This is a genomic window from Paraburkholderia sp. IMGN_8 (genome assembly GCF_038050405.1).
Lineage (GTDB): Bacteria > Pseudomonadota > Gammaproteobacteria > Burkholderiales > Burkholderiaceae > Paraburkholderia.
Map to the genome: position 1 here is coordinate 57672 of NZ_CP150901.1, position 115343 is coordinate 173014.

Sequence of the window (115343 nt, forward strand, 5' to 3'; positions counted from 1 at the left end):
AACGCCGGTAGGCTCCCCAACAGCCTGAATCAATTCTCGCCGGATTTGCGCGGTTCCTGACCGCCATCGACGACGGGTAGCAAATTACATGAGGCAACGACCTTGGCTCGGTAACAAATAATTTGAGTCAATGCGTCACCTACACTGTAAGCATGGTCGCGACCTAGCAAGGAGGCTGCTATGACTCAGTCAATGATTAGCTTTGTGGTCGGCCTGGCGGTCCTGTTGGTCGTCGGGTTCATGCTGGCGCGACGTTACATGCGCGATCACCCTGGAGAGGGGATGGTTCAGTGGCTTGATGCGCATCACATGGGTTGGCTGCACCACAAGCATTGATGGCGCGCTCAGAAATGGAAAGACCCCGCGCATGACGGGGCCGATCCAGAACAATGCGTCAAATTGCCGTTAAAAACGGGGCCTGTCTCCGCGTTTTTCGGGGCGCTGGGAAGGCGCCCCCGGTACTTCTCGTCGCTATGGCGCTACCTGCACCTCGATGCGTCGCGGCTGCGGCTGTTCGGTGCGTGGAATGCATAACGTCAGAACGCCGTCTTTCAAGCTTGCTTCGATCTTCGAGCCATCCAGTTCGCGACTCAATCTAAACGCTCGGCGGTAGCGCGGCTCACCAATTTCGGCGTGAAGCAGTTGCAGACCTTCCGGCACCGCGACGGCAGCCTCTGCTTCAATCAGCAGGTGTTCACCTTCCATCTTGATTTCGAGGCGGTCCTTCGAGGCGCCCGGCAGATCGGCGGTGATGGTAATTCCCGTCTCGTCTTCGACGATGTCTACGGGCGGGATCAACGCCGCGGCCGTGCTCCTGGCCGACACGTTTTGCGGGTCACGCGTGGCGACTTGGGTTTCTTCGCTCATGGCAGTCTCCTTTTACTGGACTTGAATCAGGCGAGGCTTGGATGACTCACGCTTCATCACGGTGACGCGCAGACAACCGTCCGCATATTTTGCCTCGACGCGAGCCGGGTCGGCATCGTCAGGCAGGCTGACGACGCGGCGAAACTTGCCGGAAAACCGTTCGTCCGCATAGACAATTTTGCGCTCGCTGGCGTCCGCAAGGGCGGTCGGCCTTTCGCCGCTCAGGATAAGCAGGCCCTTGTCGATGGACACCTGCAGCGCCTGCGGATCGACGCCTGCTACAAATGCGACCACTTCGATGGCGTCCACCGTACTCCCGATGTTGATTGGGGGAAATGTACCCCGAGCGCCGGCACGGATGCCGGACGCAACGCCAACGTTTCGAACGACAGCGTCCATCTGCTCCTGGAGGAGCCGCTCGAAGTCCGGAAATACGTCGGAAGAAAACCTCGTGAATGAACCCTTCATGGCTGGATCTCCTTTCATCTATCACCTGGCAGGCGAGTGCGGCCCTCGGCAACTTCTCCGAAAGGCCACCAAGGGCAGTCACTCGAACCTCACGTTGGAAAGGGGTGTGGCCGGCCTATATAATTTATAGATGCGCGCGGGCAAAAAAAATACAAGAGATCGGATTGTTGAACGCGCTCGCCACAACGGAGCGGAGGCAGGCATGCGCCTTGCACTCAATTCCAGGATCAGGAACAAATCAGCGTTTCCCTAGCTCGACGGTCGACTGGAGTCTGCCCGTTCCGCTTCGATGCCGACCATTTTTCTCGTATGCCAGACAAAAAAAGCCGGCGCTTGGCCGGCTTCTGCTGACTGCTCTTCAGCAGTCTCGCGACTGACGCTTATCAGACGCGCTGTCCCGTGGTTTGAGGCGCATTGGGCGTTTAAAATTTAGGTTCGGCGCCGTCATTTTGAGCTTCGGCTTGCTTGCGCTTGCCATGCTCAACTTGCTGTGCGCGCCGCTGATTCGATGCCTGGCCTCTTCGCGGTTGTTCTCGGTTTTCTGTTGCTTCGATACGAACTCCTGTGTACTGCAAAGACCGCTGGTCGTCGCGCAACTAATTCGCAATCCTGTAAATTTGACTCTGGAAACGCAACTACGTTCGGCACAGAATTGTAACAGCGGGCCGAGACGGCCGATGACTTGTCTAATGGGGCGGGCTCCTGTGTGGTTCCCGGCTCCCGTGTTGTGTCCGCGAGAGCCGAGGGCTTTTCCAGCGCTTAAGTCAGACCTTAGGTGTCTTCGAAGGCATTCGGGGCTGCTTTGGGGCTGAGTTCGTCTGACATGACTATCTCCTTCACCGATTTCGACGCTTCGGAGGTTGCCGAGGCTCGGAGGGGCACGCTGTGAAGCTACTGCAAGTTGTATTGTTTGCGCAGCCCACTGATGATCTCCTCAGCCGCCGACATGACGATTTCCTTCACATCCGCATCTTGGCTGTCACCATGCAGATAGTTGATGTTCCAGTTGCATCCCTCCGAGTCTTCAGCGTGCTCCTGGATTCCCGTGGGACTCCACCCTGTCGTGTCTGCATTGGCATCGAGTGCTTTTGACACGATCTCAAGCAGCTCCTGCTCAGTTTTAAGCTCACGAGGCACGTCGGTTTCCATCGCCATGTGCGCGGAACGGCCGCGCTCGCTTCAGTCCAGTTTCGTCACACCACTCGATGGCCCATGTATTCGCACAGGAAACGATGTCATCCTCGTCAACGAACGAATCGGTGTCGCCCGAGTCGTGCGTTTCGCTGGTCATCGCCGGTGGGCGCAACGCAAAGTGCATGGCCGTCATTGTGCCGGCCAGTCTGCCGGTCGTTCGCCAATAGCGTCTGGTTTCGTATTGAGGGACCCCGTCAAGCCTCCCGGCGTAGCAGCGCTCGGCGAGCGCATCAAGATCCGGGGCGGCCCGTTTTCCCGTCGCTGGGCCTACTTTGTTGCGGAGACCGGCGGTCAGGCCGCTATCGACGTAATCCTTGGCCCCGCTGAGTAGACGCAAACTCAGGGCGCGTCGTACCTCGCATGAGGGCCTGACACGCTCCGCGTGTCCTGCCTTTCGTCGCGTGCCACGACGCCTCGAAAACCACAATGAAGGCGATCATGGCTGGCATCCTGGAAGGCGTAAAGCTGCACAATTGCGGTCACGCCGTTCCGTTCGGCTTGACGTCCATCCGATCGTCTGCGCGGGTCCTGTAGCGTGCTGCTTGTTGTACCGAGGTACGCGCCGCAGCCGCCAGCGCCTATCCTGCCAGTTGTTTACACCAAGGCCGTCGAGGTGAAGACATACATTCTTGCGCCGTGTGTCGACGGGATACCGACCGTGCCGGTATCCCTGGACGGTGCAGATCTGCTGGCCGAACCGAACGGCGTGGCCGTTGACCGGCCATGGTTGGATCACATTCAGCGTTGGAACTGGGAGAACGAGTTGATGGCGCTGCTGTCGGCCTGTGTCGCTCGCCCCGTACATCGCCGGCTTTTTGATTTCCGGGACGCAGAATGCTTTTGATTGGAAATCGGTGATCGGGCGTCGCACCGTGACTACAGGCCGCGGCTGCGAGAAAGGAAGCGTACGAAACAAGGATCGGTGAATGACAATCGCTGCTTTTATTTCTCTGGTTACCTAAGATATACCACTGAAAAGGATGATATGACGTACGCAATGTGAGGGATCCTGATCGGGATGGTGCTAATGTCCGGCGCGTCGCTGCAGCGGTATAGGCACAGCCTCCAGCGGAAGCGGAAGATTCAGTGGTTGGATGAACACCATGTATTGGACAGGCTACTCAAGCAATTGGGATTGTCGCTCCAGAAATGACACTCGCTGGGCAGATTGGCAGGTCACAAAGACTACTTTTTGGAGGAGTTGCGAGATGACCATGAATTACGCAGGCAGGTCGCACGATGAAACCGTGGCAGCGCGGCACAGGCAGAAGCAAAAGGCACAGGAACAGGCAGGCGGCGAAATGGCGATAGAAGGGACGGAGGCGGACGCGGAGCATAGTTGCGGCGAACTCTCCGAGCGGGGCAAGCAGGTATGGCGAAGTGGAAGCGGGATTAACGACGGGGGGAAGGAGTGATATGGCCTTGTCGATCCGGAGCGATGCGGGCGGAGTAATGCATTTCGCGCCACATCGCTCATGAATCGGGACGCTGGCAGCGAGCGGCCCCGATCAGTAACCACAGACCCCATGTGCCTTCGCGCCGGTCTTGACGTGTGTCGGCGTGGCCCTGCCACGTCGCGCCCTGCAATCGCACAGGTGATCGTCCGCTTACGGTCGTCGAGGTCAAGCGTCCGAAACTGTGGCCGATAGCTCCGATGAGCCGGTGATGACGCAAAGTCGACATTGGTGAGCGGTTGGCAACCGTGTACAGCTGCCCGGAGCAGCCGAGGGACAGCCATCCAAGCCGATTTCCCGAATGTCTGCTCAACGCCTGTGAGCGGACGACTGCGAGGTGGAACGTTGAATGTCGCTTCAGGGTCGACTAGCGGCGGTCGTGGACATCAGGGGTTGTGCCCATGACGTGATTGGCAGGAACCGGCCTAAACAGACCAGCAAACTGTTGAGAAGCATCCGCGCAGTTAAGTCAGGCAACGCCTTGCGGAATTCACTTCCGCGTGCCATATCGCAAGACGTACGCTTTCAAGACTCCGCCGGTTCGCGGCGAGCAACGCCATCGGATGGCGCAGCTTGCGTACACCCTTCTCGCCGACAGAAGTCGAGTACACGTGCGTATGCTGTGCCCGAAGGCTTCAGCGTTTTCAATACCTCCGTGAGTGCTTCGGTTTGCTTCCGGCTGAAGCGTTTGCCGGGCATGGCTTTCACCCACTGGAATAGCGCCGCCTTAGCCGGGCACACGCCAATTGCAGCCATTCGATCCCGGCACTTGATTGCGGTCACGCAGGCCAACGTTGCACAGGTGCTAAACAAGCCGGCTACATCGGGGTATTGACGGTTTTTACGAGCCGGGACTGAGGCCCCGGACGGTTCTGATTTTTGCCATAGCACGAAGAAGATCCATACTACGTTCATCCACCTGAGGGATGGATCATGCGAGAGGCGTTGTCGTTTAACTGCCGCGTAACAAGCACCGTATCGGAGTAGCTACTTAAACGACGCGGCGCTGCGCTTGGAAGTCTGCTGAACGCTTGCCTGAACATGCATATAGACTCGGAATTCTTCTAATACCCGCTGCCGCACGTACGTCTGAAAATTGAGGAGGATGCCCACGCCTCGATCTTCCCGGCGCTCCGGCCCGGTACACCAACAGCCATTCGTACGCCACCCTGACAGATTCATGCACGCCCTCTTCAAACCATGGCTTGTCAATGACGCGTTTGGCGACCCAGGTCTATACGTGGACTTTCGCGACGAACGGCGTGCCCTCCTTTTCGATCTTGGCGATATCGCCGGGCTGCTGCCTCGCCACCTGATGCGTTTGTCGCATGTGTTTGTTACCCATACGCACATGGACCATTTTTCCGGCTTCGATCATCTCTTGCGCGTGATGCTCGGGCGCAAGGCTGGCATCGTGATGTTTGGCGGCCTCAACTTTCTTACGCAAGTCGAACACAAGCTGAGCGCCTATACTTGGAACGTGGTGCATCGCTACGAGGTCGAGCTGGTGATCGACGCGCGCGAAATCGGAGTGGACGGTAGCGGGCAGCGCGCACTCTTTTCCAGTCGGAGACGGTTCGCCCGCGAAGCCGGCCCATCCTTTGAACGATCTGACGACGTGGTGCACAACGAAGCAACCTTTCGCGTGCGTGGCCGGTTTGTCGATCATGACATCCCGTGCGTTGCGTACGTGCTCGAGGAGAAGGCCCGCGTCAAGGTCGCGAAGGACCGGCTCGCGGCACTGGGGGTGTCGACGGGTGCATGGCTGCGCGAACTGAAACATGCGGTGCTGACCGGCGCCCCCGACGAGACGCCCATTCAGGTTCAGTGGCGCGATCGGCATGGCGAGCACGCCATGACCCGGCAGGTCGGCGAACTGCGTCACCTGATTCTCGACATCGTTCCTGGGCAGCGTATTGGCTACGTAACGGACTTACGCTACACGGAACCGAACGTAGAGACCCTGTCGCAGTTAATGCACGACGTGGACCTGCTTTTTATCGAGAGCGTATTTCTTGACGAGGACAAGAGCCATGGCCTGCGCAAGAATCACCTGACGGCCCGCCAGGCTGGTCTGATCGCGCGCCGGATCGGAGCCCGGACGGTAGTGCCGTTCCACTTTTCGCCGCGTTACGAAGGACGCTCGGCAGCACTGATTGCAGAAGTGCAGGCGGCATGCTCCGCTACGCCGGTCCTGGTTGGCGAAAGGCCTGATTAGATCAGGGAAGCTTCACTACCGGTCGCTCGCTCATCGCTCCTCACTTCCGCAAGCTGATTCCGCGCGTTTCCGGCGCGAAGAAAGTGGCCACGAAGCTGATGCCAGCCAGCACGGCGATGTACGTCGCGATCGGCCAGTACGCACCGTGTGCCCAGGCCAGCAAGGCCGTGGCAATGAACGGTGCGATACCACCCGACGCGACTGCCGCGAACTCCTTGCTCACGGCAATGCCGGTATACCGATAGCGCGCATTGAAAAGTTCGGGGAAGTACGCGCCCTGGATGCCGTACATTCCGAATACACCGACACCGATCGCCATCGCCATGCTGACGACAATCAGCACGGGATCCTTTGAGCTGAACAGCCAGAATGCAGGGAATGCCCAGAGACAGGTAAAGAGAGCGGCGAGCCGATACATCAGGCGCCGACCGAATCGGTCGGAGAGCCAGCCCATCAACGGGATAGTCAATACTGCTAGCGCTGCCGCAATCGTGACCCCGATCGTGCCGACCGACTTGTCGACCAGCAACACCTTGGTCAGGTAGCTCAATGCGAACACCTGGTAGAGGTAGGAGGAGCCGTTTTCGCCAACTCGTAGACAGAACGCGACCAGCAACGTGCCGCGTGCCTCAGACATCAGATCGCGGACCGGGCGCTTGCTCGCATGACCCGTCTTTTTGATTTCCTCGAACACAGGACTTTCTTTCACCCGCATCCGGATAACAATGCCGGCGACGATCACAGCGGCGCTAAATAGAAACGGCACGCGCCATCCGTAACTCAGAAATTCTTCCTTGGGCAATCGCTGCACGACGGTGAAAATCCCATTGGCCAGCAAGATGCCGACAATGCATCCCGCGAATGGCAGGGCGGCGTAAAAACCGCGTCGGCTGGGCGGTGCGAATTCTGAAACGATCAAGGAGGCGCCGGCTTGCTCCGCGCCGGCGCCGAAGCCCTGCAGCAGCCGCAGCGCCACCAGAAGCACCGCTGCCCAGACGCCGACCTCGTGATAGGTCGGTAGAAGACCGATACAGAATGTCGACCCTCCCATCAGCAGGACCGTCGCAACGAGCACACTCTTGCGACCGTACTTGTCGCCGAGCCAGCCGAAAAAAAGCCCGCCGAAGGGGCGCGCGAAAAAGCCTGCGGCATACGCGCCGAATATCGCCAGCAGTCCCGCTGCCTTGTCCAGCCCGGGAAAGAATAGGTCCGAGAATATCAGCGCCGATGCAGTGCCGTAGATACTGAAGTCGTACCATTCCATCGCGCTGCCGGCGACACTGGCGCTGATGACCCGCCCGAGATCTTTGCCGCTGACGGCAATATCCGGCTCGTGTTTCGTTGAGATGCTTGCTGCTATCTGTCCCGTCATTTTTGTCTCCTTGCTTCCTAGATTCTCAGACCGTTGTTACGAATCCGCGATTGCGCTACTGCTCTTTGAAACGGTGAACCGACAAAACTGCGGTCGTATTCAACACCGATATGCCAGCAGACTGCCTCGACGATAAGTTCATGATCGGCTTCGCTGGTGAGTCCGGCTATCGCCGCCGCGCCTTTCAGTCCCTGCTCGCGAACGAACAGCGGAATGGCTCCGCCCTCGATGCTGAGCATTTCATTGTCGAATCCGAAATCCGGCAGCGAACGGCCGCTTTGACGAAGCCGAAGACCGACTTCCATCGAACTCTGTCCGAACGCCAACGCCGTCTTCATCCGCGCCTGCAGTCGCGTCTCATCGAGTGCGCCAGAACCGTCCAGCGCGCAAAAAAACAATGTCTGCCCCGGTCTTGCGATGCAAACGCTTACGGACAGCCCTCGTCGCAATGCAAGATTGATGGCAATTTCCCCGATGGCTCTCGACGCAGCGGCATCGAGTCGAGGCAAGACTGTCGTACGCGCCTGCCTTCGCAGGCGACGTAGCTGATCGGAATAAGCTGTTCCTGTTGGCATGACGGCCTCACGTCCCGCATCTCGTTCTTCCACTCGCCGAATGACGCCACTGGCGTTCAATGCGGCGAGACCCACTTCTAGTTCTCAATTCCAGCATGGAGATTGAGGAATTCGCCCATCCGGCGACGCGCCAGTTCCGGACGAATCAGAACGCCAGCCACATCTGCTTTCCGGAATACTTCCGCGTAATGCAGGACGGAGCGGGCCGACTGCATGCCGCCCGCCATCCAGAAATGACTTTGATGGCCGTTCAGCCATGCGAGAAACACGACACCTGCCTTGTAATACTGCGTCGGCGCGACGAACAACTCGCGCGACAAGGCGACCGTCGGCGTAATCAACTGGTGGTAGCGTTCGAGATCGCCTGCCGCAAGCGCCACCAGCGCTCGGGACGCGACCGTCGCGATCGGATCGAAGATGCCGAGTAGCGCGTGCGATTTGCCGGTGCTGTCACCGGCGATCAGGTCGCCGTAGTTGTAGTCGTCGCCGGTGTACATGACGACGCCTTCGGGAAGCTGGGACCGTAGCTGGCGCTCATATTCGGCATTGAGCAGCGAAATCTTGATCCCCTCGATGTTGCTCCGGTGCTGTCTGATGATGTCGAGGACCGTTGCCATCGCAGTCTGCACGTCACTGCTGCCCCAGTATCCGGCAAGGGACGCGTCGAACGCATCGCCGAGCCAGTGCAGGACGACTTTGTTGCGCGACGAGGAGATCACGGCGTCATAGACGTTTTTGTAGTCATCGGCGGACCGGGCCGCAGCGCAGAGCGCGCGGCTCGCCATCATGATCGGGCGGCCACCCGCGGACTCCACTACCTCGAACTGCTCGTTGTACGCATTGATGATGTCCGACAGCGTGTGGCGCCGCGCATTATCCAGATGATCAGTGCCCGCCCCACAGGCAAGGTCTGCACCTGGGATCGTACGAGCATGGGCGATGCTGCGCCGGATCAGTTCGGCGGCGGTCGGCCAGCCAATGCCCATGCCACGCTGCGCCGTGTCCATCGCTTCGGCGACCTTGAACCCGAGACCGTAGAGATACTCGCGAAACGCAAGCGTGCTATCCCAATCGACGCGCGGCGCGTTGCCCCATGGTTCGTACGCGGCGCGCGGATCAACGACGACGTGTGCCGCTGCGTAGGCAATGCGGTTAAACGTTGGGGTCGTCGCGGGCGGCGCCGCGTCTTCCTGATGCTGCATTGCGTAGGTCTGGATCGCGCCGTCGTGGGCTGGCAGATTGATCTTCATGAAACCCTCTCAATATCTGGATTGAATGATCATGTCGGCCGCTTTCTCTGCGACCATGATCGTCGGTGCGTTGGTGTTACACGAAGGCACGAACGGCATGACTGACGCGTCAACCACGCGCAATCCGTCGAGGCCGATCAGACGAAGATCGGGCGTCACGACGGTCTCCGGATCGTTCGCGGAGCCCATCCGGCAAGTACCGACCGGATGGTGGTCGGTTTTCGCATTTGCGCATGCGTATTCGAAAAGCTCCTGGTCCGTGTTCGCCCGCGGCCCTGGAAGCACTTCACTTTGCACATACCGCTTCATGGCGGGCGCGTTCATGATGTCGCGCGCAAGCCGAAGGCCCTTGATCGCCATGTCGCGATCGTGAGGATCGGACCAGTAGTTGGGGTCGAGCAGGGGAGCCGCGGCCGGATCGGAACTCGACAGGCGCACGGTGCCTCGAGAGCGTGGGCGAAGGTACGCAGTATTCAACGTCACCCCTGCGTTTTGCAGTTTCGCCATGCCTGCTTCGATACCCGATCCCAAACCGAGGTGAAACTGGATGTCGGGCGAGCGGGCACGGGACGGAGCATCGCGGTCCGCATACCAGAAGCCACCCGTTTCGAAGAGACTCGAGGCGACAGGCCCTTTTTTCAGCACCAGGTATTGCAAGGCCGCCCATGCTGCGTTGTGCAGCTTGTTGTACTTGTCGTAAGTGTGATCACCCGTACATTCCGCGATGACAAAGAGATCCAGGTGATCCTGCAGATTCCCGCCGACACCACTGAGGTGATGAATGGCTTTGACACCGACCGATTCCAGATGATCAGCCGGACCGATGCCGGACTGCATCAACAGTTTCGGCGAGCCGATTGCGCCCGACGAGACAATGACCTCCCGCTTGGCACGTACTACCTGTGGATCGCGACTATCACCTACGACGAGTTCGACGCCAACTGCGCGATTCGCCTCGACAAGCACCCGCAGCGATCTGGCCTGCATCCAGACAGTCAGGTTCGGCCGGCCGAGAACAGGTTTGATAAAACCGGTCGCCGTGGAGGACCGCCGGGCATCGAGCTGGGTGAGCTGGTAATACCCGAGTCCCTCCTGGCTCGCTCCATTGAAATCGGGGTTAAAAGGAATCCCCAATTCCTGTCCGGCCTGAAAGAACGCTTCGCAGATCGGCAACGGGCTGATCGGATTCGACACCCCGAGCGGGCCGCCATAGCCGTGATATTCGTTGGCAAAGCGCTGATTGTTCTCCGAGCGCTTGAAGTAGGGCAGAACGTCGCGATAAGACCAACCGGTGGCGCCGGCCTTGCTCTCCCATTCGTCGTAGTCGGCAGGCACGCCGCGCGTATAGAGTTGGGCATTGATGGACGAACCGCCTCCGATCACCTTGGCCTGAGTGAAGCGCAGGACACGATTATTCAGATGCTTTTGCGGCACGGTGTACCACCCCCATGACCCGATCCCCTTGGTCATCTTTGCGAAGCCCGCCGGCATCGCAAAGAAGGGATGGCGATCCGAGCCTCCCGCTTCGAGCAGCAGAACTTTCACCGAAGGATCGGCGCTGAGGCGATTGGCCAGTACGCAGCCCGCCGAGCCGCCGCCCACAATCACGTAGTCGTATGTTGTCGTTTTCATGTCAGCCGACCTCAAAAAGCGGGAATGGACAGGCCGCCGTCCACATTCAGCACACTCCCCGTGGCGAACGGGAGCGAGCCATCGGCTAGCGTGGCGACCGCCTGGCCGACCTCATCGCTTTCGCCCCAACGCCCGGCCGGGACGAGGCCCTGTTCGAAACGTGCCTCGTACTTTTGTGCGACGCTCGCCGTCATCGGCGTTCTGATGATCCCGGGTCTGACTTCGAAGACGGCGATATTCGCGCGGGCTAAGCGCAGTGCGAAAAGCCGGGTCATCATGGGTAAGGCGGATTTCGACAGGCAGTACTCCGCGCGTTCGGGTGAGGCCATCTCCGCGGATACCGACGAGACCGTGATGATCGAGCGGGTAAGGTCGGACGGTATGGCCGTCATGTGGCGGGCTACTGCTTGCGACATGAAAAACGTTCCGCGCAGATTGATGCCGAGCACGGCATCGAATGCCTCGGAAGAGACATCGAGCAGATCTCCCCGGCTCGGCGAACCTACGCCCGCGTTGTTCACGAGGCACTCGACGCTGCCTTTGAAACGGACGGCCTTCTCGAGAACGTCGGCGTGCGAACCGAGGTCGCTCAGGTTGCTCTGCACAAAGAGCGCGTCCCGGCCTTCCTGCCGGATCAGCGCGCAGGTGTGCTCCGCCTCTTCATCCTGCACGAGATCCGTCAAAACAATGTCGAACCCGCGGTGCGCAAGCGCAACGCAGATCGATCGACCGATGCCTCGCCGGCCGCCCGTTACCAGTGCGGTCGGTTGCTTTCCCTCTGACTTGCTCATGGCTACACCATCTATCTATGCTCGAGGCGCCGGAGCGCCGTGCGTGGCTCAATGAATCCGGGCTTCCGTTTCAGCGTCGAAGAGGACAAGTTTCGAGAGATCCACTCGTAGCTCGCAGCGCTCGCCGGACCGATGGGGCATATCTGCCCCCAACCGTGCCGACACCTCCATGCCGCCGAACTCCAGAACGGCCAGCGTGTCGGGCCCGGTGGGCTCGAGTACGTTGATCTTCACCGGGACAGTGCGGATGGACGACGTGGCGCGCTCGTTCTCGACGCCTATCGCTTCGGGGCGAAGACCCGCTATCACGTTCTTCCCGACATACCGCTCCACGGCTGGCGGCTGGGGCGGCAAAGCCAGATCGACCCCATCCTGACCGCTGCCGATGTGAAGATTGAGCGAGCCGTTCCTCTGCTCGATGCGAGCCGGGATCAGATTCATCGACGGCGATCCCATGAACGTGGCCACGAAGGTATTCGCGGGCGTGTTGTAGACCTCAGCGGGCGTGCCGAGCTGCTGAAGAATGCCGCCCTTCATCACGGCGATCCGGGTAGCAAGCGTCATGGCCTCGATCTGGTCGTGTGTGACGTAGACGATCGTTGCGCCGAGTCGCTGATGCAGCTTCTTGATCTCGGTGCGCATATCGACGCGAAGCTTGGCGTCGAGATTCGAGAGCGGTTCGTCGAAGAGAAAGATCTTGGGATGCCGCACCAGCGCGCGGCCCATCGCGACACGCTGACGTTGACCGCCGGAAAGTTGCGCGGGGCGACGGTCCAGCAAGTGCTCGATCTGCAAGAGGCGCGCGGCATCCTGCACGGCTTTCTCGCGTTCCGGCTTCGACACTTTGCGCATCTCAAGGCCGAAGCTGATGTTCTGGCCGACGGTCATGTTCGGATACAGCGCATAGCTCTGAAACACCATCGCGATGTCGCGTTCGCTCGGATGCAGATCGTTGACCTTGTCGTCGCCGATGCGAATCTCGCCGCCGCTTAGCGTGTCCAGGCCCGCGATCAAGGAGAGCAGGGTGGACTTGCCGCAACCGGAGGGGCCGACCAGAACGAGGAAGTCCCCGTCTTCGACATCGATATTGATCTCGCGCAGGATCTCCGTGGAGCCGTACGCCTTGCGGACATTTGATACGTGCAGAGAAGACATGTTTTACCCCTTGACCGAGCCGGCCATCAAACCGCGAACGAAGTAACGACCGCCGATTACATAGACCAGAAGCGTCGGCAAGGCGGCGATCATCGCCGTTGCCATCTGGACGTTGTATTCCTTCACACCGGTGGACGTGTTGACGATGTTGTTGAGCGCGACCGTGATCGGCGCCGTGCTGCCGGTCGTGAAAGAGGCGCCGAACAGGAAGTCGTTCCAGATATTCGTGAACTGCCAGATCACCGTGACGGTGATGATCGGCACCGAGTTAGGAAGCAGAATCCGGAAGAAGATCCGGAAGAAGCGGGCGCCGTCGATCATCGCTGCCTTGACGAGTTCGTCCGGAAACGCGATGTAGTAGTTGCGAAAATAGAGCGTCGTAAAGCAGAGGCCATACACGACGTGAACGAACACGAGGCCGGGAATCGACTGTGCAAGCCCGACCTTGCCGAGGAACGACGCCATTGGGATGAGGACGATCTGGAACGGAATGAAGCAACCGAACAGGACGAGCGCGAACAGCACGTTGTCGCCCTTGAAACGCCACTTGGTCAGCACGTAGCCATTCAGTGCGCCGATTAATGTGGAGAGCGTCACGGCTGAAAACACCATCCGGAACGAGTTCCAGAAGAAGCCTTTCACCCCTGAGCAATCGAGGCCCACACACGCCGTGCCCCACGCTTTTTCCCACGCGGCCAGGGTCCATTCGTGAGGCAGCGCGAGGATATTGCCCGCGTAGACTTCCGGCAGCGGCTTGAACGAAGTCAAAAGCATGACAAGCAGCGGTACGAGGTACACCACGGCTGTTATAGCCAGCATCGAGTAGATCACGATGCGTGAGATGTAGTTATGCTTGCCCACCACCATCTGTGGTGAGTCCCATGATTTGGCAGCCATCATTGTCTCCTTGAGGCTTGATGATTCGCTTAGTGCCCACCCGCGGTACGGCGGGGGCGCATTTCGGAATAGAGATACGGCACCATAATGGCGGCGACGGTACACAGCATCATCACGGCGCTGGCTGCGCCCATGCCGAGCTCGTTTCGCGTGAAGGTGAACGAGTACATGAACGTCGACGGCAGTTCGGTGGCGTAGCCCGGTCCTGCTCCGGTTAGCGCGATCACCAGCTCGTAGCTCTTGACGGCCAGGTGCACGAGAATGACGAGCGCGGAAATGAACACGGGACGCAACTGCGGGATGATGATGCGGCGGTAGATCGCCGGCATACGCGCCCCGTCGATCGACGCTGCCTTGATCATCTCCTGATCGATTCCACGGAGGCCTGCAAGAAACATCGCCATCACAAAGCCGGAGGCCTGCCACACCGCGGCGATCACCACCGTGTAAATGGCCATGTCGTCACTGATGATCCAGTCGAACTGGAAGCTGGACCATCCCCAGTCATGGAAGAGCTTGGTGAGTCCGAGCCCCGGATTGAGAATCCACTTCCACGCTGTGCCGGTGACGATGAACGACAGCGCCATCGGATAGAGAAATATGGCGCGCAGACCACCTTCGGCGCGGATTCTCTGGTCTAGAAGGATGGCCAGCGTAAGGCCGATCACGAGACAGAGCACGACATACAGCGATGCGTAGATACCCAGGTTCGTCACGGCCACATGCCAGCGCGGATGTTCCCAAACGCGGCCATACTGCAGAAAGCCCGCCCATTTGAAGTTGGCGAACGCGCGAGAGCGGGTGAACGAGAGAATCGTCGTCCATGCGATAAAGCCGTAGACAAAAACGAGCGTGACGATCAGCGTCGGACTGAGAACGAGCTTCGGAAGAATGGCTTCGAACTGGTTGCGAAAGGAGCGCTTTTTAGCAACCGGTCCGGCGGACGGCTTCAACGGGCCAGCCGCGTCAACGGAATGGGCGCGATTGTGTAAGAGCATGGCATCACCTGCACATCAAGTACAACGAACACACGGGCGGGATACCTGACAGCATCCCGCGTCACCGGCTAGTCGATCACTTCGAGTTCTGTACGGCTGTCACAAGCGCTTTCACTGCGTCTGCAGACGACTGATTCGAGTTGAAGAAGTGGGTCACCACGTCGTACATGGCCGTCTTCGACGATTCCGGCATCGCCTGGCCGTGAGCGAAGCTGCCGACCATCGTGCCGTTCTTCAACGCGGTGCGCATGTCGTTCATCGATTTCGCGCCGCATTCGTCGAAGCCGTCGGAGGGAACATCGAGGCGTGCCGGGATCGCCCCCTTCACCTGGTTGAACCTGGCCTGCACACCCTTGTCCATGACGGCTTCCGCGAAAGCATATTCACCCGGCTGGCGGTCGGCGCCAGCCTTGAACGTGGCGAACTGGTCGGTCACGAAGATGAAGTCGCCCTGAGTTCCCGGATAGCGCATGCACAGATAGTCGACACCGGGCTTCTTGCCCGCATTCGTGAATTCGCCCTTGGCCCAGTCGCCCATGATCTGCATGGCAGCCTTGCCCGTGATGACCATCGAGGTCGCGAGGTTCCAGTCGCGACCGGAGAAGTTAGGGTCGACCATGCCGCGCAACTTGCGCATCTGGTCGAAGGCCTTTTCCATCGTCTTCGAGCCGATCGCCTTGGTGTCGAGATTGACCATCGCGTCCGTGTAGAACTTCGGTCCGCCGGCCGACATCACCGCGCTGTCGAAGATCGTCGCTTCCTGCCATGCCTGCCCGCCATGGGCGAGGGGAACGTACCCCGCCTTGCGGATCTTGTCGGCGTCGGCCACCAGTTCGTCGAAGGTCTGCGGGGGCGTCAGCTTAAGTTCATCGAAAATCTTTTTGTTCGCCCAGATCCAGTTGGTGCTGTGCACGTTGATCGGCACGGCGTACCAGTGGCCATCCGCTTTCGAAAAGCGTTGGATCGGAGCAGGAACGAGCTTGTCCCAGCCGTCTTTGGCCGCCACGCCATCGAGCGGGTTGAGAAGGCTCTGTTCCGCGTAATCCTGAACACTGAAGCCGAGCATCTGCATGGCATCCGGTGGATTGTTCGACGCAATGCGTGCGCGTAATACGGTTCGCGCAGCTTCACCACCGCCGCCGGCGATCGGGCTGTCCTTCCATGCGTAGCCCTTCTGCTTGAGGTCGTCCTTGAGCACGCTCAGTGCCTTGGCTTCGCCGCCGGAAGTCCACCAGTGCATCACCTCCACCTGCTTGGTATCGGCCGCAACGGCAGACATGCAGTGGCAGGCAAGCAGTCCTGCTGCGATCGCAACAATGCGCTTCTTGAACATCTTCGTCTCCATGATTACGCTCCCTTGATGGGGTTTCTTCTCGATTACACGGCGACATAGCGCCGTGGCCAGGTGATGGTGGTGATGAGGGTCAAGCCGCCGGGCGCGGTAGCCACCAGTTCTTCCGCTCTCCGATGTGAAGCTGGATCGTTTTGGTCTCGGTGTAGTCTTCAACCGCCTGCTTGCCGAGTTCGCGTCCTACGCCGCTCGACTTGAAGCCGCCGAACGGCAACTCCGGATAACCGTCGAGGAACGTGTTGACCCAGACCGTCCCGGCATCGACGCCGCGCGCAACGCTCAGGCACGTGTCGATGTCGCTGCTCCAGACGGCGGCGGAAAGACCGTAGGCGGTGTCGTTGGCGATGTCGATCGCTTGCTGGGTATCGGGGAACGGAATGATCACGAGGACCGGACCGAAGATCTCGTCGCGCGCGATGCCCATGTCGGGCGTGACGTCGCTGATGATCGTGGGTTCGAGATAGAGGCCTTTCGCGTCGTAGCGTTTGCCGCCGAGTCGCAGCTTCGCGCCGGCGTCGACCCCCTTGCCGATATTGCTGAGGATTTCGCTCAACTGGTTTTCGCTGACGATGGCGCCGACCTTGCAAGCCGGATGCAGCGGATCGCCGACCGGAACCTGCCTGGCCCGTTCAACCACTGCCTGGGCGAAGCGCTCCGCAATGGATTCATGGACGAGCACGCGGCTGCCGCTGTTGCAGCATTCGCCCGCATTGAAATACACGCCGAACACGACCGCGTCGACCATCGCCTCCCAGTCGCAATCGGGGAACACGATCTGCGGGTTCTTGCCGCCGAGTTCCAGCGCGATCTTCTTCAGGTTCTTCGAGGCGAGGCCGCCAAGCATGCTGCCAACGCGTGTCGAACCGGTAAACGACAGCATGTCGATGGCCGGGTGTTCCGCGAGCGGTTGACCGACCGTCGGGCCTTTGCCGGTCACCACATTGACGACGCCCGGAGGCACACCGGCTTCTTCGAGCACTTCCATGAGCATGACGGTGGTGCTCGACGTCAGCTCGCTCGGTTTAACGATGCATGTGCAGCCGGCTGCGAGCGCAAAGGGCAGCTTCTGCGAAAGAATCCACAGCGGGAAATTCCACGGCGTGATCAGGCCGACTACACCGATCGGCTGGCGCAGCACGATGCCGAGCATGTCTTCGCCAAGCGTGTCGTAGGCGTCGCCGCTGGTCGTGCGGGCGAGGCTGGCCGCGTATTGCCATAGGTCAATACAACCGGACACTTCGCCGCGAGCCTGCGAGAGCGGTTTGCCCGTTTCGAGCGATTCAAGCAGCGACATCTTTTCAACGCGGGCCTTGATCCCGTCGGCGACCGCGAGAAGAATCCGTGCGCGCTCGACGCCCTTGAGCTTCGGCCACGGTCCCCTCCGGAATGCGAGATCGGCGGCTTTGATCGCTGCTTCCACATCCGCTGAGGTCGCTTCAGGAAATGTGCTGACGACGTGGCCATGCGCCGGGCTGCGGCGCTCAAAGCGAGTGCCATCCCGCGACTCGGTCCAGGCGCCGTTGATGTACATCCTGCCGTGATAGGCATCCTGCGTGGGCGCGATAGCGCCGGTCAGTAAGGCGGAAGCGGCAGGCACTGTGGAATTTGCAGGTTCGTTCGTCATGTCATTGGCCCTCGTATTGCGCCTTGCGGCGTTCGCGGAAGCTGGCCATGCCTTCCCGGGCGTCATGTGTCGTTGCGGACAATGCGCCGGCCATCGCTTCCAGGGTTGCGCCGGCTCCGTGTCCGGATGCGGCGTTGATCAGCTGCTTGGTCAGTTGCACGGACACCGGCGCCAGCGTCGCAATCTTTTCGGCGACGGCGATGGCCGCGGTGAGCGACGCCTTCGGCTGCGAGATTTCGTCGATGAGTCCGATTCCGTATGCGCGTTGCGCGTCGATCCTGCGAGCGGTGAGCGTGAGCGATTTCACGTGGCTGGGACCAATCAGCGAAACCAGCCGCTGTGTGCCTGACCAACCCGGGCAGGTGGCAATGCTCGCCTCAGGCAGCGCGAAGGTCGCCGCCGGATCTGCCACACGCACATCCGCCACCGCCGCAAGCTCGAGACCGCCACCGAACGCCGGACCATTAATAGCGGCCACAACCGGCAATCGCAGCGCAGCCCAGCGATCGAAGATCCGATGCCCGCGGGTGACCCACACACGCCACATATCGAGTGGGGCAAGTGCCGCCCATTCGTTGACGTCCGCACCGACGCAGAATGCCCGCTCGCCGGCACCTGTGAGGACGACGGCACGCAGCGTCGCATCCGTTTCGAGCGTTCCCGCAGCGGCCTCCAGTTGGTCCAGCATGGAAGGCGTGAGGGCGTTCAGCTTCTCGGGGCGATTGAGCGTGACAACTGCAACCGGTCCTGTCTTTTCGATCTGGATGAGTGGCTGATCAGACATGGCGAGCCTCCTTGAGCTTCAAACCAAACGGCGAGTCCGTGAAAATCGACGCGTCCATGGGTTTGAGCGCCGGCGAAACCGCCAGCTCGATGTCTGACTGATCCAGTACGTCTCTCTGCAGATCGATGCCGGGTGCGATTTCGGTCACCTCGAGTCCGTCGGAGCCGAGCCGGATCACGCAGCGTTCCGTGACATAAAGCACGTCCTGATCGCGCTGCCGGCCCATGCGGCCGCTGAACGTGACGTGGTCCACGTCAGCGATGAACTTCTTCTTTCCTTCCGTGAGGATCGTCAGGCGACCATCGCCCATTTCGAGTTTGGCGCCGGCGGTAAAGTAGCCGCTGAACACCAGCCGCTTTGCGTGTGTCGTGATGTCGATGAATCCGCCGCAGCCCGCAGTCAGATAGGGTTTGCTCGGCAGTTTCGAAACGTTCACATTGCCGAAGCGGTCGACCTGCAGGAACGACAACAACGAAACGTCGAATCCGCCGCCCTGGAAGTACACGAACTGCGACGGCGACGGCATGATCGCGTCCGCATTGCCGGAACAGCCGAACGCGAAGCCGAGCAGGGGAATGCCGCCGACCGCGCCTTGCTCGATGACCCACGTCACGTCGTCGCGATACCCTTCTTCGAGCAGAATGCGCGGCACATTCGCCGAAATGCCGAAGCCGAGATTCACCGCATCGTTCTGCGCGAGTTCCATCGCGGCGCGCCGCGCGATGACCTTGTCCGCATTCCACTTCGCAAAGGCAAAGGCGCTATCTGGCAACTTCACTTCGCCGCTGATTTCCGGGTCGTATTCGATCTGGGTCGTCTGCTTCTGTTCAGGATCGACGACGACATAGTCCACGAGGTTGCAGGGAATGTGGACCGCCTGGGTGTGCAGTGAGCCGGCCTTGACCACGCGTTTGACCTGTGCGATCACGATGCCGCCGTTGTTGCGGGCGGCCAGTGCCTGATCCCGGCCGCCGAGAAGCGCCCCTTCGTGTTCGAAGGAGAGGTTGCCGCGCTCATCGGCAGTCGTGGCGCGTACGATGGCTACCTGCGGAACGAAGTTCCTGTAGTGCAGCCACTCGTCACCCGCGAAGGTCACTTTCTCAACGATCGGGTGTTCGGCTGCCCGCGGGTTCATGGCCCCACCCTGGCGGGACGGATCCACATAGGTGTCGAGTCCGACCTTCGTCAATACACCAGGACGCTTTGCCGCTACCTCGCGATGCATGTCGAACAACACACCGCTCGGCAGGTTGTAGGCGCGAATATCGTTGTCGACGACCATGTGCCAGATGTCCGGCATGGGCAGGCTCGACGGACCGCTGGGAAAAGAGCCGGCAATGACGGTGGCGATCAACCCCTTCTTGGCCACATGATCGATTCCCTTGATGCCGTACATGTCGCCCGCAGCGATCGGGTGAAGCAGCGTGAGATTGCGCGGATGGCTCTCTTTGTCGAAGCGCGCGCCGATTGCGGCGAGCATTGCATCCGGGCAGCCGAGCCCGCTCGACGAACTCACGGTCACCACGTCGCCGTCGTTGATCAGACTCGCGGCCGTTGCCAATGAAACTACCTTGCTAGAACCCACAGTGAATCTCCTCGGACTTTCTTAGCGCGTAAATTGAGAAGGAACCGGCACGTGCTCGCCTGTCTCGGCGGATTTCGCGAGAGCCAGTGCGGTGATCAGGGAGCGGTATCCGTCGATGCCGGTCGCAGCGGGGTCTTCTCCCTCGGTGATCGCGCGATGAAACTGGGCTACGGCCGTGACGTACAGATCGCCATGTGCGATATCGACGAGCTCGGTGCCGCCGGCGGATCGCCACTCGATCTGGCCAACGGCGCGCTGGGTCATGACGTCCCGCGCGAACAGTGAACCTGCCGTGCCGTGAACTTCCAGGCCCGTCGGCGCGTAGGGGACAGTGAAGGCGTCGTGGATCTGTGCAAGGACACCGTTTTTGAAACGGATGATGGCCATCACGCCGTCGGCGAGGCCGGCGGCGCTCATCGTTCCCGAGGCGGTCATCGCGCTGACTTCCACCGGTTCGTCGTCGAGAAGAAAGCGCAGCGTATCGACGTCGTGAACGGATATGTCCAGGATCACGCCGCCGCCTGCGTCCTGACGCTCGATCCGCCAGCCGCGCAAATGCGGCGGCAGAGAGACCGCGTGAAAGACCCGCACATATAGCGGCGTTCCAACAGCGCCGGCGCGAATGAGTTCGCGCATCTTCCGATGCGACGCTGCGCAACGCAGATGATGGTTGGTGCCGAGCATCACCTTGTTTGCTGCACAGGTTTCGATCATTTGTGCCGCCTCGGCTTCCGAGAGGGCGAGCGGCTTTTCGCAGAGGACGTGCTTGCCGGCTTTCGCCGCGGCGAGTACTTGAAGAAGGTGCTTCTCGTTGGTGCTGCTGACGTAGACGGCGTCGATGGCAGGATCGGCGAGGACAGCGTCAATATCCGTCGAGGCTGACGGGATCCCGTGCTTTTGCGCGAATTCACGGGCGCGGCCCGCATTGCCACTGACGACGGCTTCTACCGAGCCGTCCGGCTGCGACTGGATCGCGTTGACCATCCACTCGTCGGCGATGGTGCTGGCGCCTATCAGCGCCCAGCGAATGTTGGACATTGTCTCTCTCCGTTGGAACGATCCAACTCGTATTCATTGGATCGTTCCAACGGACTGTAGTAGACTCAAATCACGCTGTCAAACACTTTTTGGAACGTTCCAATTGTGCATAGCAACATGAAATCTGGTCCGACTATTCAGGACATTGCCGCTAAGGCGGGCGTTTCCAAATCTACGGTTTCCCTGGTCTTGCAGGAGAGCCCGCGGATCAAGGCGGAAACCGCGGAAAAGGTGCGCGAGGCGGCTCACGAACTGGGCTATGTCTACAACCGGGGCGCAGCCACGCTCAGAGGGCGGCGCAGCACGACCATCGGAATGGTGATCAACGACCTGACCAATCCCTTCTTTGTCGAGTTGCTGGTTGCAATCGAGCGGGTACTGGCGCAATCGGGCTATACGACGTTGATGGCACACACTGCCGAAAGCCTCGAAACGCAGACGAGGGTTCTGCGGTCGATGCGCGAGCAGAATGTCGCGGGCCTCATCATGTCGCCTGCGTTGGGTACGCCCGATCAATTGCCTGCCGAAATTCAGTCGTGGGGAGTTCCGCTCGTTCTTGTGATGCGTCCTATGGGGCCCGACGTCGACACGGTTGGCGTGGATAACCAATACGGTTTTGCTCTCGCGACTGAGCATCTGATCGAGCAGGGGCACACGCGGATCGCCTTCGCCGGCAACCGGAAAGGCTATGCCGTTGCAAACCAACGCCGTCAGGGCTATTTGTCCGCGATGGCGAAGCATTCGCTGGCCGTCAGCGATGACTGGATTGTCGACGTCGAGTTGACGCCGCAAGGAGGCCGCAACGCGGTTCGCGCGATCTTCGAGATGAAACCGCGGCCGACGGCAGTGGTTTGCTATAACGATCAAGTCGCCATCGGCGTATTGCATGAGCTCGACAGGATGGGTAAGCGCGCGGGTAAAGCGCTGGCCGTTGTGGGCTGTGACAATGTCGTGGCGGCAGAGCACACGAACCCGCCATTGACGACGCTATTCGCCGGCGCGGACAAGCTCGGCACCATCGCGAGCGAGACGCTGCTGGCCCGGCTGAGCGAAACAGCGGAGGACGAAAAGCCGACGGTGCAATACTTCGCGGTGCCCGAACTGGTGGTCAGAGAGTCGAGCGTAGGAGCCGACGCGAGCCGCGCAAGCGCAACGTCCAGGGCGGCGGGAAAGCGGGTGCATGTCGCTGGTGAGCGATGAACTCTGCCTGCGCGATCCTTGGCGTCACTCTTCTGGCGCATATAGCTAAAACCTGTCGGCTGTGAAGCGGGTTTCATCGGCGCAAGAGGCCCTTGATTCATGGTCATGACCTCCGTGCGGCAATATCTTGTAATCACTTTCGAATCACGGGGCCTCCTCCCGTTATCGCAAAAGGCCGTCCGCACTATCCTGTTCTCACAGGACTCGCATCCCTGAATGCATGGCGGTAGGCCGCGACGATGTCTCGCCACGCCTCAGCCTGGTTACTTCCCTGAATAGAGGCTCGGTATGTCCACCTTCAACACTGCTTTCTCCCGCACTCTCGCGTGCTTCGTGAAGCCGTCAGCACTGCTGTCGATTGGCATTCTGACGGCAGGCGCTCTGCTTGCCGTCGACGCGTCTGCGGCAAGCTTCAAGTGCACGAGCAAGTTGTCCGCGTCGGAAAAGATCGTCTGTCAAGACCCCGAACTTTCGGCACTCGACGACCGCATCGCTGCCTCCTGGAAACGCGCAAGGGACACTACGCTCGACGCCACCGCGCTCGAAGCGGCGCGCACCCAGCAATGGCTCTGGCGCCAGCGCAACTGCACCGATAAGGCTTGCGTGAAGAACTGGTACGACCGCCGGATCGTCGAATTGGACGCCGACTACGAACAGGCGAAGCAGGCGCGTCGCGACGCCTTCGAAGCGTCGCTCGTCGGTCAAAAACTCGCGCCTTCGGCTGCTGAAGCAGTTCGGAAGATGAAGGGCGCGTCCGTTGCGAATGCAACGACCGCAAGCACGCAGTAGTTGAACCTGAGTCCTTTGTTATAAGGAACGCACGCGCACACCCGTGCGCGTGCACGCGCCTCTCTCCGGTTTCGCGGACCGCGAAGTCGTCGCTTAGGCACACATCCGCGGTGCATCTCGAGGCAGGCCTCGACGTTGCCCGACGTCGAAAGCCCCCATACCAGGTCAATGCTGTTGGAAGGACGTCCACGTGCTCGTCTCCCTGCTTTCCAACACGACACTCGTATGTAACAAACTGAAATTATCTTCTCGGCAACGCTTGCGCCCGAGCGCAGCGTTTGTCGACGCGCGATCGCGTCCGTCAGTCATTTCCACGGAGACACTCATGCCGACGTCGGCATTCCGGCTTTTCGCGCTTATCGCCCTCTTTGCCTCGACAGTGCTTCTCGGCGCGTGCGGCAACGGCGTATCGTCCGATCCACCGGCCAAGTCGGCGTGTGGCAACGCCACCGTTGCCAATGCTCGCATGAGCTGCCCGCCGGGCTTCACCCCGCCTGCTTCCTGACGTCAGAATTCAAATTAGGTCCATCGTATGGTCGCCAAAACCCGTCGAGATTTTCTGAAGCTGTCCGCCGGACTGGCCGGCGCGACAGCCGCCACCACTCTGTTTCCTGAATCGATTCGCAAGGCGCTGGCCATCGAGCCGAGTTCGGTCAGCGGCACGATCCAGGATGTTCAGCACATCGTCGTCTTCATGCAGGAAAACCGCTCGTTCGATCACTATCTCGGTCACCTGAGCGGCGTGCGCGGCTATAACGACCGCTTTCCCGTGACGCTGCCGAACGGCCAGCCGGTGTGGTTCCAGCCGCGCCAGGAGGATCCGACGAAGGTGATCGCGCCGTTCCGGTATGACACGAGCAATCCGAACGTCAACGCACAGTGCATCGGCGGCTTGCCGCACACGTGGAGCACTACGCACGGCGCGATCGACGGCGGCCGCGCCGACAAGTGGGCGGTGCAGAAGACCAACATGACGATGGGCTATCACGTGCGCGAGGACATTCCGTTCCACTACGCGCTCGCCGATGCCTTCACGGTGTGCGACAACTACTTCTGTTCGATCCCGGGCAATACGCACCCGAACCGCATGTATCTGATGACGGGGATGGTCGATCCGCTGGGGACGGGCGGCGGCCCGCTGCTCGACAACACCGATTTCATCGACAACCAGTTCGACAGCATCAAACTGCAGCCCTTTAGCTGGACGACGTATCCGGAGCGGCTGGAAAACGCCGGCATCTCCTGGCAGATCTACCAGCAGGGCACCGGCTTCGACAATTTCAGCGGCAACTACGGCACGAACATGCTGGCCTCGTTCCAGAACTTCGTGAACGCACCGGCTGGCTCGTCACTGCAAACCCGGGGAATGAGCACGCGCACGCTCACGCAGCTGAAAGCGGACGTGCAAGCCAATGCGTTGCCGCAGGTGTCGTGGCTGCTGCCGCCCGCCGCGTATTCGGAGCATCCGAAGTTCACGCCGCTCTACGGCGCCAACTACATCTCCACGATCCTCGACGCACTGACATCGAATCCCGATGTATGGAGCAAGACCGTCCTCTTCATCATGTACGACGAGAACGACGGGTTCTTCGATCACGTCGTGCCGCCGCAAGCGCCGACGCTGCCGGGCTCGGGCATGAGCACCGTGGACATCACGCTCGAACGGCATAACGTCGTGACCGCGACGCAGAGCAGCACGTATACCGCCGACAACCTGCCGTACGGCCTCGGGCCGCGCGTGCCGATGACGGTCGTGTCGCCGTGGTCGAAGGGCGGTTTCGTCTGCTCGCAGGTGTTCGATCACACGTCGGTGCTGCAATTCATCGAAAAGCGTTTCGGTGTGGTGGAAACCAATATCTCGCCGTGGCGCCGTGCCATCTGCGGCGACCTCACCACGGCGCTCGATTTTTCGAAGCCGGACCCGGCGGTGCCGTCGCTGCCGAGCACCCAGACGTACGTCTCCCAGGCCGATATGCAATGCGCGCGCTCGACGGCGCAGACCGCGCCGGCCAGCACCGCTCAGCAAGTCGTGGCGGCGCAGGAGACGGGCACGCGGCCCGCGCGAGCGCTGCCGTACGAGTTGCATGTGAACGGTCAGTTGCAGGCGCAAGGCTATGCGCTGACGTTTGCCAACACCGGCACGCAAGGTGCGCATTTCTGGGTGTATACGGGCGATCCGACGGCGATGCCGCGTCGCTACACCGTCGAGGCCGGCAAGCAGCTGACCGATACGTGGGCATTCGACGCGAACGGCAATTACATGGTGAACGTCTACGGCCCAAACGGCTATTTCCGACGCTTCGCGGGTTCGTCCAGCGCGGATGCCGCCGCCAAGCCGGACGTCGTGACCTGTTACGACGTGGCCAACGGCAACGTCTATGTCACGCTGTCCAACGCGGGGACCACAACGCTCACGGTCACCGCTGCCGACGTCGCCTACGGCCAGCCGCCGGTCACGTTGACGGTTCCGCCGGGCAAGAGCGTGGAGGCGCACTGGGACCTGTCATGCAGCAGCCAGTGGTATGACTTTCAATTGACGGTTGCGGGCAATGCGGGCTGGTTGCGGCGGATCGCGGGTCATGTGGAAACTGGCAAGGCGAGCATTACCGACCCGGCCGCGACTGCGCCGGTGACGAAAGCGATTTAGGGGCGCGGGTTGGGGATTCGGTTCATCGCCAGCCTGATGGAACGAATCCCTCATGTACGGTCCATGCGTATTTCGTTTTGACTGACTAGCGTTCGACCAGGCCGCAGTGTGTTTCCACATATTGGCTCGGTGTTTCACCCAGCACACGGCGGAACGCGGTCGCGAACGCGCTGGGACTCGCTAAAGCGGGCAGCACGCTAGCTCGACGCCGGGAAAGTACCTACACTTGGCATCGCCGCAGGCCGTGGTGTCGGCTTTACGATGAGCCTGTTCATCGGCTCGCTCGCGTTCGACGGCCCTGAATGTTTCGCTGCGTTCGGCTGGACATAATCCCGGCGCAACGCTATCGGGCATTATCGGTTATCTGCTTCTCAGGTTCAGATCGGGTCATGCCAGGATACCCGCCTCGCGCGGGGTCAACTAGTCGGCCTCTCATCGGGGGGAAAACATCGTGAGCCTTGACGCGCTGGAAACGCTGATGGCCGCTGCCCTGGTTCTTCTGCTCGGGCGGCAGATCCTTGCCCGGACATCCATACTGCGAACCTACAGCATTCCCGAACCGGTGGTCGGCGGCCTACTGGTAGCGTTGCTGGTTTTTGCGTTACGCAGCACCTCACATATCGAAGTGCGTTTCGATACGACGCTTCAAGTGCCGCTGATGCTTACTTTCTTCGCCACCATCGGTCTTAACGCGGATCTGGCAGGGTTGAAAGCAGGCGGGCGTGCGCTCATGGTCTTTCTCGGCGTAGTTGTCGGCTTGCTCGTGATGCAGGATGCGCTCGGTATCGGCCTCGCCTGGGCGTTGGGACAAGATCGCCTGCTCGGCCTGCTAGGGGCGTCGGTGACCCTTTCAGGCGGCCATGGCACCGGCGCGGCATGGGCAAAAGTGTTCGCAGAGCGCCACGGGCTCGCTTCAGCAACGGAAATTGCGATTGCCTGTGCCACGTTCGGCTTGATACTCGGGGGATTGGTCGGTGGGCCGGTTGCGCGTTTTCTGATCACGCACCATGGCCTTGTTTCCAAGCCGGAACCCGACGTTGCGGCCGCAACCGGTTTCGAGCAACCCAAAGCTGTTCGCCCGATCACGGCCGAGGCCGTCATCGAGACAATCGCGTTGATCGCCGTTTGCCTTGCCGTCGGTTCGGCGCTCGCATCCTGGATGAACGGCACAGCGTTCGAGCTACCCGCGTTCGTGTGCGTATTGTTCGTCGGTGTCGTCCTGCGCAACGGCCTCGCCATGCTCGGCTGGTATCAGGTCCTTGAGCTTGCAGTGTCGCTGCTCGGCAATGTGAGCCTCGGACTCTTTCTCGCAATCGCGCTGATGAGCCTACGCTTATGGGACCTGGCCTCGCTTGCGCTGCCGCTTCTCGTCATCCTGGTCGTGCAGGCGATCGCGATGGCCGCCTACGCCATCTTCGTCACCTTTCGAATCATGGGACGCAACTATGACGCGGCGGTGCTGTCAGCCGGACACTGTGGCTTCGGCCTCGGTGCCACGCCAACCGCGATCGCCAACATGCAGGCCATTACGGATCGGTTCGGCCCCTCCCACCTGGCGTTCCTGGTGGTGCCGATGGTAGGCGCGTTTTTTATCGACATCGCAAATGCAATCGTCATCAAGTTGTTTCTGCTACTGCCGATTTATCGATAAAGGCAGCCGGGCCGACAGCATGGTGAACCCTTTCACCGTACGCACGATACGTAGCTTTTATGCGAATCGTAGTAACTGCTTACTCGGCCATTGCCAAGATTGACCACCTTGTGGAAGCCCTTGCCAGCCAAGGTGTGTGACCAATATAGGCTGCCGCCCCCCCAGCCATAGAGACCACCTGGATAACGCGAATCGTTTTTTGGCGCGACGATCGCGTATTTGCTCCTCGTACCTGTACTGTTATCAGTGTTCGCATAGGCGAACAGCGCCTTCAGTTCATTGACCGTCGGTAGGCGCATATCGCGCTTCGCACAGTGGTACAGCGCGTCGTGGTAGTCGTAGCGCACCACCCGTGATCCATTGAAAGGGTCTGGGGCGCCTTTCGTCGCGCTCGGGGATTTTTTCTCCCACGGATAGGTGTCAGTTGCGGGGCGGCTAAAACAGGTCTTGTTATAAGAGAAGACGGTCGTGCCACCGCCGAACATTGGATACGTTCCCTCAGGCATGCAGATTTCTTCACTGGCCACCGTCGTGTCCGCCCGTGCTGCGGCGGGCGAAAGACTCAAACTCAGAAACGGTACTGCAATCGACAATGCGCGAAGCAGCACCCATCTCCGATTCCACTTTCCGCTGATGAAAGTCATGACAGTCCGATAAGTGTGTTCATGATCGACCACGTGGACACGACCTGGTTGCGTCACAAACCCCGGCCGGACCGGGAGCGTCAGCCACAGCCCAAATGATCCCGAAACGCTTGCATCCCAATGCGTGAAGCTAAGCGCGGAAATGGAGGAAGTAAACGTCTTTTTTGGTGGGGCAAGTAACTGATAACCCATTTTATAAAGCTGCTGGATCACGGCCAAGATGTATCCTTCAGATAGGGCGTCACAGTCGTACCGAACACGCGAGCATGGACGGTGGGTTCAGCGATTCCGGTCGCAGCGCCTTGAGTCGTAGCGGTGATGACATGAAGCGTATCTACCTTCTGATTGTGCTTTGCAGTGCGTTGGCCGCCTGCATATCGGCGGGCGTCGATGTCAAACCAGAGCAACTGTCGAATTTCAAGCAAGGTGTGACCAACCTCGAAGAGGTTGTCACCGTGCTCGGGTCTCCAACGGCACTGACCACGCTAAGCGATGGATCGACCGTGCTGATCTACTCATTCGTCACATCCAGGCCTCGTCCTGCGAGCTTTATCCCGCTCATCGGTCCGCTCTTCGGCGGGGCCGACACGCAATCTTCGACAGTCGTGTTCGAGTTCGACGAAAACGGCGTTCTCACGAGTCAACGCAGGACGACATCGAGCGGCGCATCGGGATTGAGTGCGAAGTCGCCCGGCACGCTGCCGCAAACGGATGAGCCTCGTCAAACGAAGTAGCTCGAGCCCGGGCCGCCCTCGAATGCGGACGATCTGGCGGGCGTGCCACTATCGACGGAAACCACCACCGCCACCCCTTGCGCCGCCCGCGCCGTTGGCTCTCCGTTCGAAACCGCCTCCCGATTGTGCGTAGCGTTGACTCTGGATCGCACCTCTCTGACGATTCTGCATCTCGTTGTTCAGTTCTCCAAAGGAGGGCTGTGCGCTGGTCCGGTTGATTCCACCAGCAGCATTCTGGGGCTGGGCGGGGGCTCTGCTCGTCGTTGCTGGCGCGGTGCGCTGCTGCTGATAGGTCTGCGTTCCTTGGGGAGCGGGCCGCGGATTCGCTGACTGGGTTCCCGCGGGGCGTTGCTGCTGATAGCTCTGCGCGTTTCGTTGAGTCGTGCCGGTGTTGGCCGCAGTGGGCGTGCGCTGGGGCTGCGCGGATTGCGTTTTTTGCGGCGGCGACTGCGGTGTCGGTTTGTTCACATTGGACCAGGAACCGTTATCGTACTTCTGCCAGCTCCCACCTGTGTTCTTGTACACATTGCCATCACGTCCTGCGTAAAGGTCGCCGTTTGCTGTCTTCCCAGCTACGGCTCTGCCGTTGGCCGTGCTTCCAGCAACTGCCTTGCCGCCTGCCGAATTCTGATAAGTCCCGACCGTGCCCTTCGCTGTGGTGGTGTGCTGCGTCGCCGCCCACTGGTTCCCCTTCGTCACAACAGAGCTTCCCCATTGGCCGTACGCGTTCGATCCCTGACGGGTAGCGGCATAGGCGCCGGTGTAGGGGTTATAGGCCTGCGCGACACTTGCGCTGCCGTACTTTCCGGAAGCCGTGGCGCCGCGCGCGTACGTACCGGTATAAGGGTTGTACGATGCGCCCCATTGCGCGCTACCCGCCGGGCCATAGGCACTGCCGCGTACGCCGCGCGCGCCTGTGTAGGGGTTGTAGGTCGGGTATCCATACGGCGCTGGACGCGGATAGTAGACCGGATACGGCCCGTAGCCAACGCGGACATAGGGCGGATAGTAGTAGCCGTTGCCTTGTGCAACGATCGCGCCGACGGCCGCGCCTGCGATAAACATGCCGAGATATCCAGCGGTATAGCTAGCCTGGACAGACCCGCCTGGCACGACCTGTTGCGTCACGTAAGTGACGTTATAAACGGGCGACGCCGGCGGGATCGTATAAATCACCTGAGGCACTGAACTGCTGGTTTGCCACGGTCCGGCTGGCGACGGCGAATCGAACCAAACGCCCCGTGAGCAGAGGTAATAGTGATTCTCTACCTTGATGATCTTGTCGGGGGTGTTGGTTGCGTAGGCGAGCGTCGTGCCCTCGATCGGGGCGAAATTCGGCTCGCCGCTGTATGCGACTTTGATCTCGGCCGCGGCTGCGGCAGGGTTCACCTCAACGGTCGTCGGAATCTGCGCGAGCAGTACCGCATCGTCGGCTTCCGGCGTGCCCGGTACGGAAGCGAGGACTCGCGAGGCTGGGCTGTTGCGAGGAATTCTGGCGAAATCGGCCGGCAGTTGGTCCGTTGCGAACGTCCATGGCCCACTGGGGCTGGGTGACGAAAACCACCGGCCCGCAGTCAGATAGTAGTAGGTCTTTGTCGGCGCGTAGACGAACACATCGCTGTCGGTATTCTTCGCGAACACCAGCCCGGTGCCGGCAATCGCGGTATAGACCGGTTGGCCGTCGAACACGATCAGCTCGGCCGGCGTGCTGCTGAAGAAGACCGCCGGCGGCTTCGCAGCGTGCTTCACAGACGGCGGAATGAAGGGTTTCAGGTCCGTCCAGGTGGGGTCGGCGGGAACCTTCGTCATCTTGGCAGGGAGCGTCTTCGTTTCCGCCCATCCGGTTTTCATGTCGGTCGACGTCATCCATGACTGACCGGTGAACAGGTAGTACTGGTGGGCGGCGTTATCGACGAACAGCGGCCAACTGGCGTTGACGACGAATGAGACGTCTGAATTCTGGATGGGTGCGGGTACGGGGTCGCCGTCCACAAACAGCAGGACCGCTGGCCCGAAACTGACGAAGATTGCCGGTGGATCGCTCTTGATGCCTGCGACCGGTGCTGCCTTCTTTTTGTCGATGCTCGCCGCAAGCCGATCCATCGACAAGGTCAGCGACGCCTGCGGATTGAGAAACTTTCGCACCAGCTGATCCAGCTTCTGGCTCGTTGCCTGGTCCGCACCGGGGAAAGCGGTACCGGTAATTTGCGGATTGCTTAAAAGTACGTTCCGACTGTCGATATCCACGTCGGTGTGCGTTTGCAACGTGATCACACCCACCTGCGGCTTGCCGCCGCGCGGGGTGATGCTAATCGCCATTCGACCGGTTAGTTCCTTGAAGTCTTTCCAGTCGTCGATCTGTGGCTGGTAATAGGTGAGGGTCGCGTCGCCCTGGACAAGTTCACGCGGCCAACCAGGGTCTTGAGTCGCGGCGCGGATCGGCTGCATGGCCGACAACGCCAATGCCAGCGCCAACATTCGGATGGGCAGTCTGGAAGTCACGATGCTTTGCTCCTGTCCGCCTCACGGTACTTCCGCAGCGCGACCCGTGCCATGGACGGAAGGCGAATGAGCAGACACGGGGTACAGATGTTGGCGGCCGGGTCGCTGTTGCCGTCAATAGCGCAGCTAAAAAGATAGGTTTACCAAGGCGTGCATGCAATTGGACCTTGGTCCAATTGCATGCAGCCGCGCGGCGAGCAAGATGCGGAACATTGTGCCCTGGTTAGCCATTCTCTTCGGCACGTTTGGTTTGTTTGCCCCTCGCAACGGGCGACCATGACAGTGTTAGTCATGGGCGAACTGTCGACTGCCGGCGCGATTTTTCTGATCATGGAAATGAACACGCCGCTCGGTGGGGTAGTCAAAATCTCGCTTGAGCCCATGTGCGCAGCGCTCGCCATTCTTGGCGAGTAGCCGCTCGATTGCGGGGCGTTGGCTCTGTTGACCACGCACTCGAGCGCAATCAGCGATTGAACCAGCGGTATTGGAGTGCGACCGAGACAGTTTGGAAATTGCCGCCGACGCGTGTAATCAGCCCACGCGACCACGCGAGCTTTGCGGACCATCTTTCGGCAAGCGGCACCGACAGCGTGACGCCGTAGCGCACACTGCGCTGGAGGTCCTGATCCTGGGCGCCGTTCACGCTTGTCCGGCCGCCCGTGAAATACGTCGCGTTCGCGGCGAGCCAAAGCCCGGGGCGCCAGGTGTAGCCGCCATGCAACTGGAACTCGGGTATCGGATCCTGGCTGCGCCTCCGTCCACCGAAAAAATCGTTGTTGTCTGTAAAGAACCACACGCCCGCTGCGCCCTCCACGAACCAGTTGCCAATCGGCTGGGACAGTCCGATTTCTGGCTTGAACGACCATCGGTTCGACCCCACGTTGATCAGGCGGGACGGCACGTACTGGCCTGTCGGTGCAACGACGCTCACACTGACACCGAGGACCGTGGAGGGTTTGCGCCGCGCGAATTCCTCCGGGGTGAGCGCCGGATCGCCCAGCAGATTCACGGCGACCCTGAACCGCACGTCGCCCAGTCCCGATCGATAGGCATGCTCCGGCCTACCCTCGACGTCGCCGGTCACATTCGCGCTCGCGTACGGGACGGACACCGCAACGCTTGCGGTATGGCCAGCGATGCCGAAGCTGTGGGAATAACCGAATGCATACGTGTTGATTTTGGCCTGCACATTGGCAATCGGCAACGAAGGGTCGACCGAGAAGCCGCCGCTCGATCGTGCATAGTCGAACACCACGAAATTCGTTCCGACCGGCGCAGCCGAGTAGGCGCGTGGTTCCATTTCCTGGGCACTTGCCAACGCGGACCAGAGCAAAGCAACACCGACACGTGCCGGCCGAAAGCGCCGGGCAGCGCGCGTTGCCGAACGGATCTCAGCCTTGCAACCCGATTTGACTGTGTGATTCGAGTCGATCGATGGTTTCGGCATTGTCGTGACGTTCGTCTCCGATTGATGTATGAGACGGCTGGATCATCGGTGCTCGCAATAGGACCAAGGTCCAATATGCGTACGACCGCATGCGACTAATCTGGAAGATGCGCGAGTCCGGTCGCGTCGTTCCTGGGAGAGAATCATGACGAGTTCTGTACGCGCACTCGCGGTTCTGCTTATGTTGGCATGCGTCGTGCTGTCTTCGAGCGCATTCGCGAACTGCGCTACTAACGCGCGCGGCGAGACCGTTTGCGGCAACGGAAAGACGGCCGGCGGCTATAACCCGAATACGGGTAACGCGTGGAAGGCCCAAAAGAATCAGAACGGCGTCACGACGACCCAGACAAGCAGGGGCGGACAGGCCAAGACCAAGAACGGTAAGGGCGTGTATAAAAGCCCGAGTGGAAAGACATGCTACCGGAGCGCCAACAGTCAGGGATGCAATTGAATGTATGAAGCTGTCAGCCGTTTGCGCGCGCGGTGCTACGGTGGCTTTCCTCGCGCGCAGCTAATCCAGTCAATTCCAGTCAATAACAGGCCGCCGACAGATCGTGGGCCTTTCGGCGCCCCGGCCCTTCATTCAGCAAGATAGTCGTGCACCACGGTGCCAAGGCCAAGTGTGAGGTCAGACAGGATGTGCACGCCGGATATCACTTCAATGACAGGCAGCGACGCAACGGGCGCGAGTGCGTGGTTGAGCAGTTCAAGCGCGGCAGGACCTTCCCACGCTCCCTTCACCGTGATGTCCTCGCAGAAGTAGCGCACCAGTTCGCAGATGCGTGGCGAGCCATCCACGTGCGGAATGATCTTGAGCAGAAAATTGGGCGCGGACAGCGACGCGAGGATCTGGTCGTGCGGTAGCGCGCGATGCTTATAACCCATCGTCGCAAGTGCGATCGGCACCGGGCCATATCTCAGGATGCCGCCGATGGTGTCCTTTTCGATCCGCAACTCAGGTGACGCGAGCTTTTTGGGAAATCCCCAGATTTCGCGGCCGCCGGCGATCGGCGGTTCGTCGTCGAGAAACATGGCGTGGACATAGCTGCCGCGCTGACCCTGGAAACTGACCGGAATGACCTGGCCGCTTTCAGTGTAATCACCAAAACCCGTTGAATCGGGCATCCGGATGAATTCGAATTTTACGAGCGGTTCGGTCATTTCGAGGGGGGCAGGAATGACTTCGGCTAGTGCATCCGGATCGGTCCGATAAGTGATGATCAGGAACTCCCGATCGACAAATCGATAGGGACCGGGCGGATACGCGGGGCTGGTGAGCGGCATGGCAAATGCGCGCTTCTTTACGTCGGCTTCGGTCATGTTGCATGCTCCTTATGTCGGCTGCGATAGTCCGACGTGTTACGCGGTCAGGTCGTAGATGCGCACGCCATTGCCCAGATCGGTGGCTTGACGCCATTGCGGGTCGGCGATCGACTTTTGGGCATCGCTGTATCCGAAATCCCACAGTTCCATCACAGTCGCGCGGGAGAACTCGTAATCCTTAAAGCTCGACGAGCGCGTGTTGTGCCGGTTGATGAAATGAACAAGGGCGACGGCGCCGCGAGTGCTGATGGCGCCAAGTTTCTGGACGTCGGGGTCCGTTTGAAGCGAGGGTGGCAGCTTGTCGAGCAGGCGGTGCAGCGAGTTGCGAAGGTCTTCGATTTCGCTGACACGGGCCGTATTGAAACGTGTCTTGCTCGAGTACTGGATGTCCTTGGTGCGTTCCTGCACTTCTCTGAGGGTTTTGGGCAGTTCGCCGGCGCCGCTGAAGACGTCGACCTGCAAGATCAACGCGCTCATTCTGTAGTCCTCGTCCAGAACGTACCAAAGTGGCGAGTTGCACGCGATACCGCCGTCCCAATACCATTCTCCCTCTATCTGAACAGCGGGAAAACCCGGGGGCAGTGCACCGCTTGCCATCACATGCTTAGGGCCGATCCGTGTCTTGCTATTGTCAAAATAAACCGAGTTACCGGTGCGCACGTTGACGGCGCCTAGCGAAAGGCGCACCACTTTCCGGTTGATCAGCTCAAAATCGACCAGTTCTTCAAGTGATGCTCTGAGCGGGACGGTGTCATAAAGGCTTAACGCCTCGAAGTTTTCCTCGTGCGAAATAAAAGGCGCCGGTATCCGCGGCGAAAAGAAACCCGGCACGCCAAATGCGACCGAGGATGCCGCACTCATGAAATTGAATAGTGGGCGCATCGGATCGAGCGACAGTGGCGGCACAAATGGGGCGTGTGCCGATACGCGTTCCCAGAACTCCCGCAATCGCTTTACACGCTGCTCAGGCAGATTACCTGCAATCAGCGCAGCATTGATTGCGCCAATCGACACGCCAGAGATCCAGTCGGGCGCGACGCCCGCTTCGGCGAGCCCGGCATAAACACCGGCCTGGTAGGCCCCCAGGGCACCACCGCCTTGCAGCACCATGACGGTATGGTCGAACTTGCCCCAGCTGGTGGTCGCGCTTGAGGGTTCAGCCTGGTCCTGGTGTGCCTTTGCCATGACTACCCCACAAGTGGAGGGATGTTTGCGCACCACGGCCAAGTCGGCGATGAAGCCTTGGTTTATTTAAGCATTGCACGTAGTGAGCTTATATCTGCAGCGAGCCGGCGTTGGCATGGCTCCGCTTCTTTCGAACTCAACGATGACGTCATTCAAGCTACATGCTCCGCGGGGCGTGAACAATTGGACTTTGGTCCAATGCAACGGCTATCCAATACAGAGGCATCGAGTTGAGAATGAGAAGAATATACGTGCACGTCATTTGCTATTTTCTCACTGCGTACTAGGATTAATTTGCCGTTCGGTCTTATCCGGTCGCGGAGTTTTTACTGGGATTTCCATATGGCTGGCGGTGCCCACGTCCAGCCCTGCCATCTGCCACGCCAGCAAATCGCCGGACGAGCAACGCACAACAAAGGTGACGACTCGAAAGCTTGCCCATGACGCAGGCTTGGAGCGCGCACTGACGAGCGAATCACAATTCTGAGTTTCCGGCCGGCTTCGTAACATCTAGCGGCGGTAACCAGCCTCCGGGTCAAGGGGCTTTGCCTCTTATGGAAATCCAAGGCGAGTTCTTGTCAGCCCATCTCGCGGTGCCGACCTTTGAGAGGCAGTTCGGCCATGAGCATCGTCATGCCAGTCACTGTCGTGCTGGAAACGGCAGCCATCCTGTGGTTGCTGACGGTGCTGGCGCGACGCCGCCGGGCAGCAGCATCGATCGCTAGTCGTAATCCGCCACATCTGCCAGTGCCTTACGCCGAACGCGCCATGCTCGGCCTGCGTGTGATGCGGGCACGCTTGTCGACGATCGCCAGGAGGGCTAGTCCTTTCGGCTCGTTGGCGCAAGCAGGTTCGTCAGGAGAGACCTGCGAGACACGCGCGGAGAACCTTCGCGTCGCGGACGCTTCCCCTGTGCCGGAAGCGGGGCAGCGTGGGACTCGCGCCGGGCATCCATTTGCAGAGCGACTCCGCACCACGGCTTCCGCGAGAGTCGTTCACCGGGAGCTCTCCGAGAGCGGCGGACGATCGGTGGGCCTGGCGGGTGTACACGCAGGCGCGGTCGAGCGAGGGAGCGGTGAGCGTTACTTTCGCGAGGCACTGGCGCTATTGCCGTTTGCGATTCTGATGCTGGGCGAGCATGGCCAGATGGTGATGGTCAATCTGCAAACTGCCAGGCTGTTCGGATACGAATATGGCGAATTGATCTGGAAACCTGTCGAACTACTGGTGCCTGACCTGCATTTCGACAGCAACGCCCCCTTTGGGGCAGACCCGTCCGCGTTACAGCAATCCCGCGGCATCGTGCCTTCGCACGAAATGTCTGCGCGGCGCAAGGACGGCACGGAGTTTCCCGTGGAAATCGGCCTTAGTGCATTTCGCTTCGACAACGACAACGTAACGCTCGCATTCATCATCGACCGGACGGATCGATATGAGTTACACCGCAACCGCCAGGAGCTCGCGCATCTGACGCGGGTGTCCACCATGGGCCAGTTAGCCTCATCGCTAGCCCATGAGTTGAACCAGCCGCTTACCGCAATCCTGAGCAACGTGCAGGCCGCGCAGCGGTTTATGGCTACTGATCCGATCGATCTGGGTGAGGTTCGGGAGATCCTGAACGACATCGTTCAGGATGACTACCGCGCAAGCGAAGTGATTCGGCGCATTCGTGCGGTCGTCAAGAAAGGCGACCTGGAGGTCGCGCCACTCCACCTCGCGGGAGTGATCCGTGACGTGGTCCTTCTGGTGCACAGCGACGCGATTGTGCGCGGAATGCGCGTAACACTCGACATCGACGGCGATCTGCCGCCGGTGCGCGGCGACAAGGTGCAGCTGCAGCAGGTCATCCTCAATCTCCTGCTCAACGCATTCGATGCGATGAGCAATGTGCCGCCGCTCGAGCGTGTGGTCTCCGTGACGCTCCGGCCCGAGAACAACGGCATGGTCTGCATCGCCGTTCGCGATCGGGGCCATGGACTGACTTCCGACAAGCTCGACAAGATCTTTAAGCCATTCTTTACATCAAAACCCCAGGGGCTCGGTTTGGGATTGTCGATTAGCCGCTCCATCATCGACATGCACCGCGGGCGACTCTGGGCCGAAAACAACACCGATCGAGGCGCGACGTTCTATGTCACCCTGCCCGCAGAGGATACGACTGCGACGGGTCAGGACGAGTCGCGATACAGGCCATGACAGATTCTGATTCGCTCGTGTTCGTCGTCGACGACGACGATGCTGTGCGCCGTGCACTGGCGCGTTTGATCCAGTCCGCCGGCTATCGGGTGGAGACATTCGGTTCGGCACGGGCATTTCTCGACAGGATGCGCGCCGACACCTGCCCTGCGTGCCTGGTACTGGATATTCAATTGCCGGATCTCAGCGGTCTGGAACTGCAGCGCGAGCTCAATGCGGCGCTGCCGATCATTTTCATCACCGGGTACGGGGACATCCCCATGACAGTAGGAGCAATGAAGGCGGGGGCAACCGATTTCCTGCCGAAACCGGTGCGTGATACCGATCTGCTGCGTGCGATCGGACAGGCGTTCGAGCGCGTGGCGCAAACGTACGCCGTCAACCGTGAACTGGATGCAATCCGTGTGCGTCTCGGACGGCTGACACCTCGCGAGCGGGAGGTGATGGCGCTCGTCGTGACCGGCCGTCTGAACAAGCAGGTCGCCGGCGAATTGGGTACGGTCGAAAAAACGATCAAGGCGCATCGCGCACGCGTGATGGCGAAGATGGAAGTCACTTCGCTCGCCGAGCTCGTTCGCGTCGCAGACAAGGCCGGTCTTGGCGGTGCTGCTGAAACACGCGCATCGCGCTAAGCAGCGGCAATCTGGCACGCATGGCGCTCCGTGCCAGCGCGCTTCGCTTTCCGGTGTCCATTCGGGACCAAGGTCCAATATCGGCAAACCTGTCTGACTCATAGGCTGTCGTATGGGGGAATGCGCTTGCGCGTGCATTCCCGGACACCGGACTACTCACAATGGGAAAACTCAAACCATTCGTTGTTGTCGTTGATGACGATGAATCGGTGAGCCGAGCGATCAAGAGACTGTTGCGCTCAATCGGAATCGCCGCCGAAACGTTCGCAAGTGGCGACGCGTTTCTCGATGTCCTGTCGTCCATGCCGTCGTATCGCCCTGACTGCGTGATTCTCGACGTGCAGATGCCAGGGCTGAACGGACTGGAAGTCCAGCGACGCCTGGCCGGCAGTGGCATACCTGTCATTTTCATCACCGCCCACGACGACATCGGCGTGCGCGAGCACGCGCTCGCAGCCGGCGCGGTTGCCTACTTGCGCAAGCCGTTCAACGACGAACTGTTCGTCAAGACAGTACGCGCTGCCCTTGAAGGCGATCAGCCGCCGTAGCGCAAGCCCGTGCGCTTGCGTATTCAGACGATATGGGACCAAAGGCCAATTGTTTTAACGGGACGCAAACACCACTATTCACGTTGCCTGAGAAGAATTCGAGGCGGAAACGCGTTACGCACCGTGGTGTCAATTTCTGAATGGAGCACGCATCATGATCAAGTACCTTCGGCTAATTCTCGCGGTTCCCCTCTTTCTGTTTGCCGTGGCGTGTTCGACGAACCCGACTGTTGCCACGGGTGGGGACCCCGAGTTAGACGCGCAAGCACGTGAGGCCCTGCAGCAACTCTTCGACAGCACCCCGAAGGCGAAAGATCTCCAATACCAGGCGAAAGCCGTCGTCGTGTTTCCGAGCATCGTCAAGGCTGGGTTGCTAGTCGGTGCGCAAGGTGGAAAGGGCGTGATGTTTAGTCCGGACGGCAGGATCCTTGGGTACTACAGAGTGCGCGGACTTTCATACGGGTTGCAAGCAGGCGCACAAACCTTTTCGGAGGCGATGTTTTTAATGACCGACCCGGCAATCACTGAGCTCACGAGCGGCACTGGATTGTCCGTTGGTGTGGGACCGAGCGTCGTGGTGGTGGATGCAGGGATGGCCAAATCGATGACAACTACGACGTTGAAATCAGATGTCTATGCGTTCATTTTTGGCCAGCAGGGCTTGATGGCCGGTCTGGGCGTTCAGGGACAGAGAATTGTCAAGTTTGACCAGTGAAGTGCGCAATATCCTCGCGCAGTCATAGCGCCCGATGCTCTGAAGCGAATCGCCGCGGTAATGCTCGCCGCGCCAGGCGCGCGATCGGGAAACGTGCTCGGGGGAGCCGGGAAATCGTGCGCGCGTTGCGCGGACATTGACCGCCAGTAGCCAGTAAACAGGTCGACCGTAGAACATTGAGGACCTCAAGCCATGCAACGAATGCAGCGAGTCGCAATTGGTTTGGTGGTATGGGTGCTGACATTCGCGGCCGCCGCGCAGCAGCCCATCATCTATCCGGCCAAGGGGCAGAGCGCGGAGAAGCAAAACACGGATACCGCCGAATGCCAGCTATGGGCGAAGCAGACGACCGGCGTGGATCCGGTCGCGATTGCCCAGCAATCCGGTCAGCCGGGCGCTCAGCCGAAGCAAGGCGGAGCGCTCAAGGGCGCAGCCGGCGGCGCGGCTGTGGGCGCGGCGGTGGGCGCCATCGCGGGCAACGCAGGAAAGGGCGCGGCGATTGGCGCAGTGACCGGGACGGCGGGCGGCGGCATGCGTCAGCGTCGAGCCAACCAGGCTGCGGCCGAACAGCAGCAAGCGGGTCAGCAACAGACGTCTCAGCAGATGGCGACATTCAATCGCGCAGTTGCTGCGTGCATGACCGGGCGCGGCTACACGGTCCAGTAGACATCGATCGAGACAGGAGAGACATCCATGAGCAGGAAATGGTCACGTCTCGCGTTTGCCATGCTTGCACTGTGCGTCGCCTGTCACAAAGCGCCTACGCTGCCCACAGCCGGACCGATCGAAGTCACCGTGATGCAGATCGCGCAGCGCGATACGCCGGTCGATTTCGAATTTACCGCCCAAACGCAGAGCTCCCGCGAAGTCGAGATTCGCGCGCGCGTCGACGGCTTTCTCGACAAACGGGTCTATACCGAAGGGCAACTGGTGCATGCCGGGCAGACGCTCTTTCTAATGGACCCCAAACCATTCGAGGCCGCGCTGCAAACCGCAAAAGGCGAGCTTGCGCAACAGCAGGCGCGGCTCGGCGTCACGAAGGCGAACCTCGCCCGCGTGATCCCGCTGGCCGCGCAGAACGCCGTGAGCAAGAAGGACCTCGACGACGCGACCGGCAATGAAAAGCAGGCGGAAGCCGCGGTGATCGCCGCGCAAGGACAGGTGCAAACCGCCCAGCTAAACCTCAGCTACACAACAATCAAATCTCCGCTCACCGGCTTGTCGAGCTTCGCGAGACAGCAGGACGGCAGCTATGTCACGGCCGCCGCCACGGGACTGCTGACCTACGTTTATCAGCTCGATCCGATGTGGGTCAACTTCAGCATCTCAGAGAACGAATTGCTGAAATACCGCGACGAGACCAGCAAAGGCCGTCTGCGGTTTCCAGCCAATAACAACTTCGAAGTGACGGTGATTATGGCCGACGGCACCGAGTTCCCGGACCGTGGCCATATCGACTTCACCAATCCGGCCTTCAGCACGCAAACCGGTACGTTCCTCGTTCGTGCATCGTTCGCGAACCCCAAGGGCACGCTGCGCCCCGGGCAGTTTGTCCGTGCGCGGGTGTCCGGCGCCACGCGCCCGAACGCGATTCTCGTGCCGCAACGCGCGGTCTTGCAGGGCGCGAAAAGTCACTTCGTGTGGGTCGTCGACAGCGATTCGAAGGCGCATCAACGGGTAGTCGAGGTCGGCGAGTGGCACGGCGACGACTGGTTCATCTCGCAGGGATTGCAGCCGGGCGAAAAGGTGGTCGTAGATGGTGCGATCCGCGTTGCCGCCGATACGCCGCTGAAGATCGTCGCCGCCCCGGCAGCGCCCGCGGCACCTGCCGCAGCCGAGGCGCCGGCGAGCGGAGCAGGAAAGGCCGGGGAGCGCACAGCTGACACTACGGCGGCGAAGTGAGCCGGCCAGCGACATGAATCTCTCTCACTTCTGCATCGAGCGCCCGATCTTCGCGTCGGTGATATCGATTGTCATCACGCTCGGCGGCGCCGTGGCGATGTTCAATCTGCCGATCGCGCAGTACCCGGACGTCACGCCGCCGCAGATCACGATCTCCGCCAACTACCCGGGGGCGAGCGCCGACGTGGTGGCCAACAACGTGGCTGCGCCGATCGAGCAGCAGGTGAACGGCGCGGACAACATGATCTACATGAACTCGTCGAGTTCGTCGACCGGCAACCTGACCGTCAACGCGTACTTTCAGATCGGCACCAACCCGGAGCTCGCGCAGGTAGACGTGCAGAACCGCGTGAACCTGGCGCTGCCGCAACTACCGTCGTCGGTGCAGTCGCAAGGCATTCAGGTGCAGAAGAAATCGTCTGCGTTCATGATGGTGATCGCGATCTTTTCACCGACCGACCGCTACGACGCCACCTACATCGCCAACTACGCGAACATCTACGTGCTCGATGCGCTCAAGCGCATTCCGGGCGCCAACCAGTCGAGCATCTTCGGCACGCCCGACTACGCGATGCGGATCTGGCTGAAGCCGGATCGGATGGCGCAACTGGGCATTACGGCGGGCGACGTGCAACGGGCGGTGGCCAACCAGAACCAGCAATTCGCCGTCGGCCGCCTCGGCCAGTCGCCGACTGGCGCGCCGGTCGAGCAGTCGTTTGCGGTCACGACCACCGGCCGCCTGAGCGAGCCTGCCGAATTCGACAACATCATCATTCGCGCGGCGAACGGCGACGCGGCGATCGTGCGGCTCAAGGACGTCGGCCGCGCGGCGCTTGGCCAGAAGGATTATTCGATCCGCAGCCGCTATCAAGGCAAGCCGGCCACCGTCATCGCGGTCTATCAGCAGCCTGGCGCCAACGCGCTCGACGTGTCGAAGCAGGTCCACGCGACGCTCACCGAGATGAAGAAGAGCTTTCCGGAGGGCCTTGATTACAGCATCGCGATGGACACGACCGATTTCACCCGCGCGTCGATCTCGGATGTCGTCCACACGTTCTTCGAGGCACTCGTGCTGGTCGTGGTCGTCGTGTTCGTGTTCCTGCAAAGCCTGCGCGCGACGCTGATTCCGGTGCTGGCGGTGCCGGTGTCGATCCTTGGCACCTTCATGGGGATGCTCGCGCTTGGCTTCTCGATCAACATGCTGACGCTGTTCGGCATGGTGCTGGCAATTGGCATTGTGGTGGACGACGCGATCGTCGTGATCGAGAACGTCGAGCGGAACATGACTGTGCACAAGCTGAGCCCGAAAGACGCCGCCAAACGGGCGATGGACGAAGTCGCGGGCCCGGTCGTCGCGATCGTGCTCGTGCTGTGCGCGGTGTTCGTGCCGGTGGCGTTTCTTGGCGGCATCACGGGCCAGTTGTACAAGCAGTTTGCGATCACGATCGCGATCTCGGTGATTTTCTCAGGCGTGGTCGCATTGACACTCTCGCCGGCGCTGGCCGCGTTGCTGCTCAAGCCGGGCCACCATGAAAAACGCGGCTTTTTCAGATGGTTCGACAACCGCTTTGAAAGGATGACGAACAGCTATACGAACGTCGTCAAACTGGTCATCAAGCGCTTCGTGGTCGCGCTGTTGCTGTTTGTCGGGATGATCGCGCTGGCGGTCGTCATGATGCGCACGATCCCCACGTCATTCCTGCCGCCCGAAGACCAGGGCTACCTGCTCGGTGCAGTCATCATGCCGGACGCGGCGAGCCTCGATCGCACCGGCGAAGTCTCGCAGCATGTCACCGACTACTTCATGAAGCAGCCGGCGGTAAGCAGCGTGACGGTGATCGACGGCTTCAGCCTGCTCGACAGCCAGAACAAGAACAATGCGGGCGCATTTTTTATCGGCTTCAAGGGTTTCGACGAACGCTACAAGTTCGCCAACATCAAGACGCAAAACGCGCGGGCCGTGCTGATCGGCGCGTACGAGAACCTCTCGAAAGTGAAGGAGGGGATCATCCTGCCGGTCAATCCGCCGTCGATTCCGGGGCTCGGTACGACGGGCGGCACCGAGATGTGGATTCAGAGCAAAGGCGACGCGACCATCGCGCAGCTCGCGGGTGTGGTGCAAGACTTCTTGGAAAAGGCGAAAAAACGGCCCGAACTGGCGCGCGTGACCTCGACCTTCAATGCGTCCGCGCAGCAGTTGCTGGTCGATGTGGATCGGGACAAGTCGGAAACACTCGGCGTGCCGATCGAAGAGGTGTATAGCGCGATGCAGACGATGTTCGGCTCGCTGTACGTGTCGCAGTTCAACCGGTCGAGCCGGCTGTGGCAGGTCATCCTGCAAGCCGAGCCGGCATACCGGCTCACGCCGCAGGATCTCAACCAGCTCTATGTGCGCAGCAAGACGAACAACATGGTGCCGCTCAAGGCCGTGGTGACGTCGAAGTACGTCACCGGACCGGACCTCATCACGCGCTTCAACAACTTTCCGGCCGTCAAGATCACCGCCAACGGCGCGCCGGGCTACAGCTCCGGGCAGGTCATCTCGACGCTCGAGGACGTGGCAGACGAGGTCATGCCGGCAGGCTATGGCGTCGGCTGGAGCGGGGAGGCCTTCGAGGCGCGGCAGTCGGGCAGCACGTCGGGGCTGGTATTTGTATTTGGCCTTGTGATGGTGTTCCTGATTCTCGCGGCGCAATACGAGAAATGGAGCCTGCCATTCGGTGTGTTGATGGCCGTGCCGTTCGCACTCTTCGGCGCGCTGCTCGCGATCCTGCTGCGCGGCCTCGAGAACGACGTGTACTTCCAGATCGGGCTGACGATGCTGGTCGCACTCGCTGCGAAGAACGCGATCCTGATTTTCGAGTTCGCGGTGCTGAACCGCGAAGCGGGCGAGTCGGTGTACGACGCCGCTGTCACGGCGGCGACCGAACGGTTACGGCCGATCGTGATGACGTCGCTCGCGTTCATCCTCGGCTGCGTGCCGCTTGCCATTGCGTTGGGGGCGTCGGCCAACAGCCGGCATTCGATCGGCACAGGTGTGATTGGCGGCATGCTCGGCGCGACAGTGATCGCCGTGTTCTTTATCCCGATGTTCTTCTACGTGCTCGAATCGATGTCGGAAAAGAGCGGCGGCAAGAAGACCCCGGGGGCGAGCGGCGGAGCCGAGGGGCAAGGGCCCGGCACGCCACCTGGTTCCGGCGGCCCGGCGATCACGCCGTCCGCTCGGCGTGAGGACGACTGACATGCGCGGCCGAGCGTCCCTGCTGCGTCTGGTGCCTGCATTGCCCTTGGTGCTGGCACTGGGCGGCTGTCTGTTAGGCCCCGATTACGTGCGGCCAAACGTGGCGACACCCGCAACCTATCGCTTCGCAACCAGCGAAGCGGTCGACGTCGCCAATACGCGCTGGTGGGAGCAATTTCAGGACCCGGTGTTGAACGATCTGATTTTGGCCGCGCTTACGGACAATAAGGATGTGAAGATCGCTGCCGCTCGCGTCGACCAGTTCCTCGGGCAGTTCGTCACGACCCGCTCGGCACTGTTTCCGCAGCTCAGCGCCGGCTTCGACGCCTCTCGCCAGCGTGCTTCGCAGGCCGGGCCGACACCGTTGCCGCCCGGCGTCGGCCCGGTATTCAACGAGTTTCAGGCGCCGTTAATGGTCGCATGGGAAATCGACCTGTTCGGCCGGGTGCGGCGTGAGACCGAATCGGCGCGCGCGAGCCTGCTGGCGAGCGAGGAGGGCCGCCGCGCGACGATCCTGTCGCTGGTCGCCTCGGTTGCCACCGCCTACATCAATCTGCGCGATCTCGATGCGCAACTGACGATCGCCAAGGCGACGACAGACAGCCGCGCCGGTTCGGTGAAAGTTTTCCAGGCACGGTTTTCAGGCGGCGACGTATCGCAGATGGAGCTCGCGCAAAGCCAGTCGGAATACGAGGCGTCGCTCGCGACGATTCCGCAGATCGAGACGCAGATTGCCCAGCAGGAGGATGCCCTCTCGGTCCTGCTCGGCCGCAATCCCGGTTCGATCCTGCGTGGCCGCGAACTGACCGAACTGGCAGTGCCGGCTGTACCGGCGGGTCTGCCGTCCGACCTGCTCGAGCGCCGCCCCGATCTGCTGCAGGCTGAGCAGAACCTGATCGCCGCTAATGCATTGATCGGCGCTGCGCGCGCGCTGTACTTTCCGTCAATTTCGCTGACCGGTCTGTTTGGATCGGTCAGCGGGCAGTTCTCGAAACTGTTCACCAGTCCCGCTCGCGTCTGGTCGTATGCCGGCTCGCTGACGGTGCCGATCTTTACCGCGGGCAGTATCAGTGGTCAGGTAAAGCAGGCGGAAGCGCAGCAGCAACAGGCGCTATTCGAGTATGAGAAGTCCATCCAGGTGGCGTTCCAGGAAGTCGACGATGCGCTGATCGCCCTGCAAAAGTCACGCGAGCAGCTCGTCGTGCAAGGGCGTCAGGTGGATGCATTGCGCACCTATTCACGGCTGGCAAGGCTGCGTTACGAAGGCGGCTACACGAGTTACATCGAGGTGCTGGACGCGGAGCGCAGTCTCTTCAACGCGCAACTCGGCTATACGCAAACCAACGGCGTGGTGTTCAACTCGCTGATTGGTCTCTACAAGGCAATGGGCGGCGGGTGGGTTGTACAGGCCGAGGGCATGACCGGCCAGGTGATGCAACAGGGCGCTGCGGTTCGTGGAAAGAATGAAGCCGCGACGGAGCAGCCGCAATGACAGCCCCAGCGATCACGCCAGCGACAACCGCGCGTCTCATCGCTTGCCACGAATGCGATCTGCTGCAACGCGAAACGGCGTTGCCGCGTGACGGCGTGCTGCGCTGCTGCCGATGCCATGCGGAACTGTATCGCGCTCATGCGGACAGCATCGACCGGGCGTTGGCTTTTACGCTCGCATCGGGCGTGCTGTTCGTGATCAGTAACCTGTATCCGATTGTCGGCCTGGCGGTCAACGGCGACCTCGTGGAGACGACTTTACTGGGTGCCGTTCGCATTCTGTACAACGATGGCATGTGGCCGCTTGCGGGACTGGTGTTCGCGACGACGTTCCTGATGCCGCTGCTGCAAATGGCGACCATGACGTATTTGCTGGTGCCGCTGTGGCTTCACCGCCGGCCGTACCGGGCCGACATTGTCTTTCACATGATGCATCTGGCGCGGCCTTGGGGAATGACCGAGGTCCTGATCCTCGGCATGCTGGTTGCGCTCGTCAAACTGGCACACATTGCGAGCGTCGTACCGGGCGTCGCGTTATGGTCGTTCGGCGCGCTGATGTTGCTGCTGGCGGCGGCCAATGCGGCATTCGATGCGCGTGCGCTCTGGCAGCGAATGGGCGAGCGCCACGGTTCTGCTGCCGATCTGCATGAGGCCACAACTTCATCCGCACCCACGGCAATGCGTTGCGGTCTGCTGAGTTGCCACAGCTGCGGGCTGCTGGTGCATTCGACCCCCCATCTGCACGACGCCAACTGTCCGCGCTGCGGCGCGCATCTTCACGCACGCAAACCCGAGAGTTTCGCGCGTACCTGGGCGTTTCTGATTGCCGCGATGGTGCTGTACATCCCCGCCAACGTGTTGCCGGTGATGAACACGAGTTCGCTGTTCGGCTCCGAGAAAGACACGATTCTGAGCGGCGTCGTCTATCTGTGGACCTCGGGGTCATGGCCGCTCGCCGCTGTGGTGTTTATCGCGAGCATCGCTGTGCCGATGCTCAAGATCATCGCGCTCGTGTACCTCGTGATTTCCGCGCAATGGCGCTCGACCACGCTGTTGCAGCAACGAACCCGCATCTACCGGCTGGTGGAACTCGTCGGCCGCTGGTCGATGCTCGATATCTACGTCATCACCATTCTCGTTGCGCTCGTGCAGTTCAGTGCGCTCGCGACGATCCAGGCTGGGCCGGCCGCCGTTGCGTTTGGCGCGGTGGTCGTGCTGACGATGTTCGCGGCCATGTCGTTCGACCCGCGTCTGATCTGGGACGCGACGGAGGCTCATCATGGCTAATCCTCCCGAGCGTCCGGAGCCACCCGATCTCCCCGAAGCGGTGGCCACGCCCCGCTCGCGCTGGCGCATGCAGATCGTCTGGCTGGTGCCGATCATTGCGGTGCTGATCGGCGGCTGGCTGGCCGTGAAGGCCGTCCTCGAACAAGGGCCGACGGTCACCATCAGCTTCGCGACCGGCGAAGGTCTCGAAGCGGGTAAGACCAAGATCAAGTTCAAGAACGTGGACGTTGGCGTGGTCAAAAGCGTGACCTTGTCGAGGGACCACCGCAGCGTCGTCGCGACAGCTGAGCTTGTCAAGGACGCTTCGAACATGCTGGTCGACGATACGCGCTTCTGGGTCGTGCGCCCGCGCATTTCCGGGGGCACGGTATCGGGGATCGGCACGCTGCTGTCCGGTTCGTTCATTGGCATGGATTTGGGAACCTCGACGAAGTCGCGGCGCGACTATGTCGGACTCGAGTCGCCGCCAGTTTTCGCCAGTGGCGTGCCGGGGCGGGAGTTCGTGCTGAAGAGCGAGGATATGGGCTCGCTCGATGTCGGCTCTCCCGTCTTCTTCAGACGCCTGCAGGTCGGACAGATCACCTCGTATTCGCTCGACGCGGACGGCAGGGGTGTCACGCTGCGGGTCTTCATCAACGCGCCTTATGACAAGTACGTGCAGAGCGATACGCGGTTCTGGCATGCAAGCGGCGTCGATGTGTCCCTGGGGACTGACGGCGTCAAGGTCAATACGCAATCGGTGGTCGCAATCCTGATCGGCGGGCTCGCGTTCCAGACGCCGGATGAGACGACCGGTCAGCCGGAGGCTGCCGTTCGTACCGAATTTATGCTGTTCCACGATCGTGCGGAGGCGATGAAGCGCCATGACCGCATCGTCGATACCTACGTATTCAATTTTAACGACTCGGTGCGGGGGTTGACGGTCGGTGCACCGGTCGATTTCCGCGGCATCGTGGTGGGCGAGGTGGCAGCGATCTATACGCGCTTCGATCCAGTCAGGAAGCTGTTCAGCATTCCGGTGGAAATTCACCTTTATCCAGAGCGCTTCACTTCACGTTACCAGTCGGGCGAGGCCGGAGGCAGGCTCGCATCGAATCCCCACCAGATGGCGGAATGGCTGGTCGCACACGGCCTGCGCGCGCAGCTGCGAACCGGCAACCTGTTGACGGGGCAGTTATATGTCGCGCTCGACTTTTTCCCCGCTGCGCCCAAAGCCGAGATGAACTGGAGCGCGAACCCGCCGGAAATTCCGACCATACCTGGCGGATTGCAATCGCTGCAGGATTCGGTGACCAGTCTGGTGGCCAAGCTGAACAAGATCCCGTTCGAAGGGATCGGCAAGGACGCGCAAAAGACGCTGGCGGATGCGGATTCGCTTCTCAAACAGTTGCGCACGGAGGTGATGCCGCAGGCTCGGAACACGCTCGCCGCCGCGCAGACGGCGCTGGACTCGGCGAACGGTGCGTTGCAGCCGAACTCGCAGTTGCAGCAGGGCACCACCGATGCGATGCGTGAACTCGCGCGCACTGCGGCGGCGTTCCGCACGCTGGCGGATTACCTCGAACGTCATCCTGAGGCACTGATACGCGGCAAACAGGGGGATAACAAGTGATGCGCCTATCCTTACCGTTCGCAATTGCGCTGACTGTCGCGACGCTGGCCGGTTGTGCCTCGCCAAAGGCCACCTTCTACACACTAAGCCCGCAAGCGCGAGGCGAAAGTACAGCTCCTGCTATGCCGATCACTGTCCTGATCGGTTCGGTCACCGTGCCCGAACTCGTCGACCGGCCGCAGATCGTGGTTCGCGCCAGCGCCAATCAGGTGACGATCGATGAATTCGCCCGCTGGGCGGATTCATTGAAGAGCCAGATCCCGCGTGTGATTGCCGCTAATGTCGCACAGGAACTGAACAGCCCGCGCGTGTCGTCCTACCCGATGGCCGGAGATCAGGCCGCGGTCTATCGTGTGCAGATCGACGTCCAGCGCTTTGACGCCACGCTCGGCGACGCGGTCACGGTCGATGCGTTGTGGTCGGTGTCGCCGCCCGGCAAACGTGCGCCGATCAGCGGTCGCAGCACCGTGCGCGAGCCCTGTGCCGGCGCCGGCTACGACGCGGTGGTGGCTGCTTACAGCCGGGCCTTCGCCACAGTCAGCCGCGATATCTCCACGTCGATCCGCCCGGCGGCATCGCCGTGAATTGCCGCTTATTTGCCGGCTACTTGCTCGTGGAGTCGTCGGGGATCCCGGAGCCTCACTTGGGTCGGCGGACGGCTCTCAACTTCCCGCTGCTTCCGCCGCCGCAGAAGAACTGATCGCCGCCATCGGCCTCGAGCCCCGATACGCCCACGCCCGGCGGCATTTCGAGCGCCTCCCGGACCTCTCCGGTTCGAGGATCGATTCGCCGCAATTCGCTCTCGTCACCTTCCCAGGTGCCGTGCCAGAGCTCTCCGTCGCTCCAGGTGACCCCGGTGACGAATCGGTTGGACTCGATGGTGCGAAGAATCGCTCCTGTTTGGGGATCGATTTGATGGATCTTCCGCTCCCGATACTGCCCCACCCAGAGCGTCCCTTCGGCCCACGCGAGCCCCGAGTCACCGCCGCCGCCGGGCGTCGGAATCGTGGAAAGCACACGGCCGGTCTGCGGATCGATCTTCTGGATGCGATCCTCGGCGATCTGAAACAGGTACTGGCCGTCGAAGGCCGTTCCTGCATGCGCGGCGACATCGATCGAGCGCAGCGTCTTCCCGCTCGCCGGATCGAGGGCGTTCAGCTTGTTTCCGGTAGCAAACCAGACTTGCTGGCCGTCATAGGTGACGCCATGCACGTGGTCGACACCCGGAAAGGGTCCATATTCACGGACGATTTCAGCCGTTGATCGTTTCATGGTTCCATCCTGGAAATTGGGTGTTGGACGATTCGTGCTCCCATCCTAATCACTTGGCAGTGGAGCGGGGAGTAACAAGGTCGTCGTGAATCCCGGCACGGGCGGGGTCATCCAGCGACGCGCCCGCCCGCGGCCAAACCACTGCACCTTGCCTGCTTCCGCCAGCGAGTCGAGTGCCCGCTGCACGGTGCGCTGGCTGGCGCCAAGCGCGAGCGCCAGACCCGAGCTCGACCACGACTCGCCGTCGGCGAGGAAGGCGAGCACCGCCGCATGCTCTCCTTCAACCGGCCGCGCCAGCACGACGACCTCGTGTGCGCGGCGCGGCACCAGCGCGAACCCTCGCTTCGTCGCGCTCACGCCGGCCAACGTCCGAAGCATCGTGCGAAGCCGCCCGACTTCGACTCGCAGCCGAGCGCGATGCGATTCATCGGCGTGCTTCGCCCGGAACGCCTGCGCGATGAGCGTGTCCCTCGGCACGTCTGCCGGCCACGCTTCGCCCAGCGCGCGTGCGAGCGTGAACAACACCGGACGCGTGGCGAGCGAGACCACCGTGCCTGCGTCACGCACGACATGACGGCACGCGTCCACGACGAGCGCCCTCGACGCCAGTAAGGCTTCGACCTCTTCGAGCAGGAGGAGCCGCTCTTCGCCAGATGCGATCAGGCGCGCAGCGGGTGTGTTCAGGACGAGGGATGCGCTTTCGACCTCCGCCGTCAGCGCCGGGATACCTGCGTGGCGCGCCGCGCGCTCGGCCCGGGCGAGCGCGGGACGCGCAGTCCTGGTCCGGAGGCGACGCATCGCGATCCCTGCAACGACCAGTTCGTGGGCGGCCCTCAACGCGGGTGGTAAAGGCGCGGGGGCGAGCTCGGCGAGCGCGTGCTCGGCCTCGTCGAGGCGCCCGATCAGGAGGAGGCGCCGGACCTGGAGATATCGGGCATGTGCGGCGTTCACGCGGTCGCCGTGCGCTTCGAGCGTCGCGCGCGCTGCGTCGAGCGCCTTCTCAGGCCACCTCAGGTCGCGCGAGACGAGCGCGATCTCGGCCTCGGCGACCACACATCTCGCGCGGGCCACCGCCTCTTTCGGGCCGAAGGCGCGCGCCGCGCTTCGTACGAGGGCCTTTGCTCGAACGAAATCGCCGAGCTGCGCCATTGCGATGCCGCGAAGCGCGAGCGCGGGCGCGTCGTCGCGCAAGGCGACCCGGTTCAGCGCGCCGAGGGGGTCCCCCGCTGCGAGCGCACGCGCCGCGGCCGTGATCAGCGAGTCCATGGTCTATTTAAATCGCGCCACACTTGTCACTCCCACCGTTCGATGCCCGGTACTAATCTAGCACGGCCACCAACCCGTACGTCGTATCGAAAGCTGAACGAACGACGAAGGACACCTAACGGAGGAAAGCATGATGACGACACACATGACCGGGTCACGTGAAGCGTGGCTGGCAGCACGGCTCGAGCTGCTCGAGGCGGAGAAGGCGCTGACGCGGCAGAGCGACGAGCTGGTCCGGCAGCGGCAGGCCTTGCCCTGGGTTCGAATTGACAAGGAGTACCGATTCGAGACCGATGAAGGAAGCGCCTCGCTGGCCGACCTCTTCAAAGGGCGCTCGCAGCTTCTCGTCTACCACTTCATGTTCGGGCCCGACTACAAGGCGGGGTGCCCCTCGTGCTCCGCGATCGCGGACGGGTTCGACGGCTTCGTCGTGCACCTGGCGAACCACGACGTCACACTTTCGGCGGTATCGCGTGCGCCGCTTGCGAAGCTGCAAGCGTACAAACGTCGGATGGGGTGGACGTTTCCCTGGGCGTCCTCATACGGCAGCGACTTCAATTTCGACTTCAACATCGCGTTCACGGAGGCGCAACAGCGCGAAGGGAGCATCGAATACAACTACGAGCGCGGCGGCCACGCAATGGATGCGACGACCCAGGTCCCGGAGCCGGTCGCCCGGTTCGCGGCCACCTGCGGAACCGACGTGGCGACGTATACGCGCGATAGGCCGGGCTTGAGCACGTTCGTACTCGAGGACGGCGTCGTCTACCACACGTATTCCACCTATGCGCGCGGCGTGGACGGCATCTGGGGCATGTACCAGTGGCTCGATCGCGCTCCCAAGGGGCGCAACGAGACAGGCGTCTGGTGGAAACGCCACGACGAGTACGACAAAGGTTGAGCCGGGTCATGGGTGACGTTAGCGCAACCGGTGGACGGGAGATCTCGCGAAGTGGGGTTTCCCAGCGAGCCTTCTTCGGCGTCTCGGCGCTGCTCTTCGCTGCTAGCGCAGCGATGACGATCGTCTGGTGCGCGTCCATGTCGGCGATGGGCGGGATGCCGATGCCCGGCGGCTGGACGATGTCGATGGCGTGGATGCGGATGTGCGGGCAGACGTGGTCCGGCGTCGCGGCGTCGTTCCTCGGCATGTGGATCGTGATGATGACAGCGATGATGCTGCCATCTCTCACACCCATGCTGTGGCGCTATCGCCGGGCCGTCGGCAGGACAGGCGAGACGCGCCTCGCTCGGCTGACCGTGCTGGTGGGCGTGGGGTACTTCGTCGTGTGGACCGCGTTCGGCATGATCGCCTTTGCGCTGGGCGCCGCGCTGACTGCGTTCGAGATGCAGGTCCCGGCGCTGGCGCGCGCCGTTCCGATCGCAGTGGGTGTGGTCATCCTGATCGGCGGCGCGCTCCAGTTCACCGCGTGGAAGGCACATCACCTTGCCTGCTGCCAGGCGGCGCCGGGGTGCGGCCGCACATTGCAGGCGGACGCCGGCACGGCCTGGCGGCACGGCTTGCGCCTCGGCGTCCACTGCAGTTGCTGCTGTGCCGGCTTGACGGTGATTTCGCTCGTCGTCGGGATCATGGATCTGCGTGCGATGGCGCTCGTGACGGCAGCCATCACTGTCGAACGTCTCGTACCAGCCGGTGAGCGCGTCGCGCGAGCCATCGGAGTCGTCGTCGTCGGGGCAGGGGTGTTCATGATCGCGCGAGCAGTCGGGCTCGGATGACTCGTCGCGCATGGTGCGCCTGAACTTCGCAGAGGAACACCGCTACTCTGCCATCTGCAGATCCGTAATGGTGGCGGCAAGAAAGCGCGCCGCCTCACCGCCCGTAACAACTCGATGATCGAACGTCAGACTCAGCGGCAAGATCCGGTGCACGGCGGGAACGCCGGCTGCCGCCACGACCTGCTCGTGAATGCGGCCTGCTCCGAGAATCGCGACAGTCGGTGGCACCACCACGGGAGCCGCATATTTACCGGCGATCATGCCGAAGTTCGACAGCGTGATCGTATTGCCGCGCAGTTCGTCCGGGGGAATCTTGCGTGCCCGGATGTCGGCACGCATCCGGTCGAGCCCGCCGCGCAGATCCGCCGGGTCGCGCTGCGCAACGTTGCGTAACACCGGCACGAAGAGGCCGTCCGGCAAATCGACGGCGATGCCAAGATCGATCTTCTGCAGCACGTGGCGCCGTCCCGTATGTCCGTCGAACCATGCGTTGAGCTCCGGTTCGGCGCGGCATCCTGCCACCAGCGCGCGGATCAGGCGGATCGTGACATCGGTATGTGGCGGCCACGCATGAATGTCGGCATCGTCGATGACGGTCGCCGCAGCCACTTCGCTCTGCGCGCGCGCCATGTTCTGCGCCATGGCGCGCCGTACGCCGCGCAGCACTTCGGGCGGCCCGAGTTCGGCAAGTACCTTCGCGACGCGCTGCACGTCGGCCGCCGTGATGACACCCTCCGGACCCGATGGCGTCACCATCGCCAGATCGACATCCAGCTTGCGCGCGAGCGCTCGCGCCGCCGGGATCGCCTTGATCACGCCGGCACCCGCGCCCATGCCGCCGCCTGACGCCGCCGGCGCTTCCTGCACGACATGCTGGCCGACCTCCATATGGCCGACCACGGTGCCGGCATCGGCTTCGTCGTCCGCTCCTTCGAAGGCGACGAGCGGCGCGCCCAGATGCACGATGTCGCCTGGCTGTCCGAACAGCTTCGCGACGCGGCCGGATTGAGGCGATGGAATCTCGACGATCGCTTTGGCTGTTTCGACCGACAACAGCGGTTGATCCGTGCGAATCTCTTCGCCGCTCTTGACGTGCCACTCGACGATCTCCGCTTCCTGCAAGCCTTCGCCGAGATCGGGCAGTTTGAAGATTTTCATGGCCTCACGACGCCTCCAGAGCCTGCCTGACCGCGGCGACGATGCGCTCTGTGCCCGGCATATATTGATTCTCGAGTCTGTACAGCGGCACCACCACGTCATATCCGGTGACGCGCTGCACCGGCGCGAGCAGCGAGTAAAGTCCGCGCTCGGCGATGTTGGCGGCAATCTCCGCGCCCACCCCTCCGGTGCGCGAGCCCTCGTGCACGATCACACAGCGGCCGGTTTTCGCCACGGACGCAAGAATGGTGTTGATGTCGAGCGGCTTGAGCGTCGCCACGTCGATCACCTCGGCCATCACGCCTTCCTGCGCGAGCAGATCGGCCGCGGCCTGCACGTCCTGCACCGCGCCGCCCCAACTCACCAGGGTAACGTCGGACCCATCGCGCAGCGTGAAGCAGCTGTCGAGCGGCAGCGCTTCGCCGTTGTCCTCCACCGGTTGCCTGAAGAGCCGGTACAGTCGCGTCGGTTCGAAGAAGATCACCGGGTCCGGGTCGCGGATCGCCGCGAGCAGCAAACCGTATGCGCGTGCCGGCGAGGAGGGCGTCACGACACGCAGTCCGGGTATGTGAGTGAACAATGCCTCAGGGCTTTCGGAGTGATGCTCCGGTGCGTGAATACCTGCGCCGCAAGGCGCGCGGATCACGAGCGGGCATGTGAGCCGTCCGCGTGTTCGATGCCGCAGACGCGACGCATGATTCAGAATGTGATCGATGGCCGGATAGATAAACCCGCTGAACTGCATCTCCGCGACCGGCTTCAGGCCCATCGCCGCCATGCCGATCGCAGTGCCGGCAATCGCCGTTTCGGCCAACGGCGTATCGATCACCCGCTGCGCGCCGAATCGAGCCTGCAACCCGACCGTCGCGCGAAACACGCCGCCGTTCACGCCGATATCCTCGCCGAGCAGCACGACGGCCGGGTCGTGGGCCAGTTCGTAGGCGAGCGCCTGATTGAGCGCCTCGACCATGTTGAGGTCAGCCATGGCGATTCCCCGTAGTCGGTGCGAAACGCTGTGCCATTGCCAGTTGCTCGCGCATCGCCGGCGGCAAGGTCTCGTACAGGTGATCGAACATGGCGGAAGTGTCCGGCGGCGGTATCGCCAGATACGCGTCGACGGCCTGCTCGACCTGCGCAAGACACGCGCGGCCGAGTTGCTCGTCCTGCGCTTTGTCCCAGACGTTCATGCGCGTCAGGTATGTGCGCAACCGCAGCAGCGGCTCGTATTCCCATTGCTTGCTGAGGACCTCGGAGTCGCGATAGCGCGTCGCGTCGTCGGCTGTCGTGTGATCGCCAAGGCGATAGCTGAGCGCTTCGATCAGCGTCGGGCCATCACCGCGACGCGCCTTGGCGAGCGCCGCGTGGACCACATGATGCACCGCGATCACGTCGTTGCCGTCGACCTGAAGCCCGTCGATTCCCGCGGCGATCGCTTTTTGCGCGAGCGTTTGCGCAGCGCTCTGGTGGCTGCGCGGCACCGAAATCGCCCACTGGTTGTTGTTGACCACGAGCACAAGCGGCGCCTGCCAGACGCCGGCCATGTTCATCGCCTCGTAGAAGTCGCCTTTGGACGTGCCGCCGTCGCCGAAGATCGCTACCGCGACGCGCGGCTCGTGACGCAGCTGGAACGCGTACGCCGCGCCGGCGGCATGGCACACCTGCGTGCCGATCGGCACACAATTCGGGAAATCGTGGCGGGGTACGCTGAAGTCGCTGCCGCGTTCGTCGCCGCCCCAATAGAGCAGACTTTCCGTCATCGTGATGCCGCGCAGCAATTGCGCGGCGTGATCGCGATAGGAAGGAAACAGCACGTCGTCGGGCTGCATCGCGCTGGCGACGCCGACGCCAATCGCCTCCTGCCCGACCGACGACGCAAAGGTGCCGAGCTTGCCGGTACGTTGCAGTGCAACCGCCTTCGTGTCGAACGCCCGCGTCAGCACCATCGCGCGATAGAGCGGAAGCAGCGCTGTCGGGTCCTGCGCAAACGCAGGCAACGGCTGAGCAGGCTCGCCGTCGGGGCCAAGATATTGCGTGTAGCCGATATGAAAACTGGCAGCCGTGCTCATGACCGACCTCCATGTCCATCTAGATATCGTATACGCGCTGGAGTCGGCACGCACGAGCGCTACCGCACGAACATTGCTGCGCTCACGCGCTCAAACAGCAGCGCGCGCAAAAAGTCCACTTTTCTACCTCGGTGCGACGAAGAAGCGGTAAAAACGTCTGACATAAGGGGCGCGCTTTGGCGTGTCCCGCTTGAGAGCTTGATAGATAGATTAGATTAGCTATGCTTCCAATAATGATTGTCCGGCTGAGGCCTACAGCACAGAAAAGCCATATTGTTTCTCGGAAAATGACGCGTGCACCGTCGCCGCGAACCGCGGCAACAAGTGGGTGTGCGCGTGCCTTCAACGGAGGTCCGTATGAGCTATCACCTGGAAGGTCGTCTGCTAGAGGTATGTAACTGCAATGTCCTATGCCCCTGCTGGATCGGCGAGGATCCTGACAACGGCACCTGCGACACCATTGTCGCGTGGCACGTAGACAAGGGAACGATCGAAGGTGTCGATGTGGGCGGCACGACCATCGCAGCCGTGGCTCATATACCCGGCAACATCCTGCAAGGCAACTGGACTGCCGCGATCTACATCGACGACCAGGCCTCCAAGGCGCAGGAAGAGGCACTGCTGAAGGTGTACACCGGGCAGGCCGGCGGACCCGTCGCCGAACTCGCCAAGCTCATCGGCGAGGTCGTCTCGGTGGAGCGGGCGCCGATCCGCTTCACGGTAGTCGCAGGCAAGGGCGAACTCGAGATCGGCACGAACTACTACGCCGAACTCGAGCCCTATCTCGGCGCGACCGGCGGGCAGACCACCCTCTCCGACACGGTATTCTCGACGGTACCGGGGGCGCCAGTGTTTGTCGGCAAGGCCCCGAGCTATCGATCCAAAAACGCCGCCCTCGGCATCGACCTCGACATCAAGAACCACAACGCCCTGCAGAGCACGTTCGTCTTCGACGCATGAGCCCGACGCCAGGCGCGCTGCCGCCCAGCGCCTCGCGCCACTATCACGTGTTCTTGCCGGTCCTGGCCGTGCTGATAGCGCTCGCGTGGTTGACGTTGTGGGCATGGGCGCGCAGCCCGTATGGACGCTATCTCGAGCACGGCGACTGGACAGCGTCAGGACCGGCGGCGTTTCTGTGCCATGCCGTTCCTGGCGGCGATTTGATCGTGCCCGTGGTGCTCTACGCCGCGGCATGGATAGTCATGACTGCGGCCATGATGCTGCCCACCATCTTGCCGCTGTTCAACATCTTCGACCGGTTGACGGCCCAGCGCCCGGATCATGGGCGCCTCCTCATGCTGCTCGTTCTCGGCTACATGACGGTGTGGGGCGCCTTCGGGCTCCTGGCGCATGCGCTTCACAGTGCAGTGCTGTCCCTGCTCGCCAGCGCACCCACATTGGCCTGGCACGGCTGGCTGATCGGCGCCGCGACCATTGCGTTGGCCGGCGCATTTCAGTTCAGCCGGCTCAAGTACCAGTGCCTGGAAAAGTGCCGCACGCCATTGAGTTTCGTTATCGAGCACTGGCGTGGGCATGCGCAAGCGCGGCACGCGTTCGTGCTTGGTGTGCAGCACGGCCTGTTTTGCGTCGGATGCTGCTGGGCGCTGATGCTATTGATGTTCGCACTCGGCGCCGGCAGCCTCGGCTGGATGCTCCTGCTCGCGGCCGTGATGGCGATCGAAAAGAACGTTCCCTGGGGCCGGCGTCTCGGCAAGCCGCTCGGTGTCGTACTGCTGTCCTGGGCCGTCGTTCTGGTGGCGAGCCATGGATGAAGAGCGCAGCGGCTTGCCCACCTTTCAGACGATCGTCCTGACCGCGGCGGCGATGTTTGCCTTCGCTGGCAATTCACTGTTGTGCCGACTCGCCTTGCAGCAACGCGGCATCGATCCGGCCAGCTTCGCCAGCATCAGGCTGGTGTCTGGCGCGATCGCGCTCGCTGTCATCGTGCGCTTCAGATCGGAACGGTCCTCGCCCCGCCATGCCGACTGGCGCGCTGCGGCCATGCTGTTTGCGTACGTCGCGTTCTTCTCCTTCGCATATCTAAGCTTGTCCGCTGGAACGGGCGCATTGATTCTGTTCGGCGCGGTTCAATTGACAATGCTAGGCGGGGGCTTGCGCTCGGGCGAGATGTTCGGATCCATCGCATGGCTTGGTCTCACTCTGGCTGTCGCGGGGCTCGTCTACCTGGTGTCGCCGGGTGTCGCTGCGCCACCGCCACTCGGTGCTGCGTTGATGGCGATCGCTGGCGTGGCGTGGGGCGTGTATTCGCTACGCGGTCGCGGCGTGGCCGATCCGTTAGCCGCCACGGCAGGCAACTTCGCACGGGCGGCGCCGCTCGCCCTCGTGCTGAGTTTGCTTTTCGTCGCCAAGGCTTATGCGAACGCGGCCGGGGTCGCCCTGGCCATTGCCTCCGGTGCACTCACGTCGGGCATCGGGTATGTCATCTGGTATGCCGCGCTGAGCAAGCTTTCCGCAATGCGAGCCGCCACCGTACAGTTGTCGGTGCCGTTGATTGCTGCATTTGGCGGCGTGGTGTTCCTGTCGGAAGCGATCACGCCGCGCCTGGCTGCCGCCTCCGCGGCGATCCTCGGCGGCATTGCGATGGTGCTGTTCAGCAGATCGCAGAGGCTGCGCCCGAAGCGTGCATCGTGAACCTGGGTACAGACTGCCGTTGATGGCAGCTTTGAGGGAACAAGAGCGAGCGCTATGGTCGGGCCGCTTGGCGTAGTAAAGGTCAGCGGCATCGGGCAGGCCCGGCACCTGATCAGTTCGAACCTGATGGCTGTCGAACGGCGCGGCCTGACGCAACTCGAACCTGGTGCTGCAGCGTTGATGGTTGCAAGCGCAACTGGACTCATCATTGCATTGGGTTTGGCCGACCGGTGGCGCGCGTTCGCGATCCTGTCCGCGCTCGGTGCCAGGTCGCGTCAGCTTGATGCGTTCTTGTGGATCGGTGACGTGTAGCTATTGTTCGGTCGAAGCGGTCGCTGGCAGAACCACGACTCAGTGTCTTGGCGAACGGTCGTTATAGAGGAAGTCGAATGCTCCTTCGCGACCCACTTCCGTCCTTGGGCCCGGCGCGACTTCAACGGCAGCTTCCAAGGTGTAACGGTCGTTTGCGCAGTCGGATCGGCTGGCACGTACCCCGCCTTTACAGCCATTCGAGGGCTGATTGAAAACCCCGGGAACCGCCCTGGCTCGGATATCCGCTTTCGAGAAAGCTGAACGGTTACTCCCGTCGCCGTTCAAGTAAATTTTCTAGTGGCAGCAACCACAGCTACCTTGATGCCTGAAGCCGTAGGCCCCTTCTTCCGCCGGCATTTTCCCGCCGCGCTGCGCCAGCAGCACCGTCGAACCGCTGGCGATGCGCGGCGACAACAGGCCGCACTCTGGGCACGGCATTCGCTCATCACGTCTGGAAACCGGGCGGATGGAATCGAACGTCCCGCATGCATCGCAGGCATGCTCATAGATTGGCATGGCGTTCTACCAGTGACCGCCAAGTTCGCCGCGCGCGACAAACTTTCCCTGACCGGTCCGTCCGACCCAGTCACCGTTGTCGATCAGCAATTCTCCGCGTAGCAGCACTTTCTTCACCCGGCCCGTGACCGCGCGACCTTCGAACAACGTGAAGTCGCAATCGCCGTGTTGCGTGTCCGCACTGATCACGTGCGACTCGTGCGGATCGAACAGGACGATATCGGCGTCGCTGCCGATCGCAAGCGTTCCCTTCTTCGGGAACAGGCCGAAGAGCTTGGCTGGCGCAGTCGACATCAAGTCGACGAAGCGATTCAGCGAAATGCGGCCGCCTCGTACGCCGCCGTCGTAGACCACCGTCATGCGCGTTTCGACGCCCGGCACGCCGTTCGGGATCTTCGAAAAATCGCCGCGTCCAAGCGGCTTCTGGTTGACATTGCCACGATGGCCTTCCTTCATGCAATACGGACAGTGATCGGTTGAGATCAGTTGCAGATCGTCGGTCTTGAGCGCGGTCCATAGCGCGTTCTGCGCTTCCTTCGAGCGCAGTGGTGGACTCATCACGTAACGCGCAAGCTCGAAGCTGTCGTCGGCGTACGCCGATTCATCGAAGAACAGATAGTGCGGGCAGGTCTCCGCGAACACCGGAATGCCTAAGTCGCGCGCTTCGATCACGTGCTTTAATGCCTCTTTTGCCGAAAGGTGTACGAAATAAACTGGCGCTTCGGCGAGTTCGGCGAGCTTGATGCCGCGATGCGTCGCTTCGCCCTCCATGATTGAAGGTCGCGTCAGCGCGTGATAACGCGGCGCGGAATGGCCCTGCGCGAGCGCCTCGCGAATCAGCAGGTCGATGACCGTGCCGTTCTCGGCATGCAACGCGATCATGCCGCCGTGCTGGCCGACCATCCGCATCGCCTGAAAAATAGTGGCGTCGTCCGACATGACAGTGCCGGGATAGGCCATGAACATCTTGAAGCTCGAGACACCTTCGTGGCGAATCGCATATTGCATGTCGCCGAGCACGCGCTCGTCCACCTGCGTCACGATCACGTGAAAGCCATAGTCGATGTTCGCGGTCGACGCTGCCTTCGATTGCGCCCGCGAGATCGCATCGAGCGGGCTCGTGCCGGCGCTTTGCAACGCGAAGTCGATGATCGTCGTCGTTCCGCCGAAGGCCGCCGAGCGCGTGCCCGACGCAAAGTTGTCGCAGGTCACCGATGCCCCAAAGGTATTCTCCATATGCGTATGGCAATCGACGCCTCCCGGAAATACCAGCAACCCTGCCGCGTCGATCACCTGCGCGTCCGGTCCCGCATCGAGATTCAGTCCGATGCTGACGATGCGCTCGCCTTCCACGAGGATGTCGGCGACGTAGTCGTCAACGGCCGTAATGATGCGGCCGCCTTTGATGAGGGTTGGGGTCAGGCTCATGAGTCACTCCGTTGAGCGTCGGTTGCGATGGCGAGCGCGTCTTCGAGACACGCCAGTTCTGCGTGGGAGAGCGGCGGGATCGGCGGGCGCATCGACGGATGCGGGAAGTGGCCCAGCAGGTGCAGGCAGGCTTTCAGGCGCGCATTGGCGTGCGAGCCGGGCGCGGTTCCGTAGATGGTCTTCGCAAGCGGATAGATGCGCTCGTGAAGCTGCTGCGCGCGGCCGAGATCACCGTGTTCGACAGCGCGATACAGCGCCACGATCAGTTCAGGCACGACGGCTGCAAGGCTGACGACGCTACCTTCGGTGCCGATCGCAAAACAGGTAAACAGGTGTTCGTCGCCGGAAGCCATCACGGCCACGTGCGGCGCGATCGATTTGACGAGCCGGCGGTTCGCTTCGTAGACGGCAGTCTCCCAACTGCCTTCCTTGATAGCCACGACCTCGGGCAAGCCGACGAGTGCGGCGAGCATCTGCGGCGTGTAGGCCATGCCGCCCGTGGCGACGCCGGCCTGGTAAAGCATCATGGGCAGGCGGGCCTCGGCGTTGGCGATCCGGTGATGCGTCAGAACGGTGTCGAGATCGGTCGACAGCGCCCACGAGAATGGCGGAAACAGCAGCATGGCATCGGCGCCGGCCTGTCTTGCGTCGTTTGCGTGGGCCTGCGCCTCATAGCTGTCCTCGGCATTCACGCCGGCTACGATGATCGAGCGATCGCCACAGACGGCATGCGCAATTTCCACGACGCGCCGCTTGTCTGCTGCCGAGAGCGTGAAGTTCTCGCCGGCATGGCCGTTCACCAGAAGCCCGGCAATCCCGTCGACGCTCGCCACCGCTTCGATATGCCGTTCGAGCGCCGCTTCGTCCAGGTGTCGCCCATCCGCGTCGAGGGGGCACAGCGTAGCGGCATAGACGCCGTTGAATGGGTCGGCATGCGTGGGGATCATTCTGTCTTTTCCCAATGAGGTTGGACGGGTGCATCGTCATGAACGACGAGCCGCGCCGGATCGAACAGGGGCAACTCGGGTTCTTCGCCGAGCATGGTCTGGGCAAGCAGCTTGCCCATGTAGGGACCGCTGGTGTAGCCGGAGTGCGCGCAACCGATCACCCACGCATCGGGGAAACCGGGAAGCGCGCCGATCATCGGCATGGCGTCGGCGGTTTCGGATTCGAGGCCGAGCCAGATGCGGGCGACGCGCGCCTTGGCGAGCGCGGGGATCACGTGCTGCGCGAGCCGGAGATTGCCGATCAGGTTGTCCGGCACCGTTTCCACGCCGCCACGCACGCGATCGCCGATGCCTTGCCAGCCGCCGCCTATCAGGACACTGCCGTTGGCGAACTGCTTCATCGACAGCAGCCCGTTCGCGATGCTCAGCACCGACTTCATCACGGACGGCATGCGTTCAGTGACGATCAACTGATTGACGAGCGTCTTGACGGGGATGTGGATGCCGAGCATCGCGAGCAGGGGCTCAAGCCACACGCCGCCCGCCATCACAAGACGCGTCGCATCGATACTGATCGCGTCGTCCGGGCCGGACACCCGATACATTCCCGCGACACGCTCGATTCGCATTGCCGGTGTCTGCTCGAAAACGTGCACACCCGCTTCGCGCAACGCCGCATGGAAAGCGCGGCCCGTGAGATACGCACTGGCGAAGCCGTCGGTTGCACAGTACGCGGCTTGCAGCATCGCTGGATTCAGGCCTGGCTCGACGGCGAGCGCGGCATCCCGGTCGAGCAGATCGATCTGCGCGCCGTACTCGCGCCTCGCCGCCGCGCGTTGCTGCAACAGCACTTTCTCGGACTCCGTGAAGGCAAGCGCGAGGCCGGGCGCCGGCGTGGCGAGCACGCCGTGGCCTAGCCACGTGCCGGTGTTCATCCACATTTTCCACCCGCGGATCGCATAGGGAACCAGCGCGGCACGCGTCATATGCAGCGTCAGCGTGCCGGCGTTCACGCCCGACGCGCCACGGCACAGCGCATCGCGTTCGATCACCGCCACTCGCATGCCGGCTCGAGCGAGAAATAGTGCGGTGGTGCATCCCATTACGCCGCCGCCGAGCACGGCGACATCGAATGCGGTTGTCGTCGGCTGGCTCATAACGGCGCAGCCTTCGGTATCGGAATGTCGTCGTAGCTGAACTCGCCAGTCAGCGCTTCAACCGTCACGGGCCGCAACGGCGTGCGGGCGGAAAAACAGCCAGCGCGTTCACGCGAGCCGCCGCATGCGCGTGCGGCAAGCAGTTCTGCCGTCACGTCCCCGCACGTGCGGCCCTGGCACGGTCCCATGCCGCAGCGGGTCCAGGCCTTGAGCTGGTTCACGTTGTGCGCGCCGGCGTCGCAGGCGGCGTCGATCTCGGCGCGAGTCACGTCCTCGCATCGACAGACGATGGTTCGCGGCCCAATGCCGTCGGTGTGGCCGGCCCGCAGCGCCATCAATTGCCCCATCGCGCGACCGAAGCGCGCCGCCTTGAGGTGCGCCCGACGCACGGACGACAGTCGTGACCGAAGCCGGGCGATGTCGGTGCCGCCAAGCTTGATGGCGCAGGCGAGTCCTGCGAGCGTGCCGTGGTGGCTCGCCGCAGCCGCGCCGGCGATGCCTGCGCCGTCGCCCGCCACGTAGAGCCGGGGTCGCGAGGTGCAGCAGTCCTCGTCGGTGATGGCGATCCAGCCGCCCGCCTGCCGCGAGTACCGATGTTCCGCGCGCAGGAGACGCGTGATTTCGGTTGACGGGGTGAGGCCATGACCGACCGCGATACAGTCGGCGTCCACGCAGCTGCGCTCTCCTGAGACGGGCCGGCCTGCTGCGTCACACGGCGCCAGAGTCGCGCGCAGCCGATCGCCGGCCGGCTCGACTTTGACTATCGTGTGCCGCGAATGAATCGGCACGCCGGCGCGGTGAATCTCGCGCCACCACTGGAATCCCTCGCGCATCAGAGCAGGGCGCGACGCCATGGCGGGCAGCGCGCGTGCCCAGTCGCCGAGGCCCGCGATATCCACAATTGCTTCGACCTTGCCGCCGCCCTTTATCGTCTTCGCCGCGACGGCCGCGAGCAACGGCCCGCAGCCTGCCACGAGCGTCGAGCGGCCCGGCAGGATGCCTTGCGATTTGAGGAGGATCGTGGCGGCGGCCAGCCCGATGACGCCGGGCGTGGTCCACCCCTCGAACGGCACGACGCGTTCCGTGGTTCCCGCCGCGACGATCAGTGCGCGACCGGTGCAATGCACGGGGCCGGCGGGACCCGCGGCATCGACGCGATAGTCGCCGGTGACGGCCCAGACCACGTGATCGAAGTAGGTGGTGACCTCGCTTTCGGCGAGCGCGCGCCGCAGCGCGTCGCCCGCTTGCTGGTCCGCACTCGACGGCACAGCGGCGCTGACCGATGCGCGATAGACCTGCCCGCCGGCCGCCGGGTTCTCATCGAACAGCGCAACCTTAAGACCTGCTGCCGACGCAGCCAGCGCCGCGTTTACACCGGCCGGGCCGCCGCCGAGCACGAGGACATCGAAGTCAGATATCACGGCGGGTCTCCGGTACCTTGTCGACGCGCATTCCATCAGTGGCCGTCGTCCGGCATGCAAGCACGCGGCGATCATCGACTATGACGAGACACTCCTGACAAGACCCCATCAAACAGAACATGCCGCGCGGCGCGCCAGTGCGCGGACTCGTCCGCAAGGTCTTCGTACCTGAAGCAAACAGCGCGGCTGCCACGCTTTCGCCTTGGCAAGCCCGCACCGGTCGGCCGTCGAAGAGAAACCTCACGGTAGCCGCGCCGCCTGTCTTGTCGATGCGCATGGCCTTCTCATCCAGCATGAGACATGCTCCCTTGACAACTAATTTCGTCGATGTTTTTATCTTATCGTATACGTTTCGTATACACAAAATGGCCAAAATAAAGACGGTCCGGGAAGCGCCCGAGCCGCGCGCCAGAATGGTCAGCATTCGCCCCCGAACCTACTACGGAGTTGCCGCATGAAATCCTCGATCCTCCTCACCCGCATGCTCGCCGTGGGCGTTGCCGCCTGCGCGTTGCTCGGCTCGTTCGATGCAAGCGCCCGCACGCTCGACGAAATCATCGCGTCGAAGAAGATCGTGTTCGGCATCAACCCGAACCTGCCGCCGCTCGGCATTTACGACGCGAAAAACAACATCGAAGGCTTCGATGTCAGCATTGCCAGGAAGATTGCCGACTCGCTCGGCGTAAAGCTCGAAATCGTTCCGGTTGGCTCGAACGATCGCGTGCCGTTTTTGATGACCGACAAGATCGACGCGGTGATGGGCGGCATGACGCGCAACGCGGACCGCCTGAAGGTGATCGACTTCACCGACCCGGTCAACACCGAAGTGCTAGGTATCCTGACGACACAGGCGACGTCCTATGCGGACTGGACCCAGTTGAATGATCCAGCGGTGCGCCTCGTTCAGGTACGCGGTACGACGCCTATCCAGCTGATCCATGACAAACTGCCCAAGGCGCAACTCCTGATTCTCGACAACTATCCGGATGCGGTTCGCGCGATCGCCCAAGGCCGCGCCGATGCATTGATCGACGTGCTCGACTTCATGCTGAGCTACACGAAGAACTATCCGACGAAATGGCGCGTGGTGGATGCGCCGATCGAAGTGGACTATGACTGCATCGGCGTGCAAAAGGGCAATATGGCACTGACGCAGCGTCTGAACAAGGAAATCGGCACGTTGCAGAAGAACGGCTTTGTCGCCGCAAGCTGGAAGAAGTGGTTCGGCAGCGCCATGCTGCACGACCCGACCGCCTCGCCTACGCCTGTTGCAGCCGCGCAGTAAGGTAAGGAAAACCGGCGACAGCGCTCGTCGCCGTGACGCGCGAGCGCTGAGCATCCGGCAGGAGCCATTATCCGATGACCCTACATTTCGAGCCCATCCTCCAGCAGTGGCCGTATTTGCTCGCCGGCGCATGGCTCAGCCTGCAGATCGCCGTGCTCGCGTTTGCGTTCGGCATGATCATCGGCCTCGTCTGTGCTTCGGTGTTGCGTTACGGGCCGGTGTTTCTGCGCAAGGTGGTGATGGCTTATGTGATATTCGCGACCAACACGCCGCAACTCGTGCAGATCTTTTTCCTGTTCTTCGCACTGCCTGAGATCGGCGTGACCCTTGCGCCGTTCACAGCGGTGCTGATCGGGGCGACGTTCAATGCGGGCGCGTATCTGTGCGAGATTCAGCGCGCGGGTTTCAATTCGGTCCGGCTGATGGAAATCGAAGCCGCCGAAGTGCTCGGCTTCTCCACACCGCAGATCGTGCGGCACGTGATTTTGCCGCACGTGTTGAAGGTGATGTTCCCGCCGCTGTCGAACCAGTTCATCGTCATGACGCTCGGCACGTCGATGGCGTCGATCTTCGGCGTCGAGGAACTGACGGGGCGCACGTATAACCTCAGTTCGCAAACCTACCTCTCGGTCGAGGCGTTCAGCGTGGCTGCCGTTCTGTATGTCGCCGTCACATTGATCGCGACTTTCGCGCTGGCGATGATCGGGCGCCATGTCTGCCGCGCCAAAATCAAGGTGTTCTGATGTTCGCTTCCTCACAGGCCGAAATCGCACAACTGTTCTCTTTTTACAATCTGCTGTTGCTGGTGGCAGGGTTCGCTGCAACCTTCGTGCTGTCGGTGGCCGGCTGCCTTACAGGCTTTGTGGCGGGCTTTGTCATAGCGATTGTCCGCGCCACGCATTCCCGCGCGATGGCGCCTCTGCGCGCCCTCGTCTTCGCCTATTGCTTCCTGTTTCGCCGCATCCCGTTTCTGGTCACGCTGATGCTCGTGTTCTTCGCGAGCCAAACGTCGAAAGCAAATCTCTCGACGTTTGCCGTCGCGTCGCTGAGCGTCTGCCTGATCGCGTCCGCCTACCTCGGCGAGATCATCCGAAGCGGACTCGAATCGGTCCATAAGAACCAATGGGAAGCCGCACAGACGCTGAATTTCTCATACTTCGAATCGCTGCGCTTCGTCATCGTGCCGCAAGCTTGGCGCGTGATAGTGCCGCCCACGTTCGGGTTCTTCGTCATGTTCATCAAGGACACGGCGCTTGCCTCGCAGATCGGCGTGATGGAACTGACGTCCGCCGGCAAGGTGTTGGCCAACAAGGGCTTTTCCTCGTGGCTCGTGTACGGAACGGTGTTAGTGCTTTATTTCGTGATGTCGTACCCGTTGTCGCGCTTGGGTAAGCGCCTGGAGAAGAAACTTGCCGCAACTCGAAATCGTTGATCTGAAGGCGTCGTATGGGCCGCACACGGTCCTCGAACGCATCAACCTGTCGGTCGAGAAAGGTGAAATCGTCAGCCTGATCGGGCCGTCTGGGTCGGGCAAGAGCACGTTACTGCGCGTTCTACTGGGGCTGTTGCCGCCGGAGCACGGCAGCGTGCGGCTGAACGGCAATCTCGTGAACTATGCGGACAAGGCTGCCGTGCGGTCGTTGCGCTCGGAAATCGCAATCGTCTTTCAACAATACAACCTGTTCCAGAACATGACCGTGCTGGACAACGTGATGATCACGCCCACCCGGATCAAGGGCTGGCCGCGCAAGCAGGTGGAAGAGAACGCCATCCGGCTGCTTACGCGCGTGGGCCTCGAGCACAGGCTGAAGGCGTATCCGGACGAGTTGTCGGGTGGTCAGCAGCAACGTGTTGCCATAGCCCGTGCGCTGGCGCTGGAGCCGAACGTGCTGCTTCTCGATGAGGTCACGGCTGCGCTCGACCCCGAACTCGTCACCGAGGTGCTCGATACGATTCGCGCCCTGGCGTTGGAGGGCATCACCATGTTCATCGTGTCGCACGAGATGAGTTTCGTGCGCGAGGTGTCGTCGAAAGTCGTGTTCATGGCGGGCGGCCATGTGATCGAGACAGGCTCACCGCAGCAGATTTTCGATACCCCACAGGAAGCCCGCACACGTGAATTCGTCGGCAAGATCCTGCGCCATTGACGGAGTCGATGGGGCCGCGAGTCGCTAGCGGGCGTATGGCGTTCCGCAAGGCTGACCGGCGCGACCGCCGCCATTGCCAGTAGCGTTGCGTTACGCCTTTTCAACCCCGCCATACCGGCTCTCAAGTCCTCCGGGTCATCATGAATCAACAATCGCTTATCTCGGCGCTGCTCGCGAGCGTCGATCGCCACTTCGATACCGAAGTCGAATTTCTTTCGACGCTGGTAAAGATGCCATCGGACAATCCGCCTGGTGACTGCTCGAGCCACGCCGAAATGGCGGCGCTTGCACTCGAATCGTTTGGCTTCAAGGTCGAACGCCATCCGGTCCCACACGCCGATGCCGCGCGCGCCGGCATGATCAGCGCGACGAATCTGGTCGTCCGGCATCGTTTCGGCGACGGACCGGTCATCGCGCTGAACGCGCACGGCGATGTCGTCCCGCCCGGCGATGGTTGGTCCGCTGATCCCTACGGCGCCGAGATCCGTGACGGCTGGATGTTCGGACGCGGCGCCGCGGTATCGAAGTCGGACTTCGCGACCTATGCGTTCGCGTTGAAGGCGTTGATCGACAGCCAGGCGGAACTCGACGGAACCGTCGAGCTGCACCTGACCTACGACGAGGAGAGCGGCGGCCTGATCGGCCCAGCGTGGCTGCTGAGGGAAGGCATCGTGAAGCCGGACTACGCGATCTGCGCCGGTTTCTCCTATTCGATCACCACCGCGCACAACGGCGCGATTCACCTCGAAGTCGTCGTGCGCGGAAAATCCGCGCACGCGGCACGGCCCGACACCGGGCACGATGCGCTGGAAGCCACGACGGCGGTGCTCAACGCGCTGTACGGACATCGCGAGGCGTTGAAGGCGATCCGCTCGAGCACGCCCGGCATCGATCACCCGACGCTCGTGGTGGGCTTGATTGAAGGCGGAATCAATACGAACGTGGTGCCGGACAAGGTCAGCTTGCGTCTGGACCGGCGGGTGATCCCGGAAGAAGATCCGGGATCGGTGCTGGCGCAGTTAAATAGGTTGATAGAAGACGCGGTAACAGGCTTGCCGGGCATTTCGACGACTGTGCGCGAAGTACTGGCGACATCGCCGTTGCGTCCCATAGAAGGGGCCGAGCGCCTGTCGGCGGCATTGCAGCGCGCCGCGAAGACCACGTTGGAGCAGGACATCCCGACCGGGGGCGTGCCGCTCTACACCGATGCGCGACTGTATTGCGAGGCGGGTGTTCCGACAGTCATCTATGGAGCGGGGCCACGCACGCTGCTGGAAGCGAACGGCCATCGAGCCGATGAACGTGTGGCACTTGAAGATCTGCGTATCGCCACCCAAACGATCGCGCTCGCGCTAGCAGATTTGCTGGCGCGAACCTGATCCAGCAGGTCCGGTTCAGGGACCGCTGCCTCCACTCAGGCGGTTAAGCACGAAACGGCGCAGGTTTTGCAGATGCGTGCGAACGGCGGCGCGTACGGCATCTGCGTCGTCGGCAGCGTATGCTTCGAGGATCGCAAGGTGCTCGACACGATCTTCCTCGATTCGATTGAACGGCGTCGTAAGTTCGAACAGCCGGCTGTTCGTGCGCACAACTTCGATCATCCGCGCGAGCACTTCGTTGCCGCTTGCATGTGCCATCATCGTGTGAATCTGGTCATCGATCTGCCAGTGTTCCTGCTCCTGCTGTCCACTGCGGAGAGCCTTGATCTTCTTTATCAGTTGCTGGATCTGCTTCTTGTCGATCTTGCCGATGGCAAGGCCGACGGCCTCCGCTTCGAGCAGCTCGCGTACCTTCATCGCCTGTAAATATTCCTGCGCGCTGACGAAGCGCACCGAATAAGAGCGGGCTCCGGCGCGCGTCAACAGACCCTCGCCTTCAAGCCGCAACAATGCTTCGCGCATGGGCGTGCGGGAAATGTTGAGCTCCTCGGCCAGCCGTCCTTCGACGACAGGGCCGCCGCTACGCAAGGCCTTGTCGAGGATCATTCGCCGCAGAGTCTGGTAAGCCAGTTCCCCCAGCTTTTCCGGGGTTGTCGGGGAAGATGCTGTCACGTCGTCTCACTCGCTTCTGATGCACGGTATACGCATTGTATGCGATCGAACCGTCATCTTCGCTTCGCGACGCGCGAATGGCCGTTACTTGAGTGCGGGTGATGCTCAAACGTCCACATCGATGCGCGGTCGAACGACTGAGATTGGCCGCCTACGGCCTTTCTCGAACAGTGATAGATGCTTGCCGTCACCGCCGCCGTTACGCGCGGCGATCCAATCGCCTGTGCAGGTCTAACCGGCCGGTGCCGGTCAGCGTCTTCGTCATGTGCACAAGGGCGCCATCGCTGAGCGGCTCCTCGTGAGTCACCTCAACGGTTCATTGTGGTGGCGCCGGCACCAGCCCGTACCTGGACATGACGCCGATAAGCTTCGAGCGATCGGGCGGGCCGCCGGCGTTTACTATTGTGCCGACATCACGAAAATACTGAGCCCCAATATCGGGCGCAAGGACGATCAGCGCTCGGGCCGTGCGATTGTGCGGGTTGCTAAAGTGATGAACCGACCCACGCGGGGTAAACATCCATTCTCCAGGCGTTAGGTCCCGGATTACCCCATCGACCGAGTACCGGAGCACGCCCTCCAGCATATAGACGCACTCTTCGTTCCGCGTGTGGCTATGTGGCGGCGGAACTTGCGAACTGGGAGGCACAGTCAACTCAAAAACACCCATCCCGCCTGTAGCAGTTCCATCTATCAAGTACTGAATGGTCAATTGACCAACGTTGATTGGTTCACTTGGCGTCGCGCCGTTAAGAGTCATTCCCGAACTCCTTCAAATAAAGGATTTTCGTCAGTCCACCAACGTTGTATGTAAGGGGCGCCGCTTGCGGCGCGTCCGGCGACAAATGGGAACGCAATCCAACCGAGATTATGCGCCTCTCAGGAGCGTATTTTGTCCGGGAACGTTGGCAGGCCGGTATTGACAGATCTCTGCCGGACGGACCGTTCGCTGGCGGCTGCGCCTCCGATCACGAAATCGGCTTTCACGCCACGTCGACCGTGCCCGTGGCAAAATCACCGGCACGGCAGCATTCGTCCGGGAGACCTACGATGGGCAACAAGACGCACGGCGAACGCGACGCTAACCCAGCCGGCCGGTCGGAGGCCGCACCGGACATTCCCGGTCAGGTTGTTCTGGTCTTTCAGGGAGGCGGTGCCCTCGGAGCGTACCAGGCGGGTGTCTATCAGGCGATGCATGACGGCAAAGTCAAACCCGACTGGGTGATCGGCACGTCGATCGGCGCGATAAACGGCGCGATCATCGCCGGCAATCCGCCCGAGAACCGAATTGCGCGATTAACCCAGTTCTGGAACGGCGTGGCGCGTCATGGCGTCGATGCGGCAAGCTGGTTGCCAGGACTCGCAAACTGGGCTCGCGACCTGGAGATCGTCACTCAAGGCGTGCCGTCGTTCTTCACCCCACAGCTGGGGTCCTGGGCGAGTATTCAAGCGCGCGTTGGCGCCGACCGGGCGGCATTCTATTCGACGGAGCCACTGCGTGAAACCTTGTCCTCACTGGTCGATTTCGATTACCTGAATCGGAAGACGACGCGATTGACAGTTGGCACGGTCAACGTCTGCAGCGGACGTATGCGGTATTTCACCAATCGGGACGCGCCGATGGACGTCGAACACGTGATGGCATCCGCCGCTTTTCCACCCGGCTTTCCTTCGGTGCGACTGGAAGGCGAATCCTACTGGGACGGCGGGATCTACTCGAACACGCCGCTCGAGGCAGTGCTCGACGACCGGCCGCGGCGCAGTTCGGTGATTTTTTCGGTGCAATTGTGGCCCTCAAGCGGTCCGGAACCCGAATCTATCTTGCAGGTAATGAGCCGGCAGCGCGACATTCAGTATTCGAGTCGCGCGGAAAGCCACCTCGACCGACAGAAGCAGATCCACCGGCTGCGTCACGTGATTCGGGAACTCAGCCAATACATCCCCGAAGAGAAACGCGATACGCCGGAGGTTCAGCAGCTCCTGAACTGGGGCTGTGGCACGACGATGCAGGTATTGGAACTCGATGCGCCGGCATTCAATAACGACGACTTGAACAAGGATATCGATTTTTCGTCGAATGGCATCGAGCAGCGCTGGGCCGCCGGCTATGAAGACATGACCCGCTTACTTGAGCGGGCGCCTTGGCGCGAAACACTGGACCCTATGGAGGGCATCTCGGTCTTTCGAATTGCCTCTGTGGAAGGCCAGAGATAACTCGCGTCATCACGGCAATCAGACGCGCCAGTTCTGCTGGTTAAAAGGCTTATCGACGCGCCGCTAATCTTCCAGCGGCGCGTCAATAGTCTCCGGTGCTTATTGCCCCGTATAGCCGAGCGGAACAGTCGCGTTGGCCTTGGCAACCGTCGCGTTGTTCGACACGATGTACTGCGGCACCTCGGTAAGGGTCAGCGTGACTTTACCGTTGGTATAGGCAACCGTGCTGGTATTGCCGTAACCATCGATCTTCGTCACATTGCCCGACGTGCCTGCGTTGTCGACCTGGAGCGAATAGCTGGTCGAGTACGTCTGGCTATAAAGGCCATTGCTTGCAGGCCACTGCGCGTTGTTGTGCGCCCACGCAGCAGTCACCACCTTGCCGTTGCCGAGTTGCTGGAACGCATACGCGAAGGTTCCGGACGGCGTACCCGTGACCCGGCCCAAGGTATTCGTGCCGTCGAGGACGCGGGTCATCGTGGCAAAGGCCATCGCTTCGGGCTTCGGCGAGAGGTTCGTTGCGCCGAACGCGCCCTGTGCGTCATTCAGGTCGAAGAATGAGCCGTATCCCACTTCGCCCGGATAGTCAGGACCATAGAAAAGCGTCGTCAACTGTGCGCCACCGCCAAGCACGATAATGTGCGATCGCACGCCAACCGCGGCATGAGCAAACAACTGGTTTTGCGACGGCACCGTGGGGCCGTAGTTAAGACCCGGATCGTAGCTCGTACCTGCTTCGGTGAAGAACAGCTTCATGTTCGGCTTGCCCGCCTGCATCACCGAACGCAACTGCGTCATCTGGTTGTCGAGCGCGTTCGCCTGGTTCGCCGGATCCGGATCGGAGTCCTGCAATTCAGGCGGATGAGCCGGATAGGTGCCCGCATTCCAGTAGCCATGCGTGGAGACTGCATCAATGTAATTCCACAGGCCTAGCGCACCGAACTTCTGCAGATAGCCGGTTGTACAGGTGTCGCAATTCGACGGGAACGGGTTGCCGGTGCCCATCACGACGGCATTCGGATCGGTCGAGTGAATGCCCTGGTAAGCCGCCTTGTACATGGCGACGAAGTTCGCGTCGCTATCCGCCCAGCCGAGGCTCGGCTCCCACGTCACCTGATAGTAGTTCTTTTGCTGGTTCGGGTAGTTTGCAGCGCGGATCAGGCTCGTATCGGTGCCGACTCTGGCCATGAAGCTCTGGAACTCAGGCATGTTCGACGGCGCATAGTAGCTGTCGTTGAACTGGCCTGTCTTCGAATCCCAGGCTGGCAGTCCATCAAGACGCACAATGCGCATCTGATCAGGATTAGCCTTGTAGAACGGATCGAGGTCATTCACGCTCGGCGTGTACGTGTTAGGGCCATTGGGTTCCATCGCCGATACCTGACGGTCGTCGATCGTCCACGAGATGCCCAGAGCATGCAGCGCGGCGATGTTGCCGTTGAAGCCCTGCATGCCGAAGCGGTGCTGATCCTGATGTGCATACGTTACGGTGCCCAGTACCGACTGAAGGCTTGGCAGCACACCGAACGTTGCAATGCCCATCGGACGCGTACCGGTGTTCGGCAACGTCCCGCCATTCGAGCGTAGCGTCGCGGTAAGCGCGCCATAGCCGGACCACGTTGAGGTGCACGGAATCGTGCTGGTTTGCACACCAGACTTAACCGCAAAACTTCCCTGCGTCTTGATCGCGCCATTCGAGTCCGCGACAGACCAGACGACCGTATCCGCGCTCGGCGCGTTCGTCGTAATCGCCAGCTTGAACGGTGCGTTGTTCTGGAAAACGCGCAAGCCGTCGGTGGTGGGGGTGTCGGCGCTGATTGACCCGTTGGGACTTCCGCCGGCTGTTTGTGTCGGTGTGCCGCACGACATGGTCGAACTGCCGGGAGTCGGGGTCGGGGTCGGAGTCGGAGTCGGAGTCGGAGTCGGAGTCGGAGTCGGAGTCGGAGTCGGAGTCGGAGCCGGAGCCGGAGCCGGAGCCGGAGCCGGAGCCGGAGCCGGGGTCGGAGTCGGGGTCGGGGCCGGAGTCGGAGTCGGAGTCGGCGCCGGGCTGGCGGCAACCGCTCTAACCCAGCATGCCTTGCCGTAGCCGAATGCGGGATCTGTCTGCGAAACCGCGCCGACATAACAGCCGACCCCGTTGCTGAAGGTACTCGGAGCGGTCAACATCACCGACGGCGCGTCGGGCGGAACCGCACCGAACACCACTGAGCCTGTTCCGAGGAATGAGCAATTGCCATTCTCCAGCCCGCACAACTTGTATTGCTGGCCTGCGACGGTGATCGTGCTGGCCTGAGCCTGCGCGTTTTCCGCACCAAACCATGCCAACATTGTTGCTGATGCAACTCCTAGTAGTTTCAAATATCTCATCATTGTCCGGATGTATCGCTAAAAGCAGGTTGTCCCCGAGGAGGCAGCAAGATCGATCAAAGTCGTCCCGCGTTGGCGTTGTTGAGTACAGCGAGAGGTGAACCGGAGAACGCGCTGATTGCGTTCATTGCTGATGAAGCTGGTGCTTCGATGTGCCAATATCCGCCAGCAGATACTGTTAGATAATCGAAGGTGCGCTGACCGCTGTCGGACGACAGCGAGCTCAACATTTCGACTCGGTACCGGTAAAGCCACGAATATTACGTATTCCTTACTAATTGCTTCACAAGCATCATTCGGCAAAGCGCTATCAATGACTACACCCTTGGATCTGCAACGCCAGGCATCAAGCGCAGCATGTAGCGTCGACCGCAGGCGCCTATTGCATGAAGGGCTCAGTCGACTTCCCAGCTAGCTTCAAACGAACCTTCGAGCGCACGGCCAAAAAACCGGCACAAGGGGTCATGACATGCAGACGGCGCGGCAGCAATACTTGGTAAGGATCGCACTGGCAGTCCAGCGCACCCTATATGTGACAAACAGACATTCGTTCAACACATGCCATCAGGAAATTGAGGACGCCTGACAGCTTGGCCAAATCCGTCATTCTTCACTCCTGACAACCCGACTCGATCGCCAACTCGTGTCGCATGGAGGAAACGCTTACCCAGCGCCATACCTGCCCATCCAATTCCTACTGGATCGACAGAGTTTCGGCGCGCGCTCGGCATTAGTTACTGGCGTTTTTGGCAGAGGAATTATAAACGTTTCACCCGTGTAACGTGGCGGCGGCTGGTGATGATAAGTAATAATTTGAAGAATCGTCCACGGCACGCGTCCGACGGTTTTCCGAAAAGAGGGAAAACGGAAGAGCTCTGCCCCATCTGTGCGCGGAAAAGGCAGATCTTGATTTTTATCAACGGATGGCGCCAACTTAGACGAAGCAAATAACATTTACGCGCATTTGGTATTATTAATATAAATTGACGTACGCGCCAGGTAAATCCGTAATCCTGATGGCAGAGGTATGAATTCGACGAAGCGTGGAAAGCGCTTCATATCGCCTTTCATCAGATCATTTACTGCAACCAATCGTCTAACTAATCGACGGTTTCAAGATAAAAATAATCCCCCTGCATCGTCAATCCTGCATGCTCTCCTCGAGCAGCACGTTGCGGAAAAACGAACTTGGCATGCCCCTTCAGGCAGCGCGTCGAGTGGGAGCGCAGGCGTATGCAGCAAAGCCGCAGAGGATCGGCAGCGGAATCACAGAAAGACGGATGACGCCGGATCCCTGCCGCGACCACGACTCGATAATGGCGTGAGCGCCCTCGATTGCCACCAAACCCGCCAGAGCGGTCGTGATCCCGACGATCAGGATGATGTAACCCAAAACGCGGAGCGTCCTTGGGGTGCGGGAAGACGATGCCACCGAAATAAGGATGAGACCAAAGGCGACTCGGACCATGGCGGCGAGATAGAACACGCTGGAAGTGACGGAGCGTTCGGCGACCCAGACGAAGCCAGAGGGCGCGACGATGCCGAAAACGCCGAAGGTGACGATGAGCAAGCCGAAAAGGAAGGCTAGGGTTTTTTCGACGTCCCTTTCTCGCGCTGCCTGACGCGAAGTAGACAGGACTACTGCATAAAGGCGAACTGATTAATCATAAACTCACTGGGTCAATCGGTTCCTGACGTTCGGGGTATTTGCGGTCCGATAGGGACACGCTGGCAAGAAGACTTTCTTTACAGGCTTTTTACTTGCCGCTGGATTTGAAGGCCACCTAAAATATAAAGAACGTCAACGGAGGACTAGTGCCTTGGACAATCGATGTTGTCGATTTTCGAACAGTTTTGCTGCCTGACGGGCAGGACGTCCGCGCTCCCTATTTCCAGCCGCCGTCTTGCCAGCACGCAGACGGTGCGCGTCGTTGCAACGCTTTCCGCGTACCTTGATTAGCGCCATCCGGACGCAGAAAACGCGCGTGTCCGCGGAGCACCGCGTCGCGAGCCTCAACTCGCGGCTGCGTCCATTCGCGCCCTTTCGAATGACTGGCGTAAGAGGGCGTGTGAACAAGCACGTGCGCATCAACGCCGATAAGGAGCCGCCATGCCGGACAGTGACAGTTACCCCATATGCCGCTCACCTTTACCTTTTGCCTGAGGGAAGCGAGTAGACGTTCGTCATTGCGCGCATAGTCCGTCCGACCTCCATGTCTGCTGGCTTTCCGCGAACCGCGTTAAGCCAAACGCTCGGAGAAATATCATGAATTTTGGCCTCCTCGTATCGCAACTGCCTCACGTCCAGGAATCGCGCGTCCACTACGACGCCATGCTCGCGCTGCGCGCCCGCGAACCGCATAAATTGGCAGTGTTCTGGCAGCGCATCAAAGCACTTGTCTCTTCACGGCCGGTTGCTGCCTGTCGCCGAGGCGCCCCGCCAGTCGCTGACTGTGCGAAAATTCATGCTCTCCCTTATCGGACAGGACGGTGATTGCCATGGATCAACCCGGTACCAACCTCACGGCACCCATTCTTTCCGCGGACGCGGCTGTGTGGTTTTCGGCGTATGGCTTCGGCTGGGGATACAGTGCCTTTGCGCTGCCTGCTGAAGTGGTCTGCGAAAAACTCGGCGCTGCGAACGAGACCCCGAAACAATTGATGCTCGCCTTTGAGCTCGGCAAACGCCGACTCCTGCACGCGGTAGCGCAGAGAGCGGTACCAGGCAGCGGCGAACGGATAACGCTTTCGGCCGATGATCTGTAACGTGGGGCTGACACGCCGCTGCATAGAGGTATCGCCTCGCCCGATGCGACACGCCTATGCTTCGGCGCGCATCGAGTTCAAACCAGCTTTTGCTCAGCCGCTGCTTGTTGCGATTGCTAGCACACCGCCCGTTCTGACCAGTCGCATTTCTCTAAACCAGTCGCGCAGCGTCGCGCTTACGCAGTAGTAGGCCACGTCCTGATGCGTCGTCTTTAGTCGAGTGACTGGATTATCACGGGTCAAGCAATCAGACCATTACTCGATCCTTGTCGTGGAACTGCTGCATCCAGTGCGGATATGGCAGGTTCGGCTGCGAAACCTGATTCAGACGTTCGGTCTGCGCTGCGTTCAATGCGATTTGCTGGGCGTCGAGGTTAGCGGTCAGTTGGTCGGGCGTGCGCGCGCCTACAATGACGGAACAAACTTCACGGCGCTCCAGAATCCAGGCCAGTGCCACCTGCGCCGGCGACGCGTTCAATTCCGTAGCGATGTCGCGCAATACACGTACGATAGGATCCGCCTTCGCGGGATCGATCGGCGGAAAATTCAGCCTGGTTCGACGCCCAGTTTCGCCGCTGCTTCCCTGCGTGTACTTACCGCTCAGGTACCCGCCCGCGAGCGGACTCCACACCAGAAGCGCGACATCATTCGCTTTTCCCACGGGCGCGATCTCATGCTCGACGTCGCGGCTCGTCAGCGCATAGTGAACCTGATTGCTGACAAAGCGAGCCCAGTGCGTGCGGGACGTAATTCCCTGTGCACGCTCCAGGTCGCCCGCGCTGAAGTTGCAGACCCCGAGGTGCCGCACCTTGCCCTGCCTCACAAGGTCGTCGAGGGCACGAAGCGTTTCTTCCAGCGGAACAAGTTCATCGCGGTCGTGCAACTGAAATAGGTCGATATGATCCCGGCCGATACGCCGAAGACTCGTTTCGACCGACCGCATGATGTGCGAGCGGCCGAGCCCGACGTCGTTGTGGCCGACTCCTGTGCGCAGCCGAACTTTGGTCGCGACCAGCATGCGCGATTCGTCGAGTGCAAGGTCAGCCAACGCCTGACCGACGACCGTTTCAGAGTGCCCTTGCGAATAGGCGTCAGCCGTATCGATCAGGTTGATACCGCGCTCGACGGCCATCGCGACAAGCCGTGTGGCCTGGGCACGGTCAAGGCCGGCAATTTCGCCCCAGATTCCGGTACCGGCACCAAAGGTCATGGCGCCAAGACAAAGACGGGAAATGCGCAGCCCTGACCTGCCGAGTGTGCTGTATTCCATAGCGAATCCCTTGATATGAATCCCTTGATGAACGATGAGCGGAAAGCACCCGGCGACGCGACATCCTGTACGCGTCGCCGGGTGCGCCCGCCTTAGCCCGCCTGCGAGACGAGGCCTCGCAGAACGGTTTCAAGTTCCACTTCGCCCTTGACGATGTCGGCTTCCTCGCCTTCGAAGGCGATCCAGCCTTCATTGAACCCGTCGAGCATGCGCATACGCGGCAACGGTTCCTTCATACCTTGGGACCGGAACAGCGCGCCCCATGTTTCGCGCGCCACCACCTCCGCACGAACCGGACGACTGAGCATCTGGGCAAATGCCTCGGCCAGATCGTTCGGGCTCACACGTTGCGGCCCCTCCAGCTCGACGACACGCACGCCGCGCCAGGTCTGCTGAAGCAGTTGTGCGGCAACGCGACCAACGTCCGCGGTCGCGACCATCGGCACAGCCTTGTTGAGCGGCTGCAGAAAGCTGGGGATCATCCCTTTGTCCCGAGCCGGCGCAACGTCCCATGCGGCGTTTTCCATGAACCAGCCGGGACGCAGGAATGTCACGGGCATCGGCAAATCGCGAAGCGCCTGCTCCATCAGCGTACGTTGGGTGAGCAGATTGATCTCAGTGGCCTGCGCGCCGATCGTCGACAGGCAGACAACCTTGCCAGGTGCCGCAGACTGAAGCGCTCCGCGTACGGCGTCAATGACAGCACGTGCCTCGGGAAAGCCCGGCGACGGATCGAACTCGGACGGCGGCAGAATAAAGACGCCTTGCGTGCCCTCGAAAGCGGCGGTAAGGGACGCCGCGTCGTCCATGTCGGCTGTCATCACTTCACACCCGCGCTCAGCCCACGAACGTGCCCGAGCGACATCGCGTACAACCGCGCGTACCGGCTGGCCCGCTGCGAGCAACGTGCGCGCTACCGCACCGCCGACCTTTCCTGTTATCCCTGTGATTGCATACATTGCAGTTTCTCCTTGCGTAGATAGATGTGTTCTGATCGCTGATCGGCGCTCAGACATGCTGCAAGCCGTGATAAAGCCCCTGCTCGAACTGTCCGTACAGATCCACCACACGAGGGTCGTAGAACGGCAGGATCTGCGTGAACAGCGTGCCGGCAACCTTCCTGACCGGATCGACCCAGAAATAGCTGTTCAGCAATCCCGCCCAGCTGATGCTGCCCGCGCTGCGGCCATGAGGACCCGGCTGCGTGTTTATGTCGAAGGAGAACCCCCACTTGTGAGGCATTCCGGGAAACTGGTCGAAGCTGTTCGACCACGCCGGCTGCGCCGTTTTCATTTCGGTTACCTTAATATCTCCGATCTGATTCTGGAACATCGTCGCAACGGTGTCGGCGCGCAGGACCCGCTCGCCACGGTACATCCCACCGTTCACAAGCATCTGCAGGAGCGCCATGTAGTCGCGCGGCGTGCTGAATGCACCGCCGCCACCCATAAAGAACTCGGGCCGCTGATTAATTTCGAACGGAGCGGGCTTGAGCGATCCGTCGGGTTGCCGGTTGTGCATTGTTGCCACTCGCCGCTTCTGCGCGCCGCTGATCAGAAATCCCGAATTGCTCATGCCGAGCGGCGTGAAAATGTGCTCCCGGAAGTAGACCTCCAGGGACTGATCGGTCACTGCCTCAACAAGCTTGCCCACCCAGTCCATCCCGATGCCGTACTGCCAGCGCTCGCCAGGTTCGAACTCCAGCGGCGCCTTGAACGCGCCGTTCATCGAGTAGCCAATATCCGGCATGCCGGTCACCTTTTCGTACCGTCTCATGTTTTCGCTCCAAATGCTGTACGTGAAGCCGGACGTGTGAGTCAGCAGATGACGCACGGTAATCGTGTTTCGTGCAGGACGCAGTTTGGGCTGTCCGGATGCATCGAAGCCGTCCAGCACTTGCGGCGACTTCAGTTCCGGAAGGATCTCGCCTGCGGGCTGGTCGAGCCGAAGCCTGCCCTGCTCGATGAGTTGCATACAGGCCGTTGCAGTGATCGCCTTGGTCATCGATAGCAGCCAGAACACAGTGTCGGACGTCATCACCGTACCGGTCTGGGGATTGGAATGGCCAAATGCGCCCTGTAGATGAGCCCGCGCTGCGTGGCACCCATCGCCACCACTCCGGCTACGGTGCCGTAGTCGACGGCCTGTCGCAGGGAAAGGTCGATCGCGGCAAAGGCAGGATGGCGGACCAGAACGCGATTACGCTCCCGATGTACCTCCGCGGCCCCGGTTTCGATGCTAGTCAATCCGCCGACTGCGGCGACGGCCAGGAGGCCGGATGCTCGCTTCAACAGGTCGCGGCGGGTAAGTTGAACGGTCATCTCCTACTCCCTGGAAATTGGAATGAACAATAATTGGTGTGACGTGCCAATCAGCGATGTGCGTAAAGCGAGTCGAACGGTGCGTTCGCGGGGGCCGGCCCGCCGGTGACGCGGTTGCCCGAAGCGGACGAACCACTGCGCGCACCGCCCACGCTGCTGCCGACGTTCGACTCGGCGCCGTTCTGCGAGGCCACAGCCGCTTCGGCTGCCTGAATGTCGGCGGGGTAATGCGGATCATTGGCGCGGCCGGGCCGGTAGCCCACGCTTTCCAGTTGTAGGAGCTCTGCGCGCACCTGCGCACGAGTGACAGTCGAACTGGATTCCTGAGCGTATCCAGCGACAGGGAAGGCGATGGCGGCCGCGATGGCAAGTGCGAGATGACGGGTACTCATGGCAATGCTCCTTTGGATCGTTGAGGTTGAAACGTACTGTTGGGATGCATTATGGGTAAACGCGATGAGAAACTAAATGACACGAATGACACTTGTAAAATGACTGACAGTTACTAATGAGTCGTAGTGCGGTATTTGACGTACTGTGCAGGGCCAGCCAATAACGGCCTTGGCACGGTACTGAATCGAGTGTTCGGGAGTGGCGGCGTGACCTTCGATCGCGGCTGCGAGTCGGAGTCGTCCTGCGTGCTATGTTGGCGTTCGACTGAACGTCTTCCGACCATTAAATGACCAGGACGCAGCGCCTATGAGATCGCCCAGCGAGAATCTCTCTAGCGGTATCAGCGTATTTGCTGCCGTCGTCGATGCGGGGACATTCGCAGCCGCCTCCGAAGTGATGGGGATGTCGCCACCCGGGGTTAGCCGGGCAATCGCTCGACTCGAAAGGCGGCTGAAAATACGGCTCTTCAATCGGACGACCCGCGCCGTTTCCCTTACTGAAGAGGGCCGACGGTTCTACGAGCAGGTCATGCCGCACTTAAGGGGAATGGAGGAAGCGGCCGCAGCCGCGACAGGAGGCGCCGCGACAGTGCGCGGGAAGCTGCGAATCAATCTTGACCCGGTTTTTTCGCGAATCATTTTGGGCCCGAAGCTCGACGAATTCATGGATGTGCATCCTGAACTTGAACTCGAGTTCATTGCGCGAGATCAGCTCGGCGACCTCATCATGGACGGCTTCGATCTGGCCTTGCGATTTGGCGAACCTCGCTCATCCAGTCTGATTGCGCGAAAGCTCCTTGACACCGCGATTGTCACTGTCGCATCGCCCTTGTACCTCGCTCGCCGGGGGCGGCCGGCGGAGCCTCAAGAGCTGGGTCGCGGGGTGCACAGATGTCTCGAATTCCGGAACCCGGAAACCGGAAAGCCGTATCCGTGGGAGTTTCATCGCAAGCGCAAAAAGCTTGTTGTCGAAACGAACGGACGGCTTACGGTGAATGATCCGAGCGCACTCCTCAACGCGTGTCTGGCTGGCTCCGGCGTCGCGCAGATGCTTCTGCTCGGAGCCGAGCACCTGATCCGCGAGGGACGGCTCGTCAACCTGTTCCCGGACTGGCCGGATGAGCGCTTCCCGCTCTATGCGTACCATCCATCCCGGCACCACATGCCGGCCAAGACAAGGGTATTTCTTGACTTTATCGTCGCTTTGACGAGTACGAGTTAGCAAGTCGAAATAGGCTAGTTGTCGCGATTCCGTGCGAATCTGGAACGACGCTGACGTTGACTGTCGCGAGTCGAACGGCATTCGCATTACGCGGCGCATGCCAGGCGCGCCAAAAGCGGCGGCGTAGAACGTGGTGGAACAACGAAAGTCCTCGACGCCAATTCCACTGTGATCGATCATCGTAGTACCACATGAAACGTCCTCGTCGATCATCCAGCCGTGGTCAGCCCTGTTGGTTGCCATACCGAAATCAAAATGGTTCCGTTCGCGAACCGAACGACGGCTGCCGGCTTCCGGCGCAGCGCGGGTCTCGGCGGCCGCGCGGGGATGGCAGGCTCGCCCGAAGTGACCGCGCGCAGGGTCCTCGCCGGAGGCAAACGAATAACGCAGGTGCGCCGTCCGCGATTTTTTCGACGCCGCCTGTCCGTCAGCATGCGGTCCGCGCGTCATTGTGATGGCGGCCCGATGTAATTCACCCGCCTCAACCCCATGACGGAGGCTCATATGCAATACCTGTTGATGATCTATTCGGAAGAAAACCGCTGGAACCAGATGACGGACAGCGAGCGGCAGCAAGGGGTTGCCGCGTATCAGGCGTACACCGAATCGTTGAAAAAAGCGGAGGTGCTGGTGGGCGCCAACCGGCTGCAGCACACGAGCACAGCTACCACGGTTCGGCTCGTCGACGGCAAGCCGCAGGTGCTCGACGGACCGTATTCCGATTCGAAGGAGCAGCTCGGCGGCTACTACCTGATCGACGTGCCCAACCTGGACGCGGCGATCGCGTGGGCATCGCGTTGTCCCGGCGCGGGGCACGGCATCATGGAAGTGCGCCCGGTCTGGACCGCCCCCTACGAAGCGCCATCTGCTGCATGAGCGCGTCCGGCTGCGGCCGTGACGCTGACGGCGCCGCGCGTTCGATTGCCGAGGCGGTCGCCCGTCGCAGTTACGGCAAGCTCGTCGCGCTGCTGGCGATGCGCACGCGCGACGTCGCCGCAGCCGAGGACGCGCTGGCCGACGCGTTTTCGGCCGCGCTCTCGGACTGGCCGGAGCGCGGCTGCCCCGTGAATCCCGAAGCGTGGCTGATGACGGTTGCGCGCCGCCGGGCGATCGACGGCGCGCGCCATCGCCGTGTCGGCGACGAAGTGGCGAACCAGCTCACGATCCTCGCCGACGAGATCGACGAGCGTGAAGCAGGCGCGTTGCCCGACCGGCGGCTTGCGTTGCTGTTCGCGTGCACGCACCCTGCGCTCGAGGCCGCGATTCGCACGCCGCTGATGCTGCAGGTGGTGCTGGGGCTCGAAGCGAAGACGATTGCCTCCGCGTTCCTGATGTCGCCCGCCGCGATGAGCAAGCGCCTCGTGCGGGCGAAGAACAAGATCCGCGAAGCGGGCATTCCGTTCAGCGTGCCCGAGCGCGAGGAGTTGCCCGGCCGGCTCGCTGCAGTGCTGGAAGCGGTCTATGCGGCGTATGCGGAAGGGTGGACCGACCCGGTCGGCGGCGATACCGGGCGGCGCGATCTCGCCGGCGAGGCGCTGTTTCTTGCACAACTACTCGTCGAGTTGCTGCCCGAGGAGCCAGAGACGCTTGGTCTGCTCGCGCTGATGTTGTATGCGCAGGCACGGTGCGATGCGCGACGCAATGCGGCCGGCGACTACGTGCCGCTGTCGGCTCAAGACCCGGCGACATGGGACGCGCCGATGATCGACGCCGCCAACGCACTGCTGCTGCGCGCGAACACATTCAACGCAATCGGACGGTTTCAGCTCGAGGCCGCGCTGCAGGCGGCGCACGTGCACCGCTGCCGGACGCATCGCCCGAACTGGGACGAGATCGTGCAGCTTTACGATGCGCTGCTCGCGATTGCAGCGTCGCCGGTGGTCGCGGTGAACCGCGCGCTCGCGCTGGCGGAACGGGACGGCCCGCAGGCGGCGCTCGACGCGCTCGAGCCGTATGCGGACGATCCGCGGCTGGCCGACTACCAGCCGTACTGGGCCGCGCGCGCCGATCTGCTCGCGCGTGCCGGCGCGACGGCCGAAGCGCTCGTCGCGTACGATCTCGCGATCGGACTCGAGCGCGATCCTTCCGTGCGCCGGTTCCTGCAGCGCAAGCGCATCGAGCTGTCATCGGCGAGCAGCTAGAATCGCGCCTTGCGTTTGCCACGCGAGGTTGAGATCAGCACAGCGCCGTCACATAGCAGATGACCTGCATTCGGCATCGCGCGCGAGCTGCGCCGGATACACATATGAAACGGCCCGGTCCGCATCGAAGCGAACCGGGCCGTTGTCCGGCGGGCGCCAGCGCGACGGCTCGTTCGAGTCGTGCGCCGCGCCGGCAGGATCACAACTGCTTACATCGCAGAGCCTTTCTCCGAGGCCGAACCTTTCACGCCGACCGACGCGCCGCCCTGCACAGCCGCAGCCGTGCCGTCGAGTGCTTCGCCGGCCTTCGCCTTCGCGCCGCCGCCGACGTCGCCCGCCGTCGACATCACGCCTTCCGCGTGCTTCTTCGCCGCGCCCGCGACGTGCTTCGCGTGCTGCTTCGCCGAATGGACTGCCGACTTTGCGGTGCCGTTCGCCGCTTCGGCCGCAGAACCCACCGTGTTCGTCGCGCCGCCGACCACGTTGCCGGCCGCATCGCCGCCGCCGCCGACGGCCTTGCCGACGCCGTTCACCGCGCCGCCGACGAGGCTGCCCGCGCCGGCACCCGAACCCGCGGCGTTCGCGTCGGCGCCTGCCTGCGCACCGACACCGAGAACCGGCGTCTGGACGTTCGCGCCGAGGCCGGCCGAACCCTGTGCGCCCGTCTGGGCGGACTGCGCAAAAGCGGCCGAGGTGGCGAACGCCGTCAGCGCGGCACCGAGCAGCATCGTACGAATCGTGTTCATGTTTTTCTCCCTAAGGACATTGTTGGTACCGGCCGTATCGGCGCGGCCCGTCACGTTCCTCGCCGCACCATGCGGCAGGCGGGTGCAACTTTACCGGGCCGTGCACGCGAAGTCGTCGATTCGTGAGGACTGTTACTCCCGTTGCAATTGCTGACGAATGGCTAACCTTCTTTAACAGTTGGCACGGTTCACCTGGAAAGGAGCCTGAGCGGGTCGAGATCGGGAGACGTATCTGCTGACGGGCGGCGAGCATTTCGTCATGCCTTAGCATTCCGAACGATCGCGTAACCGCAATCGTAGTGCGCCTGCAGCCATTTGACACATAGTCCTGTACAGACTCGCAGTAAGCGATCGCGTCCTTCGCTGTCATCTGCGAACCCTGCTCGAACTTCAGGTCGCATTCGAGAGTTTCCTGCGTGTGCTCGCCGATCAGCAGCTTGTTCAAAGCTTGCAGGTCCTCACGGGATCACACTGGCAGCAGTAAAAGCAGAAGATTACGGTTTGGTAATACAGATGCGAATCGTTCGCATTCATATTGACGATCGCATTTCGACTTCGTATGATGCTCCGGTGCAATTCGCATACTCGCAAAAACAGCGATTTCGCTGAAATTCGTATCGCGTGTCACTGGCGCTGCGTCGGCCCAGAAAACTGAAGGAGTTGACCATGCCAAGCCGCGGTGCGACAGGCACGATGACGCTCTTGTCCGAGACGGACGCTACATCCAAACGCGAGATCCGCACATTGCGTCTGGAGGCATCGATAGACGGTAACGTTGTTGTGCTGACCGATATCGACCGCAGAACGCCGGGCGTTCGTCGAGAAGTCCGCTATCAGGTGACTGTCGCCGAGTTTATAGCGGCGATTTGTGCGAACGGAATTCAATCGACGGTCGAGCTTCCAGAACAGTGACGAGAGCGCGGACGGAAAGTCCATAAAGGCTGCGATCTAAAGGTCGCAGCGTCATTGCGAACGCCTCGTCTCGCGCTCACACTGCCTTAACGTCGATTCTCCCGCATACCCAGGAAATACATTGCAGTGTGAAACGACTCGCGTTGGGGCTAGCCGTCAATGGGGGCGACCGCGTTTACCGCAGCACTTCCGCGAATGAGAACGTCCGTGAAATTTCCTCACCGGTTGTTTGTTGGGGAGCGGAAGCCGGGGTGACGTCAAAATCGTCCAGTTCCAGCAGCAGGCGATCCACTGCGCGAAACTGGGCCTTCGTCAGGTGCTCGACGTCGAGAAGGTGTTGGAGGCGTTTTCGCCAGTATGCGACGGGCAGAATCGGACCACCGAAATCCCCGATCAACGATGGCCGCATGACGCGGGCGATGTGTGCGATGTCCTGGTCAATTAAAGTAATCACGCTTGCCCCCCGGAAATGGTCTTGTTTGCTCGCCGACGACCTTTTTTCTTTACGTCTGATGAATACTCTAGGTCAATTTTCGTGAATTGCTACCTATCAAATTGACAGGTGAAATGCCTGGACTTGGTCGGCATTGCCCGACTGGCGCCACATGACGGAAGGTTACTGCGGCGCCGCGCAAAGCAATTCAAGGATTACGGCATATTTCGGCCGTCTTTTCAGTTGCTATGCAGTCTGGCGAAGTGACTCGCACAGATGTCGCAAAGCAGCCACTCTCAGTTCGCAATTGGGCACTGTCGACTGGGGGATACCCTCGGGCGAAACCAAAGGGCCGACAACTCGACGTGAATGTCCAACCGCTGCCCAAGGCGGACAGGCTCAACAACCCAGCCACCTTGCGTGAGTGACTCCGCGCCAAACGCAACGTTAACCTCTGTCAAATAACACGCTGCCTGAGGCGATTCAGTCAACGACACCGCGCTATTGCCCGTTGAGGGAAGACCGGCGAATTATCTGCCGTGCATAGTTATTCTGGGGACAGGCCAAGTGCATTCATCGAATTTTATTTCGGAGTACGTTATGAAGTATCCCCTCTTTGCATCGTTGGTCGCGAGCCTTGGAATTGGCCTATCCGGCGCGGCCCACGCCGTCAATGTAGACGTCAATATCGGCATGCCGGCTCTTGTAGTCGCAGCACCCGTCGTTATTCAGCAGGGGTGGCACGGCGACCGGTATTGGGACGGTCACCGCTACTTGGAACGGAACGAGTGGGAAGATCATAACCGCCATCATGGCGATCATGATCACTGCCCCCCGGGACACGCTAAAAAGGGCGAGTGCTAACAACATCGTTTGCGTCGCCTTCGAGCGCCGATTCGCAAGGCCCGTTCATGCTGGTCAAGCTGAGTCCCGGCCGCTATACGGTACACGCGACCTACAGGAATCGCGATCAGACGAAGACCGTCAATGTTGCCACTTGCCACATCCGCCCATTTCATCGCGCTGTCATAGCAGCCCGACTAGGATAACGGGTCACATCCGTCACGCCCTGGTCCAGCGCTCACTCGCTGCTTGCCTAGCACCGTGTGTCCATCGTACGCGTTGGCGTCCTTCCCCTACCGCATAGACACACAAATATGTCGAACAAGAAAAACGCTAACACTTCGCCGACCGATCAGGCCGCCACCGTCTCGCGCCGTGGGTTTTTGAAGTTGGCCGGCGCGTCCAGCCTCGCTACGGCCGCGGGCAGTCTTTCATCGGCGGTGCGGGCCGCGAACAGCGCACCCGACGGCACGCCGGAGCAGATCCACCTGACATGGGGTAACGATCCGACGCACGAGGTCATCGTGTCGTGGGCATCGTTGGCGCCCGCGGTCAACCCGCAGGTGCGAGTGGCCCGCGCCGGCGAGGGCAAAATGACGGTACATGGTGTGCAAAGCACGTATACCGATGGCATCAACGGCGAGGTCGTGTTCACCTATCACGCGCGTCTGCATGGACTGCAGGCCGATACGCGCTACGAGTATGAGGTGACTGCCGAGAACGACACCAACGCCGCTCAGCCTTTCACCGCGAGCTTCCGCACTGCGCCGCGAGGCCGCGCGCCATTCCGCTGGACGAGCTATGGCGATCTCGCGACGCCCAATACCGGCTGGGTCCTGTCGTCGCCGCAGAGTCGCTTTGCGGTTCAGGCCGTCGAGCGTTTTCAGCCGTTGTTCCACCTGCTCAATGGCGACCTCTGCTACGCCAATCTGAACCCGACGCACCAGCCGGAAGTGTGGCGTGATTTCGGCAACAACTGCCAGACCTCGGCGTCGAACAGGCCGTGGATGCCGTGTCCGGGCAATCATGAGCTCGAATTCCACAATGGCGAACAGGGCCTCGCGTCGTATCTCGCGCGCTACACGCTGCCCGAGAATCACACGCGCTTTCAGGGCCGCTGGTACAGCTTCCGCGTCAGCTCGGTGCTGTTCATCTCGCTCGATGCGGATGACGTTGTGTATCAGGACGCGGCTGCATTCGTCGCGGGGCCGAATCCGCTGGTACCGGTCGCGAGCACCGGCAATCCGCCCATTCAGCCGGGCACTTCGCTTTATGTCCGTGGATATAGCGGCGGCGAGCAGACGCGCTGGCTCGAGAAGACATTGCGCCGGGCGGCGGAAGACGACGAAACCGACTGGATCGTCGTGCAGATGCATCAGGACGCGCTGAGTTCATCGAAGACCGGCAACGGGTCTGATAAGGGCATCCGCGAAGCCTGGCTGCCGCTGTTCGACCGCTACGGCGTCGATCTGGTGCTGTGCGGCCATGACCACGACTACGAGCGTAGCTATCCCGTGCGCGGCTGCAATCACAACAAGGGCACCGATATTGCCACGGGGCGCGTGGTCGATACGTTGCAGCCGCGGCCGGTGATGTCGGCAGCGGCGGGGGCGTCGTCGTTCGATACGAGCCATGGGACGATTCATTTGATTCTCGGCGGCGGGGGGACGAGTGCGCCGCTGGATATCTATGGGACGGATCTCGGTACTGGGCTGCCGCAGGCACGCATTTTCACGCGGCCTAATCGTCCGGTTACTGGAACGACCGCGGGCACGTTTGTGCGGACTAGTGCGGATGCTGTTGAAGATGCGATCTGGTCGGCGCAGCGGGATACCGGTACCGGCTACGGAATCGCGGTATTCGATCATGATCCGGGGCATCCGGGTGGCGAGACGACGATTACGATGAACTACTATCACGCGCCGGGTGCGGATCAAACGCCGACTCAGACCTATGAGCTGTTTGAGACTATTGAGTTGAAGAAGAAGCGGCGCGAGTGAGGTTTCGCGGCCCGGGAGGCTCCGGGCCGCATATTCATATTTAGAGTGCCGTCAGTTCCTCGGTAATCTCGGGAAAGCGCTCCATGTCGCGCGGCGTGTGACAGTGAGGTGAGAGGCAGCGCGGCGACGCTGCAGCGATGGAAGCCGAATCCTGAGTACCCTGGACACGCCCCCGACTGCTTACGTCTCCGCCTCCGCCAGGTTGACAGCGCTTTCAGAACTTGTAATTCAGCCCGACGGAGAAACCCATTTCTCTGCCGCCCGCGTAGCAAAACGGCGCACCCTGGGAGATCGAGCTGCCGTCATGACAATCGACGGTGACGCTTCGCCCGCCTGCGCCCAGCGCATAGTGCGCTGCCGCCTGATTGATGACCAGGGCATAGTCGGCATACACAGTTGCATGTTTGTCGATCGCATGCTTGTACATCGCAGTGACCATATTGGCGCCGTTGGAAGGATTCGGGATACCGATAGCGTTCGGGTCGGCGGGAGCCGTGTTGTGTTGCCCCGGGTCACCCGGCGTGCGATTGGCGTGCGCCCAACCGACGCTCACGCTGTCCTTGGGGGTGATTTCCTGCGTCAGGGCGAGCCAGAAGCCATTACGGCTCCGCTCGTTCTGTGTTTGCAGGTAGGCCGGAATCTTTCTGCGCATCACTTCATAAATGGCGCTCACCGTGGTCAGAGTGGGGAATTTATATTGCGCACCGACCTTGAATGCCCATTCGTTGCCGATATCGTTGGGGTCCGTCCCATCGGGCGAAGCCAGCGCCGCAGGCGTGTTCGTGACATCGCTTGAGCGATTTACGCCGAGGTGTATCTCATAGGCTGTCGTAAAGTACAGGGGGCCGTTGCTATAGGCGAGGTTCGCGCTGTAGGCCGACCCGTAGCTGCCGTCGTTACACGCAATTGGACTTCCCCCACTACCAGGGACATTGCCGCCCGTGCAACTCGACTCACCCGAAGCCTGCACCGAATTTTCGTAACCGCGGTTTTGCCCGGGCGAAACCAGTGCGTTGAGAGACCAGCCATGGAAACTGGGCGACTCATACCAGATCGCATGGTCCAGCCGCGTACCGAATTCGACGCGATTGTCGCCGCCCGTGTTACCCATGATGACGGAGTAATCGCCGAGCATGCCGGAAAACGGATTCATGCGTGCGGTCGACGTTTTGTAGGGCGCATCGGTCTTGCCGATCTTCAACGCGCCCCAGGTGGGCGATGCGACGCCGATGAAGCTGTTGCGCGACGTCAGGGCGCCCTTGACGGTTGAATCCTGAGCGGAGTTCGAATTGGAAGACCCTGAGGTTGCCGAGATGTCCAGTTGGGTTTCCAGTTGATAGACGAAGGCCAGGCTGGCGTCGGAACCGAATGGCCGCTTGCCGCGAACGCCGACATAGGAAAGATTGGATGAGACGTCGGGCTGCCAGCCCATATGCCCTCTAGGCGAGACGACAGTCCCGCCCGGCGTGACATACGAGTCTTTGAGGCCCTTGGTCGCATAGTCCACGGAAAGATCGAGATTGCCGTAGAACTCCATATCCCCCAGCGCAGCCAGCAACGACTTAAGCTTGGGCGGCATGCCGGCGCCCCACCCGGAGGCGTCGGCATCCGATGTTTTTTGCGCGCCTGAGGTTGTACCCGTGTTTGCGCTTGAACCTGAACCTGTACCTGCGTTTGTGCTTGCGACAGCGGGGCTGACCGCCTGCTGACTGTTCGCTGTCTGGGCTTGCTTTGTTATCAGCGCATCGAGCTTCTTATTGAGCGCTTCCATTTGCTGTTTCAACAACTGGATCTGTTGTTTGTCGTCATCCGCCGCTTTTGCCTGAGCGAATGCTCCTCCCGAACAGGTCACGCTGCCAGCTGCAAGCAGGCATAGCGAAGCCGCCGCATGACGCGGTTTCAGATTCCTTATTCTCATCATCTCCTCCAATATTAATTAATTATGCTAACTAATAATAAAAATAGATATCACACCCAAAACCTCCATTTCGATCCGATGAGAATCACGCGCAGAATCAGCCGATTCGGGTTGCTCGCCACCTTCCCTATGTGCTGCTACGCGGACCGCCTCCGGCCGGCGGGGGCCTTATCCAATCAAGACGGGATATTTCCGTGGTCGCCATGTGCTAACCCAATCCGACCACCCAGATATTTCGATCGGCTATTGGCGCTTCAACGCCGTCATGGCGCACACATGTCCATTTCCGGTAATCAGAGATATCCCTTGGCGAGCGCGCCGGCCTCGACCGTTCGGTCGATCCACCGCCGTCTCATCGGCGCGAGAATGAATTTCGCGGACACCGCCGCTGTAATCGACACGACCGCCGCACAGATGAACACCGTGTTCCACGAGCCATTCGCCGACAACACCGAAGCAATCGGCACGAGCATGGACGCGGTGCCCTTTGCGGTGTAAAGCGTCCCCGCATTGGCCGCCGCGTATTTGCTGCCGAACGTGTCCGCGCAGGTCGCCGGGAAGATCGAGAAAATCTTGCCCCAGCACAGGAACACGGCCGCTGCAAAGAACATGAATGCGTACGGATTGTGGCCGAACTGCATCAGCCCGAGCAACGCGATGCCTTCGCCGAGAAAGATCATGAACATCGTGTTCTCGCGGCCGTAGTGCTGTGCTGCCCGGCTCGGCCACGTTGGAATGTCCCATGTCTCCATCTCCGTTTTTAGAATTCATCGCGCCCGAGCGGCGCGTCGACTGACGTAATCGAATCACTTCATCGTTTGCCTGTGCGTCGGCAATGAAGCGCTAAGGGTCGGTCAGATGGGGATCGCACCAACAACAAAAGACCGGCGGGGGCACGCAAAACGGTCTTGTAAAAGTCGTTGTGTCTTCACGGAATCTGGGAGCATGCTGCGCGAGAACAGCGATCAGTGACAGTTAAAACATTTTATGGTTTGCATCAGACATCCTGTATACGCCGGAGGCCTTCAACGAATTTCGACTATGAAAAGCGCTACCCTGCGGCAACTCAATATCTTCAAAACGGTTGCCCGGCACCTGAGCTTTTCGCGCGCTCGGTCATCGAGCAATTCCGCGAAATGGATGAAGCGATGACCCGCCTCCAGGACGTTGCGGGCGGTCAATTGAACATTGCGGTAACCAGCGCGGGAAGCGGTCGTTAGCAGCAACGTATTTCACGCTCCGACGAACGACGCCGCACTGCAGCCCGTTTCGGGCGTTCGCAGGCGCGTTTGATATGTGAACAGACCCGAGGACCGGAGTCGACCCGTTTGAGCCGATTGGAGGAAGCTCGCATCTGCTTACTGCTTCATTTGAGCAAGACCATCGGCGACGGGCATTTCCTCCCAGGCAGATACGGAGAATGAACTCCCGGTCGAGGAGCCGGCCGAACTCGATGCTGAATTTCCGCGCGACGAAAACGTCATCGAGGGCGCAAGTGCGTGTAAATTCGGAGCCAGTGGTTTCCGACCCGCCACTGCGTCTCCGAATCGGTCGTCATTGGAGTCGGTTCTACAGTCTTACAGGAGCCGGTATGAACACGAAGCACAGCAAAAAAGGACATCTTGAGGCCGCGGCGTCACATCACGAGCAGGCAGCGCGATATCACCGCGCGGCATCGCGGTATTTCGAGGCCGGTCAAGACTATGCCCACGCCGCACACCAGGCGATGATGGCCCACGGCCACGCGTTGCACGCGATCGATCAGGCACACGACGCTGGTGCACACAGCGCCAATACGCCGCCGATCACGCCTGCATCGACCGGCTCTGGCGCAATCAGCGAAAACGCGGCAAAACATCACGCAATGGCAGCGGAGCTTCACGAGCAAGCGGCGCAGCATATGCGCCACGCCGTCAAGCTCTTCGATCAGGACCGTAGCGCAGTTGCCCACGATGCGCAGCTAGCGCTCTCCCTTGCAGTGCGCGCTTTGTCCCATGGCAACGAAGCAGCCAGACTATTTGTCAAGCTCGCTCCCGTCGAAGATTCGTGAGTCTCTACGGTCGCGGGTGGCCGTAAAGATCCGCGCACGGTGCGCACGGCTGAATCCAGCGTTCCACTCGGGACTATGCCTTCCGATCCAGCCAGTCTGCCGCAATAGACTTCGCATGCGCGACGGCCTCGTGCGCGTTAAGGAACACACCGAGCTGTTCCCAATGTTCTTCGGCCGCGTAAGTCCCCTTCGTACCGAGTGCCCTTTGTACGCGCAATTGCGCCGCGTACCTGCCGTCCTCCAATGGCCGAGCAGTTGCAATCACTTTGTGCGGGAGATCAGATCGCTCCGGCTGAATCAACTCAATGGGACCGCCCGGCACGCCGATATCGTTCAACGCGTTCCTCACTTTGCAGTCTGGGCAGTAGAAGCACCACCCCTCGTTCTCGCGAATGGATCTGACCTGCCCGCGGGCCAGCACGGCGCGACATTCAACGTTTTCGCAGATGAACGGCATAGCAGTCTCCGGAGTTGTTTGCGAGAAATCCTAGCATGACCGCCGACGGCCAACCATCGGCATTGTTGCCGTGCCGGTCCCACGCGCTAGAGGCCGGGAGTCACCTCCACCCGCTCCCCAGGAAAACCCTCAAGCGCGGGTCGGCGCGATCGCGGTACGCGGCCGCAGCGTTGCCATGATCAGGTACATGCCGCCGCCGATCATCACGCCGAAGAACCACCCATAGGTATTCCACCAGACCGGCAGCAGGTTGGTGAAGTTAGGCAGGAAGGTCGAAAACACGCTGCCGACCGCCGCCGCGGCCAGTGCGTTGACGTTCCAGCCGCCTTCGTAGCGGTACTCGCCGCGCTCCTGGTAGAGCGCCGCGACGTTGACGTTGCCCTTGGCCACCAGATAGTAGTCCACCAGGATGATCCCCAGCAGCGGGCCCATCGTGGCGCCGATGGCGTTGACGAAGTGTGCGGCGTTGCCTTCCCAAGGCGCGAACGGGTAGAGCACCAGCGCGATGGCCGCGGCGATGTAGCCGCCCTTCTTGAAGCTGATCTGTTTGGGGAACACGTTGGAGATGTCGAACGAGGCCGAGACAAAATTGGCCACCACGTTAATGCCCAGTGTGGCGACTGCGAAGGTCAGCGCCGCGATGAGAGCCAGCACCCAGCTGTCGAACTTGGCCGAGATCTGCTCGGGGTGCAGCAGCACTTCGCCGTACACCTTGAAGGCGGCGATGGTGGTGACGCCGGCGACCAGCGAGAACGCGATCAGGTTGACCGGCAGGCCCCACAGATTTCCTTTCTTCACTGCGTTGCGGTTCTTTGCGTAGCGCGAGAAGTCGCAGAAGTTCAGGTACAGCGCCGCGAAGTAGGTGATCCAGGTCGCGCCCACTGCCATCAGCGCCCAGAACGAGCCGGGCTCGCCGCTGACGCCGGCGTCGCTGGTCTTCTCGAGCAGCACGTTCATCGGAATGCCATGGTCGAACGAGAAGCCGCCGGCCTTGACGCACAGGCCGATCGCCAGGATCAGCATCGCGACCCACACCGCCGGACCGGCCAAGTCCTGGAATTTGCGCACCGTTTCCATGCCCTTCTGGATGATGAGCAACTGCAGCGCCCAGATGATCGCGTAGCAGATCACCTCCAGCCCCGAGTGGCCGAGGAAGTGCGTGCCTTTGTGGAACGCCATCAGGCTGTCGCTGCGGATTAGCAGCGCGACCATCGCGCCCGAAGCCGCTGCGGTCTGCGCGCCGTACCAGAAGCAGGCCACCACGGCGCGCACCAGCGCCGCCAGGTTGGCGCCCCACACGCCGAAGGAGGCGCGCGCCAGCACCGGGTAAGGCACGCCGGTCTTCTCGCCGGCGTAGCCGATCAGGTTCATCAGCGCGAAAATCACCAGCGAGCCGAGCCCGATCGCCAGCAGGAAGTTGGTAAAGCTACCGCACAGCAGGAACAGGCTGGCGGCGAGGTAGTAGCCCCAGAGGCTGTGCACGTCCGAGGTCCAGACGTTGAAGATGCTGAAGGCACCCCAGTTGCGCACCCTGGCGGGCGCGAGATCGTCGTTGTAGAGGCCGGGGGAAGGATCGCGGATTTCCATCTGTCATCTCCTTTGAGTTCGTGGAACTGAGGAAACACCGCAAGACGTCGCTAGGCGGCGATGCCCCCGCGTCTGAAGCAAGCTCGCATGCAAGAACTGTATGCACTTTGCCGCACAGTTCCGAGTGGGTTAACCCTGGTCGAGATGAATGCCGGCGCAAGCCAACCGCTCGATCCCACGCACAATGAGCGCCATCGCAAGTTCGTCGTTGTTGTCCATATGACCGCGCCGATCAATAAAATTGCGCGCCGCTTACCGTTGCTGTGTCCCGCTCGCAATCTGTGGGGCCGTTGATGCGGAGATGGCGGGAGGAGCGGTCGTCGAAGGGTTCGATGCGGGGGCAGCCCGATTGAAATGCTGCGTTTTATAGACCTTCGACGGTCCGCTTCGAGCGAAAGCTGGCGTTCGTCCGCTACGACGCGAGGTCCGAGTCGGCCGCCCATCCAGCGCACTGCATGGCGTGCGCCGAATGGACAGCAGCGGGCCGACTACTGGCCTACAAAGATCATTCCGTGCGGGGAACCCATCCCCGTATAGACCGGTGTCACTGCCCCCGTCGAAGTGTTGAGCTGCAACAGCGTGCCCTGGCCGGAGGCGTACGCCGTTCCGGCCGTAAAGCCAGCGCTTGCATCGATACGATAGATCAACTGAGTTTTATTGTCCGACAGCAACATGAACGAACTGCCTGAAGGCGCCCAACGCGTGTCATCCACCGGTGCAGCGTTGCCGGACAACGTAAGCGGCAACACGCTCACCGACTGACTCACACCTGGGTTCTTCAGGAACACGAGTTCGGCGTCAGCCTGACTATCGACCACCACGTTGCCGGCCGGGTCGATCGCCATCGAATCCGGATCGGTCATGTTAAGCGTGACCTGCGTGTTCGTCGCAAGGTTCGTCGCCGTCGCATTGCCCATCAGAGCTGGCGTCAGATGAAACGTCTTATTGTCCGGATTCAGGGTGACGGTGTAAGCCGACGGTACCGAACTCACGCCCTTAGGCGCCGTTACAGTAGCGGCTCCCAATGTGGGATGCGATGCGGACACATACACCACCCCATTGAGCTTCTTCATATCGTCGAGTCCGCCACCATGTGCCGGCGTCACGTCGGGCGCGAGCGTTGTCTGGGTATTGGCCGTGGTATCGATTACGATCAGAAGCGGGTTCGCGTCTTCATTGGTGCTGACCCACACCGTGTGCGAATCGAATTCCATGATGCCGTCCGGGTGCCCCGGTATGTTGAACGTCTTGACGACATTGCCGTTCAGATCGTACTCGATCACCTGGCTCTGCGGCGACGTACCGGCGACGGCTGTTCCGTCCGGATTGTTATTGTTGTCCTGCGCAATGGCGAAGATGTTGCTGCCGTGCTGGACGAGATCGTCGGGCAAAAGCGTGCCGGGCGCCTTGGCAAAAACTGAAATCTTGTAGCCCGACTGGGCGGCGGTCACCGAAGCGGGGACAGGTGTAGCCGCTGGTGTCGCGGCGGGCGTCGACGAGCCGTTGCCACCGCATGCGGATAGCGTTGCAATCAGACTCGACAGGATGACTAATTTTCTCTGGCTCATGTGCGTTTTCGATCATGAAAAATCGTGAGGAAGCGCGGCGGGAAGGCCGCGTCTTGTCAGGGCCGGGAGTTAGAAGCGGGTGCGGATGCCTGCGGTCACCGCAACTTGCGTGTTCGTCGCCGACTGCGCGCCGATGCCGTTGATCAACGCGCCGTTCAACACGGTACCGCTCGCGCCGTTGACACGTTGATACACGCCTTCGAGATAGAGATCCGTCCGCTTGGAGAGCGCATAGTCGCTCAGCAGGCTAATCTGGTTCCACTTGGGTTTGGCGCTCGTTGTCGCGTTGCTCAGGCGGCCATCGGTAAATGTATAGGCGCCGGAGATACGCCACGCCGGCGTCAAGTCGTAGCGTGCGTTGAGTTCATAGTTGTTGAAGCTAAGGCCGCTTGCGCTACCGAATTTCGTGGGGCTCGATGGCGAGCCGGTGCTGATAGTGGTCGCGCTGTCGAGCTTGGTCTGAGTCCATACGAGTCCGACTGTTGCGGCGCCAAACGAATAGTTCGCGCCTGCGCCCCAGACGCGCTGACGTTGCGCGGTGAACGGTGCGTCGGCGGAACTGCTGGTGCCGTCCAGGGCGCCGGCACTATTCACGCCGGGCTGATTGATCTCCATGTAGGCCGCCGCGACGTTCAGCGGACCGGTGTTGTATGACGCGCCCAGACTGTACAGACGGTTGTTCGCAAAGGCGCCTGCCTGGTTCGAGAAGCCATAGACGCCGCCGAACTTCAGACCACTATAGTTGGCGCTCGCATACTTGATCGCGTTGTCGACGCGAAACGAGTTATCGAGGTTATCGTTGTCAAATGGGTGAGCGAACTGGGTGCCGCCATACTGCGTGCCCGTCAGGCTCATGGGTCCAAGATAGTCGACTACCGAATCGTATTGGCGCCCTAGCGTCACCGTGCCGTACTGGTCTGTCGCGAGACCCACCCAGGCCTGGCGGCCGAACATGCGGCCACCCTGGCCCAATTTTCCGTTGGTGATGCTGAAACCGTTCTCCAACGTGAAAATGGCATGCATGCCGGACCCGAGGTCTTCGCTGCCGCGCAGCCCCCATCTGTCGGAATTGAGATTGCCGCTGGTCGCCTGCACGTTGCTGTGACCTGTCGTGCCGCTGACATGTTGATTGTTCGTATATGTCACGCCGGCATCGAGAAGACCGTATAGTGTCACGCTGCTCTGCGCATGGGCCGCAGTGGCCCACAGCGCTGCTGACGCAAGAATTAGAGGGTTGACTTTCACTTGATCATCCATCGGAAGTGGGTGAATTCGGCTCCGCTGGAACCTGGGAGCCGGACGTCCCCACCGAGCCGCGCCGCTGCGTCTCGTGCCTCGCCGCAATACCCGGTAAGGGATCGAGCGAGTCTATCTTTGCAGTCCGCGCAAATTCCGAGCAACACTGAATTGTGCGATCGCCTGCAGCACCGGACTTCCGCCGAAGGCTTTTACCGCCTGGCCGGCACGACGGTGTGCCGTGGGAGACAAGAACTTTTTATGACGCCGCGTATCGGCTGTTGACCAGCTGCAACGCATTCAGTCCCGACAGGCGAAGTCGCGAATCCCGTGAACGCGCGTAGACAACAGCGCGTCATGCACTGACGGGTATGTCGTGAAATCCACTGGAGAAGCAAGCGGTCCGCGCTGTCATCAGTCGATATCACCGAATATGGCATTCAGTGAGCAACTCAATGATCAACGGCCCTGATCGACAGGATGCCCGTTTGTCCATAGAACTCCTGCAGCGCAAAAGCTTCCCGCTCTTGTTCCGCACGCGCACTCCGATCCATCATCGAGAATACCCAAATGCCGGCGAACGCAAGCGGCACGGAAACCAGCGCTGGGTTATCGAGGAACACCGGCGCTTGCGCGTGATGCAGGACGTCGACCCATACCGACTTTGAGAACAGCGTCAGCAGCACTGCGGAAATCAACCCGAGGCTTCCGCCGACCACTGCGCCGCGAGTTGTCATGCCGCGCCAGAAAATCGACGACACCAGCACCGGGAAGTTCGCACTAGCCGCGACCGCCGCTACGAGACCGACCAGAAAGGCCACGTTGATGTGCTCGAAGAGAATGCCGAGCCCGATCGCGACCACGCTCAGCACCAACGTCGAGACGCGGGAGATGCGCATTTCCCGGACTTCGTCGGTTTTGCCGCGCGCGAGCCAGCAGGCGTACAGGTCGTGCGACACGGTGGTCGCCCCGGAGAGCGTGAGGCCCGCCACGACCGCCAGGATTGTCGCGAATGTCACGGCGGCGATGAAACCGTAGAACAGGTTGCCGCCCACCGCTTGCGCCAGCTTGACGGCGACCATGTTCGATCCGCCGAGCAGGTCGCGCGTGAGGTTGAAATGCCCGTCGGCGGCGGCCTTGAAGAACTCGGCATGCTGGGCGAGCAGCGCGATCGCGGAGAAGCCGATGATGAAGGTCAGCAGATAGAAATACCCGATGAAGCCCGTGGCGACGAACACGGACTTGCGTGCCTCCTTCGCGTTGGGCACCGTGAAGAAGCGCATCAGGATGTGCGGGAACCCCGCCGTGCCGAACATTAGCGCGACGCCGAGCGAGAGCGCGTTCAACGGGTCCTTCAGCAGCTTGCCGGGGCCCATGATGCTCAGCGCGCCGGGATGGACGTCGACGGCGCGTCGAAACATCTCCTCGGGGCTGAAGCCGAATTGCGCGAGCGCGGTGACGGCCATGAACGTCGCGCCGCAGAGCAGCAGCACGGCCTTGATGATCTGCACCCAGGTGGTCGCCGTCATGCCGCCGAAGAACACGTAGATCACCATCAGCGCGCCGACGACGACCTCGGCCATCCAGTACTGCAATCCGAACAGCAACTGGATCAGCTTGCCCGCGCCGACCATCTGCACGACCAGATAGAAGATCACGACGACGAGCGACGTGCTCGCTGTCAGAAGACGAATGGGCGCCTGCTCGAAACGGTAGGCGACGACATCGACGAACGTGAACTTGCCGAGATTGCGCAACGGTTCGGCGAGCAGAAACATCACGAACGGCCAGCCGACGAGAAAGCCGATCGAATAGATCAGGCCATCGAAGCCGAAAACGAAAACCATGCCGGAAAGGCCGAGAAACGAAGCGGCGGACATATAGTCCCCCGCGATGGCGAGCCCGTTCTGGAAACCGGTGATGCCGCCGCCCGCGCTGTAGAAGTCCTTTGTCGTGCGGGTCTTGCGCGACGCCCAGCGCGTGATGCCGAGCGTGACGAGCACGAAGAGCAGAAACATCCCGATCGCGACGGGATTCAGTTCAACATGCTCCGGCACCGGGCCGATGACGGAGGTGGCATGAGCGAGCGCGGCGATCGATGCGAGGCCCGCGCAGAAGAAGGCGCGAATGAGTTTCATCGTTCAGTCTCCTTGCCGGGCTTTGGCGAGAAGCGCGCTCATCGAAGGATCGAACGTGCGGTTCGCACGCAGCACATATCCGCCTGTCAGGCCGACCGCGATCAGGATGATGCCGACGCCCACGACGATACCCACGCTCGTCGTGGCGCCGGCATACAGCGGATGTGCGAGCACTTTCGGGGCGAGGGCGACGAACAGGATGAAGCCGTAGTAAGTGAAGATCATCAACGCCGTCAGCGTGAAGCTGAAGCGACGGCGTGAGGTGACGAGCTGCCGGTAGGCGGGACTCGCTTTGATTGAATCGATGAGGGCCTGCTGCATGGATGTCTCCAACCTGTGACTTGCTGATTTCGTTATGGTGGTGAATCGAATGAGCCCCGCTGGCTCGATGCGACTGCTTTGCCGGCTGCCTTCGGGCAGCGCTTGTTGTTGTGGTCGGGTGCCAGGCGCGGCGGGATGGCTGTTTCGATGCAGCCGTTACGCACCTGATTTGCCGCGTTTTATGATGCCTGGCCCAGTTCGCTCACCCGTTCCGGCACGCGCGTGAACAGATCACCGAGGAGGCCGTCATTGGCGACGCCGAAAATCGGCGCCATGGAACAGTGCCGTAGCAATGAGGCGCAATGCGGCGCTAAACGACGCCTTCTGCCTTCAACCGTGACAGTCGTTCGTCCGACAGGCCGAGCAGCGATTGCAGAACATCCTTCGTACCTTCCCCGAGTTGCGGCGGCGCGCTTCGTACCGGCAAGCGGGCACCGTCGAAGCGATAGGGCGGAGCGAGGACATGTGTGCTGCCGGCTTCCGGATGCGACTGCGTCGTCACGAGCCCGGCGTCCGTCGCGCGCTTCGAGGTGAGCGCCTCGTGAAGACCGAGCACTTCGCCACATGGAATGCCGGCCTGAGCCAGGCGCTCCAGCAACACCCGGCGCTCTCGCCGGCCGATCTCGCGCTTGAGTTCGGGCACGAGAGCCTCGCGGTTCGCCGCACGGCCGATGTTCGTCCGGAAGCGCTCGTCTTCGGCAAGATCCGGGCGTTCAATCACTTCGCGACAGAAGCGCGTGAACTGACTGTTGTTGCCGACCGTGATGACGAGCGGTCCATCGGCCGCATCGAATACGCCGTAGGGCACGATCGAAGGATGCGCGTTGCCGTAACGCGGCGGGTCCTCGCCCATGATCAGCGCTTCCAGCCCGTAATACGACGTGATCATCAGGCCGCAATCGAACAGCGCCATTTCGATGTGGCGTCCCTTGCCGGTCTGCTGACGCTCGAAAAGCGCCGCGAGCACCGCCTGGGCCGAGTACATCCCGGTGAACAGGTCGACAGCGGCAACGCCGAACTTCAGGGGCGGCTGATCGGCTTCGCCGTTGAGCGCCATCAGCCCGGCCTCGCCCTGAACCACCAGATCGTAGCCGGGGCGCGCGGCTTCCGGTCCCGTGCGGTCATAGCCGGAGATCGAGCAGTAGATCAGGTCCTCATGTTCCTGCTTCAGTTGCTCGTAGCCGAGGCCCAGCTTTTCCGCACCGCCGAACTTGAAGTTCTGGATCACGACGTCGCTCTTCTGTGCCAGTTCCCGCGCGATCTGCTGGCCCTCGGCGGTTTGCAGGTCGAGACTCACCGAGCGCTTGTTGCGGTTGACGCTGTTGAAATAGGCCGTCTCGGTCGAGCCGACTCGCAAGCCCCAATCGCGGGTGTCGTCGCCGCGCTTCGGGTGCTCGACCTTGATGACTTCGGCGCCGAGATCGCCCAGCACCATGGCGCACCACGGTCCGGCAAGTATCCGGGAGAGATCGAGGACGCGAACGCCGGCTAGCGGCAGCGAGGAAGTCAGGTTCGACATGGCAAATCCAGATTGACAGGAGTTCGTGACGAGGACGCCGCTTCTAATTTGAATGTGCGGCCGGGTTGTTGAGGGTCACGATGAGAATCTGGCCGCGCAGTTCCGGCGTGGCGATGTCGTCAGACAATTGGGGGTTCATTGTCCCAGTCTCCGTGTATTGGCTTTTCGTATGGGCCCATTGTGGGATGGGTCGATCGTATTGACAATTCCACTGGAGGTTGACGGACTGTTAACTACAGCTTGACGTCGGGCGCGGTGGCCGACCGCCCGCACGCGCTACCTCAGACCCAGGTCTGCGCGAGCGAAAGGATTTCGTCGCGCAGGTAGTCGATCAGGGCTTGCGTCGATGGCGATGGATAGCGATTGGGCAGGGTGACGATATACAGGGTGTTCTGCTGACCGGCGACACGGTATTGCGGCAGGATCGGCAGCAGTCCGCGGCTCATCGGCGCATGCGGCACGTAGACCGGCAACAGCCCGATACCCATGCCCTGACACACGGCCTCAGCCAGGAACGGGTAGTCCGACGACTGCAACGCGGGCTGCATCGTGATCGTGTGGACGTCGGCTTCGTTCTCCCGGTGCGTGAGCGTCATCGTCACGCGCCGGCCCGGGTAGGGCGATGCGACCAGCGTCTGCCGTTCGAGGTCGGCGGGGCAATCGATCGGACCGTGCTTCTCCACATATGCGGCCGATGCATACAGGTTCCAGTCGATCGAGCATATGTTGCGCGCCACGTAGTCCAGCGGCGGCGTCGACGTGATTCTCACCGCCACGTCGACTTCCGCGGCGATCAGGTCCTCGATCCGGTTGTTGAACGTGACATTCAGCGCAATGCCGGGATGCGTACGCGCGAATTCAAGCAGCTTCGAACCGATGAACATCCGGCCGAAGCCGGTCGGTACGCTGATCCGCACCCGGCCGCGCAGCGTTTGCCCGAGGCTGTCGATCGATGCGCGCGCCGTCCCCAGATCCTCGAGCATCCGCTGACCGCAGTCGTACAGTGTGTGTCCGGCTTGCGTCAGTTCGAGACTTCGCGTCGAGCGACGCAACAGTTGCGCGCCGGTTTCGCGTTCCAACAGCTTCAACCGCTGGCTGATGTTGGAGCGCGTCATGCCGAGTTTGCGCGCCGCGGCGCTAAGGCTGCGCGATTCCACAATCTCGACGAACAGGCCGATCAGATTTAAATCCATGGGGTGTTTGTCAATTCAGCCTGAACAGGTGTCGCTATATTAGGCCTATTGTCGCCGCGTGGAGATCGGTCGCCCCGAAGGGCTCTGTCGCGCGTCGAAGTCGCTCACGAACGGATTCTCGACTGCTCGTGGGAACGGCTTTCGCGACGGCGTTTATCGGTGTCGATGTCCGTTCGCATTGCTGTTCGGCTCCGAGGATGAAGGCGAACGCGGCCCGTCGCGAGGCAGCCACAAGGGCGGCCCGCTGGAAAGTAGGGAAACTCCGTGTAAAAAGGCTGACGGCTGCACCGTTAATCAAATACGGAAGGCTGTTCGATGTATGCCATCCGCTTTCAGCACGGGTTTCTTGTCACGCGGCGGCCGGCGCCGCAATTTACCCCCGGGCAATGCCCGTGCTGAAGGCTTCATTTCTTCGGCGATGTCCGTTTTGAAGCGCTAGCGCTTTGAGTGCATAGCCGACAGCTATGAATACATACGACCGCCACACGGCGGTCTTTTCATTGGCGCGTGTCTGCACAAGGCCATGCTGTGGCGGCTACATGGAGGGCGGGCCGGAATTCAATCCGGTTTGTTAATCGCCGCCTGTTAATCGATCGAACAGCGGATTACCGTTATGCCGCGTTATGCTGAATAATCCGCGCAAAATCAGCGACCTGATTAGTCGAATTAAGTTCCAGGTTTTCTTAAATAAATTTACTCCGCGCCGCATTCCTCTTGTGCATTTGCCTGATTTTCAGGCAATCAGATGTCGCTCATTTTTTGATCGTTCAGCCCCGATTACGTCAGGCATATTAAAACGCTGTTGCATACACACAACTTTCATTATTGAGAAGTTGCAAATATTGTCAGTTCAGCGCTGGCGCGCAGTACGTCTGATGTTGCGATAAATCTCGGAAAAACAAAGACTTACAGCCTGCGCCAGCTGGATTGTTGCGAATTCTGAAAGATCCTGTTGCGTAAATTGCGCATGGCGCTATTAGGGGGTCCCCCTACACTCACGCTTCGTTTCAAGGGTGCCCAGCTGATCCGAAGCGGTTCAGCGAACAGGGCGGTAGCGCGATGCATGCGCTGCCGAGGCAGGTCCCGCTCCCCGCGTAAATTTATCGAACTGGAGTCCCACGCATGAAAAAGAGTCTCATCGTCGTTGCGGTTGCCGCATCGTTCGCTTCCGTCGCTCACGCACAAAGCAGCGTGACGCTGTATGGTCTGTTGGATGCCGGTCTGACGTACACCAGCAATGTCAACCACAACGCAAAGTGGGCAGCAGGTAGCGGCGGCATCAACCAAAGCATGTTCGGTCTGCGCGGTTCGGAAGATCTGGGCGGCGGTCTGAAGGCAATCTTCACGTTGGAAAGCGGCTTCAATATCAACAACGGCAAGTTCGCTAACAACAACGGCATGTTCAACCGCCAAGCGTTTGTCGGTCTGTCGAGCGCGCAATTCGGTACGGTCACGCTGGGTCGTCAATACGACGCGGCACAAGACTACCTGGCACCGCTGACCGCAACGGGCAGCTGGGGCGGTACGTACTTCGCTCACCCGTTCAACAACGACAACCTGAACACGAACGGCGGCTTCGCAGTCAACAACTCGATCAAGTACTCGAGCGCTAACTACGCTGGCTTCACGTTCGGCGGCACGTACGGCTTCTCGAACCAGGCTGGCGCATTCGCAAACAACCGCGAATACAGCGTTGGTGCTGCATACCAGTGGCAAGGTCTGCGTTTGGGCGCGGCTTACGCACAGCAGAACAACCCGGGTGCAACGAACGCAGCAGGCACGGCAAGCAACGGCGGTGCTTCGGACGGCGCGATCATGGGCTTGACCGGCAACTTCCGTCAGCGTGAATTCGGCGCAGCAGGTTCGTACTCGTTCGGCCCGGCTACCGTCGGTCTGGCATGGACGCAATCGCGTATCGACAACGTCGCTGGCGCACAACGATCGCTGCGCGCTAACAACTACGAAGTCAACGGTAAGTACAACGTGACCCCGGCTCTGGGCTTGGGCGTTGCTTACACGTTCACCGACGGCAAGGGTTATGGCGTCGGCGCGAACGGTGGTTCGGAGTCGGTGCGCTACCACCAGATCGGCCTGCAAGCTGACTACTCGCTGTCGCGTCGTACGGACGTCTACGCTCAAGCCGTGTACCAGCACGCAATGGGCGACGGCGGTGTCGCTTCGATCTACAGCGGCGACGTGACGCAACTGCCGTCGTCGTCGAAGAACCAGACGGCTGCTACGGTCGGTCTGCGTCACCGCTTCTAAGCATCAACAGAAGCTGGTCGTAGTAAAGAAGGTGCCGTTCGCGGCACCTTTTTTTATGGGCGCGGCATTTAGAGCATCCGCCACGCATGCCGGATGCCGTGCGCCGAGCGCGCCGATGACAGACCACGACCTTCACGGCACCAAAAATCCTTTGGCGCAGTAAATTATTGCGATTTCTGATCGATTGCACTCGCACATCTGACAAGATTTAACTTTCGCGAAAGCGCGCTTGGAGTAGTCTCAATAAATTGATTTTTAGGCTATTTTCTCGCCGCAACGCTAGCACGTGTGCTGCAAATGCGCGTTCTTATTGCATGAATACTCCCGCTTCAAATCACCTCGCTGGCTCGCCGGCTATTCATGATCTGACCGACGAGCAATGGCACCGCATCGTACCGCTACTGCCTGAAATGAAAGACCTCGGACCACGGCGCGGCCGTCCCTGCATCGATATCCGTTGCGTGGTGAACAGCGTGCTGTGGGTGCTGCATACGGGCAAGGCGTGGAGCGCGATGCCCGACCGCTATCCGCCTTATCAGACTGCGCATCGCTACTATTTGCGCTGGAAAAGATCAGGTGTGCTGGCTAACATCGCCTTCGCGCTATTCGACACCGATGTAATGCTGATCCGACCCGTGGCGCGTAAAGGCGACGCGAGCGCCGTCTAAATCCATATCTGCATCGCAAATGAAAAAGGCCGTCACCGGGTGACGGCCGTCGGCGATCGACTCCGTAAGCGTATGGGTCAATCAGGCATGCTGTTCGACCTTGAACACCGAAACTGCATGCCGCAGCCGTTCGGTCTGCTCATCGAGTGAGCCGGCTGCGGCCGCCGCCTGCTCGACGAGCGCCGCATTGCGTTGCGTCACGTCGTCCATCTGGCGGATCGCGAGATTGACTTCGCCGATCCCCGAGCTCTGCTCCTTCGAGGCCGCCGAGATCTCGTTCATGATCGCCGTCACGCGGCGCACCGCGTCGACCACCTCGCCGATCGTACTGCCTGCCTTGCCGGCCAGCGTCGAACCTTCGCCGACCTGCGCCACCGACTGATCGATCAGCACCTTGATCTCCTTGGCTGCCGTCGCGCTGCGCTGCGCGAGGTTGCGCACTTCACCCGCGACCACCGCGAAACCGCGGCCTTCTTCGCCGGCGCGCGCGGCTTCTACCGCGGCGTTCAGCGCGAGGATATTGGTCTGGAACGCGATGCCTTCGATCACGCTGATGATCTCGCCGATCTTGCGCGAGCTATCGGTGATGCCGGCCATTTTCTCGACCACGTCGTTGACGACCTGACCACCGCGCGCGGCGATATTCGATGCGTCTGTCGCCAGTTCCGACGCGGTTGCCGCATTGTCGGCATTCTGCGTGACGGTCTTGGTGAGTTCGTCCATGCTGGCGGCGGTTTCCTGCAGCGAGGCAGCCTGCTCTTCGGTGCGGCTCGACAGATCCAGGTTGCCCGCGGCGATCTCTTTCGAGGCGACCGTGATCGTCTCGGCGGACGTCTTGATCCGCGCGACGGTAGCGGCGAGTTGATTGCGCATCTCGCGCAACGAGAACAGTAGGCTCGAGTTGTCGTCGCGCCGCAGTTCAATCATGGTGGCGAGGTCGCCGCGCGCGATCTGCATCGCGATCGCCGCGGCCGTTGACGGCTCTCCGCCGATCGAACGCGATACGTTGCGCACCACCCGCGAGGCAACGAACGACACCAGTACCCCGAGCAGCACCAGCATGGCGGCCGAGCGTTCAAGCGTGGTGTAGAACTGCGCCTGGATGTCGTCCATATAGGCGCCCGCGATAAAGTCCCAGTTCCACGGACCGAAGCGTTTCACGTAGCCAATTTTTTCGCTCGGCGTCGTCTCGCCGGGTTTCGGCCACCAGTAGCGTAGATAGCCGGCGCCGGCCGCCGAGCCGCCCGCCTGAGCGATGTCGTGATACAGCGCGTTGCCTTTGGCGTCGCGAAAGCCGCTCATGTCCTTGCCGTTCAGCTTCGGGCTCATCGGATGGTCGACCATCACCGAATCGCTGCGGACGATCGTGACGTAGCCGGACTTGCCGTAGCGCTGTGCATTGACGCGGGCAATGGCCTGCTGTTTCGCGTCGTCGACGGAGAGCTTGCCGGCGTCGGCCTGCTTCGCGTAGTCCGCAACGATCGATACCGCCATGTCGGTGACGTCGGCCAGATCCGCACGCCGAGCGGCCATTTGACCGTTACGTGCATCTAACGCGTTCACAACAGTGACAATCAGGAGCGCCGCCCAGCACAGCAGCAGCGGCACCCACAATTTCTGTTTCAGTGTCAGACGGTTCATTATCGGTTTCGACAATACGTTGAGCTCGGAATGGGGGAGGGCTGCAATCTGCGCTGCATAGTTCGCTTAACGGCTGTGGCGGCAGATTCTTTATTCCGTCGCCTGAAATTCAGGCAACATGCGAACCGGCCGCCCTTAGGCGGTCGCTGAAAGAGGGGGTGAAGGCGCAAGTGGCGCTTGCTCTAGATCTGCTCCCGGCCGAACGCGCACAGGCGTTCGAGGTCGAGCACGTCGATCTGATTGTACGAGAGGCGCAAAATCTCCAGTTTCTCGAGGTTTTGCAGCGCCTGGTTGATCCGTTGCCGCGACACGCCGGCCAGCAGACCGACTTCTTCCTGCGAAATGGCTAACGTGCGGCCGGTATCGGGGTACAGCTCGGGATTGAACAGTTGCGCAAGCGATTGGGCGACGCGAGCGTCCACATCGAGCAGCCGGCTATTCTGGATCGACGCGATGAATTCGCCCATCCGGTTGTTCAACTGCCGGATCACGAAGCCGGTGAACGGCAGGCTCGAGCCGAGCAGCGCATGAAACGTTTCCGACGGCACGAACATCACGAGCGAAGGCTGAATCGCGGCCACGTCATATTTGCGCAATTCACGTTTGATGACGCTGCCTTCGCCGAACCAGCCGCCGGGCGGCACGCCGGACAGCGTGCAACTGCGTCCTGAAGCGTTGTAAATAGCGAGTTTGATGAGTCCGGAATGCACGCCGATCCAGTAATCCGACGGTTCCTGGCGGCGCGCGATCCACGCTCCGCCTTGCAGGTGCTCCGCGTACGAGCTGGCGAGGACCATCGCCTGATGTTCGTCGGCCAGCGCGCGAAACCACGCGCAGGTGGCGAACAGTTGTGGCAGACCGGCGCGCGCGACCCGCTCCGGCCGGTGCGAACGGGCGCCTGCGAGGGCGGTGAGCGGAGCATCATCCATAAGCGGCTCGAGGGCGTGCCCGGTTTCAGGCGAGTTAATGTGAGACTTGGGGGGCGTTTAGGCGCGCCACTCTGTCATTTGAATGACAGACAGTTCAGCATGACAATTGCTAGGCTAGTTCATCAAACAGAATAATCGACGGCGCAACCGGCGCTTCAGCAACCATGTTGCATGGGACCCGAGTAAGCGCTAAAGCGCCAACTCGGGTCGACCGCAACGGGTTGCATGGGACCCGAGTAAGCGCTAAAGCGCCAACTCGGGTCGACCGCAACGGGTTGCATGGGACCCGAGTAAGCGCTAAAGCGCCAACTCGGGTCGACACAGGAGACGATGCAATGAAGCACATGTTCGAAGAAGGACTCGAGCGCCGCGAGGCCAATTATGTCCCGCTGACACCACTCGATTTCATCGTACGCGCAGCGGAAGTCTACGGTGAGCGGCCCGCGGTCGTCCATGGGGAGATTCGCCGCAACTGGCGCGAAACCTATGAGCGTACGCGGCGGCTGGCCAGCGCATTACAGCGGGCCGGTATCGAACGCGGCGATACGGTCGCGGCTTTACTTCCTAACATTCCTCAGATGATCGAAGCGCACTTCGGCGTGCCGATGGCCGGGGCCGTGCTCAATACGCTGAATACGCGGCTCGACGTGTCGTCTTTGCTGTTCATGCTGCGGCATGGCGAGGCGAAGGCGTTGATCGTCGATACGGAGTACAGCGAATTTGCACATCGCGCGGCGCTGGAATTCCCTGCGTTGCGGGTGATCAGCGTGGCCGATGCAATGCCCGCCGACGCGGACAAATTCGTCCGCGCGATCGATTACGAAGCGTTCCTGCAATCCGGCGACCCGGAGTTCGCATGGACGCCGCCTGCCGACGAATGGGACGCCATTGCGCTGAACTACACCTCGGGTACGACCGGCGATCCGAAGGGCGTGGTCTACCATCATCGCGGCGCCTATCTGAATGCGCTCAGCAATATCCTCGAATGGGACATGCCCAGGCATGCTGTCTATCTGTGGACGTTGCCGCTCTTTCATTGCAACGGCTGGTGTTTCGCATGGACCGTCGCCGCGCGTGCGGGCGTCAACGTCTGTCTGCGCAAATTCGACGCGAAGACGGTGTTCGAGCTGATCCGCCGCGAAGGTATTACGCACTATTGTGGCGCGCCGATCGTGCAGAGCGCGCTGGCCAATGCGCCGGCCGAGTGGCGCGAGGGCATCGCGCATCGCGTGTCGACGATGGTGGCGGGCGCGGCGCCGCCGCCGGCTGTGATCGCGAAGATGAAAGAGATCGGTTTCGACCTGACGCACGTATACGGGCTTACGGAAACCTACGGCCCGGCCGCGGTCTGTGCGAAACAGACTCAATGGGAAACGCTCGACGACGACGCGCGCGCCGAACTGAACGCGCGGCAAGGCGTGCGCTATCACCTGCAAGCAGCGGTGACGGTACTCGACCCGGATACGCTCGAGCCGGTGCCGAACGACGGCGAAACGCTCGGCGAAATCATGTTCCGCGGCAACATCTGCATGAAGGGTTACCTGAAGAACGAGCGCGCCACGGAAGCGACCTTCCGCGGCGGCTGGTTTCATACCGGCGACCTGGGCGTGCGGATGTCTGACGGCTATATCCGTATCCGCGATCGCAGCAAGGACATCATCATTTCGGGTGGCGAGAATATCTCGAGCATCGAGATCGAAGACACGCTGTACCGGCACCCCGCGGTCTCGGTTGCCGCCGTGGTGGCGATGGCCGATCCGAAGTGGGGTGAGGTGCCGTGCGCCTTCATCGAACTCAAGGAAGGCGCTCAGGTGACTGCGGAGGAAATCATCGCGCACTGCCGGCTGTTTCTTGCGGGATACAAGCTGCCCAAAGCAGTGCGCTTCGGCGAGTTGCCGAAGACATCGACGGGAAAAATCCAGAAGTTCGAGTTGCGCGCGCGGATCAAGTCGGAAGGAACCGAATAGACCGCGCGTGGTTTTCTAGCGCGCCCGATGACGCGCTATGTGGTGCTTAAAGGGGGACTCGCGTTTAACCGCGCGTATCGACCCAGTGGCGTGCCCAACGTGCCGAGTGCTGCAATGCCTGTTCTTCGTTCGCGAAGTAATCGAGCGAATAGAACTGGTAGCGCCCTTCGGCGTGCGCGCTGTCGGCGCGTTCGAGCAGCAGGTTGGACGAAAAGCTACCGTCGGGCAATCGATGCGCCGAGGGTTGGACGGCATAGCCGTTGTAGTGATGAATATGTGTGTTTTGCATTTTAATTTTAATGAAGTTCGAGTGCGCGCAGGCCGTGCGAATGTTGCACGGACGAGCTGATTCAAGCCATTGCGAGCCGAATCTCAACGCAGTCGGAAAGCGGAAAAAGGGCGTTAAAGCCAGAGGGGAGAATGAGGTGCAACGAGGCGTTTGGCGCTTGGGGTTTGCTGCTGAAAACAGAAGCAGCTAAAAGCGATCGCGCCAACTGTGGGAGACAAAAGCTCCGCGAGGATGTCGCTGCAACCCGGTGTCCGTTGCCGGACACCGAGCCCTTCAAACTTTACAGCGGCTTGATGTTAGCCGCTTGCAGACCCTTCGGGCCTTGCTTCGTTTCGAAGCTCACCTTCTGATTTTCAGCCAGCGTCTTGAAGCCGTCGCCGCTGATTTCGGAGAAGTGCGCGAACAGGTCGTCGCCGCCCTTGTCCGGGGTGATGAAGCCAAAGCCTTTGCTGTCGTTGAACCACTTAACGGTACCGGTATCCATGAAGAATCCTTGAGGAAAAAATAGAAAGATTTGCTCTGTTGATGAGAGCGCGAGAAGCATCAAGGAGGGAGAGGACAACGAATACCGCTGAGGGAGCGAGCAATTGATGAACAGCAATCGAACTTCTTGAACTTCGGACGCCACAGTAACCGCCGGGCCGTGTCAGCGTCAACACTTATCTTGTAACTGTTTCACCGGGTACGCCCATATTGTGTGCGCGGACTCACCCGGCGATGGAGCCCTGATTGCCGGCTTGTCATGCCTGGCGTGACAAGCCGGTCGAATCGCGGCGACATTTTAGATGCCCACTTTGTGTGCCGTCAGGATCAGGCGCAATCCGAGCGCGGTAACCGCACCCGCGGCGACGCGATCGATCCAGGCTTTCCACGTCAGGTAGATTTCACGCGGCCGTTTGCTCGAAAAGCACAACGCGACCACCGTGTACCAGCCGGCTTCGACGGCGAATATCGCGGGCGGCAGTGCGAAGTAGCACCACAGCGGCGGATGTTGCGGAAGCAGGGCCGCGAAAATACTGCCGTAGTAGACGGCTGTCTTCGGATTGCTGAGTTGTGTGCTCAATCCGATCCAGAAGGATTTGCGCACATTGGTGGCGGCGGCTTGTGCGGCATCGAAGGCGAGCGGTTTGGCGGCGCCGCGCCAGATTTTCGATGCAAGGTAGATCAGATAGAGGCCGCCTGCCACTTTCAGGCCGACGTATAGCCACTCGACTGTGGCTAGCAACGTATACAGCCCCAGCAACGCGATGCCGCTAAAAAACACGCCGCCGATACCCATGCCCGCGGCCGTTGCGAGGCCGTCGCCGCGGGATAGGCCGATCGCATTGCGGGCGACGATCACGAAGCTTGGTCCGGGGCTCATGGCGCCCAATAGCAGTGCGGCCAGAATTGTAGCGATGGCAGTTGATGCGGACATTTTGCGTTTCTCCTGACGGTTAGAGGCAGTGAGTCACTGGAAAATAGCATGATCGAGAAGGGGTTGGGCTTTTCGCTTGCCCGGCGGGTTTGGTTGTTCTGTTTGTCTTGCGTAGCGCTTTGAAAAAAAAGCCCGCACGAAGCGGGCTTTGAGCTTTACTCTGAGTTTCGCGATTCAGTCGCCAGACGGATGTAGAAATTCCGCGTTACAGATCGAAGAAGACGGTTTCCTTGTCGCCCTGCATACGGATGTCGAAGCGGTACACGTTCGCCATATTCGGCTCGCGGCGGGCGATCAGCGTGCCGCGACGGTCCGCCGGCACGGCGGACAGCACTGGGTCGCGCGTATTGGCTTCGGCTTCGTCCTCGAAGTAGATTCGTGTAAAAGTGTGCAGCAACATGCCGCGCATCGTGACGATCACGTTCAGATGCGGTGCTTCGTCCGGACTCACGCGGCCGGGCTTCACCGTCTCCACGACAAAGCGCATTTGCGGATCGGTGCCCGTGCCGACCCGGGCGAAGCCACGAAAACCGCTTGCCTCGACTTCCGCGCGCGATTCCGGATAGCGGCCTTGCGCGTCCACTTGCGACACTTCCAGCATGGCATCGCCGACCACCTTGCCGTCGCCGTCGAACACCTGGCCGACGATCGTGATGTGCTCGCCGGCCGCTTCGCGGTCGGCCAGAACAGGCGTAAACAGGCTCTTGAAGCTGAAGTCGTATTGCTGCGGGCACAGACCGTAGGCGAAGTAAGGTCCAACCGTTTGCGAAGGCGTTTGCTTGAGAGTGGTCATGGCTCAGCGCTCCATCGGAGTTTCATTGCGGCCGCGCAGCACGATGTCGAAATCGTAGCCGAGCGCGTAGGCCTCTTGCGTCGTATCGAGCGAGAAGTTCGCGATCAGGCGGTCGCGTGCGTGCTCGGGCGTGCCCTGGAAGATCGGGTCGAAGGCCAGCAGCGGGTCGCCGGGAAAGTACATCTGCGTGACGAGGCGCGAGCCGAAATGATCGCCGAACAGCGAGAAGTGAATATGATTCGGACGCCACGCGTTCGGGTGATTGCCCCACGGATAGGCGCCCGGCTTGATCGTCAGAAAGCGATAGCGGCCGTCGTTGTCGGTCAGGCAGCGGCCTGCGCCGAGAAAGTTGGGATCGAGCGGCGCATCGTGCTGATCGTTCTTGTGTACGTAACGGCCGGCGGCATTGGCTTGCCAGATTTCGACCAGCGTATTGCGCACCGGACGGCCGCCTTCATCGAGCACACGCCCCGTCACGATGATGCGCTCGCCGAGCGGTTCGCCGTTGCGCACGGCATTGCGCGTCAGATCGTGATCGAGCGCGCCGAGGTCTTCAGTACCGTAGACGGGCACGTGTTGGTCGCGCAGCTTTTCCTTCAGCGGAATCAGCGGGCGCGTCGGGCCGCGTTTTACCGATGAACCGTAGCCGGGATAGATGTACGCGGGGTGGGACGCGAAGTCGCGCGCGGTGAGAAAGGACTCGTCCATCAGTGTCTCCTTCGGGGAATTGTGGGATACAGCGTATGAAGCGACTTTATCTAACCTGAGAGGTTATGCAAAATGACGTTTTCGCCCATTTCGTATAACCTTTCGTTATGCAACGCAGCCTCGCGGACAGCCGCGTCAAATTCCGTCATCTCCAGTGCTTTCTGGCCGTCGCGCAGTTCGGCGGCGTGAAGCGGGCCGCCGAAAGCTTGTCGATCACGCAGCCTGCTGTCTCCAAGACGGTCGCCGAACTGGAAGCGATACTCGGCGTGAAGCTGTTCGAGCGCGGCCGCCACGGCGCCGTGACGACCCGCGAGGGACAGCTCTTCATGCCGCATGCGAGCGCTTGCGTCAGCGCGTTGCGGCAGGGCGTCGACTTGCTGGCGCGCGCGGAAGGCGCCACCGCAGCCACGCTGGAAATCGGCATTCTGCCGACCGTCGCGGTTGCGCTGATGCCGCCGGTGCTCAAGCTTTTCGCCGTGCAGTGGCCGCGCGTGATCGTGCGCCTCGCGACCGGCGCCAACCCCGAGCTGCTCGAGCGTCTCAAAGCCGGCGCGATCGAATTTGCGATTGGACGTCTGGCGGATCCGGAACGGATGGTCGGGCTCAGTTTCGAACAGCTTTTCAGCGAGCCGTTGGTCGCG

General features: G+C 61.2%; 108 protein-coding genes and 2 pseudogenes (1 of these 110 only partly in view). 49 read left to right on the forward strand and 61 right to left on the reverse strand.

Translation table 11 applies throughout. From position 1 onward, the window contains the following. Positions 1–180 precede the first annotated feature (180 nt). Positions 181–336 (forward strand): hypothetical protein, encoded by a 156-nt coding sequence (locus WN982_RS21430; protein WP_188131184.1) that lies wholly within the window; start codon positions 181–183, stop codon positions 334–336. Positions 337–471: 135 nt separating this feature from the next. On the opposite strand, the gene WN982_RS21435 is transcribed toward WN982_RS21430, so the two are convergent. The 3 genes from WN982_RS21435 to WN982_RS21445 all read right to left on the reverse strand — a co-directional run bounded on the left by WN982_RS21435 (position 472) and on the right by WN982_RS21445 (position 2484). Continuing rightward, positions 472–867 carry an Hsp20/alpha crystallin family protein gene (locus WN982_RS21435; protein WP_341317706.1) on the reverse strand — a complete coding sequence of 132 codons (396 nt, stop codon included), beginning with the start codon at positions 865–867 and terminating at the stop codon, positions 472–474. A gap of 12 nt (positions 868–879) precedes the next feature. After that, positions 880–1335 carry an Hsp20/alpha crystallin family protein gene (locus WN982_RS21440; RefSeq protein WP_341317707.1) on the reverse strand — a complete coding sequence of 152 codons (456 nt, stop codon included), beginning with the start codon at positions 1333–1335 and terminating at the stop codon, positions 880–882. Between the two features lie 891 nt (positions 1336–2226). Then, positions 2227–2484 carry a hypothetical protein gene (locus WN982_RS21445; RefSeq protein ID WP_341317708.1) on the reverse strand — a complete coding sequence of 86 codons (258 nt, stop codon included), beginning with the start codon at positions 2482–2484 and terminating at the stop codon, positions 2227–2229. 658 nt (positions 2485–3142) lie between these two features. On the opposite strand from WN982_RS21445, the gene WN982_RS21450 reads away from it, so the two are divergent. The 3 genes from WN982_RS21450 (at position 3143) to WN982_RS21460 (ending at position 6201) form a co-directional block, all read left to right on the forward strand. Then, complete coding sequence (locus tag WN982_RS21450) at positions 3143–3373, forward strand: hypothetical protein (RefSeq protein ID WP_341317709.1); 231 nt, start codon at positions 3143–3145, stop codon at positions 3371–3373. Positions 3374–3737: 364 nt separating this feature from the next. Continuing rightward, positions 3738–3944, forward strand: a complete 207-nt coding sequence (locus WN982_RS21455) for a hypothetical protein (RefSeq protein WP_341317710.1) — start codon at positions 3738–3740, stop codon at positions 3942–3944. 1219 nt (positions 3945–5163) lie between these two features. Further along, entirely contained in the window at positions 5164–6201 is a 1038-nt protein-coding gene (locus tag WN982_RS21460; RefSeq protein WP_341319588.1) for an MBL fold metallo-hydrolase, read from the forward strand. Positions 6202–6241: 40 nt separating this feature from the next. On the opposite strand, the gene WN982_RS21465 is transcribed toward WN982_RS21460, so the two are convergent. From WN982_RS21465 to WN982_RS21525, 13 genes are all read right to left on the reverse strand, one after another. Then, positions 6242–7573 (reverse strand): MFS transporter, encoded by a 1332-nt coding sequence (locus tag WN982_RS21465; protein ID WP_341317711.1) that lies wholly within the window; start codon positions 7571–7573, stop codon positions 6242–6244. A 17-nt stretch (positions 7574–7590) separates the two neighbouring features. Continuing rightward, entirely contained in the window at positions 7591–8223 is a 633-nt protein-coding gene (locus WN982_RS21470) for a heme-binding protein (protein ID WP_341317712.1), read from the reverse strand. Between the two features lie 2 nt (positions 8224–8225). Then, complete coding sequence (locus WN982_RS21475; RefSeq protein ID WP_341317713.1) at positions 8226–9398, reverse strand: dihydrodipicolinate synthase family protein; 1173 nt, start codon at positions 9396–9398, stop codon at positions 8226–8228. 9 nt (positions 9399–9407) lie between these two features. After that, positions 9408–11030 (reverse strand): GMC family oxidoreductase N-terminal domain-containing protein, encoded by a 1623-nt coding sequence (locus tag WN982_RS21480; RefSeq protein WP_341317714.1) that lies wholly within the window; start codon positions 11028–11030, stop codon positions 9408–9410. Between the two features lie 11 nt (positions 11031–11041). Beyond that, positions 11042–11821 carry a 3-ketoacyl-ACP reductase gene (locus WN982_RS21485; protein WP_341317715.1) on the reverse strand — a complete coding sequence of 260 codons (780 nt, stop codon included), beginning with the start codon at positions 11819–11821 and terminating at the stop codon, positions 11042–11044. Between the two features lie 48 nt (positions 11822–11869). Beyond that, positions 11870–12976: a sn-glycerol-3-phosphate ABC transporter ATP-binding protein UgpC gene (ugpC, locus tag WN982_RS21490; protein ID WP_341317716.1), complete on the reverse strand. Its 1107-nt coding sequence runs from the start codon at positions 12974–12976 to the stop codon at positions 11870–11872. A gap of 3 nt (positions 12977–12979) precedes the next feature. Further along, the gene (locus WN982_RS21495; protein ID WP_341319589.1) at positions 12980–13843 is read right to left on the reverse strand and encodes a carbohydrate ABC transporter permease; all 864 of its coding nucleotides are present in this window, start codon (positions 13841–13843) and stop codon (positions 12980–12982) included. 59 nt (positions 13844–13902) lie between these two features. After that, entirely contained in the window at positions 13903–14871 is a 969-nt protein-coding gene (locus WN982_RS21500) for a sugar ABC transporter permease (RefSeq protein ID WP_341317717.1), read from the reverse strand. A gap of 76 nt (positions 14872–14947) precedes the next feature. Further along, positions 14948–16204, reverse strand: coding sequence for an ABC transporter substrate-binding protein (locus WN982_RS21505; protein ID WP_341319590.1), 1257 nt, complete (start codon positions 16202–16204; stop codon positions 14948–14950). Between the two features lie 91 nt (positions 16205–16295). After that, entirely contained in the window at positions 16296–17846 is a 1551-nt protein-coding gene (locus WN982_RS21510; RefSeq protein ID WP_341317718.1) for an aldehyde dehydrogenase family protein, read from the reverse strand. Between the two features lies 1 nt (position 17847). Continuing rightward, the gene (locus tag WN982_RS21515) at positions 17848–18630 is read right to left on the reverse strand and encodes an enoyl-CoA hydratase/isomerase family protein (RefSeq protein ID WP_341317719.1); all 783 of its coding nucleotides are present in this window, start codon (positions 18628–18630) and stop codon (positions 17848–17850) included. Continuing rightward, positions 18623–20215 (reverse strand): acyl CoA:acetate/3-ketoacid CoA transferase, encoded by a 1593-nt coding sequence (locus tag WN982_RS21520; protein WP_341317720.1) that lies wholly within the window; start codon positions 20213–20215, stop codon positions 18623–18625. Before WN982_RS21520 ends, WN982_RS21515 begins: the two co-directional genes overlap by 8 nt. Before the next feature lie 21 nt (positions 20216–20236). Then, entirely contained in the window at positions 20237–21253 is a 1017-nt protein-coding gene (locus tag WN982_RS21525) for a Gfo/Idh/MocA family oxidoreductase (RefSeq protein WP_341317721.1), read from the reverse strand. A 117-nt stretch (positions 21254–21370) separates the two neighbouring features. On the opposite strand from WN982_RS21525, the gene WN982_RS21530 reads away from it, so the two are divergent. The 5 genes from WN982_RS21530 (at position 21371) to gltS (ending at position 27540) form a co-directional block, all read left to right on the forward strand. Then, a complete protein-coding gene (locus tag WN982_RS21530) occupies positions 21371–22453 on the forward strand; it encodes a LacI family DNA-binding transcriptional regulator (protein ID WP_341317722.1) in 1083 nt (360 codons plus the stop codon). Between the two features lie 288 nt (positions 22454–22741). Beyond that, on the forward strand, positions 22742–23242 hold the full coding sequence (locus WN982_RS21535; protein ID WP_341317723.1) for a hypothetical protein: 501 nt from the start codon (positions 22742–22744) through the stop codon (positions 23240–23242). Positions 23243–23567: 325 nt separating this feature from the next. Continuing rightward, positions 23568–23747, forward strand: a complete 180-nt coding sequence (locus WN982_RS21540; protein WP_341317724.1) for a hypothetical protein — start codon at positions 23568–23570, stop codon at positions 23745–23747. Between the two features lie 27 nt (positions 23748–23774). Beyond that, on the forward strand, positions 23775–25889 hold the full coding sequence (locus WN982_RS21545) for a phospholipase C, phosphocholine-specific (RefSeq protein ID WP_341317725.1): 2115 nt from the start codon (positions 23775–23777) through the stop codon (positions 25887–25889). 478 nt (positions 25890–26367) lie between these two features. Then, on the forward strand, positions 26368–27540 hold the full coding sequence (gene gltS / locus WN982_RS21550; RefSeq protein WP_341319591.1) for a sodium/glutamate symporter: 1173 nt from the start codon (positions 26368–26370) through the stop codon (positions 27538–27540). Between the two features lie 32 nt (positions 27541–27572). Here the strand turns inward: gltS and WN982_RS21555 are convergent, their stop codons facing one another. Continuing rightward, the gene (locus tag WN982_RS21555; RefSeq protein ID WP_341317726.1) at positions 27573–28403 is read right to left on the reverse strand and encodes a hypothetical protein; all 831 of its coding nucleotides are present in this window, start codon (positions 28401–28403) and stop codon (positions 27573–27575) included. A 104-nt stretch (positions 28404–28507) separates the two neighbouring features. Here WN982_RS21555 and WN982_RS21560 point away from each other — a divergent pair, with 104 nt between their 5' ends. Next, on the forward strand, positions 28508–28918 hold the full coding sequence (locus tag WN982_RS21560) for a hypothetical protein (RefSeq protein ID WP_341317727.1): 411 nt from the start codon (positions 28508–28510) through the stop codon (positions 28916–28918). A 48-nt stretch (positions 28919–28966) separates the two neighbouring features. On the opposite strand, the gene WN982_RS21565 is transcribed toward WN982_RS21560, so the two are convergent. Continuing rightward, a complete protein-coding gene (locus WN982_RS21565; protein WP_341317728.1) occupies positions 28967–31420 on the reverse strand; it encodes a hypothetical protein in 2454 nt (817 codons plus the stop codon). A gap of 276 nt (positions 31421–31696) precedes the next feature. On the opposite strand from WN982_RS21565, the gene WN982_RS21570 reads away from it, so the two are divergent. After that, entirely contained in the window at positions 31697–31834 is a 138-nt protein-coding gene (locus WN982_RS21570) for a hypothetical protein (protein ID WP_341317729.1), read from the forward strand. A 49-nt stretch (positions 31835–31883) separates the two neighbouring features. On the opposite strand, the gene WN982_RS21575 is transcribed toward WN982_RS21570, so the two are convergent. From WN982_RS21575 to WN982_RS21585, 3 genes are all read right to left on the reverse strand, one after another. Then, on the reverse strand, positions 31884–32720 hold the full coding sequence (locus tag WN982_RS21575; RefSeq protein ID WP_341317730.1) for a transporter: 837 nt from the start codon (positions 32718–32720) through the stop codon (positions 31884–31886). A gap of 726 nt (positions 32721–33446) precedes the next feature. Continuing rightward, entirely contained in the window at positions 33447–34187 is a 741-nt protein-coding gene (locus WN982_RS21580) for an acetoacetate decarboxylase (RefSeq protein WP_341317731.1), read from the reverse strand. 39 nt (positions 34188–34226) lie between these two features. Then, entirely contained in the window at positions 34227–35375 is a 1149-nt protein-coding gene (locus tag WN982_RS21585; protein WP_341317732.1) for a patatin-like phospholipase family protein, read from the reverse strand. A gap of 621 nt (positions 35376–35996) precedes the next feature. On the opposite strand from WN982_RS21585, the gene WN982_RS21590 reads away from it, so the two are divergent. The 11 genes from WN982_RS21590 (at position 35997) to WN982_RS21640 (ending at position 49583) form a co-directional block, all read left to right on the forward strand. Further along, positions 35997–37571 carry an ATP-binding protein gene (locus WN982_RS21590; RefSeq protein ID WP_341317733.1) on the forward strand — a complete coding sequence of 525 codons (1575 nt, stop codon included), beginning with the start codon at positions 35997–35999 and terminating at the stop codon, positions 37569–37571. Continuing rightward, the gene (locus tag WN982_RS21595; protein ID WP_341317734.1) at positions 37568–38203 is read left to right on the forward strand and encodes a response regulator; all 636 of its coding nucleotides are present in this window, start codon (positions 37568–37570) and stop codon (positions 38201–38203) included. The genes WN982_RS21590 and WN982_RS21595 overlap by 4 nt, the downstream gene beginning before the upstream one ends. A gap of 161 nt (positions 38204–38364) precedes the next feature. Further along, positions 38365–38751, forward strand: a complete 387-nt coding sequence (locus WN982_RS21600; RefSeq protein WP_341317735.1) for a response regulator — start codon at positions 38365–38367, stop codon at positions 38749–38751. A 154-nt stretch (positions 38752–38905) separates the two neighbouring features. Next, a complete protein-coding gene (locus tag WN982_RS21605; protein WP_341317736.1) occupies positions 38906–39466 on the forward strand; it encodes a lipid-binding SYLF domain-containing protein in 561 nt (186 codons plus the stop codon). 192 nt (positions 39467–39658) lie between these two features. Continuing rightward, positions 39659–40132 (forward strand): YMGG-like glycine zipper-containing protein, encoded by a 474-nt coding sequence (locus WN982_RS21610; RefSeq protein WP_341317737.1) that lies wholly within the window; start codon positions 39659–39661, stop codon positions 40130–40132. Positions 40133–40192: 60 nt separating this feature from the next. Next, positions 40193–41368, forward strand: a complete 1176-nt coding sequence (locus tag WN982_RS21615) for an efflux RND transporter periplasmic adaptor subunit (protein ID WP_341319592.1) — start codon at positions 40193–40195, stop codon at positions 41366–41368. Between the two features lie 13 nt (positions 41369–41381). After that, positions 41382–44609, forward strand: coding sequence for a multidrug efflux RND transporter permease subunit (locus tag WN982_RS21620; protein ID WP_341317738.1), 3228 nt, complete (start codon positions 41382–41384; stop codon positions 44607–44609). Between the two features lies 1 nt (position 44610). Continuing rightward, entirely contained in the window at positions 44611–46101 is a 1491-nt protein-coding gene (locus tag WN982_RS21625; protein WP_341317739.1) for an efflux transporter outer membrane subunit, read from the forward strand. Beyond that, on the forward strand, positions 46098–47387 hold the full coding sequence (locus WN982_RS21630) for a paraquat-inducible protein A (protein ID WP_341317740.1): 1290 nt from the start codon (positions 46098–46100) through the stop codon (positions 47385–47387). The genes WN982_RS21625 and WN982_RS21630 overlap by 4 nt, the downstream gene beginning before the upstream one ends. Then, positions 47380–48999: an MlaD family protein gene (locus WN982_RS21635; RefSeq protein WP_341317741.1), complete on the forward strand. Its 1620-nt coding sequence runs from the start codon at positions 47380–47382 to the stop codon at positions 48997–48999. Before WN982_RS21630 ends, WN982_RS21635 begins: the two co-directional genes overlap by 8 nt. A 122-nt stretch (positions 49000–49121) precedes the next feature. After that, positions 49122–49583, forward strand: coding sequence for a PqiC family protein (locus tag WN982_RS21640; RefSeq protein WP_341317742.1), 462 nt, complete (start codon positions 49122–49124; stop codon positions 49581–49583). 55 nt (positions 49584–49638) lie between these two features. Here WN982_RS21640 and WN982_RS21645 read toward each other — a convergent pair whose 3' ends face one another. Together WN982_RS21645 and WN982_RS21650 are read right to left on the reverse strand one after the other, a co-directional pair. Next, the gene (locus tag WN982_RS21645; RefSeq protein WP_341317743.1) at positions 49639–50271 is read right to left on the reverse strand and encodes a DUF5074 domain-containing protein; all 633 of its coding nucleotides are present in this window, start codon (positions 50269–50271) and stop codon (positions 49639–49641) included. 45 nt (positions 50272–50316) lie between these two features. Next, positions 50317–51537 (reverse strand): helix-turn-helix domain-containing protein, encoded by a 1221-nt coding sequence (locus tag WN982_RS21650; protein WP_341317744.1) that lies wholly within the window; start codon positions 51535–51537, stop codon positions 50317–50319. Between the two features lie 133 nt (positions 51538–51670). On the opposite strand from WN982_RS21650, the gene WN982_RS21655 reads away from it, so the two are divergent. Further along, on the forward strand, positions 51671–52438 hold the full coding sequence (locus tag WN982_RS21655; protein WP_341319593.1) for a DUF899 domain-containing protein: 768 nt from the start codon (positions 51671–51673) through the stop codon (positions 52436–52438). A gap of 8 nt (positions 52439–52446) precedes the next feature. After that, the gene (locus tag WN982_RS21660; RefSeq protein WP_341317745.1) at positions 52447–53271 is read left to right on the forward strand and encodes a DUF2182 domain-containing protein; all 825 of its coding nucleotides are present in this window, start codon (positions 52447–52449) and stop codon (positions 53269–53271) included. 42 nt (positions 53272–53313) lie between these two features. Here the strand turns inward: WN982_RS21660 and WN982_RS21665 are convergent, their stop codons facing one another. The 3 genes from WN982_RS21665 to pdhA are packed head-to-tail and all read right to left on the reverse strand — an operon-like array spanning position 53314 to position 56495. Then, complete coding sequence (locus WN982_RS21665; protein ID WP_341317746.1) at positions 53314–54429, reverse strand: dihydrolipoamide acetyltransferase family protein; 1116 nt, start codon at positions 54427–54429, stop codon at positions 53314–53316. A 4-nt stretch (positions 54430–54433) separates the two neighbouring features. Continuing rightward, positions 54434–55414: an alpha-ketoacid dehydrogenase subunit beta gene (locus tag WN982_RS21670; RefSeq protein ID WP_341317747.1), complete on the reverse strand. Its 981-nt coding sequence runs from the start codon at positions 55412–55414 to the stop codon at positions 54434–54436. Further along, positions 55407–56495, reverse strand: a complete 1089-nt coding sequence (gene pdhA / locus WN982_RS21675) for a pyruvate dehydrogenase (acetyl-transferring) E1 component subunit alpha (protein ID WP_341317748.1) — start codon at positions 56493–56495, stop codon at positions 55407–55409. The genes WN982_RS21670 and pdhA overlap by 8 nt, the downstream gene beginning before the upstream one ends. A 357-nt stretch (positions 56496–56852) precedes the next feature. Here pdhA and WN982_RS21680 point away from each other — a divergent pair, with 357 nt between their 5' ends. The 4 genes from WN982_RS21680 to WN982_RS21695 are packed head-to-tail and all read left to right on the forward strand — an operon-like array spanning position 56853 to position 59459. Further along, positions 56853–57455 (forward strand): DUF1326 domain-containing protein, encoded by a 603-nt coding sequence (locus WN982_RS21680; protein WP_341317749.1) that lies wholly within the window; start codon positions 56853–56855, stop codon positions 57453–57455. Further along, entirely contained in the window at positions 57452–58267 is an 816-nt protein-coding gene (locus WN982_RS21685) for a DUF2182 domain-containing protein (protein ID WP_341317750.1), read from the forward strand. The genes WN982_RS21680 and WN982_RS21685 overlap by 4 nt, the downstream gene beginning before the upstream one ends. Next, positions 58260–59147, forward strand: coding sequence for a DMT family transporter (locus WN982_RS21690; RefSeq protein ID WP_341317751.1), 888 nt, complete (start codon positions 58260–58262; stop codon positions 59145–59147). The genes WN982_RS21685 and WN982_RS21690 overlap by 8 nt, the downstream gene beginning before the upstream one ends. A gap of 54 nt (positions 59148–59201) precedes the next feature. Next, the gene (locus tag WN982_RS21695; protein WP_341317752.1) at positions 59202–59459 is read left to right on the forward strand and encodes a hypothetical protein; all 258 of its coding nucleotides are present in this window, start codon (positions 59202–59204) and stop codon (positions 59457–59459) included. A gap of 522 nt (positions 59460–59981) precedes the next feature. On the opposite strand, the gene hydA is transcribed toward WN982_RS21695, so the two are convergent. The 5 genes from hydA to WN982_RS21720 are packed head-to-tail and all read right to left on the reverse strand — an operon-like array spanning position 59982 to position 65205. After that, on the reverse strand, positions 59982–61403 hold the full coding sequence (gene hydA, locus WN982_RS21700; protein WP_341317753.1) for a dihydropyrimidinase: 1422 nt from the start codon (positions 61401–61403) through the stop codon (positions 59982–59984). Then, positions 61400–62350, reverse strand: a complete 951-nt coding sequence (locus WN982_RS21705) for a dihydrodipicolinate synthase family protein (RefSeq protein WP_341317754.1) — start codon at positions 62348–62350, stop codon at positions 61400–61402. Before WN982_RS21705 ends, hydA begins: the two co-directional genes overlap by 4 nt. Continuing rightward, a complete protein-coding gene (locus WN982_RS21710) occupies positions 62347–63507 on the reverse strand; it encodes an FAD-dependent oxidoreductase (protein WP_341317755.1) in 1161 nt (386 codons plus the stop codon). The genes WN982_RS21705 and WN982_RS21710 overlap by 4 nt, the downstream gene beginning before the upstream one ends. Further along, a complete protein-coding gene (locus WN982_RS21715; RefSeq protein WP_341317756.1) occupies positions 63504–64928 on the reverse strand; it encodes an NAD(P)/FAD-dependent oxidoreductase in 1425 nt (474 codons plus the stop codon). Before WN982_RS21715 ends, WN982_RS21710 begins: the two co-directional genes overlap by 4 nt. Continuing rightward, positions 64918–65205 carry a (2Fe-2S)-binding protein gene (locus WN982_RS21720; protein ID WP_341319594.1) on the reverse strand — a complete coding sequence of 96 codons (288 nt, stop codon included), beginning with the start codon at positions 65203–65205 and terminating at the stop codon, positions 64918–64920. The genes WN982_RS21715 and WN982_RS21720 overlap by 11 nt, the downstream gene beginning before the upstream one ends. 177 nt (positions 65206–65382) lie before the next feature. On the opposite strand from WN982_RS21720, the gene WN982_RS21725 reads away from it, so the two are divergent. The 5 genes from WN982_RS21725 (at position 65383) to WN982_RS21745 (ending at position 69739) form a co-directional block, all read left to right on the forward strand. Further along, complete coding sequence (locus WN982_RS21725) at positions 65383–66213, forward strand: transporter substrate-binding domain-containing protein (RefSeq protein WP_341317757.1); 831 nt, start codon at positions 65383–65385, stop codon at positions 66211–66213. A 74-nt stretch (positions 66214–66287) separates the two neighbouring features. Then, on the forward strand, positions 66288–66956 hold the full coding sequence (locus WN982_RS21730) for an amino acid ABC transporter permease (RefSeq protein WP_341317758.1): 669 nt from the start codon (positions 66288–66290) through the stop codon (positions 66954–66956). An 86-nt stretch (positions 66957–67042) separates the two neighbouring features. Then, on the forward strand, positions 67043–67645 hold the full coding sequence (locus WN982_RS21735; RefSeq protein WP_341317759.1) for an amino acid ABC transporter permease: 603 nt from the start codon (positions 67043–67045) through the stop codon (positions 67643–67645). Further along, positions 67623–68360 (forward strand): amino acid ABC transporter ATP-binding protein, encoded by a 738-nt coding sequence (locus tag WN982_RS21740; protein WP_341317760.1) that lies wholly within the window; start codon positions 67623–67625, stop codon positions 68358–68360. The genes WN982_RS21735 and WN982_RS21740 overlap by 23 nt, the downstream gene beginning before the upstream one ends. 140 nt (positions 68361–68500) lie before the next feature. After that, positions 68501–69739: an ArgE/DapE family deacylase gene (locus WN982_RS21745; RefSeq protein WP_341317761.1), complete on the forward strand. Its 1239-nt coding sequence runs from the start codon at positions 68501–68503 to the stop codon at positions 69737–69739. Between the two features lie 15 nt (positions 69740–69754). Here WN982_RS21745 and WN982_RS21750 read toward each other — a convergent pair whose 3' ends face one another. Then, on the reverse strand, positions 69755–70411 hold the full coding sequence (locus tag WN982_RS21750) for a GntR family transcriptional regulator (protein ID WP_341317762.1): 657 nt from the start codon (positions 70409–70411) through the stop codon (positions 69755–69757). A gap of 316 nt (positions 70412–70727) precedes the next feature. Next, positions 70728–71171: a cupin domain-containing protein gene (locus WN982_RS21755; RefSeq protein ID WP_341317763.1), complete on the reverse strand. Its 444-nt coding sequence runs from the start codon at positions 71169–71171 to the stop codon at positions 70728–70730. Between the two features lie 290 nt (positions 71172–71461). Here WN982_RS21755 and WN982_RS21760 point away from each other — a divergent pair, with 290 nt between their 5' ends. Continuing rightward, positions 71462–72625, forward strand: a complete 1164-nt coding sequence (locus WN982_RS21760) for a patatin-like phospholipase family protein (RefSeq protein WP_341317764.1) — start codon at positions 71462–71464, stop codon at positions 72623–72625. A gap of 99 nt (positions 72626–72724) precedes the next feature. Here WN982_RS21760 and WN982_RS21765 read toward each other — a convergent pair whose 3' ends face one another. Continuing rightward, the gene (locus WN982_RS21765) at positions 72725–74494 is read right to left on the reverse strand and encodes a hypothetical protein (protein WP_341317765.1); all 1770 of its coding nucleotides are present in this window, start codon (positions 74492–74494) and stop codon (positions 72725–72727) included. A 268-nt stretch (positions 74495–74762) separates the two neighbouring features. On the opposite strand from WN982_RS21765, the gene WN982_RS21770 reads away from it, so the two are divergent. After that, a complete protein-coding gene (locus WN982_RS21770; protein WP_341317766.1) occupies positions 74763–74918 on the forward strand; it encodes a hypothetical protein in 156 nt (51 codons plus the stop codon). 130 nt (positions 74919–75048) lie between these two features. On the opposite strand, the gene WN982_RS21775 is transcribed toward WN982_RS21770, so the two are convergent. Beyond that, complete coding sequence (locus WN982_RS21775) at positions 75049–75222, reverse strand: hypothetical protein (RefSeq protein ID WP_341317767.1); 174 nt, start codon at positions 75220–75222, stop codon at positions 75049–75051. A 971-nt stretch (positions 75223–76193) separates the two neighbouring features. Continuing rightward, on the reverse strand, positions 76194–76562 hold the full coding sequence (locus WN982_RS21780) for a hypothetical protein (protein WP_341317768.1): 369 nt from the start codon (positions 76560–76562) through the stop codon (positions 76194–76196). Positions 76563–77491: 929 nt separating this feature from the next. On the opposite strand from WN982_RS21780, the gene WN982_RS21785 reads away from it, so the two are divergent. Further along, on the forward strand, positions 77492–77758 hold the full coding sequence (locus tag WN982_RS21785; RefSeq protein WP_341317769.1) for a hypothetical protein: 267 nt from the start codon (positions 77492–77494) through the stop codon (positions 77756–77758). A gap of 247 nt (positions 77759–78005) precedes the next feature. Here the strand turns inward: WN982_RS21785 and WN982_RS21790 are convergent, their stop codons facing one another. The 5 genes from WN982_RS21790 to WN982_RS21810 form a co-directional block, all read right to left on the reverse strand. Next, positions 78006–79028: an aldo/keto reductase gene (locus tag WN982_RS21790; protein WP_341317770.1), complete on the reverse strand. Its 1023-nt coding sequence runs from the start codon at positions 79026–79028 to the stop codon at positions 78006–78008. Between the two features lie 92 nt (positions 79029–79120). Further along, positions 79121–79987, reverse strand: coding sequence for an NmrA family NAD(P)-binding protein (locus WN982_RS21795; protein WP_341317771.1), 867 nt, complete (start codon positions 79985–79987; stop codon positions 79121–79123). Between the two features lie 49 nt (positions 79988–80036). Further along, complete coding sequence (locus WN982_RS21800) at positions 80037–81065, reverse strand: serine hydrolase domain-containing protein (RefSeq protein ID WP_341317772.1); 1029 nt, start codon at positions 81063–81065, stop codon at positions 80037–80039. Then, the gene (locus WN982_RS21805; RefSeq protein WP_341317773.1) at positions 81065–81349 is read right to left on the reverse strand and encodes a twin-arginine translocation signal domain-containing protein; all 285 of its coding nucleotides are present in this window, start codon (positions 81347–81349) and stop codon (positions 81065–81067) included. The genes WN982_RS21800 and WN982_RS21805 overlap by 1 nt, the downstream gene beginning before the upstream one ends. Positions 81350–81399: 50 nt before the next feature. Next, positions 81400–81741 carry a DUF4148 domain-containing protein gene (locus WN982_RS21810; RefSeq protein ID WP_341317774.1) on the reverse strand — a complete coding sequence of 114 codons (342 nt, stop codon included), beginning with the start codon at positions 81739–81741 and terminating at the stop codon, positions 81400–81402. Positions 81742–82048: 307 nt separating this feature from the next. Between WN982_RS21810 and WN982_RS21815 the strand changes: the two genes are divergently transcribed. The 3 genes from WN982_RS21815 (at position 82049) to WN982_RS21825 (ending at position 85104) form a co-directional block, all read left to right on the forward strand. After that, positions 82049–82963, forward strand: coding sequence for a LysR substrate-binding domain-containing protein (locus WN982_RS21815; RefSeq protein ID WP_341317775.1), 915 nt, complete (start codon positions 82049–82051; stop codon positions 82961–82963). A gap of 504 nt (positions 82964–83467) precedes the next feature. Next, positions 83468–83839 (forward strand): YciI family protein, encoded by a 372-nt coding sequence (locus WN982_RS21820; RefSeq protein ID WP_341317776.1) that lies wholly within the window; start codon positions 83468–83470, stop codon positions 83837–83839. Further along, the gene (locus WN982_RS21825) at positions 83836–85104 is read left to right on the forward strand and encodes a DUF6596 domain-containing protein (protein WP_341317777.1); all 1269 of its coding nucleotides are present in this window, start codon (positions 83836–83838) and stop codon (positions 85102–85104) included. The genes WN982_RS21820 and WN982_RS21825 overlap by 4 nt, the downstream gene beginning before the upstream one ends. A gap of 209 nt (positions 85105–85313) precedes the next feature. Here WN982_RS21825 and WN982_RS21830 read toward each other — a convergent pair whose 3' ends face one another. Beyond that, positions 85314–85850, reverse strand: coding sequence for a hypothetical protein (locus WN982_RS21830; RefSeq protein ID WP_341317778.1), 537 nt, complete (start codon positions 85848–85850; stop codon positions 85314–85316). Between the two features lie 316 nt (positions 85851–86166). After that, positions 86167–86307, reverse strand: a pseudogene (locus WN982_RS21835) (bacterioferritin); the annotation flags it as partial. A gap of 209 nt (positions 86308–86516) precedes the next feature. Between WN982_RS21835 and WN982_RS21840 the strand changes: the two are divergent. Beyond that, on the forward strand, positions 86517–86762 hold the full coding sequence (locus tag WN982_RS21840; protein ID WP_341317779.1) for a hypothetical protein: 246 nt from the start codon (positions 86517–86519) through the stop codon (positions 86760–86762). A 175-nt stretch (positions 86763–86937) separates the two neighbouring features. On the opposite strand, the gene WN982_RS21845 is transcribed toward WN982_RS21840, so the two are convergent. Continuing rightward, positions 86938–87216, reverse strand: a complete 279-nt coding sequence (locus tag WN982_RS21845) for a hypothetical protein (protein WP_341317780.1) — start codon at positions 87214–87216, stop codon at positions 86938–86940. A gap of 579 nt (positions 87217–87795) precedes the next feature. Here WN982_RS21845 and WN982_RS21850 point away from each other — a divergent pair. Next, positions 87796–88059: a hypothetical protein gene (locus WN982_RS21850; RefSeq protein WP_341317781.1), complete on the forward strand. Its 264-nt coding sequence runs from the start codon at positions 87796–87798 to the stop codon at positions 88057–88059. A 293-nt stretch (positions 88060–88352) separates the two neighbouring features. Further along, positions 88353–90038 carry a metallophosphoesterase family protein gene (locus WN982_RS21855; RefSeq protein ID WP_341317782.1) on the forward strand — a complete coding sequence of 562 codons (1686 nt, stop codon included), beginning with the start codon at positions 88353–88355 and terminating at the stop codon, positions 90036–90038. A 214-nt stretch (positions 90039–90252) separates the two neighbouring features. Here the strand turns inward: WN982_RS21855 and WN982_RS21860 are convergent, their stop codons facing one another. Both WN982_RS21860 and WN982_RS21865 read right to left on the reverse strand, forming a co-directional pair. Then, positions 90253–91956: a porin gene (locus WN982_RS21860; RefSeq protein WP_341317783.1), complete on the reverse strand. Its 1704-nt coding sequence runs from the start codon at positions 91954–91956 to the stop codon at positions 90253–90255. Positions 91957–92249: 293 nt separating this feature from the next. Further along, positions 92250–92657, reverse strand: a pseudogene (locus tag WN982_RS21865) (oxalate/formate MFS antiporter); the annotation flags it as partial. 267 nt (positions 92658–92924) lie between these two features. Between WN982_RS21865 and WN982_RS21870 the strand changes: the two are divergent. Together WN982_RS21870 and WN982_RS21875 are read left to right on the forward strand one after the other, a co-directional pair. Further along, positions 92925–93176 carry a hypothetical protein gene (locus tag WN982_RS21870; protein WP_341319600.1) on the forward strand — a complete coding sequence of 84 codons (252 nt, stop codon included), beginning with the start codon at positions 92925–92927 and terminating at the stop codon, positions 93174–93176. A 371-nt stretch (positions 93177–93547) separates the two neighbouring features. Then, on the forward strand, positions 93548–94006 hold the full coding sequence (locus WN982_RS21875) for a hypothetical protein (RefSeq protein WP_341317784.1): 459 nt from the start codon (positions 93548–93550) through the stop codon (positions 94004–94006). Between the two features lie 73 nt (positions 94007–94079). Here WN982_RS21875 and WN982_RS21880 read toward each other — a convergent pair whose 3' ends face one another. Together WN982_RS21880 and WN982_RS21885 are read right to left on the reverse strand one after the other, a co-directional pair. Then, entirely contained in the window at positions 94080–94463 is a 384-nt protein-coding gene (locus WN982_RS21880) for a hypothetical protein (RefSeq protein ID WP_341317785.1), read from the reverse strand. Between the two features lie 129 nt (positions 94464–94592). Then, a complete protein-coding gene (locus WN982_RS21885; protein WP_341317786.1) occupies positions 94593–96050 on the reverse strand; it encodes an NCS1 family nucleobase:cation symporter-1 in 1458 nt (485 codons plus the stop codon). 87 nt (positions 96051–96137) lie between these two features. On the opposite strand from WN982_RS21885, the gene WN982_RS21890 reads away from it, so the two are divergent. After that, positions 96138–96344, forward strand: coding sequence for a hypothetical protein (locus WN982_RS21890; protein WP_341317787.1), 207 nt, complete (start codon positions 96138–96140; stop codon positions 96342–96344). Positions 96345–96538: 194 nt separating this feature from the next. Here WN982_RS21890 and WN982_RS21895 read toward each other — a convergent pair whose 3' ends face one another. From WN982_RS21895 to WN982_RS21920, 6 genes are all read right to left on the reverse strand, one after another. Next, entirely contained in the window at positions 96539–97618 is a 1080-nt protein-coding gene (locus WN982_RS21895) for a hypothetical protein (protein ID WP_341317788.1), read from the reverse strand. Between the two features lie 69 nt (positions 97619–97687). Next, positions 97688–98863, reverse strand: a complete 1176-nt coding sequence (locus WN982_RS21900; protein ID WP_341317789.1) for a porin — start codon at positions 98861–98863, stop codon at positions 97688–97690. Positions 98864–99306: 443 nt separating this feature from the next. After that, positions 99307–100992 carry a cation acetate symporter gene (locus WN982_RS21905; RefSeq protein ID WP_341317790.1) on the reverse strand — a complete coding sequence of 562 codons (1686 nt, stop codon included), beginning with the start codon at positions 100990–100992 and terminating at the stop codon, positions 99307–99309. 3 nt (positions 100993–100995) lie between these two features. Continuing rightward, positions 100996–101313: a DUF485 domain-containing protein gene (locus WN982_RS21910; protein ID WP_341317791.1), complete on the reverse strand. Its 318-nt coding sequence runs from the start codon at positions 101311–101313 to the stop codon at positions 100996–100998. 310 nt (positions 101314–101623) lie between these two features. Next, positions 101624–102832 carry a CaiB/BaiF CoA-transferase family protein gene (locus WN982_RS21915; protein WP_341317792.1) on the reverse strand — a complete coding sequence of 403 codons (1209 nt, stop codon included), beginning with the start codon at positions 102830–102832 and terminating at the stop codon, positions 101624–101626. A 281-nt stretch (positions 102833–103113) separates the two neighbouring features. After that, positions 103114–104025 (reverse strand): LysR family transcriptional regulator, encoded by a 912-nt coding sequence (locus WN982_RS21920; RefSeq protein ID WP_341317793.1) that lies wholly within the window; start codon positions 104023–104025, stop codon positions 103114–103116. A gap of 1122 nt (positions 104026–105147) precedes the next feature. On the opposite strand from WN982_RS21920, the gene WN982_RS21925 reads away from it, so the two are divergent. Continuing rightward, complete coding sequence (locus WN982_RS21925) at positions 105148–106290, forward strand: porin (RefSeq protein WP_341317794.1); 1143 nt, start codon at positions 105148–105150, stop codon at positions 106288–106290. Between the two features lie 314 nt (positions 106291–106604). Continuing rightward, positions 106605–106958, forward strand: a complete 354-nt coding sequence (locus WN982_RS21930; RefSeq protein WP_341317795.1) for a transposase — start codon at positions 106605–106607, stop codon at positions 106956–106958. Positions 106959–107039: 81 nt separating this feature from the next. Here WN982_RS21930 and WN982_RS21935 read toward each other — a convergent pair whose 3' ends face one another. After that, a complete protein-coding gene (locus WN982_RS21935; protein ID WP_341317796.1) occupies positions 107040–108599 on the reverse strand; it encodes a methyl-accepting chemotaxis protein in 1560 nt (519 codons plus the stop codon). A gap of 182 nt (positions 108600–108781) precedes the next feature. Continuing rightward, positions 108782–109528: a Crp/Fnr family transcriptional regulator gene (locus tag WN982_RS21940; RefSeq protein ID WP_341317797.1), complete on the reverse strand. Its 747-nt coding sequence runs from the start codon at positions 109526–109528 to the stop codon at positions 108782–108784. 335 nt (positions 109529–109863) lie between these two features. Between WN982_RS21940 and WN982_RS21945 the strand changes: the two genes are divergently transcribed. Continuing rightward, positions 109864–111495 (forward strand): acyl-CoA synthetase, encoded by a 1632-nt coding sequence (locus WN982_RS21945; RefSeq protein ID WP_341317798.1) that lies wholly within the window; start codon positions 109864–109866, stop codon positions 111493–111495. 64 nt (positions 111496–111559) lie between these two features. Here the strand turns inward: WN982_RS21945 and WN982_RS21950 are convergent, their stop codons facing one another. The 5 genes from WN982_RS21950 to pcaH all read right to left on the reverse strand — a co-directional run bounded on the left by WN982_RS21950 (position 111560) and on the right by pcaH (position 114702). Next, a complete protein-coding gene (locus WN982_RS21950) occupies positions 111560–111784 on the reverse strand; it encodes a hypothetical protein (protein WP_341317799.1) in 225 nt (74 codons plus the stop codon). A gap of 280 nt (positions 111785–112064) precedes the next feature. Next, complete coding sequence (locus WN982_RS21955; RefSeq protein WP_012428559.1) at positions 112065–112268, reverse strand: cold-shock protein; 204 nt, start codon at positions 112266–112268, stop codon at positions 112065–112067. Positions 112269–112565: 297 nt separating this feature from the next. Next, on the reverse strand, positions 112566–113201 hold the full coding sequence (locus tag WN982_RS21960; RefSeq protein ID WP_341317800.1) for a LysE family transporter: 636 nt from the start codon (positions 113199–113201) through the stop codon (positions 112566–112568). Positions 113202–113406: 205 nt separating this feature from the next. After that, entirely contained in the window at positions 113407–113994 is a 588-nt protein-coding gene (pcaG, locus tag WN982_RS21965; RefSeq protein WP_341317801.1) for a protocatechuate 3,4-dioxygenase subunit alpha, read from the reverse strand. Positions 113995–113997: 3 nt separating this feature from the next. Beyond that, positions 113998–114702 (reverse strand): protocatechuate 3,4-dioxygenase subunit beta, encoded by a 705-nt coding sequence (pcaH, locus tag WN982_RS21970; protein ID WP_341317802.1) that lies wholly within the window; start codon positions 114700–114702, stop codon positions 113998–114000. Between the two features lie 107 nt (positions 114703–114809). Between pcaH and pcaQ the strand changes: the two genes are divergently transcribed. Then, positions 114810–115343: the 5' portion of a pca operon transcription factor PcaQ gene (gene pcaQ / locus WN982_RS21975; RefSeq protein ID WP_341317803.1), read on the forward strand. It continues 459 nt past the right edge of the window; 534 of the gene's 993 nt are visible here — the first part of the coding sequence; the start codon lies at positions 114810–114812; its stop codon lies off the right edge, out of view.

Bases quoted from the DNA above. Each gene is read 5' to 3' on its own strand.
- WN982_RS21430 (WP_188131184.1), top strand. From the start codon at position 181: ATGACTCAGTCAATGATTAGCTTTGTGGTCGGCCTGGCGGTCCTGTTG.
- WN982_RS21435 (WP_341317706.1), bottom strand. From the start codon at position 867: ATGAGCGAAGAAACCCAAGTCGCCACGCGTGACCCGCAAAACGTGTCG.
- WN982_RS21440 (WP_341317707.1), bottom strand. From the start codon at position 1,335: ATGAAGGGTTCATTCACGAGGTTTTCTTCCGACGTATTTCCGGACTTC.
- WN982_RS21445 (WP_341317708.1), bottom strand. From the start codon at position 2,484: ATGGAAACCGACGTGCCTCGTGAGCTTAAAACTGAGCAGGAGCTGCTT.
- WN982_RS21455 (WP_341317710.1), top strand. From the start codon at position 3,738: ATGACCATGAATTACGCAGGCAGGTCGCACGATGAAACCGTGGCAGCG.
- WN982_RS21460 (WP_341319588.1), top strand. From the start codon at position 5,164: ATGCACGCCCTCTTCAAACCATGGCTTGTCAATGACGCGTTTGGCGAC.
- WN982_RS21465 (WP_341317711.1), bottom strand. From the start codon at position 7,573: ATGACGGGACAGATAGCAGCAAGCATCTCAACGAAACACGAGCCGGAT.
- WN982_RS21475 (WP_341317713.1), bottom strand. From the start codon at position 9,398: ATGAAGATCAATCTGCCAGCCCACGACGGCGCGATCCAGACCTACGCA.
- WN982_RS21480 (WP_341317714.1), bottom strand. From the start codon at position 11,030: ATGAAAACGACAACATACGACTACGTGATTGTGGGCGGCGGCTCGGCG.
- WN982_RS21485 (WP_341317715.1), bottom strand. From the start codon at position 11,821: ATGAGCAAGTCAGAGGGAAAGCAACCGACCGCACTGGTAACGGGCGGC.
- ugpC (WP_341317716.1), bottom strand. From the start codon at position 12,976: ATGTCTTCTCTGCACGTATCAAATGTCCGCAAGGCGTACGGCTCCACG.
- WN982_RS21495 (WP_341319589.1), bottom strand. From the start codon at position 13,843: ATGGTGGTGGGCAAGCATAACTACATCTCACGCATCGTGATCTACTCG.
- WN982_RS21500 (WP_341317717.1), bottom strand. From the start codon at position 14,871: ATGCTCTTACACAATCGCGCCCATTCCGTTGACGCGGCTGGCCCGTTG.
- WN982_RS21505 (WP_341319590.1), bottom strand. From the start codon at position 16,204: ATGTTCAAGAAGCGCATTGTTGCGATCGCAGCAGGACTGCTTGCCTGC.
- WN982_RS21510 (WP_341317718.1), bottom strand. From the start codon at position 17,846: ATGACGAACGAACCTGCAAATTCCACAGTGCCTGCCGCTTCCGCCTTA.
- WN982_RS21515 (WP_341317719.1), bottom strand. From the start codon at position 18,630: ATGTCTGATCAGCCACTCATCCAGATCGAAAAGACAGGACCGGTTGCA.
- WN982_RS21525 (WP_341317721.1), bottom strand. From the start codon at position 21,253: ATGTCCAACATTCGCTGGGCGCTGATAGGCGCCAGCACCATCGCCGAC.
- WN982_RS21530 (WP_341317722.1), top strand. From the start codon at position 21,371: ATGAAATCTGGTCCGACTATTCAGGACATTGCCGCTAAGGCGGGCGTT.
- WN982_RS21535 (WP_341317723.1), top strand. From the start codon at position 22,742: ATGTCCACCTTCAACACTGCTTTCTCCCGCACTCTCGCGTGCTTCGTG.
- WN982_RS21540 (WP_341317724.1), top strand. From the start codon at position 23,568: ATGCCGACGTCGGCATTCCGGCTTTTCGCGCTTATCGCCCTCTTTGCC.
- WN982_RS21545 (WP_341317725.1), top strand. From the start codon at position 23,775: ATGGTCGCCAAAACCCGTCGAGATTTTCTGAAGCTGTCCGCCGGACTG.
- gltS (WP_341319591.1), top strand. From the start codon at position 26,368: ATGGCCGCTGCCCTGGTTCTTCTGCTCGGGCGGCAGATCCTTGCCCGG.
- WN982_RS21560 (WP_341317727.1), top strand. From the start codon at position 28,508: ATGAAGCGTATCTACCTTCTGATTGTGCTTTGCAGTGCGTTGGCCGCC.
- WN982_RS21570 (WP_341317729.1), top strand. From the start codon at position 31,697: ATGACAGTGTTAGTCATGGGCGAACTGTCGACTGCCGGCGCGATTTTT.
- WN982_RS21575 (WP_341317730.1), bottom strand. From the start codon at position 32,720: ATGGAACCACGCGCCTACTCGGCTGCGCCGGTCGGAACGAATTTCGTG.
- WN982_RS21580 (WP_341317731.1), bottom strand. From the start codon at position 34,187: ATGACCGAAGCCGACGTAAAGAAGCGCGCATTTGCCATGCCGCTCACC.
- WN982_RS21585 (WP_341317732.1), bottom strand. From the start codon at position 35,375: ATGGCAAAGGCACACCAGGACCAGGCTGAACCCTCAAGCGCGACCACC.
- WN982_RS21590 (WP_341317733.1), top strand. From the start codon at position 35,997: ATGAGCATCGTCATGCCAGTCACTGTCGTGCTGGAAACGGCAGCCATC.
- WN982_RS21595 (WP_341317734.1), top strand. From the start codon at position 37,568: ATGACAGATTCTGATTCGCTCGTGTTCGTCGTCGACGACGACGATGCT.
- WN982_RS21600 (WP_341317735.1), top strand. From the start codon at position 38,365: ATGGGAAAACTCAAACCATTCGTTGTTGTCGTTGATGACGATGAATCG.
- WN982_RS21605 (WP_341317736.1), top strand. From the start codon at position 38,906: ATGATCAAGTACCTTCGGCTAATTCTCGCGGTTCCCCTCTTTCTGTTT.
- WN982_RS21610 (WP_341317737.1), top strand. From the start codon at position 39,659: ATGCAACGAATGCAGCGAGTCGCAATTGGTTTGGTGGTATGGGTGCTG.
- WN982_RS21615 (WP_341319592.1), top strand. From the start codon at position 40,193: ATGCTTGCACTGTGCGTCGCCTGTCACAAAGCGCCTACGCTGCCCACA.
- WN982_RS21620 (WP_341317738.1), top strand. From the start codon at position 41,382: ATGAATCTCTCTCACTTCTGCATCGAGCGCCCGATCTTCGCGTCGGTG.
- WN982_RS21625 (WP_341317739.1), top strand. From the start codon at position 44,611: ATGCGCGGCCGAGCGTCCCTGCTGCGTCTGGTGCCTGCATTGCCCTTG.
- WN982_RS21630 (WP_341317740.1), top strand. From the start codon at position 46,098: ATGACAGCCCCAGCGATCACGCCAGCGACAACCGCGCGTCTCATCGCT.
- WN982_RS21635 (WP_341317741.1), top strand. From the start codon at position 47,380: ATGGCTAATCCTCCCGAGCGTCCGGAGCCACCCGATCTCCCCGAAGCG.
- WN982_RS21640 (WP_341317742.1), top strand. From the start codon at position 49,122: ATGCCGATCACTGTCCTGATCGGTTCGGTCACCGTGCCCGAACTCGTC.
- WN982_RS21645 (WP_341317743.1), bottom strand. From the start codon at position 50,271: ATGAAACGATCAACGGCTGAAATCGTCCGTGAATATGGACCCTTTCCG.
- WN982_RS21650 (WP_341317744.1), bottom strand. From the start codon at position 51,537: ATGGACTCGCTGATCACGGCCGCGGCGCGTGCGCTCGCAGCGGGGGAC.
- WN982_RS21655 (WP_341319593.1), top strand. From the start codon at position 51,671: ATGACGACACACATGACCGGGTCACGTGAAGCGTGGCTGGCAGCACGG.
- WN982_RS21660 (WP_341317745.1), top strand. From the start codon at position 52,447: ATGGGTGACGTTAGCGCAACCGGTGGACGGGAGATCTCGCGAAGTGGG.
- WN982_RS21665 (WP_341317746.1), bottom strand. From the start codon at position 54,429: ATGAAAATCTTCAAACTGCCCGATCTCGGCGAAGGCTTGCAGGAAGCG.
- WN982_RS21670 (WP_341317747.1), bottom strand. From the start codon at position 55,414: ATGGCTGACCTCAACATGGTCGAGGCGCTCAATCAGGCGCTCGCCTAC.
- pdhA (WP_341317748.1), bottom strand. From the start codon at position 56,495: ATGAGCACGGCTGCCAGTTTTCATATCGGCTACACGCAATATCTTGGC.
- WN982_RS21680 (WP_341317749.1), top strand. From the start codon at position 56,853: ATGAGCTATCACCTGGAAGGTCGTCTGCTAGAGGTATGTAACTGCAAT.
- WN982_RS21685 (WP_341317750.1), top strand. From the start codon at position 57,452: ATGAGCCCGACGCCAGGCGCGCTGCCGCCCAGCGCCTCGCGCCACTAT.
- WN982_RS21690 (WP_341317751.1), top strand. From the start codon at position 58,260: ATGGATGAAGAGCGCAGCGGCTTGCCCACCTTTCAGACGATCGTCCTG.
- WN982_RS21695 (WP_341317752.1), top strand. From the start codon at position 59,202: ATGGTCGGGCCGCTTGGCGTAGTAAAGGTCAGCGGCATCGGGCAGGCC.
- hydA (WP_341317753.1), bottom strand. From the start codon at position 61,403: ATGAGCCTGACCCCAACCCTCATCAAAGGCGGCCGCATCATTACGGCC.
- WN982_RS21705 (WP_341317754.1), bottom strand. From the start codon at position 62,350: ATGATCCCCACGCATGCCGACCCATTCAACGGCGTCTATGCCGCTACG.
- WN982_RS21710 (WP_341317755.1), bottom strand. From the start codon at position 63,507: ATGAGCCAGCCGACGACAACCGCATTCGATGTCGCCGTGCTCGGCGGC.
- WN982_RS21720 (WP_341319594.1), bottom strand. From the start codon at position 65,205: ATGCGCATCGACAAGACAGGCGGCGCGGCTACCGTGAGGTTTCTCTTC.
- WN982_RS21725 (WP_341317757.1), top strand. From the start codon at position 65,383: ATGAAATCCTCGATCCTCCTCACCCGCATGCTCGCCGTGGGCGTTGCC.
- WN982_RS21730 (WP_341317758.1), top strand. From the start codon at position 66,288: ATGACCCTACATTTCGAGCCCATCCTCCAGCAGTGGCCGTATTTGCTC.
- WN982_RS21745 (WP_341317761.1), top strand. From the start codon at position 68,501: ATGAATCAACAATCGCTTATCTCGGCGCTGCTCGCGAGCGTCGATCGC.
- WN982_RS21755 (WP_341317763.1), bottom strand. From the start codon at position 71,171: ATGACTCTTAACGGCGCGACGCCAAGTGAACCAATCAACGTTGGTCAA.
- WN982_RS21760 (WP_341317764.1), top strand. From the start codon at position 71,462: ATGGGCAACAAGACGCACGGCGAACGCGACGCTAACCCAGCCGGCCGG.
- WN982_RS21765 (WP_341317765.1), bottom strand. From the start codon at position 74,494: ATGTCGTGCGGCACACCGACACAAACAGCCGGCGGAAGTCCCAACGGG.
- WN982_RS21775 (WP_341317767.1), bottom strand. From the start codon at position 75,222: ATGTTGAGCTCGCTGTCGTCCGACAGCGGTCAGCGCACCTTCGATTAT.
- WN982_RS21785 (WP_341317769.1), top strand. From the start codon at position 77,492: ATGGATCAACCCGGTACCAACCTCACGGCACCCATTCTTTCCGCGGAC.
- WN982_RS21790 (WP_341317770.1), bottom strand. From the start codon at position 79,028: ATGGAATACAGCACACTCGGCAGGTCAGGGCTGCGCATTTCCCGTCTT.
- WN982_RS21795 (WP_341317771.1), bottom strand. From the start codon at position 79,987: ATGTATGCAATCACAGGGATAACAGGAAAGGTCGGCGGTGCGGTAGCG.
- WN982_RS21800 (WP_341317772.1), bottom strand. From the start codon at position 81,065: ATGACGTCCGACACTGTGTTCTGGCTGCTATCGATGACCAAGGCGATC.
- WN982_RS21805 (WP_341317773.1), bottom strand. From the start codon at position 81,349: ATGACCGTTCAACTTACCCGCCGCGACCTGTTGAAGCGAGCATCCGGC.
- WN982_RS21810 (WP_341317774.1), bottom strand. From the start codon at position 81,741: ATGAGTACCCGTCATCTCGCACTTGCCATCGCGGCCGCCATCGCCTTC.
- WN982_RS21815 (WP_341317775.1), top strand. From the start codon at position 82,049: ATGAGATCGCCCAGCGAGAATCTCTCTAGCGGTATCAGCGTATTTGCT.
- WN982_RS21820 (WP_341317776.1), top strand. From the start codon at position 83,468: ATGCAATACCTGTTGATGATCTATTCGGAAGAAAACCGCTGGAACCAG.
- WN982_RS21825 (WP_341317777.1), top strand. From the start codon at position 83,836: ATGAGCGCGTCCGGCTGCGGCCGTGACGCTGACGGCGCCGCGCGTTCG.
- WN982_RS21830 (WP_341317778.1), bottom strand. From the start codon at position 85,850: ATGAACACGATTCGTACGATGCTGCTCGGTGCCGCGCTGACGGCGTTC.
- WN982_RS21840 (WP_341317779.1), top strand. From the start codon at position 86,517: ATGCCAAGCCGCGGTGCGACAGGCACGATGACGCTCTTGTCCGAGACG.
- WN982_RS21850 (WP_341317781.1), top strand. From the start codon at position 87,796: ATGAAGTATCCCCTCTTTGCATCGTTGGTCGCGAGCCTTGGAATTGGC.
- WN982_RS21855 (WP_341317782.1), top strand. From the start codon at position 88,353: ATGTCGAACAAGAAAAACGCTAACACTTCGCCGACCGATCAGGCCGCC.
- WN982_RS21860 (WP_341317783.1), bottom strand. From the start codon at position 91,956: ATGAGAATAAGGAATCTGAAACCGCGTCATGCGGCGGCTTCGCTATGC.
- WN982_RS21875 (WP_341317784.1), top strand. From the start codon at position 93,548: ATGAACACGAAGCACAGCAAAAAAGGACATCTTGAGGCCGCGGCGTCA.
- WN982_RS21880 (WP_341317785.1), bottom strand. From the start codon at position 94,463: ATGCCGTTCATCTGCGAAAACGTTGAATGTCGCGCCGTGCTGGCCCGC.
- WN982_RS21885 (WP_341317786.1), bottom strand. From the start codon at position 96,050: ATGGAAATCCGCGATCCTTCCCCCGGCCTCTACAACGACGATCTCGCG.
- WN982_RS21890 (WP_341317787.1), top strand. From the start codon at position 96,138: ATGCAAGAACTGTATGCACTTTGCCGCACAGTTCCGAGTGGGTTAACC.
- WN982_RS21895 (WP_341317788.1), bottom strand. From the start codon at position 97,618: ATGAGCCAGAGAAAATTAGTCATCCTGTCGAGTCTGATTGCAACGCTA.
- WN982_RS21905 (WP_341317790.1), bottom strand. From the start codon at position 100,992: ATGAAACTCATTCGCGCCTTCTTCTGCGCGGGCCTCGCATCGATCGCC.
- WN982_RS21910 (WP_341317791.1), bottom strand. From the start codon at position 101,313: ATGCAGCAGGCCCTCATCGATTCAATCAAAGCGAGTCCCGCCTACCGG.
- WN982_RS21915 (WP_341317792.1), bottom strand. From the start codon at position 102,832: ATGTCGAACCTGACTTCCTCGCTGCCGCTAGCCGGCGTTCGCGTCCTC.
- WN982_RS21920 (WP_341317793.1), bottom strand. From the start codon at position 104,025: ATGGATTTAAATCTGATCGGCCTGTTCGTCGAGATTGTGGAATCGCGC.
- WN982_RS21925 (WP_341317794.1), top strand. From the start codon at position 105,148: ATGAAAAAGAGTCTCATCGTCGTTGCGGTTGCCGCATCGTTCGCTTCC.
- WN982_RS21930 (WP_341317795.1), top strand. From the start codon at position 106,605: ATGAATACTCCCGCTTCAAATCACCTCGCTGGCTCGCCGGCTATTCAT.
- WN982_RS21935 (WP_341317796.1), bottom strand. From the start codon at position 108,599: ATGAACCGTCTGACACTGAAACAGAAATTGTGGGTGCCGCTGCTGCTG.
- WN982_RS21940 (WP_341317797.1), bottom strand. From the start codon at position 109,528: ATGGATGATGCTCCGCTCACCGCCCTCGCAGGCGCCCGTTCGCACCGG.
- WN982_RS21945 (WP_341317798.1), top strand. From the start codon at position 109,864: ATGAAGCACATGTTCGAAGAAGGACTCGAGCGCCGCGAGGCCAATTAT.
- WN982_RS21950 (WP_341317799.1), bottom strand. From the start codon at position 111,784: ATGCAAAACACACATATTCATCACTACAACGGCTATGCCGTCCAACCC.
- WN982_RS21955 (WP_012428559.1), bottom strand. From the start codon at position 112,268: ATGGATACCGGTACCGTTAAGTGGTTCAACGACAGCAAAGGCTTTGGC.
- WN982_RS21960 (WP_341317800.1), bottom strand. From the start codon at position 113,201: ATGTCCGCATCAACTGCCATCGCTACAATTCTGGCCGCACTGCTATTG.
- pcaG (WP_341317801.1), bottom strand. From the start codon at position 113,994: ATGACCACTCTCAAGCAAACGCCTTCGCAAACGGTTGGACCTTACTTC.
- pcaH (WP_341317802.1), bottom strand. From the start codon at position 114,702: ATGGACGAGTCCTTTCTCACCGCGCGCGACTTCGCGTCCCACCCCGCG.